Raw genomic sequence first — 115,343 nt, 5'->3', positions numbered from 1 at the left:
CGGCACTTGGCCAATTGGTAAAAATACCTCCGCCGTGAATTTTAATTAAATGATGCATCTGATCGATTATACTTTTATCGCCACAAATTATCGCTCCTCCCGTTGCACCCAAATATTTGTACAAACACATATAAACCGTATCAAAATATGAAGCATACTCCTTTACCGTCGAATTTGTAAAAGAAGTTGCCATGTGTAATCTTGCACCATCCAAATGCATTTTGTAGCCCTGCTCCTTGCACCATGTTGAAATTCTTTTTATTTCGCTCAGTGGAACAGCCTGATTGCTACATCTTCTTACTGGCGTTTCGATAGATACTGCACCAACGCTCCCTACAAATGCCTCTCCTTCCTTATGATATTTAATAGATTCCTGTAATTCTTCTAAAGTAAAATGAGATTTGCCTTCGCCCAGTGGAATTAGCCTTTTGTTAAACAATGTTTGCGCTGCATCACCTTCATCTCGATAAACATGACTGGTTTCCTGCACAAATGCCTTGGTATTACTTCCACATAAAACACTTATAGCCAGTTGATTAGCTAATGTTCCAGTAGGCACGTATACTGCAGATTCCTTGCCCGTTATCTCTATAAACTTTTTTAAGAGCTTTTCTAAAGTTGCTCCTTCACCATAACTGTCTCTTTCAATTGGATTTGCTGTATTGATTTCCTGGAGCTTATCAATAAAATCTGTTGGTCGATAAAATATCCCATCATTTATAAAATACACCGCTTCGCTATCTTTTGATGGCTGTCTTTCTGGCTTCGCTAATGCAGAAAATGGAATACTTGATGCAATTATCGGTAATGCAGAAAGCGTAGAGAGTTTTAAAAAATCGCGACGTTTAAAGTTTGACATAATTTATTGATTGCAGTATTTAATAAAAATGAGGTTTTCCTTCTTCTTTTACAAGTTAGCTATTTTAATTATTAATATATTGATTATCAGATATATAAATTATATACAAAATAAACATATTTAATTTTTGTGCAATAATCTGATATTTTCTATGCGTCCTGCCAAATATTCTACTATCCTGTTCATTTTTTTATTCCCGTTCGTCTAATAGTTATGGGCGTTCGTCGATAAGAACCTCTTGCTGGTATAATACAGCAAAATCGGCTGCAACGTTTTGGCCATAGTGGCGTCTTATATTCAAAACAACAACAAAAAGATTTTAAAAAATAAAAATATACGGTTATGAAAAACTCTATTAAAACATTATTCGCAGCAGCTTTAACAACAATTATTTTAGGTACTGCAAGCGTGGCAGCAAATGCAAACGAAAATAACAACAGCTTTACAAACTTAACTTCGGTTAAAAACATCAACAAAATCAAAATCAGCGGGAACGTAAAATTAATTCTGATTCAAGACGGAACTGAAAGCGTTCAGGTTTATGATAATTATTATGCAAAAAATGCCTTGGTGCAACAACAAAATGGCGAGTTGCGCATTAGCTCGTTTGATAAAGAACCATTAACAGTTATTGCTCACGTTAACAATATTTCATCTATAGAAGCTTCTAATACCTCAAGCATTAAAACCGCTGGAAATTTTAATTTATTAAACTTAAATGTGGTTTTAAATGATGATGCTTCAGCCGATATAAAAGCAAATACTGTAAACTTAAAAACAAACATTAATGGTACTTCAAATTTAACCCTCAGCGGTTCAACCCAAAATTATAGCGCAGTTTTAGGTTCTATTGCAAAGGTTAGCTTGAATGATTTTACAGCAGCAGAAAGCAATGTAAGTAGCGCACCTGTTCTTACTTACCACACAAATAGATACGAAGATTTAAAAGCCGATTTATTAGAATCTATCTTCTAATAATCGAATAAGATAAAGTTTAGTTTTAGTTAATGATTGAAGCAGCGGGGGAGCGAGTCCTACCGCTGTTTTCTTTTATATGCCTAATTTAAAAATCAATATTCTGCCATTTTTAGCAGATACTGAACAGCTCTGATATTTCGATATCATACTCCAAATATTTTATCCGTACTTTTGCACTAATTTTCTTTTATAAATCCGAAATACACAGAAATTGAGCACACTAATTGCGGCAGAAGGCTTAGGTCATGGTTATCATGATGAATGGCTATTTAAAAATTTAACCTTAGGCATTAACTCTGGTCAGCGTGTAGCGTTGGTTGGAATTAATGGTGCTGGAAAGAGTACACTTTTGAAATTATTGGCAGAAAGGTTTCCTCCGCTCGAAGGTAAGATTGTAAAAAATAAGGCTGTTAAAATTGGCTTTTTAGATCAAGAACCTCAATTTGCTGAGGGCTTTTCGATCAGTGATCATATATTTTCTTTAGAGAACAAACAGCAACAGTTAATTAAGGAATATGAGGAACTTATTGAAAACCCTAATCCTGATGAAAAAACACTTAATCGTTTGTACGAAGAATTAAGCGAACATAATGCCTGGGAATATGAGCACGAGATTAAAACCATTTTGAACAGAATGGGCATTACGCACCTGCAACAAAAAATCTCAACGCTTTCTGGCGGACAAAAGAAACGTTTAGCTCTGGCAAAACTTTTAATTGAAGATCCAGAAATTTTAGTTTTAGATGAGCCTACTAACCATTTGGATATTGATACCATTGAATGGTTAGAGAAATTACTTACAACCGGACAAAAAACAATTCTATTGGTTACACACGATAGATACTTTTTAGATAACGTTTGCAATACGATTGTTGAACTAGATAGAGGCAAGATTTTTAACTACAACGGAAATTATGCCTATTATTTAGAGAAAAAATCTGAAAGAGAAGCTTTAGACGCTACTGTTTTACATAAGAACCAACAGCTATTAAAGAAGGAATTAGAGTGGATGAGACGCATGCCACAGGCTCGTGGGACCAAATCTAATGCCCGAATCAATGCTTTTTACGATCTAGAAGAAAAAACAAAGAAAAAGTCTGATAATCAGACCATTAACTTACAAATGAAGATGTCTCGCCAAGGTGGGAAGATTATTGAGCTAGAACATATTGCAAAATCGTTTGATGGTCGTCCGATTATAAATGATTTCAGTTATACCTTTAAAAAAGGAGATCGAATTGGCTTAGCTGGTAAGAATGGTACGGGTAAATCTACCTTGCTCAATATTATTACGAGTCAATTAAATCCAGATAAAGGTAAAGTTGATACGGGCGATACTACGGTTTTTGGTTATTATAAACAAGGTGGTTTAACCTTCGATCCAAAAGAAAGGGTAATTGACATAGTAAAATCTGATGCGGAATACATCAAAATGGCTGATGGGTCTGTAATTACGGCTTCTGCCCTATTAACCCTTTTCCTCTTCCCGCCAAAGAAACAACATGGCATGGTAGAGAAGCTAAGTGGGGGCGAAAAGAAACGTCTAAACTTGATGAAGGTTTTAATGCAGAATCCAAATTTTTTGATTTTGGATGAGCCGACCAACGATTTGGATATTGATACTTTAAATGTATTAGAAGAGTTTTTAGAAAATTTCCCTGGTATATTAATGCTGGTTTCTCACGATAGATATTTACTTGACAAAATGAGCGATCAATTGTTTATCATGGAGGGTGAAGGCGTAGTTAAAATTTATAATGGTAATTATTCTGAATATCGTTTAAGCTTGGATCAACCAAAAGTTAAAACTGAAACCAAGAAAGCTCCTACACCTGTTGTAGAACAAGCCCCGATTAAAGCTGTAAAAAAATTGAGTTTTAAAGAACAAAAAGAACTTGATGAAAGCGAAAAAGGAATGGCTGATACGGAAAATAAAATAGCGGAGTTAACAGGAAGCTTATTAAATATTAACGCATCCGACTATGTTAAGATTCAAGAGATTTCTAGCGAGATTGATATTCTCAAAGCAAAACTTGATGAGTATACTATGCGTTGGTTAGAATTATCCGAATAATTGATTGACAATTTCAGTGGCTTTACTACGTTATGTTTCACGTGAAACGTTGGAAAATTTTCAATTGAAATTGTCAAATAAAATATAATGTTTGATAAGCTTAACATAAAATATATAATAAAAAACAAATTGTTCCACGTGGAACAATTAAGAAATAAAAAATAAAATGTTTTCAAAATACGATTTGATTGTTGTTGGTGCAGGACATGCAGGCTGTGAGGCCGCTGCCGCTGCTGCCAATCTTGGATCATCTGTTTTATTAATAACCATGAACATGGGCACAATAGCCCAAATGAGTTGCAATCCTGCAATGGGTGGCGTAGCTAAAGGCCAAATCGTTCGTGAGGTTGATGCAATGGGTGGTTATTCTGGAATTATTTCTGATAAATCGACCATTCAGTTCAGAATGCTAAACCTTTCAAAAGGCCCCGCGATGTGGAGTCCTCGTGCTCAAATAGACAGAATGCGTTTTGCTGAAGAATGGAGGTTGGCTTTAGAAAGAACACCCAATCTAGATATGTGGCAAGATAGTGTTGTTGGTTTACTGGTTAAAGACAATACTGTTTATGGCGTAAAAACATCGTTAGGAGTTGAAATAGAAAGTACTGCCGTAGTGCTAACTAATGGAACCTTTCTTAATGGCATAATGCATATTGGAGAGAAGAAATTTGGTGGAGGTAGAACTGCAGAAAGAGCATCAACCGGTATTACCGAGCAATTGGTAGAATTAGGTATGGAAGCGGGTAGAATGAAAACGGGTACTCCCCCACGCGTAGATGGAAGAAGTTTGGATTACACCAAAATGGAAGAACAATGGGGAGATGAAAATCCGGGTAAATTCTCTTATACCGATACTGAAGTTTCGGCCGATCAACGCTGCTGTTGGATAACCTATACCAACAGTGAAGTACATGAAACATTGAAAGAGGGTTTCGAAAAATCGCCAATGTTCACTGGTCGAATTAAAGGTTTGGGTCCAAGGTATTGTCCATCTATTGAAGATAAAATTAACCGTTTTGCTGAACGAGATAGACATCAGATTTTTGTGGAGCCCGAGGGATGGAACACTTGCGAAATTTATGTAAACGGTTTTTCAACCTCGCTTCCAGAAGATGTACAATTTAAAGCATTACGTTTAATTCCAGGTTTTGAAAATGCAAAAATGTTCAGACCAGGTTATGCAATTGAATACGATTTCTTCCCACCTACCCAATTATCATTAACCTTAGAAACTAAATTAATCAACAATTTATTTTTGGCTGGTCAGATCAATGGAACTACAGGATATGAGGAAGCGGCTTGCCAAGGATTTATGGCCGGTATAAATGCACATCAAAAAATAAACGATAAACATGAGCTGATCATGAAAAGATCAGAAAGTTATATTGGCGTATTAATTGATGATTTAGTTACCAAAGGAACTGAGGAACCTTATCGTATGTTTACTTCTCGTGCAGAACATCGTTTATTGTTGAGACAGGATAATGCAGATATTCGCCTCTCACCTCTTGGTCATGAACTGGGCTTGATTAGTGATGAGCGTTTAGAAAAAGTAAATCAGAAAATTGCCAAAGCAGATGAGCTTGTTAAGTTTACCAAGGCTCAGGGTATTGATATGACTGATGCAAATCCAATGCTCGAAAGTTTAGGTTCAAGTGCTTTAAACCAGAATGTAAAAATTCATAGCTTGGTTGGTAGACCACACGTTGGTTTGAAAGACATCATAAAAGTAAGCGAACCCTTGGCAAAAGCAACTGAATATTTGGATAAGGAAACAATTGAGCAGGCGGAAATAAAAATTAAGTACCAGAGCTATTTTGAAAAAGAAAATGAGATTGTAGCCAAAATGCTAAAAATGGAAGACAAGGAAATTAATCCAGAATTTGACTACAATAAAATCATTTCGATTTCAAAAGAGGCCCGTGAAAAATTATTTAAGATCAAACCACGAACTTTAGGTCAAGCTTCAAGAATTTCTGGTGTTTCTCCATCAGATATCTCCGTTTTGATGGTTCACATAACTAAATAACTGATAATCAATTAATTAAATACAAAAAATAGTAACTTTAAATAAAGCCGTATAATTGAAAAAAAACATTTTTTGATATTACGTCTTCAAAAACATTAAAAATTCGTTAGAACGCTTAAAATATGCCAAATTTAAAAGCTCAGTATTTTAACCTTAAAAATTTAACAGTTGTATTTGCCCTGCTCCTATTTTTTGGTTGTGCGAGTATCCAAACCCCGCAGGGTGGACCAAAAGATACCAAACCTCCAAAGGTTTTGAGCATGCTTCCTAAAAACCTAACCAAAAATTTTAATGCTAAAAAAGTTGTAATTGAGTTTGATGAATATTTTAACATTAACGATGAGTTTAAGGAATTTTCGATTTCTCCTGATCAGGAAAAACTTCCCATTTTAAAAAAGCGTCAAAAAAGATTGGAAATTACACTTCAAGATTCTTTGGAAAAAAATACAACTTATACGCTGAATTTTGGAAAGTCTATTGCAGATGTAAATGAAAATAATGTTGTTAAAAATCTATCGTACGTTTTTTCTACCGGGCCAGAAATTGATTCATTATCGTTAAGTGGCCGAGTTTCCAGTGCACTGACCGGTGAGACAGAAAAAGATGTAGTGGTATTTATCTTGCCATTGGAAAGAGATACGCTATTCGGAAAAAAGAGACCATCAATATATACGCTAACCGATAGTTCTGGAAATTATAAATTGAACAATCTTCGAAAAGGTTCTTATAAAATTTATGCTTTGAAAGAAACCGGAAGCGATAAAATTTATCAGCAGAGTTCTGATGAAATTGGATTTATTAAAGATCCAATCGTAATAGACAAAAATATTGATAATATAAACCTTCAGGTATTTAAGGAACTTGCTCCAGAATTTAGAGTTGTAGATCGTAAACTAAATAACGACGGAAGCATATTGCTTACCTTTAATCAACAACTTAAAAATCCAAAATTAACTGTTATGGATCCTCCAGCAGTAGACGTTGGAAAAAGGGTTTATTTTAATAAAACTAACGATACAGCAAAGGTTTGGGTAAATGATTTAAGTTTCGATTCTTTAAAATTGGCCATTCAAGATCAGGGAAAGGTTTTGCAAACCGTTGGTTTTACAAGAGGCAAGAAAGATACTTATACTAGAGATTTAACCATAACAGATAATTTATCTGCCAACAAGCTTAATCCATATCAAACTATAACCTTAAATTTTCCTTTTCCCATTACTGCTGCCGATGCATCAAAAGTAACCTTACTTGAGGATTCTGTTAAAAGAACAAATTTTGAATTGGTAAAAGACAGCGTAGATTTTCTTAAATATTATGTTAAATTCCCATGGAGGCAGAAAAGAACATACGATTTAAAATTGGGCGCCGGAACGTTTACGGCCATTTTTAATGCAAAAAACAAGGAAGTAAATAAGACTTTCAAAATGGAAACAACTGATAGTTATGGAACCTTGACTTTGAATGTAGAAGTTCCCGATACTTCGAAAAGTTATATTGTACAGTTTATCAACGAAAAGAAAACGCCAATAAAATCATCGGTAATCACCAAGAATTCACCTATTATTTTTGCTAATTATCCGGCAGGAAAATATTTTATTAGGGTAATTTACGATGAAAATAAAAACGGAATTTGGGATACCGGAAATGTAAAATTAGGACTTCAACCAGAAAAGATTTGGTATACCACCAAAGAAATGTCGTTAAGAGCAAACTGGGAAAGAGAAGAACAGTTAGCCATACCATTAACCCCACCATTGGTGCAAGAAAATCCGAATTTTAATAAGAAAGAACCAACTCCAAGTGATAATACCACTCCAGGACTACGGGAGGCTCCAAAATCACTTAGGAAAAATTAATGCCCAACTTAGTGGATTGGCGCTTTAAACCACTCGCTATACATAATATAATTATCTGGCAACTTATTTAATAGAGCTCTTTGCTCATCAGTAATGGGCTTTATTTTTTTTGCAGGTGTGCCAGCGTACAGGTAACCTGTTTCACAAATGGTATTTTCCAAAACAACTGAACCAGCTGCAATAATGCAGTATTGTTCTATAACGGCATGATCCATTACTATTGCACCCATACCAATTAAAACGTTATCTTCTACGGTACAACCATGTACAATAGCGTTGTGCCCTACTGATACTCTGTTACCAATATGAGTTGAGGCTTTTAAGTAGGTAGCATGAATTACTGCCCCATCTTGAATGTTTGATTCATTTCCAATGCTAATGGAGTTTACATCACCTCTAATCACGGCATTAAACCAAACGGAACAATTATCACCAATAATTACATCGCCTACTATGGTAGCATTTTCTGCAATGAAATTTTCTTTTCCAATTTGAGGATATTTATCTTTTACGGGAAGAATTAAAGGCATATTTTGTTTTTTTGGGTGTTTAGTTTTTTTGTTAGTTGGAAATATTTTGTTTATTTATAATGGAGTGATTAATCATTTGATATCTTAACAACTAAAACACAGTATCAACTAATTTTTCTGCATGATTTGGATAATCAGTAGTAAAATGCAATCCCCTACTTTCTTTCCGCTGCATGGCAGATTTAATAACTAAATAAGCCGTTTGAATTACATTTCTCAATTCGCAGAGCTTAACTGAAACCTTATTTTTTTTGTAAAATTCTTCCGTTTCCTGATGGATCAAAAATAATCGTCTATGCGCTCTTTCCAACCTGAAATCAGAGCGAACAATGCCAACATAATCGCCCATTACTTTTTGTAATTCTCTTAAATTATGGGTTACTAAAATATCTTCGTTACTCTGTGTAACACCATGAGAATTCCATTCTGGTATATTTTCTGGAATGATATTATTTTTAAAGTTTTCAATAGCATCCTGATAAATGCGATGAGCAAAAACGGTTGCCTCTAATAACGAATTGGAAGCCAATCGGTTAGCACCATGTAAACCGGTTGATGAGCATTCTCCGCAAGCATAAAGATTTTTTATCGATGATCGTCCATATTCATCAACCATAATTCCACCGCACATATAATGTGATGCAGGTGTAACCGGAATGTAATCCTTTGTCATATCAATACCGATCGATAAACATTTGGCATATATATTAGGAAAGTGTTTCAAAATATCAGCTTTCTTGCGCATGGTGATATCGAGATAAACAAAATCATCACCAGATTTTTTCATTTCATTATCAACAGCTCTGGCTACAATGTCACGTGGCGCTAAAGATTTACGCTCATCGTATTCTTGCATAAATTCTTCGCCATTTTTACGACGAAGTACACCGCCAAAACCACGAACCGCTTCTGAAATTAAAAAAGACGGATACTCTCCAGGATGGTACAAAGCCGTTGGATGGAACTGAATAAACTCCATATTCCGAACTTTTCCTTTAGCACGATAAACCATCGCCATACCATCTCCAGTAGCAATTACAGGATTAGTTGTTGCAGAATACACATGTCCAGCACCACCAGAAGCCATTACAGTAACATTTGCCACAATCTTTTCAACATCGTTAAGCTCTGTGTTAAAGGCATATATACCATAACAGTTAATATCTTCGGTACGTTTATCCACAAACTCACCAAGGTGGTGCTGAGTAATTAACTCGAGTGCAAAGTAATGTGTTAATATCTCTATGTTCGGATTCGAATGAATTTCCTTTAAAAGTACACGTTCAATCTCATAGCCAGTGATGTCTTTATAGTGCAAAACACGATGCTCTGAGTGGCCTCCTTCCTTAGCCAAATCATAGAAACCAGAGTTGTCTTTATCGAAATTTATACCATAGTCAATAATCTCCTGAATACGCTGAGGACCTTCTTTTACAACTATTTCTACAATTTTCTCGTCGCATAATCCATCGCCTGCAATGAGTGTATCTTCAATATGTTTTTCAAAAGAATCGTCTTTATCCACAACAACTGCAACACCGCCCTGAGCGTATTTTGTATTGGATTCATCTTCGTTAGATTTAGTAACAATTAAAACCTTACCAAACTTGGCCGCCTTAAGTGCAAAACTCAAACCCGCTATACCTGAACCTATTACCAGAAAATCTACTTTTCTCATCAATTAAAACCTTTAATTATCAACGATGTTAACAAGTGTTTGATAAGTGTTAACTCTATGTCTAAATTATACTAACAAATAAATTTGAATGTTTAAAGCTACTCTAAAAAGACAATTTGCCACAATCTTTTACCCAATTTTTAAGCACCTTTGTACAAGTAATTAACTTTTTACCCACTTACAAACAATTAACATTCCAATATTGATAAAATTTAAGTCGATTTTCGATAGTGCTGAATATCAATCTTATCATATTATAAAAATGTAATCTAAATGTTAGTAAACGATTAACAACTTACATAAAAGAACTTTTTTTCGAAACTTGCCAACATTACCAACACACTAATAAACAAACAAGATTTATTTAAATTAAAATACTTATTAATTATTGAGACGTGGAAAGCTTTATCTTTGGCCAACGTCAAAATTCAAAAAAGGAAAATAGTAATGAACATCGATGTCTTAGAAGAAATTAATAAAAAGGGATTTGTTGAGGAGGAAATAGATCCTACCCTCGACCTTTTTGTTGAGATTGAAAAATTGAAGAAAGAAAAGAATGCGATAATTCTTGCTCACTATTATCAAGAACCTGATATACAAGATATTGCTGATTATATTGGCGATAGTTTGGGACTTTCTCAGGAAGCTGCGAAAACAGATGCTGATGTAATTGTTTTTGCTGGTGTACACTTTATGGCCGAAACAGCCAAGATTTTATCGCCATCGAAAAAGGTTTTATTGCCAGATGTTAAAGCAGGTTGTTCCCTTGCCGATAGTTGTCCACCACATTTGTTTAAAAAATTTAAGGAGAAATATCCCGATCATTTAGTGATTACTTACGTAAACTGCACAGCGGAGCTAAAAGCTTTAAGTGATATTGTTTGTACTTCAACCAATGCAGTTCAGATTGTAGAAAGTTTACCTAAAGATCAGAAAATTATTTTTGGACCAGATCGTAATCTGGGTGCTTATGTAGCCAAAAAAACGGGCAGAGATTTAGTGCTTTGGAATGGTGCGTGTATGGTTCATGAAATTTTTTCTCAGGAAAAAATTACGAAATTGAAAGAGCGCCATCCAAATGCAAAATTTATTGCGCATCCGGAATGTGAAGAAGTAGTTTTAAAAATGGCCGATTACATTGGATCAACCACTGGACTTTTAAAGTATACGATTACTAATCCCGCAACAGAATTTATTGTAGCCACCGAAAGTGGAATTATCCACCAAATGGAGAAAGCAAATCCTACAAAAACTTTTATTCCCGCACCGCCAAACAACAGCTGTGCTTGTAACGATTGCCCTTACATGAAAAGAAATACTTTAGAAAAACTATATTTATGTATTAAAAATGGTTTGCCAGAAGTAACTGTGCCCGAACATATTATAGAGCAAGCCCGTAAACCGATTCAAAGAATGTTAGACATTTCTGCAGAATTGGGGTTATAAAAAGATCGTCATTGCTCCATGCCTCGCAATGATGGAAAAAACAATTAGATGAAAACAAACAACATCCTTAAAAATTACGCTGGCCTATTGTGGCTTCTGGCAGGAATTACTGTTGGAAGTATTGTAGGTTTAATTTTTGGGAAAAGTGTAGAAAGTATAAAACCACTGGGTGATATATTTTTAAATCTGTTGTTTACAGCGGTGATTCCCCTTGTTTTTTTTGCTGTTTCATCTGCGATTGCCAATATTGATAGAACTAAAAAATTAGGAAAACTGCTTACTGTAATGGTATTGGTTTTTCTATCAACCGTTGTAATTTCGGCAGTTTTAACTTTGGTGGCAACCTGGTTATTTCCAATTCACCAGGCGCTTGGTAATAATCCAATACCAACAGAAACGACTAAGATGCAGTCTTTTGGAGAACAAATGACTCAACTCTTAACCGTTGGAGAATTCTTTGAAATTGGAAGTAGAAAAAATATGCTTGCGCTGATTATTTTTTCAGTTTTGGTTGGCTTTTCAACTTTATATTCTGGAAAAGAAGGTGATGGTTTTAAAAATTTCCTAGTATCTGGTAATGAGGTGATGAAAAAACTCATCATTTTAATTATGAAGTTAGGACCAATTGGTTTGGGTGCTTATTTTGCTTATCAGGTTGGTGTTTTCGGACCACAATTATTTGGCACTTATGCAAAAGCTTTAGGTTTATATTACGGCGTTGGCGCATTTTATTTCATTGTATTTTTTACGCTGTATGCCTTTATTGCAGGCGGTTTTAAAGCCATAAAAGTATTCTGGAAAAACAATATTATTCCATCCTTAACGTCAATTGGAACGTGTAGCAGCATTGCCACCATTCCGGCGAATTTAGATGGTGCAACAAGAATGGGTGTTCCGGCCTATATCACAAATGTAACGGTTCCCTTAGGTGCTACGTTACATAAAGATGGATCGAGCATTAGTTCTATTGTTAAAATTGCCGTAGTTTTTGCCATTTTTGGAAAAGATCTGGTACATGTAGATACCATAATTTTGGCTTTAGGAATTACAGTTCTGGTAAGTATTGTAGAGGGTGGAATTCCAAATGGAGGATATATTGGAGAACTGTTAATGATTTCAGCTTATCAGTTGCCACCAGAAGCTTTACCACCGGCAATGATTATTGGAACTTTGGTTGATCCGATGGCAACTTTGTTAAACGCAACGGGCGATAATGTTGCAGCGATGTTGATCGCAAGATTTACGGAAGGTAAGAACTGGATGGAGAGTAAGGATTTGTCATCCTAATCATTTTTCATTTAGACTGAAGCGTAGCGAAATGGAGAAATCCTTGGACGAAGCTTAAAGATTTTTCCACTTCTGTTAAAATGATAATATAAAGAATTTAAATAGAATAATAATTAATTTAAAAGCCCCTTTAGGGGTTTGAGGTATATGTTTGAAAATAAAGAACGCACAGATATTAATGAGTTAGGTGAATTTGGTTTAATCAAACACTTAACTGCAAATTTTAAAATCAAAAATGATTACTCGGTAAAAGGAGTTGGCGATGATGCTGCCGTTTTGGACAGCAAGGGAAAACAAACTTTGATCTCGACTGATTTACTTTTAGAAGGCATCCATTTCGATTTGGCTTATGTGCCTTTGATGCACTTAGGATACAAAGCTGTTCAAGTTAATTTAAGTGATATTTATGCCATGAATGGCAAAGCAAGCCAGATAACGGTTTCGTTGGGTTTGTCCAGTAAATTTCCTTTAGAAGCTGTTGAAGAACTTTATAAAGGCATCGAATTAGCCTGCAATAAATATAATATCGATTTAATTGGTGGTGATACTTCATCAAGTAAACAGGGCCTTGTCATCAGTATTACCAGTATTGGTTATGCCGATGCAGACAAGGTAACATACAGAAATGGAGCACAGGAAAATGATTTGCTTTGCGTTTCTGGCGATTTAGGCGGCGCATATTTGGGTTTACAAATTTTAGAAAGAGAAAAATTAATCTATCTTGAAAACCCACAAATCCAACCCGATTTAGAAGGTAAGGATTACATTATCGAGCGACAGTTAAAACCAGAAGCCCGAATGGATATTGTTGCACTTTTAGAAGATATGAACATCAAACCAACATCAATGATTGATGTTTCTGATGGTTTAGCATCTGAAATTTTGCATTTGGCAGAGCAATCTGATAAAGGAATTACCATTTACGAAGAGAAAATTCCTTTAGATCCAATGACTTATGAAACTGCCAGAGAGCTTGGATTAGACCCTACGGTATGCGCTTTAAGCGGTGGCGAGGATTACGAATTATTGTTTACCATTTCTCAGGAAGATTATAAAAAACTGAAACATGATGTAGATATTACGGTTATTGGCCATGTTACGGATAAAAATTCAGGATGTAAAATGGTTTCTAAATCAGAGAAAGTCCATGAATTGAAAGCCCAAGGCTGGAATGCTTTTAATAAGTAAATAATGAGTAAAGAGTTAATCCATCAAGATTTTATTGAACGTATTTCGGTATTACTGAATAACGCTAAAGATAAAATTATAAATACAGTGAACCACACTATGGTGTTCACTTATTTTGAAATTGGTAGGATGATTGTTGAAGAAGAACAAAAAGGTAAAGAAAGAGCTGGTTATGGTAAGCAACTACTAGCGTCACTTTCAATTAAGCTCACTCATGATTTTGGAAAAGGCTTTTCTGAGACAAACATAAAGCAAATGAGAGGCTTTTATACCACTTATTCAAAACGTCAGACACTGTCTGACGAATTCAAATTAAGCTGGTCTCACTATCTAAAACTCATGAGAATTGACGATGAACAGGAAAGAAATTTTTACGAGATAGAATCATCTAAAAATAATTGGAGCTTAAGAGAACTGCAAAGACAGTATGATACAGCTTTATATACCAGATTATCACTGAGTAGAAATCAAGAGCAAATTTTACAACTTTCTATAAAAGGGCAATATTAGAAAAACCAAAAGATGCCATTAAGGATCCTTATATCTTAGAATTTTTAGGCTTACCAGACGAAAAAAGCTATTCTGAAAATGAACTTGAACAAAAGTTAATTGATAAATTGGAGCATTTCCTTTTAGAGTTAGGTACTGGATTTACCTTTGTTGCCAGGCAGAATAGAATATCATTTGATGAAAAGCACTTTAAAATAGATTTGGTTTTTTACAATAGAATTTTAAAATGTTTTGTGCTAATAGACTTAAAAATTGGTGAATTAAAACATCAAGATATTGGCCAAATGCAGATGTATGTAAATTATTATGATAGAGAAGTTAAGCTATCTGATGAAAATAGAACAATAGGAATAATACTTTGTCAGGATAAAAGTGAAGCTGTAGTTCAATTCACATTGCCAGAAAATAATGAACAAATTTTCGCAAGTAAATATTCTACTGTTTTGGCAAGCAAAGAAAAATTGAAACAGCTTATTGAGGAGTAAATAAGAAAGAATATCTGTTAAGAGATTGCTTCGTGCCTCGCAATGACGGTTTTTCAATAAAGATGATTATAGGTTATCAGTTTGTGAGAACACCAACTGAAATTTGCCTATTCCTCATCCAAATATTTCAAATCAATCTGCTTAGTTGCTTTTGCACCCAGTTTTTTAATCTTTTCTGAAGTATTGGTTAAATTTCCAGAACCAACAGACAATTTATTAATTGCTTTGTCGTAAGCATCCTGCCCATTTTTAATGTGTTTACCTATATTTTCCATATCGGCCACAAAACCAACAAATTTATCGTACATGGCACCGCTTAACCGGGCAATTTCCATTACATTTCGGTTTTGTCTTTCCTGTTTCCACATGCTGGCAATGGTACGTAAAGTAGCCAACAATGTTGATGGGCTTACAATAACCACCCGCCTATCCCAGGCAAAATTGAACAATTCTGCATCTTTTTGAACGGCAATACTAAAAGAAGATTCAATAGGAACAAATAACAAAACAAAATCAGGTGAATTGATTTTATATAAATCCTGATAGTTTTTTGATGATAGCTCTTGGATGTGATTCTTAATGGAGGCGAGATGCGCTTTAACATAGCCCTCACGCTCTTCTTCTGTCTCGGCAGATACAGACCGCTCATAAGCAACCAAGCTTACCTTAGCGTCAACCACAAGGTGTTTGTCATCCGGTAAATCAATAACCACATCTGGTTGGTAGCGAGCGCCTTCGGCGGAGATGTGCGAGGCTTGAATGCGATATTCCTGATCTCGAACCAAGCCCGAACGCTCTAAAACCTTTTCCAAAATAACCTCACCCCAATTTCCTTGCTTTTTACTGTCGCCCTTTAATGCTTTGGTTAAATTATTTGCATCTTCCTGAATCAGTTTACTTTGAATCTGCAGTTCAGAAATTACACCTTTTAAAATATTTCGCTCATCAGATTCGGCCTTGTAAACCTTCTCTACTTTTTCTTCAAAAGCTTTAATATTTTCTTTTAACGGATTTAAAATCAAATCTAAATTTGTTTTATTCTGCTCTACAAATCTGCTCGATTTTTCTTCTAAAATTTTGTTTGCAATCAACTCAAAATCTTTATTCAGTTTTTCTTGAGATTGCTCGTAACTTATCTTCTGCTCGGCTAATTTTTCTTTTTCAGCGATGTAAAATGAGCGTGTACTTTCCAATTCTCGATTTGCATCAGCGAGTCGGTCGCGTTCGGCCTGTAACTCGTCAATTAACCTTTGTTGTTCCTGCTTTAACAAAACCGTAATGTGTTCTTTTTCTATAGATAATCCATTTGCCCGCTCTTCAGCCTTAGCTAAATTAATTTTTAGAGTTTCATTTTCGGCCCTTGCTTTATCAAAATCTTCAATGGATAATAAGTTTACGGAAGTTTGCGGTTTTTTAATAAATAAGAGTATTAAAACAATTAAAACGACTACAAGAAGTATAATAGAAGCGATTTCCATAATGATAAAAATTTTAGTAAAAATCGAAATTAAAAATAGATTTGGCAAACTTTTTTGGCAAGAAAACGAATTGAAAAAAGATAAAATATATAGGTAAACCTGTTGCTGATTACTATTTAATGTTTATAATTGACTTTTAAATAATACAAATGAACGAATTAACAATTCTCATATCCTGCCCCGATCAAGTTGGTTTGGTTACCAATATCACCTGTGTTTTGGCGTCCCATCAATTAAATATTATCGCCATGCGAGAGTTTGTAGATGAAGCGAACAAAGCATTTTTTACAAGAATTGCCTGTACGGGAGAATTTGAGGAAACAGATAAACTAAAACAAAAACTGTTAGAAAATCTACCTAACGCCGCTGTTGTGAATCTAATTACACAAAAAGAAAAACAAGTTGCTGTTTTGGTTACTAAGGAATATCATTGCCTTGCCGAAATTTTGATCAAGAATCAGTTTAAAACCCTGGGTGCAAACGTTCAATGTGTAATTGGAAATTATGAAGAGCTTAGAAATTTCACAGAGAAGATGGGAATTCCTTACTTTCATGTTTCGCATTTAGAAAAAGATAAACCACAATTTGAAGCAGAGATCAAAGAAATTTTAAATCAGTTTGAATTGGATTATCTTGTTTTGGCGAAGTTTATGAGAATTCTATCTGCCGATTTTGTAGAAAGCTATTCAGGAAAAATCATAAATATTCACCATTCATTTTTACCCGCATTTATTGGCGCAAATCCGTATAAACAGGCTTTTGAAAGGGGTGTAAAAATTATCGGCGCAACCGCACATTTTGTAACCGATAATTTGGATGAAGGACCAATTATTACACAACACACGGCACACGTAGACCATAATTTTGGTGTAAAGGAAATGGTAAGAGCGGGTAAAGAAGTTGAAAAAGCTGTTTTGTTGGAAGCCTTGGAATTACTTTTTGAAGATAGAATTTTTGTGAGCGGAAATAAAACCATTATCTTTAAGTAACACACAATCTTCATCCCTATGAAATGGCTTTTTATATTGCTGTTCTTTTGCTTCATAGAAGCAAAAGCCCAAACTGATCTAAAATTCGATAAAAGATTATTGGATTGCGAGGATAAGTGGGTGGTCATTCCTACAAATCAAGACAGTAGCTATGTTTACGGCTTCGTTTATCTGGATAATTTTGCGGGATTAACATTCAAATCTGAAGCGATTTTTGCCATAAAAAATGGAATTTATCATCCCCGAAAGGCTAAGGAATTTAAATTCAGAATCTCGCCTACCAAAGATTTGGTGGCTCTTGTTCCCGAAGGAAAACTTGGAATTTTAAACCTATCAGGAAATCCGCCGTGGTTACCTTTCTTTAAAAACAAAAGTCAGTCTACAGATCGCCTTTTTAGATTGGCCTATACTTATAACCTGTGGGGAGAATATGAAAAAGCTTTAGAGTATTTACGTAGAGTTGATTCTAGGGATATGTATTATTTTGGACTTTCTAATCAAAGAAGCTATGCCGAAAATCATTTAATCATGAGAAAACTCAATAAGGAAGGTTACCAATTTCCTTTTACTTCCGAGAGATATTGTGATTATTATAAGCAGACTGTATTTGACAAAACAAATGCGGGCCGATTAAAAGAAGCCGAAGAAATCTATAATGAAGCGCTTTCCCAGTGTCCAAACGAAGCCTACAAAGCTGAGATGGCTTACTATATCCTTTTTCAATATTATAAAATTAAAAATAACGAAAAGTTTAAAAATTGGGCGATGGAAATTGACAGGTGGATTTTACCGAGTAACGATTTGCCCATTAAGGTTGATAAAATGAAAAGCGAAATGGCAAAATTACAAACTCCTTAAAGCCAATTCAGCTACATCTTCTCCAGTTTGAGAACCGATGGCTATCCCCATTCCATTACAACGGGTGGCACAGAAAACATTTGGTTTAACTTCCTTAATTAAAGGTTCCAGTACATTTCCAAAAGCCATAATTCCGCTCCAACGATGCTCTATTTTAAAATGAATATCGGGTAAAATAACATGTTTTAAGAGATGCTCCAGCGCTTGCTGAATAACTTCAGTTTGGCCAAAAGCAGTTGTGGTTTCAGCATCAAAATCAATGTTTCTACCACCTCCAAGTAAAATGCGATTATTAATATTTCTGAAATAATAATAACCTTTATCATAATGAAAAGTACCTTTTACCTTTAAGTTTTTAATTGGAGACGTAATTAAAACCTGACCTCGGCCAGGACTAATTTCCAAATCTGGCAAAAGCGAATTTACAAATGCATTTGTGGCTATAATTATTTTTTTACAACTGAAATTACCTTGATCTGTATTCACTTCAACAACATTATCTACTTCTACAATATGTTTTACAGGGCAATTGTTAAATACAACCACACCTAATTTTTGGGCATATTGTAATAATGCAAACATCATTTTTCCGGTGTCAATTTGGGCTTCATACTGGTTTGCAATCAGTGATTCAATTTCTTTAAAACCGAAAGATTCTATTTGCGAATTTTTTAAACTGAAAGCATCTGCACCAACAATATTCCGAATTAGGTTATTAAAATGTTCAATTTTAGATACACATTGTTCAGAAAGCAAGGCTTCATCTTTTTTAAATAATTCGAAACCACCTTGGCACTGATAATCAATAGAATTATCTCCCAACAGATTGCGCAGTTTTAGTAATCCTTTCCAACGTCTTTCTATGAGTTTGCCAAGGTGATCTGTACCTGCAGTTTTTTCCTGTTCAATTAGCTCAGAAACACTTCCAAAGCATGCAAAACCAGCGTTTTTTGTACTGGCTCCTGTAGGTAAAAATCCTCGTTCTAAAATTGAAATTCTTAATTTGGGAGCAGTTTCTTTTAAATGAATGGCTGCATTTAAACCCACAATACCACTGCCAACAACAATAATATCATAGTTAAAAAAAGATGTTTTCTCCCAATAGGAAAGTTCATTTGCCATACCATAAAAGTAGTATATTTTTTAATCCAAATAATATGGGAACGCTTTTTGATATATCGGTAAACGAAAAACATACACAAGAAAATGGGAGTTTATTTAATTATAATCGTCCCGGTATTAGTGCTGAGCATGTTTGTACAGTGGCGTTTCAGAAACAAATTTTCTAAATACGCAGAAATGCAACTTAGCTCTGGACTATCGGGCAAGGAGGTGGCTGAAAGAATGCTACATGATAACGGAATATACGACGTGAAAGTGATGAGTACCGAAGGACAACTTACAGATCATTACAATCCATCAGATAGAACCGTAAATTTAAGTACAGATGTTTATTATAGCCGAAGCGTTGCCGCTGCCGCTGTAGCTGCCCACGAATGTGGCCATGCGGTACAACATGCTAAATCTTATACTTGGCTAAATTTAAGGAGCACAATGGTTCCCGTAGTGAGCATCTCATCTAATTTATTGCAATGGGTTTTACTCCTTGGGGTAATGCTGCTGGTTTTCTCCGTTACCCCAATTGTTTTAGCAATCGGCGTAGTCGGCCTAGCGTTGGTAACCGTATTTAGCATAATCACACTTCCTGTTGAATTTGATGCAAGCAATAGAGCGCTGGCATGGTTAAAAAACAACAGCGGTGTAATGCAAACGCAAGAAGAAAATGCACAGGCAAAAGATGCACTTTGGTGGGCTGCCATGACTTATGTTGTCGCTGCGGTTGGTGCCCTTGCAAACTTACTTTACTATGCATCAATGCTGTTTGGAAGAAGCAGAGATTAAAAATATATTTATCTATAAAAAACAGAGCGGTTCAGGAATATTCCTGGCCGCTTTTGTGTTTTAGGTTTTTCGGGGCCTAATCAGAATAAATTTTAAAATTTATCTTTCAAATTATTACCAACGAACTATCTTAGTCAAACAAAGTTAATGCAACTCAAAAAGCTTACATGAAAGATATTATTACCCAGATTTTCGAGATAGAAAATAAAATAAAACCTGAAGATTTTGCTCCGTTTAAAAGGAATTTTCAAAGAATTTACCATGAGTTGGAGGAAGAAGGCTATATCATTGTTAATCCGAAAGATCAGCCTTATGATGAACGAGATGCTTCTATTGAGGCGAATATTTTAAATGAAAACGGAAGTAATTTAAGAATATCTAAAGTATTAAAGCCAACCATATATAAAAATGAAGGCGGTAATAGAGTATTGATTCAGAAAGCAGTTGTAATAGTAGAGTAAACGGGCATGGAAAACATAAATTTTGGGATCGATTTAGGCACAACCAACTCTGGTATTGGAAAGTTTCAGGCAGGAAAAGTTAACATTTACAAAAACCCTGTCGGTTTTAGAGATACCTTGCCATCTGTTATTGCCTATAGAAATGCACGCATTTTAGTTGGAGATAAAGCCCGCGAATTAACATCGGTTCAACCAGAAAATGTTTTTTCGAGCTTTAAACGGAAAATGGGTAGTGAGCATACCTTTCATGTACCGGCTACACAGGAAAATAAAACAGCAATAGATTTTTCGGCACTGGTTCTAAAAGAGCTGATCAACTTCGTTGGAGATGAAAAGCCAAGCGCCGCGGTAATTACCATTCCGGCCTCTTTTGATACCGTTCAATCTAACGCAACAAAAAGTGCTGGCTACAGTGCTGGTTTACAGGAAGTTTTATTGTTGCAAGAACCTATAGCCGCATGTTTGGCCTATGCCAATACGCAGAATATTTCTATTGATGAATCTAAGAACTGGTTGGTTTACGATTTTGGTGGCGGAACTTTTGATGTGGCTTTGGTAAGTATAAACAACCGTGAGCTGAAAGTAATTGATCATGAAGGAAATAACTTTCTCGGAGGCCTGGATATTGATAATCTAATCTTAGAGCATCTTTTTTGTCCGGTTTTAGAAAAAGAACTTGGCACAGAAAATTTGTGGAAACAGATGGTAAGTGCCGAAAAAGGAATCTACAGCAAGCTGTTTTTTGAATTACTTTACCGAGCCGAAGAGGCTAAGAAAGAATTATCGATAAAAGAAAGCGTATTTGTTGAGCTCGAGTTAGATCTTGCCTCTAAGTTTATCGAATTCGAAATTACCAGACAGCAGTTTAACGAACTTATTCATCCAAAGGTTGATGAGACGGTAAAGCTTACTAAGCGATTGTTGGAGAAAAACAACATCTCCAACCAACAGGTTGAGCGCATAATTTTGGTTGGCGGCACTACTTATATTCCATACGTAAAAGAATATCTGCATCAGGAATTTGAATCTACTGTAGATTCAAGCATCGATCCAACAACGGCAATTATTGTTGGCGCAAGTTATTATGCCGGCACCAAAAACAAGCAAAATTTGAGTACGCAAGTCGCTGAAATTAAGGAAGATTTACCGGCTAAACTGCAAGATGTTAAATTGGTTTACGAAGTAAATTCTCAAGACAATGAAGAGCTTTTAACCGGATTTGTTCCGAATGAATTTTCAGGTTACTACCGGGTAACAAGAACAGATGGCGGTTTTGATACGGGCTTGATTTCTTTCCACTCCAAGTTTAACGAGTTCTTAAAATTAGTACCTAAAACCAGTAATTTTTTCAACGTTAAAATATTCGATAAACATCAGATATTGGTGTTTGAGAAGGAAAACCTAAGCATCAATCATGGCATTTACAACATATCCGGCCAGCCTTTGCCTAATGATATTTGCTTAGAAGTTGATGACACTCTAGGCACAACCTATCTGGAACGGGTATTTAGAAAAAATGATATTTTGCCCTTATCGAAAAAGCTTTATAAAACGATTTCTAAAACCATTTTAAAAAATTCTGGCGAGAAATTGATCATCAACATTGTTGAAGGTAAAGCCGAGACCTCTCCTGCCAGTAATTTATGCATTGGCTATCTGGAAATCAATTCAGAAGATTTATCTGCCAATTTGTTAAAAGGAACAGATATCGAAATCGATTTCGACATTAGCGAATCAAGAGATTTAACGGTTAATATTTACATCGGGGCTATTAATTTAGAAATTAGTCAGGTATTTAATGCTTCGGCAAAACAGGTTTCCATCGCTAAATTAAGGCTAGAGCTAGAAAAATCTTTAACTAATATCGATTATGAAATTGAAGAATTTAGCAATAACCATCAGGAAGACATAGCCGATCGCTTAAATGATGTTCGGATTGAAATTATCGAGCTTTTAAAGGCACTTATCGATATTGAGGATGATTTGGTAACCGATAAGATTTATAACATTGATGAGCGCAAGCGCAAGGCGTTTCAGGTTTATGATGATTTAGTGAGAAGGAAAAACGTTATTGCCGAAATTGAAGAATATCAGGCTTATAAAATGGAGATTAAGGAAGATCTTCTTCTAAAACCAAACCCTAAAATTGAGCATGTTTTTAACAATATTATCAAGAATGAAGCACAGTTTTTAAACTCAAATCAAACATCGTTAATAAAATCAAAAACCAAAGAACTGCAGAAAATTTCTCAGGAGATTTATTATCAGCATGACGAGGCTTATGTAAATTTATTTTATCAATATGCTTATAAGGATATCAGTGAATATTCAAATGAATCTATCGCTAAAAAGCATATTTTAAATGGTGAAAGAGCTGTTAAAGAGGTTAAGTATGCAGAATTAAAAGCCATAATTTCTGCACTTTATCATTTGTTAAAAGTTAAGCCAAGAGATTACTTTGAGGATAAAAATGGAACGCTTGGATTGAAATAAATTCTATTTTTTCCTGCCCAGCGCATTAATTAATCTGGCGATTAAACCAACAACCAGAATGAAAGGCGTGATAGATCCAGAATAACCACTTGTAATCGCAATAATGATAATTACAACAACTACGGCTATGATTATAACCGTCATGGTGGTAGAACTTGTAGAACTGCCACTTGAAATTGGTTCGTTTGGATAAACCCATTGAAGCGCAATTTGCTGATTGTTTTCTAAGGTTTCTTTTAAGCTATCGGTATAGGCATTAAAGTAGCTTGCCGCATATAGAATTTTGCCCAGGAAGATTTTATTGTTTACGGTGTTTTTCTGCTTTTCGCAGATGATGTTGTTAATGGTTAAAATATCATCATCAAAAAAGTGTTGATCTACCGTACTCAGCATAGTGTAATACTGAATATCGGATGAGTACGGATTTGACTGAACGTATCCAACAAATTGGTTATTATAAATTGCCGAGATTAAGGATTGATTTTTAAGTTTTAACGTTTGATAAACTTCTTCCTTAGTTCCATCGCCAACAAGAAAGGCATAATTTATAAAAACACTTCTTAAGCTGTTCCACTTATTGTTTCTGATGCACTGTTTCAAATACTCAGAAATATTTTCTGAAAAGGCATGTTCAAATTCTTGAAGGGTTTCTGGTGAGATATTTTCGTGATCGAAGCGGGCAAAGTTTACATTTGTTTGTTTTCCCGTTACAATAATATTGATGTTTTTATGCTTTAGAATGGGAATAAATTTGCCCCGGTATGTTCGTAAAAATGAAATCAGATTTTCAATATCGTTAACCTTCACTTCAGGATTTAGCTTTGCTTCGGCTTTTAAAATCTTTTCTACTTTAATGATGTCGTCATCAAGATCAAAATTTAAGTCTGGAAATTGTTTTTGGGCTAAGTCTAAAAGATTGAGCTGAATCATTTTAAAGAATAAGAGGCGTAATGTTTGCTTTACAAAGGTATAATAAAACAAGAAAATTTGAACGCAAAAATCCTAAGCGTTAAATATTTAGTGATAATAATAAGAAAGGATTGTTAGTTTAATTTGTAAGGTGCTATCAACAGAAACTGCGGAATATCAACATCAAATTCAGAGTCATCGGTAAGGCGTTTCATCAAATATTTACCTTCCATGCTGCCAATATCGGTTTTAAGATTACAACCCGAAACATAAACATGCGTTTCGCCTGGATTAATAACGGGCTGAATGCCAACAACACCTTCTCCCTCTACCTCTCTACGGCTACTGTTAGAATCAAATATAAACCACTGTCTACGCATTAATTGAACAGCATAATCAGAAAGATTGGAAATTTCTACACGATAAGCGAACATAAAATGCTCATTGGCCGGATTAGAATATTCCGGCTGGTAAATGGTTTCTACTGAAACTTTAACTCCATCTGTAATTGCTGTAACCATGATGATTTATACGAATGTACAAAAATGCTTTCAAAAATCAAGCCAGTACATTTGTTGGATCGTAGTTGGCAAACTTCACTGCCACTTCGTCTAAAATGCTGTAAATGTTACTGATCTCGCCCTCAGAAACCAAACGCATCCGGTAAGGTTTAAAATCTGGCAAGCCCTTAAAATAATTTGCATAATGCCTGCGCATTTCAAAAACGCCCGTTTTTGGCCCTTTCCATTCGATAGATTTTTCCAGGTGCGTTCTACAAACAGAAATGCGTTCTTCAATTGTTGGTCCGGCTAAATGTTCTCCGGTTTTAAAAAAGTGTTTTATTTCTCTAAAAATCCACGGATAACCAATCGCCGCCCTGCCAATCATAATTCCATCAACCTCATATTCCATGCGCCAGTTGGCTGCCTTTTCCGGACTATCAACATCGCCATTACCAAAAATTGGAATTTTAATTCGCGGATTACGTTTAATCTCTCTAATCAAACTCCAATCTGCAGATCCTTTATATAGTTGTGCTCGGGTACGCCCGTGAATCGTTAATGCCTGGATGCCCACATCCTGAAGTCTTTCTGCAACCTCACAGACGTTTTTGGTATTGTCATCCCAGCCTAAACGTGTTTTTACGGTAACCGGTAAATGAGAAGCCTTTACAACAGCATCAGTCATTTTTACCATTTTATCAATGTCCTGCAACAAGCTAGAACCGGCACCTTTACAAACTACATTTTTAACTGGGCAGCCATAATTGATATCTACTAAATCTGGCCCAGCTTGCGAAGCAATTTCTGAAGCCTCACGCATATGTTCGATATCGCCTCCGAAAATCTGAATGCCGATAGGCCTTTCGTATTCGAAAATATCAAGTTTTTGAATGCTTTTTGCCGCATCGCGAATTAAACCTTCAGATGAAATAAATTCGGTATACATCATATCAGCGCCATTTTGCTTACATACAAAACGGAACGGCGGATCGCTAACATCCTCCATCGGAGCCAACAATAACGGGAACTCTCCTAAATCTATATTTCCTATCTTTACAGACATTTTCTATCTTCAACGATTAATAAAACATACAAAGGTACAAATAATGAATTTTGTAAAACCCATTCGCGAAGAAAGCCACCCTCTTTTACAGATATTTTTACTTTGTGTTTACTGGGGGGTAGGCGCAATATTATTCAGTGCATTGGGTGTACTCGTTGTTCTTATGGTTTATGGAACATCGATATTCAGCAATTTTGATCAGATTATGAGCGGTGCGCCACAGTTTATAACCGCCTTAAAGATCATTCAGATTTTTAGTTCGATTGGGATGTTTATTTTGCCTCCAATAGCCCTAGCTCTAACAGAAAGAAAAACACCAAGTACATTTTATGGATTTAAAAAGCCGCATGTGCTGTTACTGGTACTTGTTTTAGTTATCATGATTGTGAGCATGCCATTTATGGAATGGACAGCAATTTGGAATCAAAAAATGGTTTTGCCCGATTTTTTAAAGGGAATAGAGCATTGGATGAAGGAAAAGGAAGATGAGGCCATGAAATTAACCATTCAACTGATAATGGTTAGGAGCAATATCGATTTTATTGTTAACCTGCTTATGATTGCCGTTTTGCCCGCCATCGGAGAAGAATTATTTTTTAGGGCAGGCCTTCAAGGCTCACTGCAAAAAATGCTGGGTAATCACCATGTGGCAATTTGGAGTGCTGCAATAATTTTTAGCGCCATCCACGTGCAGTTTTATGGCTTTATTCCACGCATGCTCTTGGGCGCAGGCTTTGGTTATTTATATTATTTTAGCGGTAGCATTTGGTATGCAATGCTGGCGCACTTTTTAAATAATGCTTATGCCGTTTGTGCGGCGTTTTATATGCAAAAACACAATTTGCCCTTAGATAAGGCAGACGAACCGATCGGTTTTCCTTGGTATGGCTATGTAATTAGTGTAATAATAACCATAGCTTTGTTTAAATTTTTTAAAGATACCGCACAACGTGAACGAAAACTGGGTTAAAGTATATACAACTGGCGATGCATTTGCCGCCGAAGTTTTGAAACAGGGCTTAACTGAAGCCGGAATTCCGGCCGTAACCATTAACAAGCAACTTGCTGCTTATAATTTTGGCGAAGTAAACGTTTTGGTAAATCAGGCCGATTTTGATAAAGCAATTGAGTACATGGTTCAAAATGAAATTGAATAAAAATTCTAACCTTACACCCTTTTACCTACCTTAAATGAAAACCCGGGCAATAACCGCATTCTTTTTTACCATAGTTATGCTTGGCTCCATATTTTTGGGCAGCTATACTTTTACCGCTTTTTATCTAATTCTTAGTATTTTATCTCTTTTTGAGTTTTATAAACTGATTAAAAATTCTGGCATTAGGCCACACCGAAATATTGGCTTAGTTGCCGGAGGTTTAATTTTTCTTATGGCTGCAGGCTTACATTATTTAAAATACGATGTAAAATACCTTTTGCTCTGCATTCCCTTAATCTTTTCTGTTTTTATCAGCGAACTTTACAAGAAGAACAAAATTCCTTTTGCCAACATTTCGTACACCTTTGTGGGCTTTGTTTACGTAACCATTCCTTTTTGCTTTTTTCATGCCTTAGGCTTTTTAAAAGACTGGAATAATTACAACTTTCATTTTCCATTGGCCTTTTTGTTAATGCTTTGGGCGAACGATACTGGCGCATACCTTTTCGGGGTAAAGTATGGGAAACGAAAATTATTCGAACGTCATTCGCCTAAAAAAAGCTGGGAAGGTTTCTTTGGAGGAATGTTTACAAGCGTTTTAGTAGCGATTGGTTTATCTTATCTGTTTATCGAAAATCAGGTTATGGTTTGGGCCGGAATGGCTGTTTTAATTGCATCGTTTGGCACGCTTGGAGATTTGGTAGAATCGATGCTTAAGCGCAGTTTGGATACCAAAGACAGTGGCGGTTTGTTGCCAGGCCATGGTGGATTGCTTGATCGCTTCGATGGTTTATTGCTGGCCGCCCCCGTTGTTTATGCTTATCTGTATTTGATATTGTATTAGGATCGATATTTTTATGGGCAGACAAATCTACCATATAAGACATTTAAGAGCAACCGACTTAGTTTAGTTTTTCTTCAAAGTCCTTTTATTTCTTATATGGCGAGAATTTTTCATAAAAATTTGGATGATGAAGATGCAAAATTCTGTCGTATTATACTTTTAATGCTATTTAATCACTTGAACGGGCTTTTTATTTTCATCAATAGCAACAAAAGTGAAATCTCCGTGAACGGCTAGTTCTCTACCTTCAGCATACATTTGCTCAATGTAAATCTCTACATTTACCTTTAAACTGGTATTGCCTACATGGCTAACCTTTCCAATTAGCTCTACAATAGTTCCTGCTGGGATGGGTTTCTTAAAATCGATTCTATCACTGCTTACGGTAACCATAATCTGCCTGCTAAAACGCGTTGCCGTAATAAAGGCAACTTCGTCCATCATGTGCATGGCCGTTCCACCAAAAAGTGTATCGTAATGATTTGTCGTATTTGGAAAAACAGCTTTAAAAATGCTTGTTTTTGAATTGGATATTCTTTCTTCTAGGGTCATAATGATTTTTAAAAACATAGCCACGGAAACGCAGATTTTCACGGAATTAATCTTTTTTAGCTTAGTGCTCCTTTCCATTTCTTCCGTTATTTCGTGCCTCCGTGGCAAAAGTATTAATTTATTTCTTGCTCAGCAGTTAAAACAGCTTCAGACTTGCGCATTTCTTTTGCGGCCTCGACCATTTCAATTAACGCTTTTTTGGTTTCGTCCCATCCACGGGTTTTTAGGCCACAATCAGGATTTACCCAAAGTTGCTCGCTTGGAATAACCGCTTTGGCTTTCTTTAGCAAATGAACCATTTCTTCTCTTTTTGGAACTCTTGGCGAATGGATATCGTAAACGCCGGGGCCAATCTCATTTGGATATTTAAAATCAGCAAAAGCATCCAATAACTCCATTTGCGAACGCGAAGTTTCTATTGTAATTACATCAGCATCCATATCTGCAATGTTCTGGATAATATCGTTAAACTCCGAATAACACATGTGCGTGTGAATCTGCGTTTCATCTTGAATGCCACTTGCAGAAATTTTAAAGGCTTTAACGGCCCAATTCAAATAATTTTGCCAATCTGCTTTTCGTAATGGCAGGCCCTCTCTAATTGCAGGTTCATCGATCTGAATAATCTTTATCCCAGCATTTTCTAAATCGCAAACTTCATCACGAATGGCCAAGGCAATTTGGGTGCAGGTTACTGATCGGGGCTGATCATTTCGAACAAAAGACCACTGCAAAATCGTAACGGGCCCTGTTAACATGCCTTTTATGTATTTTGAAGTTAAGGATTGCGCATAGGCTGTCCATTTAACGGTCATGGCTTCTGGCCTTGAAACATCACCAAAAGTTATAGGTGGTTTAACGCAGCGGGAACCATAACTCTGCACCCATCCATTTTTCGAAAAGGCGAAACCGTTTAACAGTTCACCGAAATATTCTACCATGTCGTTTCGTTCAAATTCGCCATGAACCAAAACATCCAAATCGATTTCCTCTTGCCATTTCACCGCTTTAGCTGTTTCTTCGGCAATTAAGGTATTGTATTCATCTAATGTGTACGTTCCATTTTTAAACTTTGCCCTCCAGCTTCTTACTTCTGCTGTTTGTGGGAAAGAGCCAATAGTTGTTGTAGCATAGGCTGGAAGATTTAACGATTGCTGTTTAATTTTTCTTGATGCAAAAGAACTTAAACGCTCGGCATCTTCGTCTTTTAAAGCCAAAACTCTTTGCTTAACTTGTTGATTGTGAATTAAATCAGAACTTTTGCGGTTGCCTATTGCGATTTTGTTTTCTTCGAGCTTTTGCAGGGTAGATGCAGGGCTTTCTTTTGTGGCGAGTTTTTTAAGAATTACAGTTTCGGCAACTTTTTGTTTGGCAAATGCCAACCACTGCTTTATTTCTGATGATAAATCTTGCTCATTGGTTTCGTTGGTTAAATCTACAGGAGAATGGATTAAAGAACAAGAAGGCGCAATCCACACCCGATCTGAACCGAGTTTTTCAACGGCTTGATCAATGATGGATAAAGATTTTTCGAAATCGTTTTTCCAGATGTTTCTTCCATCTACCAAACCCAAAGAAAGAGTGGTTTTTTCATTAAGAGCCGATAGAACATCATTCAATTGTGTTTCTGATCTTACCAAATCTATATGCAAAACATTTATCGGAAGCGAAGTTGCTAAAGCTAAATTATTGCCCAATCCTTCAAAATAGGTGGCCAAAACAATTTTTAATCTCGGGAAAGCTTTTCTAATTTCCTTGTAAACAAATTCGTATGCTTTCTTTGCTTTTTCGTCTAAATCAAGTGTTAGAAAAGGCTCATCAAACTGAACATATTCAACATCAAGCGCATCCAAACGAGAAAGAATATCCAAATAAACCGGAAGCAGATTTTTAATTAAATCAATCTTATCGAAACCTGTCTCCTTTTCCTTTCCCAATAAAAGATAAGAAACAGGGCCGATTAAAACAGGTTTGGTTATAATGCCAAGCTGTTTTGCCTCATAAAATTCGTCCACAATTTTGGTTGAAAAAAGTTTGAATGGCTGATCTTTATAAAACTCTGGTACAATGTAATGGTAATTGGTATCAAACCATTTTGTCATTTCCATGGCAACAACATCCAGGCCTTCTTTTTGGTAACCTCTGGCCATTGCGAAGTATAAATCCAGCTCTGAATTTCCTTTCTTCAGGATAACTTCATTGTACCTTTTCGGAATTGCGCCAAAAGTTAAGGAATGATCCAGTACATGATCATAAAAGGAAAAATCGTTTGATGGAATAACATCAATTCCAGCTTCCTTTTGCATCAGCCAGTTTTCGTGACGGATGTTTTTGCCCACTTGGAGTACGTTTTTGTACCCGGTTTTATCTGCCCAATAATTTTCGCAGATTTTCTTTAATTCTCGGTGGCTACCAATTCGCGGATAGCCAAGATTTTGCGTTAGCATTTCTTTTAAAGATTAAGTAAATAAATCGTTTAAAAGCCCTCTGTGCAATATTTTACAATGTTTCTGTTAAAAAATAAGTGGAAAGGAATGGGCACGATAAATCGGCGCATCAGCATAAAAGCTTATCGCAATTTTAATAAAACGGTTAATTTTATTGTTGAACCTATCAGACCTGACCAATTGCCTTAGAACGCGAAAGCACCGTCAATTCAATAATGGCAGGTCTCCTGACTTATCCCCAGTTTTATCGCCTTCCCATTCCGAAATTCGGAACAGTGGCCTAATTGATAAAACTGTTGTCTTTTTTGTTGAAGACAAGATTTACAGTTGCGCGACAGCTCGTGATTTGCACACGATTCCCTTTTAATCCAGATTTTACACCCGGAACCTATATTGGTTGATGAAAAAATAAAGTTAAGAACTTACATCAATGGCAAATGTATGGATTAGGATTTAGAATTTTTTCGATTTATACTCATTTGCCTTAAAACGGCACCCAAAACATATCAAACTACTTGTAACAAATTTAATTCAGGGCATTTTTGGATGTGATTCTATATTATATTTGATTTATCCAACAAACAAATCCCCCGTTATGATAAAAAACTACTTTAAAAAGCTGTGTCTTGCCTTTTTAATTGTAAGCAGTAGTGCTGCGGTTGCACAGGAAATCCCTACACCAAAATCGCACTTTGGCTTTAACATTGGCGATGACTATCAACTGGCAACCTATACGCAAACCGAAGCTTATTTTAAGAAACTTGCAGAGGCATCCAATCGTGTTAAGCTGGTTGATATTGGTAAAACCGAAGAAGGCAGAAGTCAATATATGCTAATTGTTTCTTCGCCAGAAAACTTAAAAAAACTAGATCGTTACAAAGAGATTTCGCAACAGCTTGCTCATGCAGAAATATCGCCAGAAAAAGCAAAAGCTTTGGCGCAAGAAGGTAAAGCTGTGGTTTGGATTGATGGAGGTTTACATGCTACTGAAACCGTTGGCGCCCATCAGCTCATTCAAACCATTTATGAATTTGTTTCGAGAAAAGATCCAGAAACGATGCGTATTCTGGATAATGTAATCATTCTGTTTACCCATGCTAATCCTGATGGGCAGGAGTTGGTAAGCAATTGGTACATGAGGGATAAAGACCCTAAAAAAAGAACTTTAAGCGGTTTACCGAGACTTTATGAAAAATACGCCGGCCATGATAATAACAGAGATTTCTTTATGCTTAATCTTAAAGAAACACAAAACATTGGGCGCCAGCTATTTGTAGAGTGGATTCCGCAGATTATGTATAATCATCATCAAGCTGGTCCTGCAGGAACTGTTGTTGCAGGCCCACCCTATCGCGATCCGTTTAATTATGTTTTCGACCCTACAATTTTAACCAGCTTGGATGCTGTAGGCGCCGCAATGCACAACAGAATGAATGTGGAAAATAAACCGGGATATACTCAAAGGGGCGGATCTGTATATTCTACATGGTACAACGGAGGGCTTCGTACTACAACATATTTTCATAATATGGTTGGTCTATTAACGGAGATTATTGGGAGCCCCACACCTTCCGATATCCCATTAGTGCCTTCTAGATTGTTGCCAAGTGGCGATTCTCCAAACCCAATTACACCAAGAAAATGGTATTTTAAAAATTCGATTGACTATTCAGTATCCTTAAATTATGCTGTTTTGGGTTATGCACAACGCTATCACGATGAATTGTTGTATAACATTTATCAAATGGGCAAAAACTCAATAGATAGAGGAAATAAGGATAATTGGTCATTCTCGCCTAAAAAAATAGAAGCAATTAACGAAGCGGCCAAGAATGAAAAAGGTGCAACGGTTGCTGGCGGAGAATCTGATTTTGGAGCCCGCAGACAGATTAGTATGAAAGCTTATGATACTGTAATGAAAGCGCCAATTAATCGCGATGCCAGAGGTTATATTCTTTCTGTAGATCAGCCCGACTTTAATACAGCGGTTAAATTTTTAAATGCGTTAATCAGAACAGGAATTGTTGTAGAAAAAGCTTCTGCCGATTTTACGGTTGAAGGAAAGAAATATCCTGCCGGAAGTTATGTTGTAAAAACCGATCAGGCTTTTAGACCGCACGTGTTGGATATGTTTGAGCCACAAGATCATCCAAACGATTTTAAATATCCTGGTGGCCCGCCAGTTGCGCCATACGATGCTGCAGGTTGGACGTTAGCTTATTTAATGAATGTTAAATTTGATCGCATTTTAAATGATTTTTCTGGGCCGTTTAAAAAACTGCCTATCGGAGAACTTCTGGCACCTTCAAATAAAGTCCCATTGGGCAAAGGATTTGTTTTAAGCTCTAAGCAAAATGATTCTTATAAAGCCGTTAACGATTTACTGAAGGCAAATCTTGCTGTGGTTCGCGATGAGAAATCAGGAGATTTTTATGTAAAATCTTCAGCTAAAGCGGTAGAGGTTTTGCAGAAAGCAAATGTAAATGCCCAAATCGGGGCCGAACCCAAACGTAAAGTTGCGGTAAATAATGCTCGCATTGCGTTATGGGATACTTATGGTGGTTCGATGCCTTCTGGCTGGGTTCGTTTTATAATGGAACAATACCATTATGCAATTGATGTTGTTTATCCTCAGGATATTGATGCAGGAAATCTGAAATCTAAATACGATGTAATTGTATTTGTTGGCGGGGCAATTCCGGCTCTTCAGGCGCAAGGTGCAGGCGGTAGAAATTTTGGTCCAAAAGCAGAGGAAATTCCCGAAGAATACAGAAAACAATTGGGAAGAATCACATCAGATAAATCAATTCCAGAATTGAAGAAATTTTTAGAAGACGGCGGAAAGATTGTAACGATGGGAACAAGCACCAATTTAGCATATCAGCTTGGCCTACCTGTAAAAAATGCCATTGTTGAGCTTGTTGATGGTAAAGACAAAAAACTTCCTGATGAAAAATATTATATTCCTGGAAGTGTTTTACAAACAGAAATTGATGAAAGCAAATCTGCAAACTGGGGCTTAGATAAACTTACCGATGTTTACTTTGATGAAAGCCCGGTTTTTAAATTGGATAAAGACTCAAAATCTACTTATAAAATTGAACCATTAATGTGGTTTAATTCTGCTTCTCCGTTAAGAAGCGGATGGGCTTGGGGGCAGGCTTATTTAAAAGATGGAATTACAAGTTTTCAAAGCCAAATTGGAAAAGGAACACTTTACGCCTTCGGACCAGAAATTACATTCCGAGCGCAAACTCATGGAACATTTAAACTGCTGTTTAATCAGCTGTATAGATAGAAGGATATTGGTGTCAAAATAATAAAAAGGGCAGTTTTCAATAGAAAATTGCCCTTTTTATTAGGTTTTTAAATCAGTTATCTATTATTAAAAATCTGTAGTTCATTTCCATGCAGATAAAAAACCTTATTTGTAATATAATCTATTTGATAAACAGGCTTGTTGTTTAAGAAAATTAATTTATCGGTTTCATCACCGTTATCTTTAAGAACCCTTATTAATAATTTGTCATTATTTTCACCTTTAGTAAAATAATATGCATTAGAAGGTGTTGAAGCAAATGCATTGTATCTTGGTCCGCCGAAAGCTTGAAGAAGTGCGGCGCCTGATGCAAGGGCATTTGTAGAGTTATATTGATTTACGCCCTTTTTAAATGTTTGTTTACCAGATTCGCCCAAACCTGTTAAAGATTGAGCAATGCCTTTATCCATATTCATTAAACCGGCAGTTGCTTGATAAGCTGCGGCCGCTGCCAAAACTCCTGATCCCACGTTTGCAAGCTGTCTCATAAACCCTCCAGGTTCTTTAAAATACTTTTGTTTAATAATGTTGCCAGAAATATCAGTGATGAAATATTCAAATGGCCCACTAAAAAAGTAAGAATTAGGTTTAATATCTACTACGTTAAAGCTATCGCCATCGTCTTTAAGTTTAACTTTTAAAGGCTTTGGTTTCTCAGCTGATTTTTCAGGATTGATGATATAATATTTTTCTCCGTCAAGAATTAGGATGTTTTGATGCAATGCATCATAAGCAAGTTTTGCTTTTTCGTCTAGACTAAGTTTCCAAACAGGTTTCTTCTGATCTTTAACGTAATAACCTAAATAACTTTTATACGCAATAACATAACCTGTTTTATAATCATAGCGATCATAATCAACATCATCACTAACATCTTCTATTACAACAGGTTTTTTCCAAAGCTTTTTACCGGTCTGGTCTACAAGCATTTGCTCGTTTTTATAAGAAATTAAATAACCTTCATTTGTTTTTTGAATATCCTGAATTCTTTTTTCATCAAAATCTTTTTTGAATTTTTTCTGCCCATTTGCATAGCTGTATAAATTTCCACCTGCTGTACTGGCCACAAAAAATTCATCCCCAAAATCAGCAGTCCATTTATATCTGTCTTCTAACTTCAATTCATATTTGGTTTTGCCTGTCTGTGGGTCAATCGCTGTCATTTCCTTTCCCAAAGCCTCAAGTTTATTTAAGTTTAAGGTCATCGAATTAGTAACCATAGACATCATGCTTCCACCTTTATCAACTACCATTAAACAACTCTCATCATTATTGAAAAAAGCCTGTCCAGGATTAATATTAAGATCCCACATAACGGTGCCATCTGCCCCATTAATTGAAATAAGGTGTTTATCGGCCTTATAAATGAAATTACCATTTTTGCTTACAATAGTTTTGAAACTGCCTGTGGTAAATGGGTTTTCTGGAATAGCACCTTTAACGGCATCTTTCAGCATACTTGTTGTGCCAATTTTTGCTTTCCATTTTAATTCTGTTTTGTTTAAATCTACACAGAAAAGATATTGAACACCATCTGATGCGCCTTCGAGTAATACTACACCAATCGGCAACATTGTGTCGTACTTCTTTAGCCTTTTAATATTGTCTTTGGTTTTATCTATGATTAGTTTACCGGATCTTACATCAACTAAATTATCGTTTATTATAGCGTAAGGTGTTAGTGCAACTTCGAAAAAATCTTCTGGAGTATCATCGGTTAAGTTAGAAAGTTTTTGGTACAGCGCTCTATCAACTTTCCATATTGTCCTATTTGTATTAGGATCAATACCGTAATAGGATTCGTTGGTTACAGCGATTGGAATACCCGTAATTTGATGAATATTGATCTCCTGAATATGATTTTTTAAATCAATAATATGATCTGGCTGGCGCTGAGCGAAAGCACCAAAATACATCCCTGACAGCGTCAAGAATGTGAAAAGCGTTTTTTTCATAATTGAATTGAATGGTTTGCAATTGCATTTGCAAAATGATGCCGAAAATTTAAAATTCAACAACCATCTAAAAATCAGTTATTTAAAAATGCATTGGGTTTTGTGCATGTAGAGCTATTTTCCCTATTTGAGAAAATGCTTGCTCGGTTTGGGGTGTTGGACGCTGGCAAATGTGTTTTTACTTTGAGTTTACTCAGCATTATAAATATCCACGTAATTTTACTTTATGAAAGTAGAAATCTGGTCGGACGTAATGTGTCCGTTTTGCTATATTGGGAAAAGACATTTTGAACAGGCAATTGAAAAACTTCCGTTCAAAAACGAAATTGAAGTCGATTGGAAAAGCTATCAGCTGAATCCAGAATATCACAATACAAATAACGAAACTGTTTACGAATATCTATCAAGAAGTAAGGGAATGCCTATTGAACAGGCAAAACAAATGACCAAGCAGGTTGTAGATATGGCAGAAAATGCAGGTTTAACAATCGATTTTGACAAAAACATTCCAGCGAATACCTTTAATGCCCACCGTCTGATTCATTTGGCTTCAAAACACAATCTGCAGGATCTGGCCGAAGAAAAATTATTCGAAGCTCATTTTGTAAAGAGCAGAAATATAGGCGAGACTTCGGTTTTGGTTGATGTAGCCGTAGAAATTGGTCTTGACAAAGCAGAGGCTGAGGAAGTATTAAATAGTGATCAATTTGCTGAAGCTGTAAGATATGATGTTTACGAAAGCCAAAACTTGGGCATTCGTGGTGTGCCTTATTTTGTTATGGATCGTAAATATGGTGTTTCTGGAGCACAGCCCGTTCAGGCTTTTACAGATGCCTTAACACAAAGTTTTACGGAGTGGAAAGAGGCTCAACCGAAAACCACCATAACATCTTTAAATAAAAATGATGATGCAATTTGTGACGAAAATGGTTGTGAGATATAGTGTTGATTAAACACCATATTCGTCATTGCGAGGTACGAAGCAATCTATTTAGTAGGGGATTGCTTCGTGCCTCGCAATGACGACGACTTAGTATTTTAGCTTAGTTCCAGCCACCACCTAAAGCATGGTAAACATTTACCACTGCATTTAACTGTTGTTTCTTAGTTTCAATAAGCTCTAATTTTGACTGTAAGGCATCGCGTTGTGTCATTAACACTTCAAAATAATCGGCTCTGGTTGATTTGAACAAATCATTAGCGATATCTATAGATTGCGTTAATGCTTGAACTTGTTTGTATTTTAAATCGTAGCTTTTTTGCAGGTTGCTAATGTTTGATAACTGATTTGCTACTTCCATATATCCATTTAAAATGCTTTTCTCATAGTTAAATACGGCTTGCAATTGTTTTGCATTAGCCGTAAGATATTCAGCTTTAATTGCATTTTTATTGATCAGTGGTCCGGCCAAATCTCCAGCTAAAGAGTAAGCTAAGGATTCTGGAGTTCTTAACAGATAAGACGGATTAAACGCCTGATAACCCAATGTAGCCGAAATACCCAAAGATGGATAAAATTGAGCTTTTGCTACTTTAACATCCAATTTTGAGGCCGCAAGATCATATTCGGCCTGTTTAATATCTGGGCGATTGGCCAACAGCTGTGCTGGAATACCAGCCTGAATGGTTGGTGGAACCAAATCGGTAAAACTCGTTTTATCTCTAACAATAGGCTGTGGATAGCGGCCAAGCAAGAAATTGATTTTGTTTTCAGATTCTGTAATCTGTTGCTGAATATCGAACTCTAAACTTTTAGAACTCAAAACCTCTGCCTCAAATTTACGTACCGCAAGCTCGGTAACTCTGGTTGCCTGCTTTTGAATCTTCATTAATTCTAGTGCATTACTTTGCAGGGCAATATTCTTTTTAACAATTTCCAGTTGATTATCCTGAGCCAATAGTTCGTAATAAGTATTTGCAATTTCGGCTACCAGATTGGTAACGACGAAATTTTTACCTTCTACGGTAGATAAATAACGTGTTAACGCCGCTTTTTTTGCATTCCGTAATTTATGCCAAATGTCTGCCTCCCAGTTTGCCTGAAGTCCAAATCCGTAATCAGGCAAAACATCGGGCACTTCTTTTCCTGGCGTTATATCGGTTGATGCATCACCCGCACCACTGCTGGTGTAACGGCCTACCTTTTCAAATCCTGCCCCAACTCTATAACCTACACTTGGTAAAAGCTCTCCCTTTCTTGCTCTAATCTCGTTTTTCGCAATTTCAATTTCCTGTAGGGTAATGTTTAACTCTTGATTGTTTTTTAATGCAGTATCGATTAAGCTAACCAAATTTGGATCAGTAAAAAACTGACGCCATTGTACTTTCCCGCTACTTAAAGTATCTACTGAAGTGTTATAACTTCCGGGTACATTTTTGTTTTCGATTCTTTGTGCCACCTGTGGTACTTTACAAGCGGTATAGGCTAAGCAGATTAAAACGAATCCAAGGCCTTTATATATATTTTTCTTAAACATTGTCTTCAATTTCTTCGGTTAATGGATGTTCTTCTTCAATTTTGATCAGTTTATGTCTGGCCGCTATGGTTCCGAAAACATAATACAATCCTGGAATAACAAGTACTCCGAAAATGGTTCCGAAAAGCATACCGCCTGCAGCTGCAGAACCAATAGTTCTATTTCCAATTTTACCTGGGCCAGTAGCAATCATCAAGGGAATTAAACCTGCAATAAAAGCAAAGGATGTCATTAAAATTGGGCGGAAACGTACACTTGCGCCTTCCATTGCCGCTTTTAAAACCGTTGCTCCCTGCGCATGCCGTTGTGTAGCAAATTCTACAATTAAAACTGCATTTTTACCAAGCAACCCGATGAGCATGACCATTGCAACTTGTGCATAAATGTTGTTTTCCAAACCTAAAAGTTTTAAAAATAGGAATGCTCCAAAAATACCCACGGGTAAAGAAAGGATTACGGATAAGGGTAAAATAAAGCTTTCGTATTGAGCCGCAAGTACTAAATAAACGAAGCCTAAACAGATTAGAAAGATATAAATTGCTTCATTACCTCTTGATACCTCATCTTTTGAAATACCCGCCCAATCTATACCGAAACCTCTTGGCAAGGTTTTCTTTGCCACTTCTGTAATTGCAGCAATGGCTTCACCAGAACTGTAGCCTGGTGCAGATTGCCCACTAATTTCGGAAGCATTATACATGTTGTGTCTTGTAATTTCCGAAAGGCCGTAAACTTTTTCCATTTTCATAAAGGCAGAAAAAGGAACCATTTCGTCTTTATCGTTTTTAACTGATAATTTCAGAATATCTTCTGGCAGAGCACGATACTGTGGCAACGCCTGAACCATCACTTTGTACTGACGATCGTATTTTATAAAACTCGTTTCGTAATTACTCCCAACAAAAGTAGAAAGCGTATTCATTGCATTATCAATCGTTATGCCTTTTTGTTGCGCAATGTCATTGTCAATCTTCAGCATATATTGTGGGAAACTAGCACTGTAGAAGGTAAATACTGATGATAGTTCTTTGCGTTTGTTAAGCTCCCTAACAAAATCATTGGCAACAGTTTCCATTTTTTTATAATCGCCACTACCGGCTTTGTCCAATAAGCGAAGCTCGAAACCGCCCGCTGCTCCATAACCTGGAACTGCCGGTGGCTGGAAAAATTCTATAGTTGCACCTGGAATAGATTTCGATTTCTCTTCAAGTTCTTCAATGATATCAAGTGCAGAGCTTTTACGTTCGCTCCAGTCTTTAAGATTAATTAAGCATGTTCCGGAGTTTGAACCTGTACCTTCTGTTAAAATTTCGTAACCCGCCAATGATGATACTGATTTTACACCATCAATATCTTCGCATATTTTCTGAAGTTTTTCTGCAACTTGGTCAGTACGTTCTAAGGTAGAACCTGGAGGCGTTTGAATAATGGCATAAACCATACCTTGATCTTCGTTTGGAATAAAGCCCGACGGTACACTGCCGCTTAATCCCCAAATACCTAAACAGAATACAATTAGCACCCCAAACGTTAATAACCTGCGACTAACAACTTTGGTTAAAACGACTTCGTACTTACCCGAAAGCTTTGCAAAACCATTGTTAAATCGATCTAAGAACAAATCGACAAATGATTTTTTCTTAGCATGCCCATGGTTGTTTTTTAGCATAATTGCGCATAGAGCAGGCGTAAGTGTTAATGCTACAATACCGGAAAGGATAATTGCAGTAGCCATTGTGATGGAAAACTGACGGTAGAAAATCCCTACAGGACCGGACATAAAGGCTACTGGAATAAATACCGAAGCCATTAAAAAGGTAATGGCTATAATAGCACCGCTAATTTCCTTCATTGCCTCCTGTGTGGCTCTTAAAACCGACATTTTTCTATTGTGCTCCATTTTTGCGTGGACGGCCTCGATAACTACAATCGCATCATCTACCACAACCCCTATGGCGAGTACCAAAGCAAACAATGTGATTAAGTTAAGCGTAATCCCAAAAAACGACATGAATACAAAGGTTCCGATAAGCGAAACAGGTACTGCAATTGCCGGGATTACCGTAGAACGCCAATCGCCAAGGAATAGAAATACAACCAGGCCTACTAGAATAAATGCTTCAACAAGGGTGTGAATAACCTTTTCGATTGAAGCATCAAGGAACTTGGAAACATCGTAACTCACTTCGTAATCTAGGCCTTTGGGGAAAGAGCTGGTTTTAATTTCGGCCATTTTAGCCTTAACATCTTTAATTACCTGGCTAGCATTACTTCCATAAGATTGTTTTAACACAATTGCTGCAGATGCTTTTCCGTTCAAGGTAGAGTACAGGTTATAAGCGGCGGCACTAAAATCAACATCGGCCACATCCTTCAAGCGTAACATCTCGCCGTTGGCATTTGCCCTTAGCACAATGTTGCCATACTCTTCTTTGGTATTGTAGCGACCAGAATATTTTAAAACGTACTCAAAAGCCTGAGATCTTTGTCCCGAACTCTCACCTGTTTTGCCTGGCGAGGCTTCCAGACTTTGCTCATCCAGCGCTTTCATCACTTCATCAACAGAAATTTTATAAGCCTGCATCCGATCGGGTTTTAGCCAGATACGCATTGCATAATCCCTATCGCCCAAAATATCGGCGAAACCTACCCCATCTACCCTTTTCAATTCGGAAAGCAAATTGATATCGGCAAAATTATACAGGAAGTTCTGGTTCATTTTGGGGTCCTTGCTATACAAGTTAATGTACATCAACATGTTGGATTCCTCCCGGGTGATTTTTACTCCCTCGCGAACAACTAAAGGCGGAAGTTTATTTGTTACTGCGGCTACGCGGTTTTGAACATTTAACGAGGCCTGATTTGGATCGGTACCTAAGTTAAATACAACCTGAATGCTTGCTTCACCATCATTACCTGCATCAGAGGCGATATATTTCATTCCCGGAACGCCGTTTAAGGCACGCTCCAGAGGAATTACAACAGATTTAATTAAGAGCTCGTTATTTGCCCCTGGGTATTCTGCCGTAATATTTACTTTAGGTGGCGAAATAGATGGGAATTGTGTTACGGGCAGGTAGTTTATTGCCAGCACGCCTAAAAACACAATTACTAAAGATATAACGATAGAAAGGACGGGCCTTTGTATGAATTTACTAAACATAAAATAAGTATTGGCGGGATTTAGATTATTCGGTTTTCAATCTCAACTGTTTGATAACTTCTTTTGGGTTTTGGAATTTGAAGGTAATTTTATCATCATCCTTCACCTTCTGAACACCTTCGAGCAGAATTTTATCATCCAGAGTTAAACCATCACTAATCACATATAAATCAGGAAGCTCACTTGCAATTGTAATGGCTCTAGAGTGTACCTTATTATTTTTATCAATTACAAAAACGTAGGTTTTATCCTGAATATCATAAGTAGCTTTCTGCGGAATAACAATTGCATTTTTTAATGGAACTACCATTTCAATTTTACCTGTTTCACCGTTTCTCAGTAAATTATCAGAATTAGTAAATCTTGCTCTGAAGGCAATATTACCGGTTTCATTGTTGAATTCACTTTCAATAACTTCTACCTTACCTTTCGATTTTAGCATCTCATTATTTGCAAGCAATAAACCGACTTCTTGTTGGCCTTTAGCTTTTGCGGCCGATTGGTAACTTAGATATTCGGGTTCTGAAACATTGAAGTAAGCAAAAACCTGGCTATTATCCGATAAGCTGGTTAGCAAAGCGCCTTCATCAATTAAACTGCCTAGTTTTAAAGGAATCCGATCGATTGTTCCGTCAAATGGCGCTCTTATTTCTGTAAAGCCTAAATGTAGTTTTGCTAAAGAGGTTTCGGCATTTGCAGCCTGAAGTTTAGCTTTTGCCATTGCAAGCTCGTTTTTAGAAACTACATTTTTATCGGTTAGTAATTTTGTGTTTTCTAATTCAATTTCTGCAGATTTTGTTTCTGCCTGTGCTTTTAACAATTCTGCTTGAAGCATTTTTGGCATTATCCTAAATAATACCTGACCTGCGTGAACATGTTGGCCTTCATCTACATAAATATTTTGCAAAAAGCCTTTTTCTTGAGCTCTGATTTCAATATTTCTTACAGATTTTATCTGTGAAACATATTCTTTGGTGAAAGATGTATCAATTTTTAGTGGGGATGTAACTGCATAGGTAACAACTTCTTCCTTTTCTTCTTTTTTTGAGGTGCATCCTGTTTGATAGAGTAACGCACTCGCAAGTGTGAGCATTATAATTTTCTTCATTATCTGATTTTTTAAGCGGTTTGATTTAGGGTCTTGAAAAAACCTTTATTAAATGCCAAAATAACCACACGATTATGAAGTTTTTATGAATTAGCTTCAGAATTGGGCACGAAAATTATATTTTTATCTAGATATTTCTGCCAAGCTCAGCCACAGTTTGTAGGGATACAAACCGGAATAGCCGATTAGAATTATATTATTTATGCTGATTTTTCAAAGGTGTTAACAAATATTCTAATCCATTAACTCTAATTTCGAACATTGTAGCCATTAAATCGCCCAATTTTCCTTTGGGGAAGCCTTTGTCCTTATACCACAGCAGGTAACTTTCAGGAATATTGCAGATAATGTAGCCTTTATACTTTCCGTAAGGCATTTGCATTTTCACTAAATCGAGCAATAAGGTTGGATCCATTCTAGGTAATTTAATCGATAAGCTCTAAAGTTTCGATGGCTTCTTCAACGGTACTTACATTATCAAAAGCGATTCGGAGTGTATTTTTAACTTCTTTCAAATTACACATTCGTGGATGATTTTGAGCAAATGTTAAAATCTTTGTGAAGGTGTTAGAATCGAAATAAGCAGATTGTTTATCGCTTAAAAAATATCCTCGTAAACTATTTTTCTTGAAACTAATTTTCTCGAACCCCAGTTTTTTACCCAGCCATTGTAATCTCACTACACTTAACATGGTTTTCACCTGTGGTGGTACGGGTCCGAAACGATCTGCCAAATGTTTCTCAAAAACAGCCAGTTCGGTTTCATTATTCAGCTTAGAAAGCTCGGTATATAAATTATAACGCTCGGTAATGTTGGTGATGTAAGCATCTGGAATGTACAATTCCAGATCGGTATCAACCTGTGTAAAGCCTACAAACGGACGAGCAGGTTCGTTTTCAAATAAGCCTTTAAATTCTGCTTCTTTAAGTTCCTGAATGGCCTCGTCTAAAATTTTGTGATACATTTCAAAGCCAATTTCGGCAATGAAACCACTTTGCTCGGCACCCAGTAAATTTCCACTTCCTCGAATATCTAAATCTCTCATGGCCACATTAAAGCCACTGCCCAAATCAGAAAATTCTTCGATAGCACTTAAACGTTTTCTGGCTTCTGATGTTAGGGTAGATAAAGGTGGCGAAAGCAAATAACAAAAAGCCTTTTTATTGCTTCGGCCTACCCTGCCACGCATTTGGTGCAAATCGCTCAGTCCAAACATGTGTGCATGATTGATGATAATTGTGTTGGCATTTGGAATATCCAAACCCGCCTCAATAATGGTTGTGGCGACCAAGACATCTTTTTCGCCGTTGATAAAATCGAGCATTACGTCTTCAAGCGCATCGCCATCTAACTGACCATGAGCAATCCCGATTCTGGCTTTTGGAACCAATTTTTGAATCAATCCGCCCAACTGCATCAAATCATTTACACGATTATGAATAAAGAAAACCTGTCCGCCTCTGTCCAATTCAAACTGAACCGCTTCCTGAATTAATTTATCATTAAAAACATGAAGCTCTGTGCTAACCGGTTGTCGATTTGGCGGTGGGGTACTGATAATCGATAAATCTCTAGCACCCATTAAAGAAAAATGTAGCGTTCTTGGAATTGGTGTTGCTGTTAAGGTTAAGGTATCTACGTTTACCCGAACAGCCTTTAAGCGTTCTTTCGCAGTAACGCCAAACTTCTGCTCTTCATCAATAATCATAATGCCAAGATCTTTAAACTTAACATCTTTACTTAACAAACGATGTGTGCCAATTAAAATATCAACTTTCCCGGCTGCGGCTTCGGCCAAAGTATCTTTAATCTGTTTGCTTGTTTTAAATCTATTAATATAATCAACCGTTACCGGGAAATCTTTTAATCTAGAAGAAAAGGTTTTAAAATGCTGTAGGGCCAAAATGGTGGTTGGAACTAAAATCGCGGCCTGCTTGCCCTCTGCTACAGCCTTAAAAGCAGCACGAACGGCAATTTCTGTTTTACCAAAACCCACATCGCCACACACTAGGCGATCCATTGGATGTGGAGATTCCATATCCCTTTTTACATCCTGAGTGGCTTTTAACTGATCGGGGGTATCCTCGTAAATAAAAGATGCTTCCAGTTCCGTCTGAAGATAACCATCTGGAGAAAATGCGGTTCCAGCCTGAGTTTTGCGTAAAGCATAAAGCTTAATCAAATCTCGGGCAATGTCTTTAACTTTTTTTTTTGTGGTTTTTTTTAGTTTGTCCCAGGCATCTGTTCCAAGTTTATTCATTTTTGGAACACCACTTTCTTTTCCACTATACTTCGCAATGCGATTTAGCGAATTGATGTTTACGTAAAGCAAATCGTTATCGGCATAAACCAAACGGATCATTTCCTGAGTTTTGCCGTTTACCTCTACTTTTTCAAGTCCGGCGTATTTTCCGATTCCATGATCGATATGGGTAACATAATCGCCAGATTTTAATTCGCGAAGATCTTTTAGTGTAATGGCCTGACTTTTCTGATAGCCTTTTTTAAGCTTGTATTTATAGTATCGATCGAAAATTTGATGATCGGTGTAAAATGCGGTTTGAATCTTTGGATCGACGAAACCCTCGCGAAGCATGCTGTTTATAGGCGTAAACTTGGCAGTTTTGTCGATATCCTCTAAAATGGCATATAAACGCTCAATTTGTTTTGGCGAATCGGTAAAGATAAAATTAACAATCCCCGCCTTTTCATTCTCCTTTAAATTGTGAATTAAAAGGTTAAAATCTTTGTTAAAAGAAGGCTGTGGCTTGGTTTCAAACTCGAAACGGTTTTCTGTCTGATAAAAAAACTGCTTTCCAAATTCTACAATCGGGAAATCCTGAAGATGATCGCCAAGCAATTTTTCATCTGTAAAAGCAAACTTCGGATCAATCCAATCCGGATTTTGATTTTTATCGGCAAGCGATAAAGCCTTCCAAAGTTCTACAGCTTTCTTGTAACCCGCCTTAATAATGTCTAATGTAAATTCAACATCCTTAAACCAAAGCTGCGTATCCTGATCAATGTAATCTAAAATACTGATGTTGCTCTCCGTTAAAAACTTGGCCTGTACATTGGGTACAATGGTTAACGATTTTACATCGGCAACCGAAAGCTGGCTTTCAATTTCAAAACTTCGGATACTTTCTACCTCATCGCCAAAAAATTCGATGCGATAAGGCAAATCAGAAGAGAAGGAGAAAATATCTACAATTCCGCCACGGATGGAAAACTGGCCAGGTTCGTAAACAAAATCCCGCCTGTCGAAATCGTAATCAATTAAAAATTCATTAATAAAATCGATACCAAGCTTAGCACCAAGGCTGATCTCTAAAGTGTTTTTTTCTAACGCAGATCGATCTATTACTTTTTCTGCAATGGCTTCGGGATAAGAAACCACAATTTTACCATATTCAGAATCGTGGTTAAGCTCATTTAAAACCTCGGCACGAGCCAAAACATTTGCCGTATCAACCTGTGTAAAATCGAAAGATTTTCGATATGAAGATGGAAAAAGTAAAACCTGTTTATCGAGCACGCTTTCTAAATCAGATTGAAAATAAGCAGCCTCTTCCCGATCAGGGAAAACAAAAAACAAAGGTTTATGGAGCAAAAAGTACGAAGAAAGTGCCACAATAGCATCGGCAGAACCAACCAATCCCTTTAACTGGATCTTTGGATTTTTAGAGCTATTTAACGCTTTGGTAAATTCGGTTACCCTTTCGTCGGTTTTATATCTATTTATTAAATCGCGGATATTCAAGACACAAAAATAAGTTATCTTTTTAATAATAACCCGCAATTTCTGTAAAGGTTTTTTAAGTTTGTTCTAAGCAAGATACATTTCCAAATAACGTTTCTCGGTGTAATACGTTTATTCGTCGAATTTTTTATACTTTTCGTCGAAATAACCCATAATCCTGTAACAAAGGCTATCTGTTAACCTCTAAAATATATAAAAAGCAAAACATGAAATACATTAAAAGCTTTCCGCTAGAACTTTTTTTCTGGATTACGGCTTTGGTGTTGTTGGCAACAGCTAATGCTCATGAACATCATTTTACATTTTGTCCTCTGGCAAATTTAGGCTTCGAGAACTGGTGTCCGGGATGTGGATTGGGTAGGTCAATCAGCCTTATTTTACATGGCGAATTTACCGAAAGTTTTAGCCAGCACTGGTTTGGGCTACCGGCACTATTAATTATACTGTACCGAATTTATACGTTAACAAAGAAAAAAGATTATAAGATTTTAACCACAAACAGATAAAAACCATGGATATATTTCAATCACCTCTAATGTCGTTACCAGGTATAACACCAGAGGAATTTTCATACTTGCAACAAGCAACAACCGGATTAACCGAGCAACAATTGCGTAATTTCTTGATGATTTACGGAAGCAGAAGAAAACAGCCTTCGGAAATTCTATTATTATCTCTAATAGGATTTTTAGGATTTGCAGGAATACATAGATTTGTTATCGGGCAAATCGGAATGGGTATTTTATACTTCTTTACTGGCGGATTGTGTATGATTGGTACAATAGTAGATATTATAAACCACAAGAGTTTGACCTTTGAATACAACCAAAAAGCCGTTTTCGAAAGCTTACAGATGGTGAGAATGGGCGGTTTTCAGTAAGTAAAATCATTTCCATTAAAATTTAGAAAAGCAAAGACAGAAGCATTTTTTAATGTTCGTTCCGCTATACATTGCAAGTCCGCACCCGATGAAGAATCGGGTTTGCGGGCTTTTCATTTCTATCGGGTTTAGATTGCAAAGATTGTGGCGCATGGTTAGTTTAGCGTTTTATGTTGGTCGTCATATCGATTGAAGCGTAGCGAAACAGAGAGATCTTTGAACCTCGCAATTCAACTTGAAAAGATTTCTCGGCTTCGCTCGAAATGACGGCTATCTAAGCTCCGCCTAAAGTTATTCTCAAAAAATCTAAACCCATGTTGGTAGCTCGTTGATCAATTCAATGTATTCTTCCTGCTTTAACTCCCCTCCTTTTTTCAAGGAGGGGTTGGGGCTGGTTTTTAAAAAGGGGTGGACTTTCAATATTTGTTTTCATACCAAAACATCAAATTATATATCTTTATAAAATGAAACTAGCTGAAATAACCAATTATTTAGAAAGCATCGCACCGCTTAATTATCAGGAAGATTATGATAATTCTGGATTAATTGTCGGTGATCCAAATATGGAAATTCGTGGCGCTCTGGTTGCTTTAGATTGTGTTGAAAAAATAGTTGATGAGGCCATTACGACCGGATGTAATTTAATTATAACGCATCATCCTATTGTTTTTAAAGGATTAAAAAAGTTAAACGGAAAAAATTACGTTGAGCGTGTGGTGCTTAAGGCAATTAAAAATAACATTGCCTTGTACGCCATCCACACCAATTTAGACAGCATTCATACTGGTGTAAATGCTAGAATTTGCGAACGCCTAGGTTTAACCGGAACAAAAGTACTTTCACCAAAAGCTGGGTTATTAAAGAAACTGGTAACTTATTGTCCGCAGGCACAGGCAGAACAATTGCGTTCGGCACTTTTTTATGCGGGTGCAGGCAACATCGGCAATTACAGCGAATGCAGTTTTAATGCAGATGGATTCGGCACTTTTAAGGGAAACGAAAATTCTGACCCATTTGTGGGCGAAAATGGCGTTAGACACAGAGAATCGGAAGTTCGAATCGAAATGGTTTACCCAACTCAGGCAGAACGCAAAATTTTGGTAGCACTATTCGAAAACCATCCCTATGAAGAAATTGCTTACGATATTTACAAACTGGAAAATAAGCATCAATTGGTTGGTTCGGGCATGGTGGGCTGGTTGGAGTATGATATGGATGGTTACGATTTCTTACATCTGGTTAAAGATAGAATGCAGGCCAAAGTGGTAAGGCACACCGATATAATCAATAAAAGAATAAAAAAAGTTGCTGTTTGCGGCGGTTCTGGAAGTTTTCTATTAAAGGAAGCCATAGCTGCGGGAGCAGATGCTTTTATTACAGCAGATTTTAAATACCACGAGTTTTTTGATGCAGAAGAAAAATTGATCATCGCCGACATCGGACACTTTGAAACTGAACAATTTACCTCAAATTTATTGGTTGAAATTATTCAGAAAAAATTTACTAACTTTGCAATCCGTTTAACGGAGCAAAATACAAACCCCATAAATTACTTGTTTTAATGGACGGCTCACACAGCGCTTTAAACGCATTTAAATCAACATAAATCTTCCGATTTTTAGCTAAAAAGTCCCAAATTTAGTCCCAAATTATTATCTTTGTTTATAGCAATTATGGAACAAAGAAGCATAATAAATCCACATTGTAGTGAACCAAAATTATTAAAGGACAAACTCCGATGGAGTATTCGTTTTTACTACAAATTAGAGGGCGAAACCAAGACAAGAAAAAAAGACTACGGTCTAAATGGGCCTGATTTTTTAAAAAAAGATAAGGGAATAATTAAAGCGATCAACAAGTCAGATCGACTTTTGTATGCAGCTGAACTTCTCAAAAACGAAATTAGTCGTTTGAATTCAATGTACTTTAATCCATTTACCAAAGAATTTGAATCACTTGATAAATCTGATCAGTCCTTTGCATCTTTACTCGGTGATTATTTAGATTATTCTCCTAACAAGGTGAGAAGAGAAAGTACAAAATCTATATACAAATCATATAACAATCGTATTAAAGGTGTTCTTGATGGTCTCGGGTTGCAAGATTCGACTTTGAAGGAAATTGATCGCTCGGTTGTTGAGAGGCTATTAGCGGAAATCCAAAGCAAATCTTCTAAAGCACAGCGTGATCATTATTTAAGATATCTTAAAGGGTTCTTTGCTTACTGCGTAGATCATTTAGAGATACTGTCCAAAAGCCCTATTAAAACACTAAAAAGTATAAATAATGACGAGACAACTACCAATAAAGCCTATCCACCTGAAATTCTTCAGAAGGTTTTAAATGAAGCAAAACGTCTAGATATCCATTTTCACTTATTGTTGCGATTGCTTATAATTACTTTGAGACGGCCAGATGAATTACTTCGTTTGCAACTAAAGAATTTCGATTTTAAGGCGGGAAGTGTCACCTTTAGCAAGGATATGATTAAGACTAATCGAGCTCAGATCACATATCTTTCTGGAGATCTTGTCGCTGAATTACAAAGCATGATGGATGGGAAATATAACCAAACAGATTATTTCTTAGGACACGCTGTAAGAGAAGTTGGAGGTAGAACCAACAAATCAATTTTTGCTCCAATGAAAACTTCGTTCGTTCACTTCCAAGATAAGTTTAAAACTATTCAAAAGCGCTTGAAACTGGAGAAAGGGTACACTATATATTCGTTTAAACATACTAGTATCAATAACCTTATTGATAACCATAAATGGTCCAAGGAGAAAGTAATTAAACTGACAGGCCATACCAATATCAGTATTCTAGATACCTACACTAAAGATGGTAAAAGAGAAAGAATTGAGTATCCGGAAAATATATAAATATTGATGCATTTGTACGCGTAGGTAATTCTAGATCTTCACCTTCTTTGCCCAAATATTTGCACTATGAAATAGCTGGCAATGTTTAGAAAAATCTGCATTATCAAATAAAACACCTCCAGTACGGTGGGATGACCATGTTGGTGTTTTTCATAAAGTCCGTACTATGCCGTTTGACTGCCTATTTTTTCTTGGGCACCTTGGCTCCTTCTTTCTTGGCCTCCGATAGGCCAATCGCAATCGCCTGCTTCTTGGAGGTAACCTTTTTTCCTGTTCCTGTTTTCAATGTGCCTTCTTTTTTTTCATGCATGGCTTTTTCAACTTTTTCGCCAGCTTTTTTAGAATACTTTGCCATAATTATATGCATTATTGTTTAACAACTAAATGGTTATCCTGCCTCCGGTAACCGCAATGGTCGCGCCAGCTATATAGCTAGCTTCATCTGAGGCGAGGAAGACATAAGCGGGCGATACCTCTACCGGCTGACCAGCTCTCCCCATTGGAGTGTCCTTCCCGAACTCCTCATGATTTGGAATGGTCGATGGAATCAGCGGAGTCCAGATAGGTCCTGGCGCAACAGCATTTACCCGGATCCCTTTTCCCTCCATGAGAAGTATCTGGCTAAGGTTCGCGGTGAAATTCTGTATCGCACCCTTGGTAGCGGCATAAGGCAATAACTGTTCGCTTGGCGAATAGGCATTTACTGAGGTCGTATTGATGATACTGCTACCCGGCTTTAAATGCGGTTCCGCTGCCTTACATAAATAGAACATGGCGGTGATATTGGTCTGGAAAGTACGTTCCCATTCCCCTGCGCTTATCTCCTGAATGCTTTTTCTAGCCATTTGGAAAGCGGCATTGTTGACCAGTATGTCAATGCCACCGAATTCGTCCAGGGCAGTTTGAATGATTTTCTGACAATGTGGTTCCTCTTTGATATCCCCTTTTACCAAAACAGCACGTTGCCCCGCATCCTTTACGAAAGAGGCCGTTAGCTTTGCGTCCTCATCCTCTGCATCATCTAAATAGCTGATCAGTATATCGGCTCCCTCTCTGGCAAAGGCTATGGCTACCGCCCGCCCGATACCTGAATCGCCTCCGGTGATAATCGCTTTCTTACCTTTTAACTTACCACTCCCTTTGTAGGATTCTTCACCATGATCAGCTTTTGGTGAGAGTGCCTCCTCAGTGCCGGGAGGCTGTTGATCCTGTTTTGGAAAAGGTGGCTGAGGATATTTCTCAGAAGGGTCTCCGGTAATATTCTTTTGTTGTTCCATAAAATAAAAGTTTAAAACATCGGTATCTTAAAAACCTTTGAAAAAACAAAAATGTTTTATCCAATATGCCTTACGGTATCAAAATGGATGGCATTTGTATCAAATAACCATATAATCTCATTCAGATAATACATACATCACATGAAGAATATAGTCGAATTGTTTGGAAAAGGCAGCGATCTTTCAGTTCTACAGATGTCAATTCGCGCTGTGGTCGTATTTTTGGCAGCCTATATTTTTATACGCCTTTCGGGCCGCCGTTCATTTGCGTTGAGGAGTCCACTTGATAACATTATCGTTATCCTGCTGGGAGCAATCTTAAGTAGAGCGGTAGTTGGTGCATCGCCCTTTCTGCCAGTTATGGCAGCCAGTTTGGCGATTGTAATACTGCATAGACTGCTGGCTTGGATTACCAGCACAAAATCACAGCTCGCTAGGATCATAACCGCCCGGCGGATACTCCTCTATGACCACGGCCGGTTTATAGACACTGCGCTAAAAAAAGCGCTGATTTCACAGGAAGACATCCGGGAAAAAATTCGTCAGAGCCTTCATAGTGATAGCTTGGAACAGGTTGATCAGGTTTATATGGAACGTGACGGCCAGATCAGCATTATAACAAACGCTAACGGACATTTTATTCAGGACTGAAATATGAATTGGCGCCATTTTTATGAATTTTTAAAAATGGCGCAAACATTTTTCCTAGGTCGATTGTAAAATAATCAGGGACGTCCGAGGGCTATCCTCATAGACGTAAAAAATCCCTATATCTAACCATGAACAACAGTCAGTTTAACCAGATGATCGAGCAGCACCGGAGCATGCTTAATGCATTCGCACTTAAGTTTACAGGAGATATAGAAGACGCCAATGACCTGATACAGGATACGATGGTCAAGGCACTTAGATTCTCTGAAAGTTTTGAATCCGGCACCAATATCAAAGGATGGTTATATACCATCTTGAGAAACACCTTCATTAACGAGTTCCGCAGGAATGCCAAAAGACAATCCGTGGTCACACAACAGGAAGAGATTTCCTCTGCACACCTGCTCCAGACCGCTACGCGAAATGGCGCCGAAGGAAGCTTTGCGATGCGCGACATCAATCTGGCACTTAAAAACCTGCCGGACGCCTATTCGGTTCCCTTCATCCGTTATTTCGAGGGCTACAGGTACCATGAAATTGCGGAGGAGCTGGATATTCCGCTGGGCACGGTGAAAACCCGCATCCATGAGGCGCGAAAACTGCTTCAAAAACAGCTACAGATGTATAAAGCAAAAAAGTTCAATTAATAGGCTTTTAAAAAAGTTTAAAAAATCTGGGTCGTAGAAGCAGTTTATGTTGCCCGACTTTTTTGCTATTTACATTATCATGTAGAATGATGGGGTATTTTAAATGTAAACCTGATTTTTGAATCCGAAGACCTGACCTCGATGGCACCATGATGGGCCTTGGCAATTTCACTTGCAATAAAAAGACCCAGGCCTAATCCTTCCTGTCCCGGTCTAATTTTCCCCCTTGAAAAAGGCTTGAACAAATGTTTCAAGGTCAGCTCATCTATCGGTTCGCCCACATTGGTTACAGATATCTCAAGTCCGGTATGTTTGGAGCTTTTGGCCTCTACTTCAACCGGCTTGCCCTTGGTGCCGTGCGAGATGGCGTTGCCCAGTAAATTTGAGAACAATTGCGCAATACGTTTATGGTCGGCCTTTACAGCATCATCAATAGCGATTTTCAGTGCAATAGGCACTTCGGGACTGGCCAGCCTGAATTCGGTAATGACCTGTTTTAGCGTTGTTTCCAGATCAGCGGGATTATTGAAATCAAGCTTGATCCCACTGCCCAGTTTTCCACTTGCAAAATCGAGTATATTATCGATAAGCCCTCTGGTGCGCAGGGTCGCGTCCTGGATAATCTTGGCGAGGCGAAGGTTGCGCTCATCCATTTTTCCCCGGAGCTGCAGCTCTACGGCATTGGAGATGGCAGTCACAGGATTGCGCAGATCATGACCCAGCATAGCGATGAACTGTTCGCGCAGTTCCGCTTCCTTAGCCTGTTCCTGCATTTTGGCTTCGGCAACAGAAAGATCGTCTACCACGTTCAAATGTGTGGCAATAAGTTCCGCAAAAAGGTGGAAAGTGTCCAAAATGTGCTTCTGCTTAATATTTGCAGGATTCGGATCGATTGCGCAAAGCGTTCCAAAAAAATCTCCATTGGAGAGTATGATCGGTACAGATATGTAGCTTTCAAGCCCATATATTTTTGGTGTATGATGATTTTTCCAGTCAGAATCTTCGCTGACATGATCAATGACAACAGCATTCCTGTGCTGACGGATCTCATGGCAGATGGTGGTTTCCAGCTTTAGTTCATCCCCTGGGCCAAGACCAAAACCGATTTCGTCATTGGTGGCGCAGGCTATCCAGTGAAGGTCGGTCACCCTGGCAACTGCAGAAAAACCCATCCCGGTAATCCGGCACACGGCATTAAGGATATTAGAAATAATGGGGATCTTCGCAATTGACTCAATATCATGCTGAAGATCGGCCTTACTAATGCTTTTCATACACTGAATTTATGCTGAGTATTTCGAGGCACTAATTTAAAAAATTAACAACTAAATTTAAAACTCGACATGTAACGGGATTAAGACCATTCAATTTTAATTATGATTCCCTAGGTCAGATATAAATTATTTACAGCAAACGCAATAACTTTTGGATTTGGTCGTCTTTAATATTGAGAGCGTTAATTTAGATAAACGGGAACAGTCGACATGATTGTTCCCGTTTTCATTTTAAGCCTATGTTTGGAAATTATTTGCAGTGAAACGCTTACTTCATGAAGGTTTTTTTAATGATACCCTCAATTATCGAGCGCTTTAATCTTGCTTGTTCTTCTGACGTTTGAATGTAGATGACGTTTACTTTGTAGACTTTGCCCGGTAATTTTGAATTGGGCTTTTTCCCAAGCGTAACGATATAGGAATTCTGATGAGTTGCTTTGTCATTCGAAAGCTCATCAGCGGTTACTTTTTCCATATGCGGATAGACATGTTGATGGTTGAAATTGACGCAGTCTGCGTGATGAAGAATTAGGCCTTTGAAACCTTTTCAGATGGGAGAATAGCATGTGAGCTATGGGGTGTAAAATAGAACAGACAGACCGGACGAAACCAAATCTGCCTGTATCTAAATTAACGCTCTCAAGGTCAAATGTAGACCTTTAAGTCATATATCAAAATGATTTAGCAAAAAAATCAAATTTTATTTTTTGGAAGTGATAAATGGAACAGAATTGGATGTCAATATGCTGTAAATCAGTGTTATGAAAAACTTTATCTTTTTGCTTGTCTTTACCATGCTGGCAGCCGGAGTCATGCTTTCAGGCATCGCCATGAAAAACTCCAGCCAAAACGGTATCATTATGTTACTACTTTATGGTATCGCTATGCTGTACTTGAGGCGAAAGGCCAATGCTAGAAGGCGCAATCGTTATCCATTCCCATAAAATAAACATTTTATCTCCCAATCTTTCTAGCAGCCGAAGGAATGTTTTGGTCTTGATCCTGGGTATTGGAGTTGATTTCATTGAATTTTCTTTCAGCCAGATGGGCAAGAATGAGCCGCTCATGGCTATTTACTCGGGATCTGTCAGCCTGTTCGTGAATCACTTCGGCAATGCCTTCGAGTTCGTCGACCGATGTTGCGTCAGAGATCATGGTTTTAAGAACCTCTGCGGCAAGGTCAAGTTTTTGATTTTTCATGCAGACATAATCGTACTTTTCTTTTGTCCTTTCATTGGGCAATTGACAAATTAGCTTGAAATCAACATCAAATGATTCTGCAATTTCCTGCAAATCCCGCAGTGGCGGTATCCGCTTCGACTCAAAATAAACCGCATCGTTGTCGAGCAATATATTTAGGAAGGGCGGACAATCATAGCCCATTTCGGAAAAATGTTCGATTGCCAAAGCGCTGTTCTCACCCAGAAAATCTACTTTATTGTAACAGTAATCAGCCATATGTGCCTCCTTTACAATTGTTTTGAAGCCTAGTTTTCAAGTTCGAACGTATAGTTGGCAGTCAGCATTTCGGTCTTGTTCTTCAGTTTGCCGGATTTGGCATTAACCGAAACCTGCTGTTCAATGGACCAGTTTACCCATCCATTTTCCTTGGTGTATTTCTCAAGCAATGGTGATGGATAGGAAGAGAGCAGAAACTTGCCCTTAATTTTAGAAAGCAGAAACAACAGCGCCTCAAAATCCTGTTCAGAATAACCGTCATAGTGCCCACAATTTGAATTATAGTAAGGTGGGTCACAATAGAAGAAACTATTTTCGGTATCACGGCTGGCAATGATATATAGCGCATCGGCACATTCGATCTGACAGTTCTGGAGCCTGATGGCCATTTCTTCAACAAAGTTTTCTTTTTTGTTCTGTATTCTCTTGCTGGTGGTATTGCTCTGCTTGTCATAGCCCCAATTGCTATCCAGTTGCGAGCTGAAGCTCTGTGAGGCACTGAGCCAAACCGCCCATGCACGCTTGATCTCCCCGAACATATCGGGGTTATTGTAGATCACCGACGCCTTGCGGTGGAGGTCCCGGCTGTGCAGGCTGATGCGAATCTCTTTTTCCAGAGAAACGAAATCTTCCTTGGCAACGCGGTAAAAATTCATCAGCTCGCGATTGGTATCATTGATCACCTCAACAGCGGAAGGTTCCTTGGCAAAGAAAACTGCAGCGCCCCCAATAAAGGGTTCGCAGTAGAGCGTATGTGCCGGAATAATGGAAACAATCCTGGAGGCCAGTTTCTGTTTGCCCCCGTAGTAGCTGATCGGGGTCTTAAGTTTATTTTTGCTCATCGAATTGAAAATTGTATTAATGGACGTCGTCAATAGTGAACGTTACCTGCTGGCCTTCTATAGTAAGTACAAGAGGGCATTTGAGCTCTGGTATCCCAATTTTAACGACCGGAAAAATTTGGCCGTCGAGGTGAAAATAGGGATGACCCGGCCTTAGGTTCAGCATGGCGGTCCCGCTTCCCCTGATCCGGTCTATTTTTTTGAATAGTTTGTTCATGTTTATGGATTCAGAAAATTAACGGCCACGGCTCCTTGTCTGCTGGTTGGATACTTCCTGATCCTGCGTCTGGGAACCTCCATTAGATGGTTCAAAACCTGAGGCCTGCTGATTTTCATGCCCCATAAGTTCTACACGCTGCGGAGTTGCCTGGTCTGGAAAGATGCGGTCATTCCTGATCACGTTCATTCTGGTATCGTAAACGTCGAGATTTCTCATTCTCGGATTTGCGGAGATTACAACCGGAGATATCCTGTCGCCAAAATCCATGGCCACTTCCGGAAAAGCACCCCTTTTAAGATCCGCTATCACCGCATCCTTTTCCTTGTCATGTTTCCAGAGGATGGGATATTTGTCGAGTGTTTCCGAGATATCGAAACCATAGTTTGGGTAGACTTTAGCGACAGGGTGCTTTCCATAGCTATCTAGGATATCGAGGTCAACCTTCATCCAGATCTGCTGTTTTTCAGCTGGCGAGTTTTCAGCCTCCGCACGCTTTACGATGTCTTTTTGAATCGCAGCGCCCAGTAAAAGCCGATAAGCCTGTACTGCGGTAACGCGATGATCTCTTTCCAGATTGAAACTATGTGCTCGCTGGATCCCGTTGTGGGATTTAAGTTCAGCCGAGTAGTCGTTGAGAAAATAGGTGTCGTTTTCTTTTGCCTTATTGAAATCAAGCGTAAAATGTACAGTATCCTTTTGCGCCAGGTCCTGACCAAGTTTTAATGGCGGTTCAAAGTAGCTGGAGATACCTACACTGAATTTTGGGATCTCCCTTCTGATCGCTGTTTCCATCACATCATTAAGCTTAGTTCCAAAACCTAGATAGTCTAGGGTCTTTTTCAGGTATTCTAAATTTGGTTCGTTCATAGTAGAATTAAAAAAGTGATAATTGATTGCCCCGCTCTGGTGCTTCATAGCCGTTCTGCCTGGCGAGATGTTCACCGATTGCTACAAGCATTTCCTCAAGGGATCCGTGCTCGCTGTGCTTTAGCAGTTCGGCATAGAAAAAGTGGGAATGGTAACCAGTTGGCGAGATTATTGGCACATCCGACCGGAATTCCGCATGGCAGACCAGTGGGAATTTCACCTCGTCCGATCTTTTCTCGGGCCACCAGTACCGGTAGTCGACCTGTACCTCAAATCCAAAAACCTGGATGTCCATCTGGATATTCTGCTTGAAATGTTCGGGGATCATCGTTTAGGTTTCATCCAAGTCTCCCGGTATTCATCAACATGGTTAGCATCAGCAATGGCGGCATAATTGGCTGGATTATATTCCTTCAGCGCATCTTGAAAGGCAGGGGAAGAATAATGCAATTGCCTGTCTTTGCTGGATGGAAAGCCCGATATATCCCTGATCAGGGTGTGCTGAAAAGGTCCGGTGTTTCCGTGAGAAAAGATCAGCGCAGAACGGTTGGAAAGTAGTCCTAATGCTTCGGAAGCCCTATGCTGAAACTTGGTGCCGTCGCCCAGGTCGACAATGGCGCCCAGCCTGAAGTCTTTTGCCTGATGTTCATCCAAGGTGATGCCGTTGATGGCAAATGGTGCCTCTATCTGTCTGGGGTCGTATGCAATAAAGCTTCGCGTCTGGGCATCGTATTCGATGACGGCTTCAACCCCCTTTTTCTCCCCGCCCTGGTAAACCTTTACAATATTGCTGATGGAGGCATCCAACAGCGAATCGGCCTCGTAGTCTTCTAATAACTTATGGTATTGTGGACGTTTGTATATCGGGTGGAGAGCTAGCGATAAGGCTCCATCGGGAGTTCGGTCGAGAGACAATTTCAGGTCTATCTTTTCAATTTTAAAACCGTTCGCCTCTAAGTTGTTTAACGTGATGGGGCTTGTTCTTCTTCCGAAAAGCAACGCATTCAGGTCGTAAGGATCCAAAGCGATACGGTCCCCGGAAAGCAGTCCCACCTTTCGAAAATCTTCAAGGGGGAGTTCACGATGTTCAAATAATGTTTTCATGAAAATAACTATTAAAAATTAAGGAAGTGAAGTCTGGCAATCACGCAGGCGCTGTTCGCCCAACCCCATTAGAAACTGCAATGGATCCAGGTAGACCCCTGAAATGCTGACCGCAAAATGCAGATGCTCACCAGTCGAACGGCCGGTGCTCCCGGTTATGCCGATCGGCGTTCCAGCTTCCACTACCTTTCCTCTGGATACCCAAGCCATGCGCAAATGGGCGTAGAGAACCTGAATGCCCTGGTGATCTATTTTTACGAAGTTTCCCAGAATTGGATCAAACCCGGTAGCAGAAACACGGCCATTCAGAACAGAAAGGACGGGTTCACATCTGGCTGATAGGTCTATGCCCCTGTGGAAATCGGGTTTTCGGGTAATGGGATGAATGCGTCCTCCAAACGTGCTGGTGAGATGGAGTGAGTTTAGGGGAAGTGAAAAATCTTGTTGCGCCTGGCATCCAAGACTAAGCACGCAAAAAACCAGCAGCTGCAAGGCCCATGTTTTATCTGCCAATCCTGGCATGCTGGCCTAGTTCATTTGCATTTGAAATATCCAGGGCCAGCATCGATTCCAGCGATACGGTACTGGCCTTCATCATCGTTTCACTGCTGATGGCCATTTCCATCGCCTGTACCATATTTTTATGGTCTGGCCTGTTGTCCTGGATCATGTTTACAAACAACATCTGCTTGAAAACTTCGGGGCCTAATTCCTTATGGCCAAGTAGCGCATCCTGATACAGCTGGTTTTTTTCTTTCAGCACCAGTAGCGCATCAGAGGAATAATGCCCAAGTTCAGGGCTTCCGAAACCTACACTGATGGTGTCATTTTTTAGATCGGCGGCTACCACCATACCGATCTGCCCCTGTCTGGAAACCGGGTCGGTGGTGAGCTCGGGATGTACCGCTACAATGGTACCTGTTAATTGCTCCATAGTATTGAATTGAGATTAAAAAATTGGTTATTGTTTTGCCTTCAATGAGGCCTTAATAGGCAGCTGCGGATTTTTTGCCGGAGCGAAAGAAGCCACAAGGGCTGCAACCTCCGAGGTGATCCTGAAATAGTTCTCGCGCAGTATTTCCTCTTTCTTCCCGCCAAAGTCATAGTAAATGGGCAGCGGCGGATAGTTGTTTTTTTCCTCGTTAATCGCCTCCATATCCAAATTGACCCTGCAGTTGATCGCCGAGGTTTCATATTCACCGTTAAAGTCCGAAACCGCATCACAGGCCAGTACCCCAACAAGTTCACCGGTACGGAGAGAGGCAATCTTTCCTGCAGGAATCAGCGGTTCGAGCCTTTCGCTCAAAGAGAGCGAAGTTTTGGTGCGGTCTATCGACAGACTTTCGCTCTGCTGTTTGACCTTCCCGAACAGCCGTTCCAGCCACTCCAAGGTTTCCTTGTTCCTTACCGCCCCCGAGAGCACATTGCCCACAACAGACGTGATGGTATTGGCCGTATCCTTACCGTACTGCTGCTGGAACTGTGGTATTTCCTGAAGCCCCATCAGAACGGCAACCTTATTGCTCCTGGCGGTAGCGATCAGGTTTTCGATGCGGTGTACGAAAAGTGTAGGCAGCTCGTCAATGATCAGCGCAGATGGTAAATTCCCTTTCGAGTTGATCAGCCTGGTCAGCCTGTTTAAGACCACCGAATAGCAGGCAGAGTTGATGTTCTGGGTGTTGGGATCATTGGCCAGGACAAGCGTCGAGGGTTTTGTGGGATCGCTGATCTTCAGGTCAAAATCATCGCCGGAGAACACCCAAAAGGTTTCCTTGGTGGCAAGGCGCGAGATAAAAATCTTCAACGTCCCGACCTGGCCTTCGAGCTGGTCAAAAGCCTTAGCCTTATAAGCGCTGTAAAACGGAGAAAGCAGGGAAGTGAGTTCCCTATTGGTAAACAGCACCCCGAAAATCTCGTCATAACTACAGTTCAAAAAGGAGAGCACATGCGCAAAGGTCGAGTACCTGCCACCCTCGTGCTGGGCAAAAAAGTAGATACAGGAAGCCAAAAAATTTACCGCACTCTGGGTAAAGAACTGGTCACTGCCACCTGATTTGTCGCCCTTTTTGAGCGCTTCAACCAGTGACTCGGCGGTTTCCGAAGCATCCGCAAGCGTCCGGATATAATCCGGCCGGAGCACGTTCACCCGCCTCGAGCGTTCCATCTGCGTCAGATTGATCACATGGAAATGGTGGTTTTTGCATCTTCCTTTCTTTTTAGCCAGTAAATAGTGGAAATAGGCCACTTCGGCGAGGTCGAAAAATTTAAAATCGTACAGGCAGATGCAAAACTCCTTGGCGGTCAGCTGCCTTATGAACGGCATGACCACGCCAAAAGATTTGCCCGAACCGGGATTGCCGATCAGCAGCGTGCCCCTAAAAACATTTTCTACGTTAATGAACCCCCTGTGAACTTTTCCCCTGAAATAAAAAAGCGAAGGTATGCTCACGCTGCCCTCGCCATCTTTAGCCTTGGTTGCCTGCAAGAAGGATTCCCCTTCCACGTTCCATTTATCCTTGCCAAGCTTACTTTTGATGACCTTGGAAATATTGTCCAGTGAAACATGCACGAGTAAGGTTCCCAGAAAAGCGGTGAAAACATAGCCGATATTGTTCCAGGTTGTCAGTGGCAAAATCTCCTTTCCCTTCGGAGAAAGAAAATAGATACTGCCAAAAAGAGACACAAGCCCCAGTAGCAATGGAAAGATCACAGCTTTTCTGATGTCGATGTCCTTCTTTTTACGGCTGAGGGTACCGATGGAGGTCAGGCACAACAATACCAGCAGAAAACACCTGCTAAAAAAGGGATCTGCGTACATCGGAAGCCTGGTGAGCTTGGAGAAAAACCGCACAAACCCAATCCGCTCTGCGCGAGGAAAACCGGTCAGCTTTTCGCCATAGGCAAAGACCAGGATATCAAGAAATAAGGAGAAGTAGACAAAAAACTGGAGAAAGCGGTGAAAGCGCTGCTGTTCCCTTGTTTCCTCCATCGCTAAAAAGTATCGGCCCTGAGCACATCCTTGTAGGGGATCTGAAGAACTAGGTTACGCCCGGAGATCTGTTTTTCCTTTAGGGAAATATTGAGCAGCTTGTTCTCCGGATAGGTCATTTTTTTCAGTACGTAGATATTGCGATAGCTCTTTTTAAAACTATCCTTAGCATACAGCTGCCAAACCGGATTGAGTGATACCGATTGCACATTGGTAGCCTTGGTAATTTTTCTGTCATCGATAGAGAAAGAAAGCGCATCAATATCAAAGGGCAAATTGGTATTGTTCTGGAGTTTAAGGTCGAAAAAGATATAATCCCCTAGGGTATAGATCTGCTTTAGGGACATCGACACCCCATATTTTTCTTCCTCCCTTAAAAAATTGCTGCTATGTTCGCGCAGTAGTGAGAACGCATGCTTTTTGAGATCGGCAATTGGGATATCCACTCCCGCGGATATTGGCCTACAATCTGTTGGACTTATGTCCACTAGCACAGGGTGTACAGCGCTCTCCCAAGGCGGCAGAAAATAGATCCTGTACTGGGCGATAAATGTCTCGCCTACAACGGTCACAATGCCTACATCAGCATTGTTCACCAACTTTGAAGATGAATCAGAAGAAATCTTTAATCGTAAAATATTAGAAAGTGGCAGGTCCCCTTTGAGTGCCGGTGTTGAGATATCCACATAGGAAATATTTTCTGGAGATATAAAGTGGAGGGTTGCATTTCTTGAAATACCGACCAATGGCAGCCTGTCATCAAAATTTTTTTTAAGTTCTTGCGCTGTTGCAATGCGGCATAACAGAAAGTTTAGAACAATCAGCAGAAAGTTTTTCATCATTATTGATATTGGTTTTGTTTATTTTTGAGTTCATTGGGGTCTATCAGATAGACCAGGGTATTGTATTTGAGCTTTGACTTGTTCGAGCGGATCAGTTTGTTTACCGCAGTAGTTGTCGATTGGAACATCTTGCCCAATATGCCCATCACCAGTTGGTTATTGTTTTCCGACTGTTCAAGGCTGAACCCCGAAATAGAAGAGCCGCCAAGGTCACGCGTAAACTCCCTGAAGGCAGATGAGGGTACATAAATGCCCGGCATCGCATCGTTATCGTAGATGTCCAGTTTTACCGGAAGGATTTCACCGTCAGAAAACACGCTACTGATACTAAGCAGTACGCGCTGGCCCGAAAATCCCGAAATCACCGCATAGAGAAACGTACCCTTTTTTACCATATGGCTTCCGATGAGCATATCATCCAGCAGCCTGATGCGGAGCCTTGAGCTCGCATAGCCCGTAATATCCTGGTCAATGACCGCAGATAAGGGACTGCCCTGTTTTTCCGGCATCACCGTATTGAAGCTCCCGTCGAATCCCTCAGCTTTTCTCACGGGCAGAACCTTTTCTTGAGGACCAGATGCTTTGAGCGATGCAAGACGCTGCCTTTCCCTGGATGCCTTTAGCTCGGGATTATTGGCCTTGCCCATGCTGTCGACCAGGGCCATCTGCTGTCGAAATAGCTGCATCGGATCTGTTTGTACAGGCTGGCTCTGGCGTTCAGACTTAATTGAAGATTGCGGTGTTTTGAGCTTGGAAAGCGCAAGCGCCAATGCCTTGTCCTGTTCCAGTTTTGAGTAGCCTGGCCTCGCTTCAAGGCCAGATGTTACTGAGCGTCCCTTCACGGAAGAGAACCTATGCTTCATGGCCTCATCGATGGAGTCCAGCATACGTTTTTCCCGTTCGTTGTACAGGCTGCCGGGCGTAGTCACCGTGAGATTTTCTTCCTCGATCCCCCGCGCAGCGGTATAGCCATCACCTTTTTTGAACTTATCCCGGAAAGCATCGAGCTTATCGCTAAGCCCTGACTGCTCCACCTTATCGGAAACCCTGGAAATCTGCGTCTGAAGCGAATCCCCGCCCGGAGCCTTCGCCGTTTCCTTGCCCGGACCGGATTTATAGGCATAAAAAAGTAAACATATAAAAGGCATCAGCACTAGCGGCAATACATACCTTGGTTTTTTAAAATCAATCTGCATATCATTTTTTGCTAGAAGTTAATTGCCTGATCTCGCTCAGCATCTGAGCAAAGCGGAGACTGTCCTGTGGCGTGAGATTTTCTTTTTTAGAAAGTGACTGTAATTCTGCCTGCAGGGCCATAACCCTTTGCAGCTTATCAATGGTCAGACCGATGCCGGCCGTAGGATCGCCGGTAGCTTTCATTGGTGAGGTTACACTTTTGGTATAGACCGGATCTTCCAGTCGCATGATACTGAAGCATAGGATTAGAGAACTTGCCATCAGAAACACCATCAGCGTATATATCTTTTTTGGGTGCCGCTGGCAAAATCCTCTGAAACGAAATCCAGCGGTCTGAATTTTTGAGCCAAAAAGCTCCATGACCGCCACGCCCAAACCGGGCTGGTCTTTAGAACGAATTTTTCTGAACATTTTCTTTGTCTTTATTTTCAAGTGTTTTCCATCTGGTGATCAGTACCGCGTGCGGATTGTTTTCTGAGCGCTGTTCCAAATCCTGCAGGTAGCCTTCGGTCACCAGCGAGCGGGTGACAACAGAGCTTCTCCGGTCTATCTTTTGTGTACCGTAATAGCGGAAATATTTTTTGTGCTCATCTAAGAAAATGGAATCGGTGCGGATGGTCAGCACGGCAGAAGAGGATAGAATGGAGCTGAAAAAATTGCGTTCTTTCAAATTCGCATACTGCATCGCACCACTCTCATCAACCAGGTACATGGCCTGCTTCATCTGGTACTCGATGAACTTCTCATCGGGCGTCAGTGAAAAGAAGAGCGAATGGAACCTTGCGATATCTGCCCTGTATTCCGCGGCACGGTTCACAAGGATATCAGTCTGTTTGGCCATAATCGGCACCTGTCCATCGGAGAGGATATAAATGCTTTTTCTGGCCTGGGAAAACTGCTCGGATGCAAAAAACAATGCAGTGGCGCTGATCGTAAACGACAACAGAAAGCTGGCAAAGCAGAGAAAGCTCGCCAGGCGGATCTTGGATTCAATGTTTTTTATGATCATCGACTATCCTCCCCCCATTGCACCAGCGGCCATTCTTCCCATTGTCGATGCGCCTCGGCCCATTGAGCTTGCGGCAGAGCTGATTCCAGAAGTCGAAACGATCCACGTTGAAATGCTCGGCACGGTCAGCATGGTGAGCGCGCCTATCACAAAAGTGCCTACCACAATACCGAAGGACAATAAACCATTGCCTGCAAATACACTGAGTTTTTCCATGTCAGCACCCGCGGTGCCCACAAGTTCCTGATAGCGGGTAATCTCAGCTTCCATGGCATAATGCTGAAACAGTGAGGCCACGTACATCACCAGATAGGCTATGCCCGAATAAAGGTTTACCGAGATAAATCGCGCTATCCAAGTGGTAAACGAATCCCTAAAGGCAGGCAAAATACTAACCGCAACAGAAAAAGGGCCCAGTATGATCAGTATCGTAGAGAAGATAATCTGGATGATAAATATTACATAAACCGCAATCCTCAATATCCATATCGCGAGTGTTTCCACAAGGGAAGTAGCCAGTAATTGCAGGCCGACCTGAAGCCGGTTGCGCATTTCTACAATCGGGTTCCAGACCTCGCTAAAGCTTTCCTTGACCGATGATTTTACAGACTCCCACGCATTTTCATACCAGGTGTCGGCTTCCTGCTTGGCCGTTTCGGTCTGCGCCTGAACGGTCAACAACTGGTCTGCGAGTTCCACCATCAGTTTTGCCCTTTGGATGCGAAGGTCATTGACCACCGTCTGGCTGCCATCGAACATCGCCTCGGTTTTCGCAGCAACCAGATCGGTCGGATAGGCAACCACCCGGGTAAACGTCGGCCACCATAGGATGACCATCACAAGCGCAAAAGGGCGGAGCAACGGCATCACCTCCAGTCGCTTATCGCCAGAGATCATCTCATAGCTTTTGATGGCAAAAAAAATGAGCATAAAAATGGCACATAAAGCCTGGGCATCGGCGATGAACGCATCGTAATGCGTCCATATCGTGTTTTTCATTTCCTTTAAAAAGTGCATCGTTCCTTCCTCGTAGACCCCGTTACCCTGCAGAAAATTAAAGGTATCCCGAAACGAATCGGGAACGGATACGGGAGCAGACTGCACAAAAAAGCCGGCGGTGCCGGCAAATAATCTATTGAACATAACAGCTTAAAATTTATAGTTTGGAAGCGCGAAGAATTTCATCGGCAATCTGCTTATCGGTCTTTTTACCGGATCCTTTGCTTATCGGGATATCCTTCTTCTTGACCGCATCGTTTTTATCGCGGAGCGAAAGGTATAGTTTGGCCTTTTGTTTTTTGTCCTCCCAGGTGGCCCTTAGTTTTCGGTATTCATCCAGCATCCGGTGGTAGGCCAAAATCCTGGAACCCCGGTCCATATCGGTATTTCTTGCGGCTTGGAGCCTTTCGAGCAGCGCATGCGATTCCTCTACGAACCAGCCATAAGCGCCCGAAGAGACCAGATAATCCCTTTCCTTTGCGCTCAGCCCAGCCAAAATATTAGAATCATCCCCTGAAATCAGTTCTTCAAATTCCCTGCTGTAAAATAGCATCCAAAGCGGATCAACAGCGGAAACCGCACCGGAATAATTCAGCATCTCGGTCGTTGCCAGTCCGCGGATGGTATCGGCATGAAGTTTATAGGCATTATCGGTGGATTGCATAGCAGCAGCCAAAGCCAGCCGCTGGGTTTGAGGGCCAATCGGGCCTAGTGGGCGCAGATCGGTCTTGGGATAGTTGGGATGCAGTGCCCAGGTGATCCAGTATTCGGGATTGAGGTATAAAAACCCCGGAGTTGGCGTAAACAGATCAGCATCCCACTGCTTGAAGACCATGCGTTCCTGCTGGTGGGTAATATGCTTGTCCCGGATTTTCTTTTGGGAAAATACCGGAACGGCTAAAGGCAGGACTGCCAGTAGCATCAATAATTTTTTCATAAAATCTAAGGTTTTAAAAGATTGTACTTTCTGATGATCTCATCCACCAGCCACTTATCCTGGTTCATGTAAGAGCGAAAAGGATTTGCTGTCTTTAGCAGTCCGTTTACCCTTGCCCAGTACATCGATTTTTTCATGCTGAATACCAGTGCCCGCATCACGCGGAGTTCAAGGGCAATTTTCTTGAGCAATCCGTCCCGCTTTTCAAAATCCATCAATACGTTTTCACCCTCTTTGAGCACGAAGGAAGAAACCTCCATGGCAAGCCTAACGCCCCTACTTTTAAGTTGCCTGGATACATCTTCCGCAAACAGCAACAGTGCCGGGTCATCCTTCGCCATTTCTACCAGTTCGGTGCTTTCGCTGTAAATATCCGTACAGATTTCCCCAATCTGCCTTACCGCAATGGCATGGCGGAGTGCGCCGTCCACCTGCGAGAGCGAATTTAAAATCATATGCTGCACAAGCACCACCGAAGACAGGTTGACATTAATATCGTTCAGCCTGTTGTTGATCGTGTTCAGATAAGAATTGTGGGTGTTTTCCGCGGCCAGTCTTACCGCACCGTTCTCGTTTACGATATCAAAATGGTTTCGGTCAAAGACTACGCGCTGGGCATAAACGGAAGAACCAATTAAAATCAGAAAGAATAAAAATAAATGTTTCATTGGCCAAGCTGTTTTGTACGTTCAATGATCCTGTCTATAATCGCCCTGTCCTGATTGATGAAGCCCGAAAAGGGATTGAGTGCATCTGCAGCCTTTTTTCGGCTCGCATAACCCAAAGTGGCGGCAAGCCCTTTGGACGCACCTGCGATAGCACGAAGTTCAGTAACAACGAAAAAGAACAGCATTTTCCTGTCGGCAGGCTTCATCTGGTTCAGGTCGCCCGCCACCAAAGCCAAACCGTAGAGATAGTTCAGCAGCCTATAGGCTCGGTCCCCGATGTCCGCTTCTGTCTCAATCGCCAAAGGCAGGAACAAAGGCTCCGAGCTGCAAATATTAAAAATGATGGCCTGTTGAGCTATAATATCAGAAACAATCGGATAGGCCTCAATGCCAATCTGCGCGGCGGAAATCGCCAGGCCCAAAGTCTTGAACCTACTTTGGATGTCCCTGTATTTTTCCTTTAGCCTGGTGAGCGAAGTCTTGTTTACCGATTCGTTGGTGCTAGCTAGTCCCTGATTGTTCCTGGCATCGGATTGCTTTTCATGCTCGGATTTGCTTTCGGCCACCAGCTGGTGGAGCAGCTCGACATTCAGCTGGGCAGATGCATAAGAATAACACCACAAAAACCCAAAAATCAACAAAACCCGCTTCATGGCTTCAACATTTTCATGTTCCTGATGATATCGTCCGCAATGCGCTTATCGATATTGATGAAGCCTGAGTAGGGATTGAGCGAATTCCAGAAGCCACGCTGCTGCGCCCAGTACATGCAGCGGTACATCCCGTAAGCCACCCCTCGCAAAATCGTCAGCTCGTTTACGATGCGGTTCAGCAGTTTTGCCCGCTCACCGGAGTCCATCAGCGCATCCTTGCCCTCCTTTAGTACAAACGAGCTGACCTCGACGGCAAGGTTTGTCGCCCTGGATTTGAACTCCCTCGCGCCACCTTCGGCAAACAGCAATAGCGCCGGATTTTGCTGGGCAATGACAATGGCCTTGTTGACATCAACCACAATGTCCTCGGAAATTTCATAGATATCATGAACGGCAAGCAAAGAGCGCATGATACCCGAAACCTCCGAGAGCCCTCGGTAAATAGTTGCCTGAAGGTCGTTTACAATTACAAGCTGTCCGGTTACGGCCAGTTGCCCGCGCTGGATGAGCGTTAGGTTATCGTTGGTCTTATTCAACTGGCCATTGATCACCGAAGAGTGGACAGCCATGGCGCCAGCAGTGGTGGGATCCACATAAATCTGCGCACGGCAAAGCCCCTGCGCCAAAAATAGCGCTAAAAAAATAATCAGTCTGTACATATTTTTAGTTGTTAATTTGCTGTGAATTGACCTGCGAGACAAAGGCCGAAAGGCTTAAACCTGAAGACTTAAGGTCATCTACCATGGCCGATATACCGTCAAAGTAATTGCCGAATTTGGCCACATAAGTTTCAAGTGCATTTTTTTCGGGCTTCTCAGTGGTAAATGCCAAATGATGGTGCATGCTCACTTCTACGCCATAAACTTCGCCCACAGTGCCCCTTCTGATATAGAATTCATTGAACCTGGATCGGCCCTCCCGGTTGTCAAGTCTGTTAATGGTCAGTATCTTTTTTAGTTCGATATCATTTATCGATAACAACTCAGCTACCTTTTTTAAATCGGCTTCTTTTTGCTGGAGCAGGATAACCGTATCGGAGTTGTTGATAATACTGTCCTTAATGATCGGGTTTCCCATGATGTCGCCCACTTCCTGGGTAACCTCGATGATCTCTCCCCAGAATTTCCTGACCGTTTTGTTCAGGTACAATAAAAAGTGGCTCATTAGCGGAGAAGAAATCGCACGCCAGGCTTCTTCCAGAATCAGAGCCTTGCGGCGTGAGGTCCGGTGCCGCATCTTCTGGATGAATAGATCCATGATGATCAGCGTAACTATCGGAAAGAGCACCTTGTTTTCCTGCACGGCATCAATTTCATAAACAATAAAGGGTTCGCTGAACAGGGATTGGTCGGCGGCTTCATTCAGGATGGTATCAAATTCTCCGCCCAGATAGAATTTTTTAAGCACAAAACGGAACTCCTCCAAATCAAATGGAATCTGTTCCTGCTCCTTGATTGCCGGAATCTTCCGCAGTGCAAATTCATAAAAGGAATTGAAATCCAGTTTTTCGATGCTCGGGAGGGAAAGCCCAAAGTAATCGCCATAATAGGCAGAAACAACCTGGGCAATCACGTCACGCTCAATAGAGCTCACGCTACCATCAGCCCCTTTCCAGAGCAGAGAAATCAGCGTAATCAAAAAATCCTTTTTTTCGATATTGTATTCCGATTCATCAATCGCAAAGGGATTCATGGTAATCGGCTTTTCCTCAGAATAGGTGATGTACTTTCCGCCATAGGTACCACATAGGCCAGAATAGGAATGACCAACATCCACGATCACCACATCCATATTATAGCCCAGATACTGTTGCACGATATTGTTCACACAATAACTTTTGCCCGTGCCAGAGCCCCCTAGGATAAAACGGTTCCTGTTTTTTAGCCGGCCCGTCTGCATGGGAAGATCAGATATATCAATGGCAACGGGCGTACCCTGCCTATCGGTGAAATACAGCAGGAAATCCGAGGGGTCATCTACAATAAGGGATTCCTTAAAGAAAAAACACAGCGCGGCATCGGCGGTGGTCAAAAACCAATCATATTTTTTTAGTTCGATACCATTGCCCGGCAGTGCGCAGCGGAAAAGTTCAAGCTGGTTGTAGGCATTCCGCGAAGGGATAATGCCCTGCTGAAAAAGCGAAGCTTCAATAAAATTGACCGCCTTGCCGATCTTATCCCTTTCGGCACAGACCATAATCGAATAATGCGCATTGACCAGCAATTGGTTTTCCCTTGCCACGTCCGACAGCAAACGGTCTATATCCTCCACGCACAACAGATTGGCGGGATCTGGAATACCGGAATGCCTTTTGCGCTTCAGGGTGAGTTTCTGTAGGGTTACACTTTGTGCAGGTATCTCGATCAGCTGGTTATAGACCATGCAGCTGTAACCCGGCACGCCAAATAGGAAAGACAGGTTATCTGCCGGGAAATCTTTCAGCCCCTTGATGTCCTGCCTAAAAGTATATGGGCTAACTTTCTCCGGCAGGTCAATGGTGTCGGTATTGATCAGGCTAATACACCGCACAGCCTTTGGGCCGATAAAGATTTCCTCCTCGGTACAGCGTAGGTTATCCAGCGCCAAGCCTGAACCTGAAAAATCCATCCCCAAAATCCTGGTCACATAATGGTTGATCTCCGTCTCAGAGAGATGAGATGGACCTAGTCCCGCGCCGGAAAAGAGGTCAAAAAGCTTTTCGATGCCTTGAGCAAAATCCACCAGCACCTTTCTGTCATAGGTATAGAACGCTTTTCGTTTGACCTGCCGGGTGATGGTGATATACGTGAGCAGCTTGGTGTATGCCCGCCCTGAAAAATGTTCATGGTATTTCTGTTGCAGAAAACCTTTTTCAGCCCTGCCTTGGTATGCCTTTCGCACAAAAACATCCTGCTTTTGGATGAGGTAGCCCTCGCCCAGAATCTTAATGGCATTGAGCAGGATGTTCTGAAATCCCAAATAACTTTCCTCATCGGCGCAGTACTGAAGAACCGGATTTTTTACCTGCATCACAACAGAGAAATCACCGCCCGTCCCATACAGTAGCACAAGCTGGCCAAAATGGTCGATACCTGCAAATGGCAGTTCAAATGCTGTTTTCTTTTGTTTTTGCATGGAAAATAGAAATTTTGAGTCTTACTGGATGAATATAAATGCCCTGGTTGCGCGTCTTGTTATGCAGACCGTTCTTCTGTTTTTGGAAGGTATAAAAGAGCCCGCCCACAACCCCCAAAACGCTAACAAAGCCACCTGCATACATGCCAAAAATAGCGCCCGATAGGCCGCCAAAAACCAGGGATGCCCCCAAAGAGCCAATGCCGTAATAAATGAATTTGCCTTTGAACCCCCTGTAAACAAGGGGCATGTCAAGCCCCTTGTAAATGGAAAACGATAGCATCAGACCCCAAAGAAAGCTTTGATGAATACCGAAACCAGCACCAGGAAAAGACAGGAACCACCCCATCCCATGATATCCTTATTGATATCCTGGTCTCCGGAGTTCCACTTGATGTAAACGCGCACGCCACCAATAATGCCGACCACGGCACCAATGGCAAGCGTGAGGGTCGCAATCGGATCCACGTAGCTGGTAAGCGAAGAGGTTGCGGCATTGATACCGGTCGTACCGCCGGCCACTTGTGCAAAAGAATGCCCCGCTAAGATCATAGCGAGGCCAATAGAAAACAGTTTTTTCTGTTTTGCTGTCATAAAAAATAAGGATTATAAAGAATAAAAAATAAGGATCAAAGGCCGAAAAGCCCTCTCAAGAATGTGCCGACCAGCGCGAGAAAAAGGCACGAAAAAAACCAGGCCATTACCTGTGCATCAATATGATGCTTTCCGGACTGCCAGTTGGTATATACCCGCAGGCCACCCAACAGACCTGCAATAGCGCCAAGCACAAGTACCAGGTCAGAAAGCGAAAAGTACCAGCGGCGGACCTCTGAGGAAGCCTGATAAAAATCCGAGATGCCCGGTTGGCCATAGCCGAAAAACGGAAGCAATAGGCTCAAGCATAGAAAAACAAATCGTTTGAAACTTCGCATAACATGATACTAATAGGAAATGGCCTTGGTGTATTCGATGAGGTCATTCTTGGCAAGCTCAAAAAGCTGTTTCAAGCTAGCCGCTCCGCTGGAAATTATCCCAGCAGAAGCAAAAGGGTTACCGTTCAGATTCGAGCTTGTTACCTCTGCAGAAGCGCTCGCACTAGGCCCAGCCTCTTTTGCCGGGATGATCAGCTCGGGCTCATCTTCGGTAAAATGCAATACCCCATCATCCAAAGCAGCGTTTTCCGGTCGCTCCTTGGCATTCAAAAGGTCAAAAACAAGGTTCAGCCCATAATAGGCAAAATAGATCCCCATGAGGATCATCAAAAATTCAGTCCAGTTCATTGTCGTTCTTTTTTAATAGTTCTTTTACATGGGCCTTGAGCCAGTGGTTCTCGTTCAGGAATTTGGAGAAGGCAAATACAATTACCTTGGTCATATCGATATCCCTGGTAAACTTTAGCTGCTTTAAGAGTTTCATGCTCGCGGGATCCAGCCTGATCACAATTTTCTGTGTACCTTCCATCCTGAAGGCAGATAGTTCCTCAAAAAACTCATAGATTTTTAGCTGTGAAACATCCGCTGAAACCACTTTGCCTTTAGCAGCAGATTTGGCAACAACAGGTACAGCGGGCTTCTCCAAAACAGGAACGGCTTCGCTTTCTGCCTTTATCCGTTCCCTGATCTCATCGGCAATGGATCTAATTTTGCTCACCCTGATTTCCCTTTCATGATGTAGGATTCAAAAACCAGATCCAGAATGGGAATGACCACAGGCAATACGGCAAGTGGAATATGAGAGGTGGTCAACCGCTGAAAATCTATCCGGTCAGGAATGGCTGGCGAAACGCTCCCAAATTTTCTCAGCGCATTGTCGACTTCCAGTTTTGTCTCGTACTTCACCGTGGTTTTGATGCGGTTGGGAATAAACAGTCGGCTCGCCACCATATTCAGTTTCGAGCAAACCATCGCAAATAGCAGCGTAGAATCCACCGAAAATTCATCATAGTTGAACGGGCATAAAATCAGGTCGGCAGAGAGGATTGCAGGGATCAGCCCATCGTCATCCATCTTTCCCGGCATGTCAATAATAACCAGCTCCTCTGTATTGGATTTCAGTGTGCTGAACACGGCGGGATAGATTTTCAGGTCACATGGGATGACCTCGTATAAGCCTTCATTTTCAGGCACCTTTGATTTTTCCGCCTTTGCAGAAATCGAGGCCTGATAATCCATATCCAGGACCGTTACTTTTTTCTTCCGGACCAGAGAGAGATAATTGGCCAGTAGTAGCGTCAGGGTACTTTTTCCCGCACCGCCCTTTTGGTTTCCAAGTAAAATGACCATAATAATATCGGTTAATAAATAAAGCAGGCCAGCGGGAAATAGAGAGAAATCATCAGAACCGAACTCAATAGCCCCTTTCCAAAAAATCAATGGTCCTAAAAATATCCAAGGCTACCTGCGGAACGATTGCATTGCCGAAAGCCCTTACGCTTTCTTCCCGCCACTTCGAAAAGGTAATTCCGTCCAGTCCACCGGAAATCCCATCATCTCCGCCACAAAACGCGGATTGAGTTGGCCAGTTTTCCCAGCTAGGAATGCTGAATCCCCCTGTTTGGGAAGCGCCTGGTGCAGTCTGCCCAGGAAAGAAGCTGGCGACCCTCCCGATTTCTTCCGACCATGTTTCGATGATCCCATTATCGTAAGGTAGACCAGAAAATCCGTCAGCGAAATCTGCCCGCCATTTCCGTTTTCGTTCCTGCGCGACTTCAGCGGCATCCCCGCCCTGGCAGTTTTGATGGTCGCCTTGATGGAGGTTATCTCCGAAGCCGTCGGCGTGGGCAATAAACCAGACCCGGTTTCTTGCGTGCGGGGCACCAATACCAGCAGCCGGAATACACAGAATGACTGGTGTGCCGTCTTTAAGTTCTGGTAATAGGTATCCTGCTGCACGGATTTCTGAGATGATACTGGCGATGACCCTCCGCTGGAGTCGGATGATCGTGCGGCTTGGAACCTGGTCGTAATCTTCACAAAAAAGCTCGATCTCTTGGATTTCCATCTTAGATAGACTACCGGGCTCGAGAATGCTGAACAGTCCAGATACGTTTTCAAGAACAATCCACTTGGGCCTTGCCTCCTTAATAATTCTGATAGTCTGCGGGAAGAGATAGCGGTCATCCTGCGTGCCCTTTCTCCGCCCGGACTGGCTAAAGGGCTGGCATGGGAATCCTCCGGAGATGATGTCGATAGCCCCGAGATACTCAGTTGCACTGAATTGAAAGATGTCGTCATAGTGGACAGTGTTTGGCCAGTAATATTGAAGTAATTGTCTGCAGAAGGGATGTTTCTCGCAGGAGAAAACATTCTGCCAGCCCACCCAGCTGGCGGCAATGTCAAAGCCGCCGATACCGCTGAACAGGCTACCGTGTTTTAGCATAGGCAATCGGTTTAAAGGTGAATGGAAATTGATTTAAAAATTAGAAAGGCAAACAAGAACTTAGGGTAAACATACGTCCAGAAGGACATCAATGAAATGCGCCATCAAGAACACCAAAGCCCAAAAACACTCCAAACAAAGGAATGCTACCTGGTATTCGTGCGCGCTTTTCTTTTGCGCTGCCGGTTCCTGCCTAGAATAGCCTCATCGTCAATATCGTCACTGATATCAATCGAAAAGGCATCGAGCAATGGCAAAAAGGAAATCTCCAGATCCGTGTCCTCCGCAAGAGAAGCTTGCTGTTCAGGTTCGATATGAATACTCGAAAACGCAACGGAAATATCTTCCTCCAAACTTCGGGCTGCCATTTCACTGCGCTCGGTAAGTGAGCCGTTTTTCTGAACGTTGGCAAACTGGAGCGAATCCTTAAGCTTTCGGTCAAAACCAAAAAGCTCATCGAAAACCGTTTCACCGCTCTGCTTAAAGGCAAGTCTGTCAAACTGGCCCATCTTCTTGGAATGCTCAATGTTTTTTCCCCTGGAGGTATTTTGCGGAGAAAGCTTGATCCTATTGGTCGCGTCCTTTCGGCTGACGATAACCTGGATATGCATCTGCTCCCCATCTTTTCGCTCACCACGTTTGCGCTCCCCTTGTTTAACCTCCCGGTCGGTAAAAGTATAATACCTGAAATCTTCAAGTTTTCCGAACCAAAGCAAATCCTGCTGAGACGAAATTCCTGCCCGTTTAAAGTTTTTGGCATATTCATCCATTACCCTTGCGGTAAATTCCTTTAGCTTCTCTCGTGCACCATCACGTCCAAATTTTTCCATCAAAAAGGCAATCTCCTTTTGGCTCGGACTGATGTTGATCAAAAAAAACTTGGGATCGTTTCGCCCGAGCTTCGCCACATTGCCATCTATCCGGCTCATCACCTCGAAAGGTGAGATATCAGAGCGCAGGGCATTGAACCAAAATTCCTGTTGCTGTTTCTTTGGAATCCGGTTTTCTTTTTCGAGATAATGCACAAGCATCGCACTGCTGCCTTTGTTCTCAGCTTCTTTTTTATCGGTAATGTTAATGAACATAATCTTCTATTAAAGCAATCTGACCTGATCTTTGAATTTATTGCCGAGTTCCTGTCTGTCTTTTGCTGAAGCCCTCATCCCCAATGATTCCCTTGCTGAAATATATTCCTCCAGCAGAAACAAAAACTGGGCTTTAAGCACATCGGCATCCTTTGTCTTTTTGACAAGAAGTGCAACACTTTTTTCCATTTCCGCCATGGCCAAAACATGCGACTTTTGACCGCTGAGAACCAATGCATTATGCTTTAGGATTTCAGAATTAAAACGTTCAATGATGTCCCGCTGTGACCTGGAAACCTTATCGACCTCCACTTTTATCGGAACTAGAAGCATATTTTCCTGCGCACGGATAAAGCCGATATACTGCTGATGGTTTTTGACCAGCGTATTTTTCAGCAGATCATCGTTTAGATCGGTCGGATCTTTTTTGGTCTTATAAAAATAGTCCACCATCTGCGCGAACAGCAACCGTTTTGTTCGGCCAAGCTTCCTGGCAATCTTCTCGAACTTCTCGTCCAGGGCCACCGAAAATCTTACCGACCTGATATTGACATCTTTCATCCAAATTCCAAAAAAACTAGCTCAAATAAATCAAGGGAACGCCAAAGGTTCCCCTTTTCTCCCCGCATGGGCGCAATAGCGCGGACAAGTATCCCCGGAGGATACTTGGAACCCCCACGGCAGCGCCGTGGGCAAGCAAAGTAGGGCTCTGCCCAACTTCGGCTTGCTCCATTTAGAAAAAAATGGACATTCCTGCATAGTCCGAGTTCCCCTCACAGCGAATAGAAAATTAAAACGGCAAATGAAGAATATAGTAATTGTGTAAAGCCAGATGTGGTGTAAATCAAGACGGAGGAACCAAAACAATTAGCCAAAGCCCCCTGCATAAAAATCTAGATATCTTGGCATGTCGGAATATCTGCCAATAACAGGGTATTCAGATATCAGCGGTAATCTAGTCATCCGCAAATGGCTAAATATCTCAAGATGTCGCAATAGACGAATATACCCAGACATACCCCAATATCCAGAGCTATAGACCTATGCGCATATCTGGATATACCACTAACGAGAACCCCCAACTTTATTGCCCCCTAAACAAAGACCTGCAAAATCTTTTTCACCAAGTCGCAGATGCTGGAGGTCGGCCATCAGCTTTTCATTGTAATCCTTAAACCCTGAGTAAATACCGGAACAATCTTTTGCCATGGGCAATGCTTCTTTAAAATCCAGGGTAGCTTTTAATCCAGCCTTATCTCTGTCGAAATAGGCTTCAATGTATTCAAATTTTCTGGCCCTGTTGATCCCGGCTGGCAAAAGAGAAAGGGAATTTAAAACCACTACGCTTGGCGAGCAGTCTTCGTTTTCATATTTCCAGCTGAGGTAATCCATATAGCCCTCAAAAATAACCAGCTCATCTTCATTGCCCTCAATAAAAGATAACCCCTTGTGACCAAGACACCCTTGAAAATATTTGTTGCGGACTTCCCAGCCGCCGTTTTCATTCTGCCAGCCGGCGGCAAAGAAGTTTTTCTGCACGCCCTTATCGTCACGCACAAAATAATAAAGTTCATGAATATGCCCATCGGCCATGCCCCAAATTCCCCTGTTCTGCAGATAACTGGTAATGGCAGTATTTGTCCCCAATGGTTTTATCGCTTCGATCTTATAATTGGGGAGCTTTATAAAAAGCCGTTTTCGCTCCTGGTTTTTCATAGAAATTTCATCGCTTAATTGAACGTTGTTTCCCATCACCTTTTTTATCTTGTAGAGCGCATCAACATAAGAAATAGGGTGCCAGTAGGAAATGGCCAGATCGATCAGATTACCGCCCCGGATACCGGATGCATTTGGACCGCCGTGGTCGAACCAGACCGAAAGCCCCTCATTTACGCAGAGCGAAGCAGTACGTTCTTCGCGCAGCATACTTAGGTAAAAATGTTCATTGCCGGATCGCTTAACCGGCCGGTAGCCTAGCCGTTCAAGGAAGTCCGTGATAGAGGTTTCCGATAGCAGTTTACTGGCGTCTATATATGTTGCCATAGATAATAGATTACGTCTATACAAATGCAAAAGGGGGCAAATGCCCCCTTCAAGCTGACCCTAAAAAGCGTGGTATCAATCCGCTAAAGATGGCCTCTATGTTAATCGGAACTACCCACGTCGGATTCTACAATCCGGAACCTCGTCTGCCAATGCGCTTTCGGCTCGGGGCTTCCACCTCCGCCTTCGCAAAATTTCCGCCCAAAAAGCGGATAATGTTTCGTTCCCAGATGTCAAAGACCTAACAGATACTGGGAGCAAAATTCTCAAACGCGGAGAGCTGGGATTGACAACATTTTTATAGTGTCAACGATTTTTATCCGGATCGCCATCCGTTTTTTTCTTGGGGCCAAAGGGTTTGTACCTGTCCTTTTCGGTAATGCGCCGAACGATCTCAGCCCTCATGGCATCGAGATAGGAAGTGTGGCTGGTCGATTTCCGCCTTGAAATCTCGACAAACCGGCGATAGACAACCCCCAAATGAACATTAAAGGCATCCTCCAATGCAGAAATTATATCCGTGATATCCGCTTTTCCAAAATCTACCGAGTTCATAAAATAGATACCATAGGCCAGTTCCACGAGCTTGATCTTCTCGTCCGTCCAAGTCCGTTTCCTGCCCGATCGGAGCTCACCTAAAATCGTGCTCACGTCGGTTGCATAGGTAGCACGCAGGCGGATCACAAGAAATTCCTGAAGTTTTTCATAAGCTAGAATCTTGGAAAAAGTATAATCGTGATTGGTCGAGAAATTGGGAAACACAGCCCCCGGCGAATCCAGCGCCGGCTGAAAGAATGATCGTAGAAAGAAGTCCGCATCCCTTGAAGTCTCCCCTTCCAGAAAATAGTGGTAAATAAACCCGTTCTGATCGAAATAGCGCTTGATAAAAGAGAGTTCTTGAAGATAATAGTCCCTTGCCATATGCTCGGTACCGATGGCAAGACCTTTCGAGATCGTATGGCGTTCCACCAGAAAAATATACCAGTGGTAAAACCTGGGCTTTACATGCTTAAAAAAATAGATCTCCTCTCCCTCATCGGCAAAACCGCTTTCCAAAATATGCCCATGAAGGAGATGCATATAGGAAGAGACAATCCCCAGAGCATTTGAAAATAAATCCGGAAAGGGATCTACCTCAGAGAGTTCAGATTCCAGCCTTGAGTATATTTCATCTATATAGATCTTGTCCATTACTTGATAGATTAGGGTTAAACTTGAATGGCAGCAAGTTTAAAACATCAAGTAACAGACAGTCTTGAATTAGCAAAAAAAATAAAAAGCAGTAAAAATGGAGATGCTTTAGGCTAAAAACCCTCGCTGAAAAATTCTTCCAAAGTCATATCGAAAACAGAGACAATTTGCAGTAGACTGGTATAGCGGAGATCTTTGCCGGTTTCGAATCTACCCCATTGAGATCTGTCGATATCATGCTCGTAAGCAAACTTGTCATAGTTCGTATAGCCTTTTGAAACGCGAAGTGAGCGAACCCTTTCGCCAAGTTTCTTGAGGTATTCTTCTGGCGGAAGAGCATGTTTTTTGTTAGACAAATCGATTCCTCTGGGCATGGTTCAAAGTAAATCAACAGCCCGTATATAAACCACTGTATTAATACCACTTGTATATATACGATTTTATTCCAATGTTTTTATCTTTGGGTTAAAATATTTATATCCGAATTGAAAGAATTAATCGATAAACAGATCCTGCAACTGGATCTAAGCGAATCACTGAAAACAATCTTTAGAGAAAACGGCTTTATTTTTCTAAGGGAATTATTGGACCGGGAGCCAGAAGAGCTTATGGATATCTCGGGGCTGACCATAAAGGACATTTTTGAGTATAAGAAATTCCTGATCGAGAATAGCCTGCAGGGACAGCAGAAAGGTTTTTGAAATCAGCTAACCGATATTCCCTGAAGCTTTGCCAGGTAATCAAGAAAGAACAGTATAACTTGTTCCACATGGATCATAGAATTTAGAAAAATGCCAGAATATTTTGCGAAAAAATAAATAGTTGTTGACAAGCATCAAATTATTTGAAATCATCGAAAAAAAATCACGTTAGTTTATAGCCTGAAACCCGCTTTTGGACTGTCATATAAATTAGACGCTGAGCAAAAAGATAATCGTTAGTATAACACGTATAAATACGCTTTCTCGGGTAGTTTTCCAAGATTTTAAGGCTACAATACTGTCATTAAAACTGATACAAAAAACGTGGCCTATTCAGATATAGACTTTTCGTAATTAGGCTTTAAGAGCTTTAGGGGGTTTATTTTAAGCTTTCTTTCTAAGAAATTTATTTTATTATTGCTGAACAAATTTTCTAAATTAGATAAGTTTGGTTTCGATGGCAGACCGAACGGTTTTTTTTGCATGGTCATTTATAGTACACATAAAGATGAAGAGTTATACGCCCTGTTGAAGCAGGGTGATAAGAACGCCTTTATGGAAATCTTTGAACGCTACTACAACCTTTTGATCATCTATGCCGACAAACGCCTGAAGAACCGTCCGGAGGCAGAAGACGTTGTCCATGAGGTCTACACGAGCCTTTGGACCAGAAGATCCGAAGTCAATATCCAGACTTCACTGGCCAGCTATTTATACCAATCGGTAAGATATCAGTTGCTGAATATATTCGCCCATCAAAAGATTGAAGGCAAATACCTTAAGTCCTTACAAGATCATGTCGCTAATTTCAGCGACCAGGCCGATTACCGCGTCCGCGAAAAAGATATCATGGAGCTTATCAATCGCCAGGTCGATCTTTTGCCAACAAAAATGAGAGATGTTTTTCTACTGTCTCGAAGAGAAAACCTCACCCACCGCGAAATAGCGGAAGTGCTCGGTACAACGGAAGAAAACGTGGCCCGCCACATCACCCGCGCCTTAAAAATCCTGCGCACAAAGCTTGGATTGTTCCTTTACTATTACATGCTTTTCAGGTTTAGATAGACCGGCTTTCAGAAGCCATTCAAATGCCATATTCAGCTAAAACAGCCAGAAAGATTTGGACATTTGAAATTTTGATGCTATTTTAAACTACTGATTGACAGTGTGTTGAAAAATAATTGATTTTTTTTGTACAGTAACGGCCTCGAAGTTTTACACGGTTATAATTACAATAGAAAATTAAGTTCATATTCTATTTATAGCTTATGAAAGACTCGTTAAAAATAATAAAGGATTATAGGCAGGGAAAAGCATCCCAAAAAGAAGAAGAGTTACTTGATCTATGGATTCATGACATGGAGGACAATTCCCCCGTGGCTTTGACCGAGGCCGAACATGAAGAGATGAAGCGCAAAGGCCGGGCACAGATCAGGTCTTTTTTGGAAGAAAAGAATGGCGTCAAATACTGGGTTAGATTCGCGGTAGCGGCCACAATCGCCCTGGCCATTATGATCGGCAAATATTTTTACCATCCGGTAGAAAAACAGTCAGACCAGGCTTTCATAGCAAGCGATGTGGAACCCGGCAGAACGGCGGCTACCCTGACACTTTCAGATGGCAAAAAACTCTATCTGGCAGACTTGGCTAGTGGAAAAATTGCCGAGGAATCAGGCGTAAAGATTGTAAAAAACGAGAAAGGCGAGCTGATCTATTCTATAATCGACACCAAGGATCAAACGGTTAGAATGCAGACCTTAACAACATACACAGGGGAAACCCAGATAGTGGCACTGCCAGATGGCAGCAAGGTATGGCTCAACGCCGCTTCTTCGATAAAATATCCTTCCTCGTTCGCGGCCGCCCCGAGACGCAGGGTAGAATTAGCCGGCGAGGCCTACTTTGAAATTGCCAAAGACCGCGACCATCCCTTCGTCGTGGAAACAGGCAATCAGGAAGTCGAGGTATTGGGTACGCATTTCAACATCAACGCCTATACAGATGAACCCGGCATAGCCACCACCCTGCTCGAAGGATCTGTCAGGGTTTCAAAGGCAGGCAGTTCACAGACCATCGTCCCTGGACAGCAGGCATTGAATACGCAAACCGATTTCAAAGTCTCTAAAGTCAATACAGAAAACATTGTAGACTGGAAAGATGGTGAATTCAATCTGGACGAAGTGGACTTTAGGGTTGCTATGCGCAAGATCGCAAGATGGTACGGCGTCGAGCTCGTTTATGATAAATCCGTCCCGGAGCATATTGAGGCATACGGCTGGATCTCGAGATCAAGCAAGCTGTCGGCAGTGCTGAAACTGATCGAAAACTCAGGTCTGGTCAAGTTCAGGATCGAAGGAAAGAAACTCTACATATCCAATTAAAATATTCATCCACCTACACAAAAACAAACTAACAGAACATTAACCAAAGAACCAAAAGGATGAAAAAAGTTTTACGACCCTAGGGCAAGGCCTTAAAAAAACAACCAGCTCTGGTGAGAGAACTGGTTGAGGTTTGGCATCAGCCAACATTAAAAATATTAAACTGTTAAATCGCAGTATCCTGTTCCGTGGAAAGAGTGAGGATCCTGCCAAAAACCAAACGCTAAACAAATGTATCAATTTATTGAAGGAATTGGTATACCTAAAAAGGTATTCCACAAAATCTGGCTTATCATGCGTCTAACCACCGTACTGTTGATAGCCTGCCTGATGCAGGTCAGTGCTGCAGGGCTCGCACAAAGGATCACGCTAAACCAGCGAAACGTCCCGTTAAATAATGTTCTAAAAGAAATCAGAAAACAGAGCGGTTTCGACCTGTTTTCCGATGGAAAGGATTTTCCGAAAAACCATAAAGTAACTGTTGCTCTAAACAACGCCACAGTTGAAGAGGCTTTACAACAAGCCTTGAATGGATTAGATTATACCTACAAGATTGAGGGTAATAGTATTGCCATAAAACCTAAAGAAGATATAAACTTTCTAGGTCGCCTCATCGATAAACTTCAGGAGATTACCGTGACAGGGAAAGTAACAGATGAAAATGGGCAGGCTTTGGGTGGGGCGTCGATCACTTTGAAATCCTCTGGCAAAGGTGTAAATGCCAAAGCTGACGGAACTTTCGAAATAGGTGGTATTGAAGAGGGAGCTATATTGTTAGTTAAGTTTTTGGGCTATGAAACGCAGGAAATTACTGCCGCAAAATTCATTGGAGTAGTCAAGTTAAAGGTTTCCGAAAATTCCTTGGATCAGGTGGTTGTAAGAGCATACGATCAAACAAGCCAAAGATTGTCGACTGGAAATATTACAACTATTACTTCAAAAGAGATTGAAAACAAGCCTGTGACAAATCCATTATTAGCTCTTCAAGGGGAGGTTCCTGGAATTACTGTTAGCCAGGCCACAGGATTTTCTAAGAGTGGAATAACTGTTCAGATTCAAGGTCCTAACAGCATGAGGAATGCAAATACTCCTTTTTTTGTGGTTGATGGTGTGCCTTTTCTGAGCCAAGATATAATATCATCTCAGAATACTTCTATTCTGGGTTTATCTGGTAATAATGGTGAGCCCCGTGTTGGAGCTGGAAATCCTCTTAATTATTTAAACCCGCAAGATATTGAGAGTATAAGTGTTCTCAAAGACGCAGAAGCAACTGCGATTTATGGATCTCAAGCTGCAAATGGAGCCATTATTATTACAACAAAAAAAGGAAAACCTGGAATCAGTAAGGTTTCGATAAATCTGCAACAAGGTATATCCCAAAATACAAGGTATCTAGATCTTATGGGACGTGATGAGTATCTGAAAATGCGGAGATGGGCTTATTTTAATACAGATGGTCTTACGGAAAATTCTCCAGAATTTGCAAACCAATACGATCTAAATGGTGCATGGGATAATAATAGAGAAACTGATTGGCAGAAAGTATTATTGGGGGGAACGGCGAAATATTCAAATTTTCAAGGTTCAGTCTCTGGTGGAACAAACTTAAGCCAATATTTAATAAGCGCGAACTACAACAGACAGACAACAGTCTTCCCAACAAATTTAGCTGATCAAAATGGCTCACTCTTAATGAATTTAAACCATTCTAGCCCAAATGAGCGTTTCAAGGCTCAATTTTCTTTATCTTACACTCTTAATTTCAATGAGTTACCGGGTACTGATTTAACTTACTTTGCTATGAAATTAGCACCAGTGGCTCCAAATCTCTATAATGCCGATGGTACCTTGAATTGGCAATTCGATTCAAATAACAAGACAACTTGGGCTAACCCTTTGGGCGGCGCTTTCAGCACAATAAGGCAAAACAGGGTCACCAATTTAATTGCATCTATGAACTTAGGATATCAGTTTTCTAAGCAATTAAATCTTAGTTCAAGGTTTGGATATACTAATCAGCAAAGCAATGAGGTTTTCTCATTACCCACTAGTGCGTATTCTCCTACTGATGTCTTAAATGGTGTCCAGCCGCTTTCAATATTTTCGGATGGCAACCAAAGACTATGGATTGTAGAACCTCAATTAAGTTATGCAAATGCTATCGGTCGTGGAAAAATCAATGCCTTTATCGCAGGAACTGTGAGAAGAAACTATTTGAATACCAAAAGTTTATATGGACTTGGTTATAGTAGCGACCAACTTCTTTCCTCCATTTCATCTGCATCGACAATTTTTTCATTACCCACCCAAATTACTCAATATCGATATGCTGCCTTGTTTGGGCAACTGGGGTACAATCTTGATGACAAATATCTATTTCAAGCAAACTTCAGAAGAGATGGAACTTCCCGTTTTGGTAGTAATAATAAATACCATAATTTTTGGAGTATTTCAGGAGGTTGGATTTTTTCAGAAGAAAAACTGATTAAGAATAATATTAAATTTTTAAGCTTTGGTAAAATCAATCTTAGCTATGGAGCAACAGGATCTGATGGAATACCAGATTATGCTTATTTGAATTTGTATAGACCACAAAATTCGAGTGCATCCTACCAACAAGTAACTACATATGCCCCTAGTGGTTTACCGAACCCCAATTTACAGTGGGAGGAGACTAAAAAATTAAATTTGGGATTAAGTTTAGGCTTTATAAACGACCGAATTCTACTAACTTCAAATCTTTACCGAAGTCGTTCATCAAATCAGCTGCTAGCTTATAGTCTACCAAGTTCAACTGGTTTTACGAGTTATTTAGCAAACTTTCCAGCAACCGTACAAAATAGTGGAGCTGAATTTACTTTAAATACTAAGCCGGTCACAACAACAGATTTTGAATGGTCTAGTAATTTCAACATCACTTTCGTCAAAAACAAGTTAGTTAGTTTTCCTGATATCACATCATCTCCATATCAATATAGTTATGTGATTGGCAAGTCAATAAATGCACTTCCCGTTTATAGAAATGCAGGAGTAAATCCACAGACCGGCCTATACCAATTCTATAAGGCAGATGGAACGATAACAAGTAATCCTGATTATACTACAGATAGAATTTTTATTGATCGGTTACCTAAATTTAATGGTGGTTGGAGTAATTCTGTTCGATATAAGAATTTGACCCTCGATTTTCTTTTTCAATTTATCAAACAGGTTAAAGAAAATACCTTATTAACAGGTACAGGCGTTTTTGCAGGAGGCATAAATAATCAGCCATCTGGTTTTGACTATTGGAAACAACAAGGTGACGTAAAAAGCGTACAGAAATTAAATGCCGTTCCTAATTTTGATTATTTTGATCCATGGTCGAATGCAATTTCTAGTGATTTGGTAATTCAGGATGCCTCTTTCATCCGCCTTAAAAATGTAGCAATATCTTATAAAATTCCAAAATTATTGGTTAGTAAAGTTGGTGTTCAAAATGCAACTATAATCTATAGTGTACAAAACGTTTTGACATTTACTAAATACACAGGTTTGGATCCTGAAAGTGGTAATGGCGTTCTTCCGCCTTTACGGACAATGATTTTAGGTCTTCGCATTGATTTATAATTATAACTATAGAGTATTATGTTCAACAATATATTAACCAAAAAGCAAGCTCTTCAGGAATTGAATAGGCTAAGCATCAAATACCTATTACTGGTAATTTTAATAATAATGAGTGGCTGCCGGAAATTAGTTGAAGTTCCGCCTTCTCAGAACAATATAAATTCAGAAAATATCTTCAATGTGGACGGCACGGCAATCGGAATGGTAAATAATATTATTCGGGGTGCTAATGAATTTAACAATGGTGCTTCTTTTCTCTACTTAGGTCTTCTTTCGGATGAAGTAAATATATATAATCAATCACTTAATGTCTCAATGTTAGCATATTATCAAAACGCGCTGAGGGAAACTAGTTCGGAACTACCGTGGTCTGATTTTTATTTAGCTATTTATAAAACGAACTCAGCAGTAGAGGGCTTAAACAAAACCTCTTCTCTAACTCCAGCAGTTAAAAAACAATTATTGGGGGAGGCAAAATTTTTAAGAGCATACTTTTATTATTATGCCGTTAACTTATTTGGAGATGTTCCTTTAGCGCTTACAACAGATCCTGAAGTAAACAGACAACTTCCCCGAGCTCCAATTCAGGATGTTTACAATCAGATTGTTGCAGACTTAATCGATGCTCAAACCCTATTGAGTAAAAATTTTTTAGGTAAAAACCTAATGATAACGACTTCCGATCGTGTAAGACCAACATATTGGGCTGCAACTGCTTTACTTTCTCGAGTTTATTTGCAAAAAGGAGATTTTTCCGGTGCTGTGCAACAAAGTACGCAAATTATTGAAAACACAAATTTATTTTCTTTGATTAATCTGAATGACGTATTTCTAAAAAACAGTTCAGAAACTATTTGGTCAATTGAACCGCGCCAGGGCCCACCATTCAATGTTAATCAGAGCTTGTATTTTGTTTTAAATGCTGGGGGACCTGACAATTCTAAGAACTATTATTTAAACAATGACTTATACAATGCATTTGAAGCTGGCGATGGGAGAAAAGTGAATTGGACAGGTAGTGTTAGTGTGGGGACAAAATTTTATCCCTATGCTTATAAATATAAAAGTACTCCAAGCCAGACTACATTTACAGAGTACGACGTACTTTTTAGATTAGGGGAACAATACTTGATCAGAGCAGAGGCTAAAGCACGATTACTAGATGTCGAAGGAGCGATTCTTGATCTAAACAAGATCCGCACGAGAGCAAGGTTAGCCGCTACTCCAGCAGTCCCAAATCCATTACCAAATCTACAGTTACCCTTATCGAGAACTCAATTAAATGCGGCAATTGAGCAAGAAAGAAAGGTGGAGCTTTTTACTGAAGGTTTTCGTTGGTTTGATCTTAAGCGCATGCCGGGTTTAATTGACGCATCAAAAGTAAGAGCAGATGAGGTGATGCCAGATGTTACTACAGCAAAGGGAGGTACTTGGAATCCAAATTGGAAGCTTCTTCCAATTCCGAGAGAACAGCGATTTGGCGATCCTAACATGACTAATGCACAAAACCCAGGGTATTAAAGCTATCTAAAGGTTGTGGGCATATGTGATTAGTTACTGAAAAGTTAAACTGTTTAGTAACTAATCACATTGTGCAATTAACTAAACATTTCATAAACAATACACAAACAAAGTTTAGATTTAATGAAAAATAATTTTTATACTTTTCTGTGTCATAGCAGAAAATGTATGCTTTTGATAATGATACATTTTTGTTTTTTTTTTTCAGTTTTTGGACAAAAAAAAATACTCGACATATCTGCCATCGAAAGTTGGCAAATTGTAGATGAGGGACAGTTGTCTCCTAATGGTAAGTGGGCCAGTTATCGAATCCTTAATACAGGGAAGATTGGTAAGATGTGCCAGATTATTAAAGAAATAAATACAGATAAACAATATTGTTTGGAAGATGCACATACCATTAATTTTTCGGATGATAACCGGTATGTGGCCTTTGTACAAAATCATATTTTATGTAATCTGAATTTAACAACTGGCTACATCGAAAAAATTGAAGGTGTAAATAATTACTTAAAATTTGGCGGAGTGAGATTCAATGGTCTGTTGTTTTCGCTTATAAATCAGCCCAATATACTAAAGTTCAAAACTTTTTCAACTAACAAATTTATAGTATATCCTGATGTGCTTAAAAATTTTCCTATCGAGAATGGTTTACTTTTATTGCAGAAAAGGGGAACAGTTTATCAACTTAATCTAGTTGATCCAGCTAAAGATAGTCAGCGAATCGTGTGGTCTGGTCAAGGGGAACCAAAAGGTCTTATTCTATCAGATAATAAGAAAAATTTTGCTTTCCTTAATCAAGGTAACCTTTTCATATTTGAACCAGAAAGGTCGGTTCAAATAAAAAATATTTCTTCTAGTGATTACGAACTGATTAGTATAAAGAAATTTGAAAAAGATGGTAATTGGTTAATGCTGGAAGGAAAGAAAAAAGCAGATACTGTTACAACAACTAACGAATCCGTAAATATTTTCAGTTATCAGGATGCCACCTTTAATAACGAGATAGAGAGAGAAACTCAAATTTATGATATTCTTTATAGCCTAAAGTCGGGTAAAAGTACGTTGTTAAATAAGGAGCGTACGCGCTGCACGGGAATATCTAAAGATGGAAAATACTATCTTATTAGCAACGAAAAGGCTTATTCAGAATATTACTGGAATAAGAAACAGATGGGGCTGAGTTCGTTAGTCCGCTGTTCAGATTCTACAGTAATAAGAAAAGGGATTTCTTTTGGCAATACTGGCTTTTTTTTAAAAGGTAAAAAAAAATTTATCTATGCTAAAAAAATAGGAGGCGATGTCTTGTCGATTGATCTTCAAACCGGAATTGAAACTAATCTTACAGAAAAACTTCCAATACCAATAATCGAAAATGAAGAAGAAGATTTGAAAGGTTCAGCTTCAAGGGGTTTATTTATTATTGATGAAGTACAAACAGGATTAGAATGGAATAAGGCTTATGATTTGTTGGTCGCAGACAACTATGATCTGTGGCTATTAGATAGTTCGGGAGAAAAAAAACCACTTTCCATAACCGCTCAATACGGAAGAAAAAATAAAATAAGCCTACGATTACTCGATAATAAGGCCCTTAGTTTTGAAAAAGGGAAATTAGTTTATCTTGCTGCGTTCAATAACGAAACTAAAGAGTCGGGTTTTTACAAGCTTTCCCGTTTAGTGGGTGGAAACCCTATAAAATTAACTATGGATAGCCATCTTTATGCCGAGCCAAGTGGTCACAAATGGAATGGTATAAAAGCTAAAAATGCCAATTGCTGGTTGGTTCAGCGCCAATCGAGTAAACAATCAGCTAATTATTATTGGACATCAGACTTCAAAGCATTTAATCCAATCAGTAATATATATCCTGAGAAAAATTATGAATGGTTTACTTCAGAGCTCATTAACTATAAGACCAAAGAGGGAATTGAATCTCAAGCAATTTTTTATAAACCTAATGATTTAGATCCGAACAAGAAATATCCAATTCTCTTTACCTTCTACGAACATGAATCATGGAAGTTTAATAGGTTTTATTATCCATCATACTCAGATCACTATAGTTTTAATATTCCGATGATGCTGGCACAAGGCTACTTGGTCTGTGTGCCTGATATTCACTTTAAACTTGGCGAAACGGCACAAAGCATTGTCAAATTTGTTGAAGGAGCAGCGGACGCGATTGGGGCAAGAAGTTATGCTGATACCACCAAGATGGGTGCTTGTGGGGGAAGTTTTGGAGGTTACGGAATGAATTGCCTTGCAGCTTTTAGCAGGCGGTTTAAAGCTATTATTCCAATCTCTGGGCTTTCTAATCTCTTCTCTGCTTATGGCAATGTTCCGGGTCTCAAAGATGAAGAGATAGAGAATCGGCAATTGCGTACTGGAATTAGCCTTTCAACAGACCCTTATAATTATTTAAAAAATTCTCCTATTGCTTTTTCAAGCAAAGTAGTGACACCAGTTTTGATCATCAATACCACTATTGATTATAATGTGAATGTTCAGCAAGGTATTGAATGGTTGAACTCACTTCGAAGGGAAGGGAAACGTTCATGGATGGTTACCTACAAAGGACAAAATCATGGTGTGTGGGAACTAGATTATGAAAAAGATTTATATCATAGAATGAGTCAATTTTTTGGACATTATCTAAAAGATGAGCCTGCGCCGAAATGGATGATGGAAGAATTGCCGCCCTGGCAACGAAGCGGTAGATTAGGTTTTGAACTGATGCCAGTTGGTGTTACTCCTGGACTGGGTTTAAACTCACCTGAAGATATTGAGCGCAAGAAATCCTACCTGAAAAAATAATTCACAATACGTTTCTAAAATTAAAAAGGATAAAATATGAAAAAAATAATTCTGGCTGTTGCAATGATTGCCATGACTCAAACACTGCTTGCTCAAGGTGTGAATTTTAGCAAATCCAAAACCTGGGAGGCTGTTCTGAATCAAGCCAAAGCGGAAAACAAATTTATATTTATAGATGGTTATGCAACATGGTGTGTTCCATGTAAAATGATGGATAGGGACACCTATGGAGATGCTAATATTGGTAGGCTTATGAACGAAAAATTTATCTCAGTGAAGATTCAAACGGATAAAGTCGATCATGATGATGATTTTGTGAAAAATTGGTATGATGAGGCCCAGATGTTGAAGATTAAATATCAAATGCTTTCCCTTCCCGCCTTAATTTTTATCTCCCCTGATGGTGAATTGGTTTATAGGAGTTTTGGGTATCAAAATAAAAGCCAATTTGAGAATACTGTGAAATTTGCAACCAGTACCGATGCATCAGTTTTTAGGACTCAAATAAATGATTTTAGAAATGCAAAACTTAGCTATAAGGAATTACCAAGGCTAGTCGGAAAAATGAGGGAACTTTTGATTGAAGACAGTTTAGCCAACGTTATGGTGAGAGACTACTTTGATAACTATGTTGGTAAACTTACATCTGTAAAAGAAATCCTGACGAAAGAAAACGCAAAGTTCGCCTCAGCCAATCCTGGACTTGTGAAATCGAAAGACAAATTCTTTGTAGAACTTAAAAAACTACCTTTTTCGAAAGGTGATGAAGTAATCAACTGGCCAGGGGGTAGTCAATCTCTACTAGAAAATATGGTGAAGAAAGAAGAATTATATCTAAAGCTTTACAAAAACCGCCAGATTGTAAATTCTAAACCGGATTGGAAAAAGATTGAGGAAACTATTCGCGAAAAATACCCTCAAATTGATGCAAAAAAAGTAATCGAGCAATTCGGTGTATACGGGTCTGTATTTGATCGGGAGGGTTTTTTTTATACAACTAAGGATTGGAAAAGTCTGAACCACTATTTTAAAAATGATGTAGAAAGTGCCTTAAATAGAGAAGATTGGCTTGGTGTTAACAATGTATGCTGGTTTTACTATTTCTGCCCAGTAGATGACAGATATTCTTCGCAAATTGCTTTAAAATGGATGAATTTAATGCTGGAAAAAGCAAAGAATGATACTAAAGTTTCAGCTGATCAATTATCGGGTTGGATGGATACAAAAGCTTCTTTATTATACAAATTGGGCAATAGAAAAAAAGCGATAGAGATTGAACAATCAGCTATAGCAATTCTTAGAAAAGATAATTTAAAGAATGGGCGTAAAAATGATGCTGGATGTGAGAACTTTTTTAAAATTATCGAGCAAATGAAAAAGGGTGAAAAATTGGGTAGCGGATATAGTCATATACCAGTTAGATATCCCGCAGACTGGAAGCTGTTAAACTAAGGATACCTTCTCGAACTTAATCCTAAGCCTATAAAAATTTTTATGAAAGTTAAAGATTGGAAAGTCCGCACGATAACCAGAACATTAGCACTAGTCCTAATATCACAATTAACCTATGCCCAGCAATGGAGCGAACAAAAAGCTAATAATTGGTATGCGAAACTCCCATGGCTGGCAGGCTGTAATTATACGCCTGCATATGCCATAAACCAATTGGAATTCTGGCAACAGGATACCTTTAACCCTGACGCAATAGAAAGGGAAATGACCTTTGCAGAAAATACTGGTTTCAACACCATGCGCGTTTTTCTGCACGATCTTGCCTGGAAGCAGGATCCCGAAGAATTTAAAGGAAGAATCAACCAATTTTTAAACATATGTGCTAAACATAAAATCAAACCAAGCCTGGTCTTTTTCGATGATTGCTGGAACGAAAACGCAGCGATTGGCAAACAGCCAGAACCAAAGCCCGGAACGCATAATTCAGGCTGGCTAAGGAGCCCGTCCAAACAAATTCATGATGATCCCTCTGAATGGGGTTACCTCAAAGAATATGTTCAGGATATCCTGCGGACTTTTAAAAATGATGAACGGATTCTTTTGTGGGATTTATATAACGAACCTGGCAACTCCGGATATGAAAATTCAAGCCTGCCATTAGTGAAGGCTGTATTTTCCTGGGCCAGGGAAATCAATCCAAGCCAGCCACTGACCGTAGTGATGTTTGAAATTGTACCTACCGTTGCAAAATACAGCCTTGAGCATTCCGATGTAATTTCCTACCACAATTATGGCAATGCCAAGAACCATCAGGGTATGATTGATTCCTTAAAGAATTATAACAGACCACTTTTTTGTACCGAATATATGGCGCGTCCGCTTGGCTCAACATTTATGAGCATTTTGCCAATGCTGAAAGCCCAAAAGATAGCCGCTATCAACTGGGGATTTGTTGACGGTAAAACGCAGACCAAATACCAATGGGGAGAGGTCATAGCAGATGGATCAGATCCGGATCTTTGGTTTCACGATGTACTGCGCAAAGATGGAACTCCTTATTTAAAACAGGAGGTAGAGCTAATCAAACAATTGACTGGAAAGAAAGGAAAACCAGCATCACCCCGATATTTTAATTATCAGGTCTCCAAAGCCGGAAGCCTTAAAACGATAAAAGCTGCTGCAACCCTTGCTTCACCCGGAGATACCATCACAGTTCATGGAGGCGTTTACCGTGAGTACGTCGACCCAAAGACTGGCGGAACAGCTGAAAACAGGCGTATCGTATACAGAGTAGCCAAAAATGAAAAGGTAATAATAAAAGGATCCGAAATCATAAAAGACTGGAAAAAAAGTGGCCCCTTTTGGCAGGCTACTCTTCCAGATTCCTTTTTTGGCAAATACAATCCTTACCGTGAAGAAATCAAAGGCGACTGGTTTGATGATAAAGGCTGGAAACAACATACCGGTGCTGTTTACCTCAACGGGAAATGGCTAATGGAATGCAGAAACAAAATAGAATTATCTGCTATGCCAAATCATTGGTACGCCGAAGCTGATAAAGACAGTACGCGGATCTGGGCCAACTTCGGCGGTGCCGATCCCCGAAAGGAGCTAACCGAAATTAACGTGCGCAAAAGCTGTTTTTATCCTGCCAAAACAGCAATAAATTACATCACCGTTTCTGGATTTACAATTTCACAGGCAGCGACAAACTGGTCTCCGCCGACCGCTGAGCAGATCGGAGCGATAGGAACCAACTGGAGCAAAGGCTGGATTATCGAAAACTGCGATATCGGCTATTCCAAATGCGCTGGCATCACACTAGGAAAATACAGTGATCAGTATGATAATACATCTGCCAATTCCGCTGCGGGTTATATCGAAACAGTCAAACGCGCCATTGACCATGGCTGGAACAAATCAGCTGTAGGCGGCCATATTGTTCGAAACAATACCATCAGCTTTTGCGAGCAAGCAGGAATAGTAGGAAGTCTTGGCTGTGCCTATTCGCTTATTGAAAACAATACCATCCATGATATCCATATGCAAAGGCTTTTCAGCGGAGCAGAACAGGCTGCAATCAAGTTCCATGGAGCAGTGGACGTCATCATAAAAAACAATAAAATATTCCACAACAACCGTGGTATCTGGCTGGACTGGATGGCTCAGGGCGCACGGATCAGTGCAAATTTGCTCTATGATCATGATGACTGGGATACCTATTTCGAGGTAGATCACGGGCCAATATTACTGGATAACAACATCATGCTTTCTGCCAATTCCCAGCGGATCTGGTCGCAAGGAGTGGCCTACGTACATAACCTGATCGCCGGGAAATTCGAAGTCTGGCCATACGACAACCGCGAAACCCCGCTCTTGGCTCCGCATGGCACCGAAATCACTGGATTCAAAGATAATCCCTCCGGCGATGTACAGCTCTACCATAATATTTTTTCCGGAGAAAACTGCATTACTGAAAGCTTCGGTGCTACCAAATTGCGTTCAAAAATGAATGGTAATCTATACCTGAATGGCGCAAAAAAAGCATCCATTGACAAAAATGGCCTAAGTCTGCACGACCCGGTAGATATTCGGTTAAATAGAGATAGTAGCCTGGTTGATATCAGCTTCCCATCTCTCGCCATCACCTTAAAATTACAATTGCTCAATTCCGATTTTCTTGGCAAAACCGCAATAACAAACCAAAGCTTTTCTTCACCAGACGGAAAACCCATCCCATTCGATGTGGACTTCTTCGGCAAAAAAAGAACCGGGCAGATTCTGCCTGGACCCTATACCAAATATAAACACACAAAATGAAAATGAAACCAATCAGGCTAATAGCGATTTTGGCATTGCTCAGCTGTTATCAAATCTGTTTTTCACAAGAGCCAGTATCCAGCTGGAAAGCGAAATGGATCAAAATCGGCTATACTGAAGATACCATTTCCCGTCCGTCACAATACTTCGGCAAAGATTTTAACAGCGGTAAAAAAATTAAATCCGCAAAGCTTTACATTACATCCCATGGATTTTATGAGGCCAGTATCAATGGCCAGAAAGTAGGCGATGCCTTTTTTACCCCGGGCTGGACTCAGTACACCAAACGGTTGCAGTACCAGTCATACGATGTAGCTCCATTGCTAAAAAAGGGAGATAACCGCTTAACGGTAGTACTTGGAGATGGCTGGTACAGAGGGTATGTTGGTTATGAAGGAATGAAAAATATATATGGCACAGATCTGGCATTATTAGCCCAGCTGGACATCACCTATGCCGACGGAAAGACATCTCTTATTACCAGTGATGAAAGTTGGAAATGTGGTGAGGGGTCAATCCGAAGTAATTCCATCAATCATGGGGAGACAATTGATGCAAATAAAGACATCAATCTCTCGCAGCAGGTAGCAGTTGTGGATTATGGTTTCAAAAACCTTGAACCATCAACCGCGGTTCCCGTGAGGCGCCATGAAAGTTTTAAACCGTTAAAAGTCATAACTACGCCTAAAGGAGAAAAGGTAATCGATTTTGGTCAGAATCTGGTCGGATGGGTAAAGGTCAATCTGCATGGAAATAAAGGCGATACCGTACGCATCCAGCATGCAGAGGTATTGGATAAAGCAGGGAATTTTTATACCGAAAACCTGCGGAATGCAAAGACCACCGCTACATACATTCTGTCTGGTAAACCCTCGGAATCTTTTGAACCGCATTTCACCTACTTCGGTTTCCGCTATGTCAAAATATCGGGTCTAAAAGGCGAAATCAATCCCGCTGATTTTTCAGCAGAAGCGCTCTATGCTGATATGAGGCCGACAGGCAGTTTTGAATGTTCCAATCTCTTACTCAACCAGCTCCAAAAAAACATCATCTGGGGGCAGAAGGGAAATTTTCTGGTTATCCCTACCGATTGTCCCCAAAGGGATGAGCGCTTGGGCTGGGTCGGAGACGCCCAGGTCTTCGCCCGTACCTCTGCTTTTAACTTTGATGTCAACCCATTCTTTTCCCATTGGATGAAAGATGTTGCGATTGATCAGCGTAAAGATGGTGCAGTAGCCTTCGTATCACCAAATGTTCTTGATGATACAGCAGTAGGCTCTTCGGGCTGGAGCGATGTAGCTACCATCATTCCCTGGACAATGTACGAGGTATATGGAAATCGTACAATCCTGAGCGATCAATATGCCAGCATGAAAGGCTGGGTAGATTACATGGCTAGCCACATGGATAAAAAGGATTTATTTCACTACGGATTTCATTTCGGGGACTGGCTAAGCTACCGCTCTCCGGACGATGATGGAAGTGACGCGATCACGGACAAATACGAAATTGCCCAGTGTTTTTTTGCATACAGCACGCAGCTGCTCATCAATGCGGCCAAGGTGCTCGGCAAGAGTGAAGATGCAGAAAACTACAACAAACTTTTAAGCAGGATCAAAGCAGCCTATGTGAAAGAATATATGACTTCCAGCGGCAGGCTGATGAGCAATACACAGACCGCTTACGTGCTTGCGCTACAGTTTGATATGCTGCCTGAACAGAACAGGGCGGATGCTGCAAAGTATCTGGTTGAGGATATCCGCAGATATAAAGACCATCTAACCACAGGCTTTCTCGGCACGCCTTACCTCTGCCATGTGCTGAGCAGATTTGGTTATTCAGATGTTGCCTATACGTTGCTTACACAGGATACTTATCCAAGCTGGCTGTATCCGGTAAAAATGGGCGCCACCACAATCTGGGAGCGATGGGATGGCATCAAGACCGATGGCACTTTCCAGACCACCCGCATGAACAGTTTTAACCATTATGCCTACGGCGCAATTGGCGACTGGATGTACCAGAATGTTTTGGGCATCCAGATCGGCGAAGCGGGATATAAAAAAATTATCATCAAACCAATAATCGGTCGTGGGCTTAGCTGGGCAAAGGGAAGTTACCTTTCCGCCAATGGCAAAATCAGCTCGTCATGGAAGCTCACAGGAAACATTGTCGATCTTGAAGTAGAGATTCCAAGCGGTACCTCGGCAGAAGTCTGGGTTCCTGGCGCTTCAAAACCGGTGAAGGTTGGTCCCGGAAGACATCAGTTCAAGGGAAGCTACAATAACCCTGAACATCAAAAGGTTTCGCTTTATGAGAACAATAAAATTCCTTTTGCGAAGGAAATTTCGGAATTGCCTACGCTTACCGTATTTCCATCGACAAAGCCATCTAAAAAGAACGTAGCGGTAATCGTCTGTTCTGGCGGATCTTATTTTGGACGGGCCAACTCTGTAGAAGGTACTCCTGCATGCCAGAAATTAGCAGCTGAAGGTATAACTGCTTTTTTGTTGGATTACCGGGTGCCTAATTCGGAACGGATGAACCGTAAAGAGATAGTTCCGTTAACAGATGCACAGCGTGCCATCCAGTATATAAGAGAACATGCGGGTGAGTATGATATCGATCCCAATAAGATAGGTATAATGGGATTTTCCGCTGGAGGGCATTTGGTCTCAACTGTTGGCACCCATTTCAAAAATACGGAACTCGCCAATCCGCTGAACACCTCCTTAAGACCCGATTTTATGGTTTTGGTCTATCCGGTTATAAGTTTTTCAAATGCGCTGACGCATATTGATTCCAGAAACAATTTGATAGGCCCCGATTTGAGTGCCGAAAAAATAAGAGAGTTTTCAAATGAGCTGCATGTCGATAAGCAAACTGTTCCGGCATATATCGTCCATGGGAAAAATGACAGCGCAGTTAAGTTCGCCAATAGCGAAGTGTTTTACGACGCACTTAAAAAAGGCGGGGTAAAAACAGAATTCTTAAAATATGAAAAGGGAGAGCATGGTTTTGGTGCATTCAATAAGGATTCCAATATCCGATGGATGGATGAATGCATAAAATGGATCAAAGCAAATAAATGGAAATAAGGTTCCCAACAAATGTCAAGAGGTAATCTGGTCTTTACTTACTGCCTGCCTCAGGGCGAAAGTTAGAATTCCAATTTTAAGAAAAAAACAAAAAAAGAAATTGAAAAGAAAACTATTTATAGCATTGTTCATCTTTGCATGCGTCGGTGATTCATCGGCACAGCTCAATTCTAAATATCAGATGCAGCATGTAACGATACAGACGCGATGGGCAAAAGAAGTCTCCCCAGATAATGCGCTCAGGGAATATCCCCGCCCCCAGATGGAGAGAAATACCTGGACCAACCTCAATGGACTTTGGTCCTATGCCATCACCAAAAAAGACGCGCCAAAGCCGGCAAGTTTTTCTGGGGAAATATTGGTGCCCTACCCTATCGAATCTGCCTTGAGTGGTGTAAAAAAAGCACTAATGCCCGATGAAAATCTGTGGTATAAAAGGAGTCTGAATTATGTTCCAAAAGCTGGGACGCACACGGTTTTAAATTTTGGTGCAGTGGATTACCAGTGCTGGATCTACGTAAATGGAACAGAAGTCGGCAACCATGAGGGAGGTTACACCGCTTTTAGCCTAGATATCACGCACGCACTGAAATCCGGAAAAAACGAGCTAGTGGTTAAAGTCTATGATCCTTCGGATGCTGGAATTGGTCCAAGAGGAAAACAGGTATTGAACCCCAAGGACATTTATTATACGCCAAGTTCGGGCATCTGGCAGACGGTTTGGCTGGAAGAAGTACCGGAAAAATATATTACCGGTTTGGAAATCACCCCAGATGTGGATGCTTCGAGTGTACTGATAAAGGTCAACTCAAAAAGCGATGAAACGGTTTCATTGATTTTCGATGGCAAAAGCATACCTGGCAGATCAAATCAGTTGATCAGAATACCGGTTAAAAATGCAAAACTGTGGTCTCCCGCTTCGCCATATCTCTACGATCTGGAGGTGAAATTGGGAGCGGACGTAGTTAAAAGTTATTTTGGGATGCGCAAAATCTCGGTAGCCAAAGATGATAAAGGTATCGATAGGATCATGCTTAACGATAAACCCTATTATAACCTGGGAACCTTGGATCAGGGATTTTGGCCTGATGGGTTATATACTGCCCCTACGGATGAAGCGCTAGCTTTTGACATCAAGGCAATCAAAGCTATGGGTTTTAATACCATCCGTAAGCACATCAAAATTGAGCCTGCAAGATGGTATTACCATGCGGATAAAATCGGCATGCTGGTCTGGCAGGACTTTGTCCAGCCGAACCCTGGATTGCCGGCAGGAGCCAAAGAGATTTTTGAAAAACAGGGAGCTGAAATGCTTTCACAGCTTCATAATTCGCCCTCGATCGTTACCTGGGTTTTGTTCAATGAAAAATGGGGTCAGTATGATCAGGCCCGTTTGAGCAAATGGGTCAAAGAGAAAGATCCTTCCCGGATACTGGACGGCCATACTGGCGAATACCTTTATGTTAACGGAAAGTTGCGTTCCCCTTCGCCGGATGCATATGTGAATGCAGATATTACTGATGTACATGCCTATCCCGATCCGATGAATAGTATAAAAATGGATGGAAAGGCTCAGGTATGCGGCGAATTCGGAGGGATCGGTGTTTTTATACCCGAACATCAATGGCTCACGGGAAGTGCCTGGGGCTATATCCAGGAAAAGCCTGCCGCCTTGAAGGCCAAATATGAAGTGATGAATAGCCATCTTCAGATTTTCTATAGAGAAGGATTGTCGGGTTCCATCTATACCCAGCCCTTTGATGTCGAAGGAGAACAGAATGGCCTTATGACCTATGATAGGGAGGTAATCAAAATACCCTTTGCGGAACTGCGCAGAATCCATTCGGCATTGAACCCGGATGTACAGGTCAACGCATCACATGATCCTATCGCAAAGGATGCAGATCTTACAGAACCGGCACAGCTTTACGCTGATGCCATAACGCTCTATATAAAAGGAAACAGGGATGAAAGGTTTTTGAAAAAGCTGGTTATGATGGCAGGGCAGAATAATGATCTGGCGGGAAAGGAAAGATTCGGAAATTCTTATCTCGATATCCTTGGAAAACCCTATAGCTCAGAGGAGCTCGCTGCCATTAGCGAGATGACTACGAAGACCACAGATAGAGGTTTTGCGATATTACTTGAGCAGGCAAAAAACAATCGCAAAGCCAACGTTAAGGCAATGAGTACCATATATGCAGATGTTATTTTTCCCTTTATTTCAAAATCTGGAGGCGATCCTGACTGGGAAGGCCTCGAATCACTCCTTAAGCCTTACGGTGATACAGGTGTAGAAATTTACCTGCGCGCAAAAACAATAAGTGCTCTTGAGGCAAAAAACTGGGAAATATATAAGGTCGCTAGCAAAGCCTACCTGGATAAGTTCGGGGATTACATCAGTCCCGATGAAAAGGAACGGTTCCTTAAAGCAACGAAGGAAAACTAAACGATAGATGTTTCACAATAAATCATCAAGCCCTGCATGGGTTCAAGTTTTAGAGAAAGTTCAGATATTCCAATGAAAAACTATAGAGACATATCATCAAACAATAACAACATTGCAATGGGAAATAGCAGACAAATTTTTTCTTTTGCAATAAAGAGAAACTGGATACTGATATTTCTGTTAGCCAGCCACCAGATGGCCTTTGGACAGGTAAATAGGCTCATACAACAGTTGCATAAGCCCAGCGATCAAAAAGTTATGGTCGCTGCACACAGGGGCGATTGGCGAAATGCACCCGAAAATTCCCTTGCAGCTTATAAGCTTGCAATGCAGAAGGGCGTTGATATTATCGAAGTCGATCTCAAGATGTCAAGCGATAGCGTTCTGGTGATTTTGCATGATAAGACTCTGGACCGCTCGACCACTGGAAAGGGAAAAGTTTCAGCACTTACCTTCGAAGAGATTAAAAAGCTTAAGCTAAAGGACGGCCTGGGTGTTCCGACAGAAGAAACCATTCCTAGTTTAGAGGAGGTGATGCTATTGGCCAAGGGCAAAGTCCTGGTCAATCTTGATCACAGTACCCCATTTTTTGTAGAAGCAATCAATATCTTAAATAAAACAGGGACATTAAAGCAGGCAATCTTTAAGAGCGATGAGCCTTATGAAAAACTTTTCAATCGATATGGTCCACTGCTTAGCTGTATAACCTTCATGCCGGTGATAGAAACAGATTACGGGGGAAACCAAAAAACAATAGACGAGTATCAGAAAAAGCTTGGGGCAGTGGCAGTTGAACTGGTGTTTTCCAAAGATACCACTATGGTCTTCCGAAACCACGTATTGATCAAGACCAAAGGTTCAAAAGTTTGGGTCAATTCCCTCTGGCCTGATCTCTGTGGAGGGCACAATGATGATCTGGCAGTATTGCATGGCAATTTAGAGCAAAGCTGGGGCTGGCTAATATCCCATGGAGCTAACATCATCCAGACGGATAGGCCTGCGGAGCTTCTCGCCTATCTGCGGAAAAGGAAATTACATGATTAAGCAGTTTCCTTCATGAATCTTAGCTCTTCTTTCGGGCATTGATCCAAAATAAAAACTTGGAAAACATGGCCATAAAACCTAAACGACATTTCCGCGGAATGCGAAAGTTATAATTTGAAATAACCAATAATTTGAAAACACGCATCAATATTCTGAGCTGTTATAGTGACGAGGCATCAGTTCCCGGATGGGAACAATGCCTTTTTTTGTTGAACCATTTTAAATGAAAATTAAACAAGCGATAAATGATGAGCAAAAAAACAATAGAGAATCTCCCAGGTCTTTCTGCCGTTGATCAGGTCAGGATATTTGTTGGCGAGCGTAGCGTAAGGAAATTCCTGATGCCGGTGAGCAGCCGCCTGGGAGTGCCGGGCCTTGCAAAGATCGTGGAGGCCATATTAAAAGAACGTCCGCAACAGGACATGGTCTATATGTTCAAGATAACAAACAAGCCCATCCTCAGATTGCTCAAAAGCAAATCAGGAACATTCTACCTGCATGAGCTACGAGCCTTAGATGAGCTGGAGATCGACAGGCTTTACTACGAGCTTGGCATCTAATCCAAATGTATACTGATACCTTAAATTAATAGCATTTGAAAAAGGACATAGAGCCAATAGAATGCTAAAAATAATAATCACCCTAAATTAACCCAAGGTCTTCACAAGGCCATAAATATTATGAACACAAACAAGCTAAGATTACCCAGAGTTGCCTTCAATAACCTCATCGCATTCCTGAACAGTTTCAAGAGAATCGATGATGAGACCTTTAAAAATGAGCTGGATTCGGAGATGGAATACGTTTCCTATTCAAAGCCAACGGTAATTCAAAAGGAAAATAAGGTTGCCAATAAAGCTTTCTTCTGTATTCAAGGCATGGTCTATGCATATTATAAAAAAGAGACCGGAGATATCGTTCCGTTTCGAATTTTCCAAAAAGGCGAGATTGCAGTCCTGGCAGATAGTTTCTTTAATAAAAGGAGAGCCAGCGCAGGACTTATGGCATGCGCCGATACAAATCTGCTTTCCATTGACAGCATTGCGCTAAAACAGATATTCAATAATCATCCCGGTGCTGTATTGCTTGCAGCCAACATTCTCTCGTGCATATTGGATAAGGATCGGCTTCGCAATATACTGCTGAATCTCAAAGGCGTTGATCGGATAAGAGAGTTTTACCAGCAGTTTCCGGTGCTTGCCTTGGAAAATAACCTTCAGTTTATGGATAAGCAGATCGCGGCATATCTGCATATGACCTCGGTTAATTTCTGCAAACTCAAATCCGAGGTCCTTCCCGGTATCATTTAGCCTGGAAAACCGCTTAATAATTTTTAACCGCCCAAAGGTTCTTGTGGCTGTCCTGCATTTTCGTCGGGATTGAATCATGCAGTGAAAGCCTTTAAACAGCGCTTTTTAGGGTTTAGAATCTTTTTTTCAAATAGTAGCCTAATTCCAAATGGCCTGTAGGTTAGGATCATAGTTTTACTCGAAATAAGAATAACTCTATTATGAATTTAAACTTTGACAAAGCCAGTTTTAAGGATTTTGAAAACATTGAAGGAATGGGCGTCTATGAGCGCTCCGCGTTTTTCGCAGAATATCTGGATTACCTGCGAAAGCGGGGTCACCTGAATTACCGGATGGAGAGCATGAGCGGCTGCGGACCGGAGGTTGAGATGAATATTGCAGGTCTTGGCGGGAAGAAAAAATATGTCAGCCTGGTATCCAACGATTACTTGGGATTTACTCAGCATGAGCTGGTCAAGAAAGCGGCCATCGAGGGGATAATGAGATTTGGAACAGGCGCCGGCGCCTCCCCTGCCATTGGCGGACACTTCTCTTTTCATGAAATGCTTGAAAAAAAGATTGCAGGTTTTTTCGGGAGGGATGCAGCGATTACTTACACTACCGGATACACCGCAAATAGCGCCAGCCTGCTCTGCCTTTTAAAGAAAGAAGATATGGCGATCCTGGATATGTCGGTGCATGCCAGTGTTTTTGAGGGATGCATGAATACCAACATCAAGCTGTTCCTGCATAACAATATGGATGCATTGGAGCGGGCGCTCAAAGAGAGCAAGGCTACCCATCGCACCAGAATCGTAGTGGTCGATGGCGTATATTCCCAGGACGGAGACCTTGCCCCTTTGGATATGATCATTGAGCTTACCAGGCACTATGGCGCATACCTGATGGTAGATGATGCCCATGGCATAGGAGTGCTGGGAAGAACGGGCAGGGGATTGATCGAAGAGCATAACCTGCTCGATAAGGTAGACATCATCAGCGGAACGTTTAGCAAAACATTTGGCCATGTTGGCGGCTATGTAGTGGCAAGCGCCGAGCTCATCCAGTTTTTGAAGTACCAGTCGCGCCAGCACCTGTTTTCCGTGACGGCTTCGCCTGCTTCCATGTCCATATTGAAGGCCATAGACCTTATAGACGAAGAGCCCGAATGGCAGGATCTGCTCTGGGAGAACATTATTTATTTCCAGAAGGGATTAAAGGATCTGGGCCTTGATATCGGCACTACCGCCTCGGGCATTGTACCGGTTAAGATCAGGGATATTCCGATGACCCTGGAAGTTGGAAGATTGCTCCTTAAGGCAGGCGTATATGCAAATCCCATCATGTATCCGGCTGTTTCAAAGAAGGATTCCAGAATACGGATGAGCCTTATGGCTACCCATACCAGGCCGCATCTGGATAAAGTGCTTAATGCCTTTTCGGATATTTCAGCAAAGCTCCGGCTCGGCAGCAGGTACCAGTAAAATTTATGATCTAAAATGCCGATGAAGAACAGAAAGAATAAGTTTAGAAGAAGAAACTCGGGAGAGACACGTGCCGCAATCCTTGATGCGGTCGGGGAAATATTGAGAACGGAAGGCTATACCGGACTGTCGGTTACAAAAGTTGCCACGGTTGCCGATGTAGATCCCAAAAATATATACGTCTATTTTGGGGATTTTGACAATCTGCTCAAAGAGTATATCCATTCCACCGATTTTTGGGTGCCGGTATTCGATAAGCTTGAGCGGGGAGAAATACCGGGCGTCGAAGAGCTCGGTGAATATATAATGGATATCTATCAGAGCCAGTTCGATTATTTTTCGAGCAACATTGAAATGCAGAACTTTATCCTCTGGCAGATCTCGAAACCAAATCAGACCCTGAGAGATATATCCGAGCAAAGGGAGAGAAAAGCATCCCTGCTTCTGGAGCTCGCGGACAAACATGGCAAAAATAAAGATATATCCCTTCGGGCATGTTTTGCAATCGTTCTTGGAGGGATATACTATACGGTCTGCCATGCCGAGAATAACAAAAGCAGTGTCTCGGGCATTGATATCAATATTCCCGAAGAACGCGAGATCTTTCGCGACACTATAAAGAAACTCCTGCGTTTGATCTGGGACGCAGCAGGTTAGCCAATTTTTTTTAAGTATATTCCAGGTTCTTGTTTTTTTGCAGACCGGCCTAAATCCATAGGCCGGTCTTTTTATGTTCATATCAGCTCAAAAGGATTAGTGACTTAGTTGCCAGCATTTTCCCTCAGAATCTAATATACCAGACCAGCAACTGCCTGGACTTCGTCCCTTAACCTTTAGGCTTAATTTTTAAGCAGCTTGCTCAGTACCTCTGCGCCGTGCTTGTTTTCGGGATTGAGTTCAAGAGACCGCTTGTACATCTTAATGGCATTGTTTTTATCCCCTATTTTCAAAAGCGCCTCACCATAGCTGTCAAATGCATTGCTGCTGGAAGGAAATAAATGGGTGATCAGTTCAAATATATTGGCGGCTTCCCTGTTCTGCTCTTTTGCCAAAAGCCTGTAAGCCCATTCGTTGAGCTCAAATTCTTTGGGCGTAAACAAAGGATTGGTTTTCCTTTCCTTTTCAGCAAACGCAATCGCTTTATCATAACCGATTTCCTTGAGCGTCGTCTTCAAAAGCGTGACCGGATCAGCTTTAAGGATCTCCTTATTGTAGACCCCAGCAATTTCTTCCAGAAAATCTTCCGGGTAGCTTCCGCCAAGGTTGGTCAATACGATCACAGCGAGGCGGTCTTCAGGGTAGACCAAAAAAGCTGCACGGCCACCGCCCGACATGCCTACTGCCCTGTGCTTTTTCCTGAATTTGTTCATCCCCCATCCTAAGGCCCATGGCGTGGGATCACCGTTATTAAAAGCTGCCGGGGACCACATGGTGTCCAGTGTCGATTTCTTTTTTAAAAGCTTTCCTTTTTCCAGCGCAATGATCCAGCTGGCCATATCTTCCGCGCTACTGTTCAGCCCCGAAGCGGTCCTTCGGAAGTAAGGGAATTCGTAATAGTTATTGACAAGGGTTGGAGCAGCCAACTGCTTTCCGTCGAGCGCTTTCCTGTAAAAATAGGTTGGCGCGAAATGCGGGATCAAATCCCTTGAATCGCCGAAAATGGTACTGTTCATAGAAAGCGGCTGAAACTGCTCTTTTTTGAAATTCTCAGCAAAGGGCATCCCGGAATATTTATCGATCAGCTTTCCAAGCAGGTAACCATTGGTCTGGTTATAACTGAATTTCTCCCCTGGTTTAAATTCCATCGGAAGCGTTTTAAGTTTTTTCCATACACCTTCCTCGTTCTTTAGCGAACCAACGCCTCCGGTAATGGGATCAAGGAGTTTGAGCAGGTCGGGAAATCCTGAAGTATGGGTCAGCATTTGCCTTATCGTCACTTCGGGCCACTGAGCGGGCAGGCTATCCAGGTGCTTACTGACCGGATCGGACAGTTTAAGTTTTCCGGCTTCAACGAGCTGCATGATGGCCACCCCGGTAAAAACCTTTGTGCAGGAATTGATGGCAAAGACCGAACGGTTATCTACCGGAATACTGTCCTGAACATTGGCCAGGCCAAGGCTTTTGTTTAGTACAATTGTTCCGTTCTGTACAACGGCAACCTGTAGGCCGGGAATATGTTTGTCAGCCATCTCGCGGCGAATGATGGCTTCAACATCCGCTGCCTGTTTCTGACCATATATCATCAGGGTCAACAGGGCGAAAATAGAGGTGAGGGTAAGCTTTTTCATTTGTGTTTTGATTTATGAATATAGGATAATTATTTTTTTTATTGCCGAATGGCAAATCTGCTGCCATGCGTTTTAGTCCGCAAAATCGGCCTGTAGAACAGCAGTTTGCGATTTATCCTGTTCATTTATGAACAATACTGTCCGTATATGAACGGCTACTTGTGGTCTTTATCTTTCCTGCTGGCTTTTAGTGTTTGTGATGCAATAGAGAAAAAATTGAGACTCTGCAACGATTGCGAAACGTGATTATGTGAAGCATAAAAAGGAAGGCATGCACCATCGCGGTGCATGCGCCCAATCATTAACTATTAAACTAACATATTATGAGAAAACAAAGATAATCTGCAACTGATGTGGGATCGTGTGCCCGAAGTGGTAAATCCCTACGGGCTCAACAATTGTTTAGCTTTGGCATCGCTTGCGCTTATATTTTTTCGAGCCTTTGGCCGGTAATCTCAGAATGCTGAAAAATCTGGCTTAGGAAAAGGGTGTCCAGGATGGAGTCCCCATTGGTCCTGGATACCACAGTGGAGAGCATCAGCCTGTCATGTCCCAGATCGAAAGCCTCGTTCAGCGCTAAGGCTGTTCCTGCTTTTACCAATAGTTCATAAGTTTTCCCTTTGTTCTTTTTGGGCATGCCCATGAGGTAAAAGTCAAATCCCCTGATGGGAAGAGCTTCCTTGATCATCTGTTTCGCCACGGATTCCATGGGCGCTGACCATCCGTTATTGCCCTCTATCTCTCGGACCATGCCGCTGATATGGCTTTGAAGGGAATCGTTGTAAAAATGGAACTGGGAGTCGGTCCTGGGCGACAGAGCAATGTGCATGTATTCAATAGGCGCTATCCCGTTGGCCAAGATAAATTCCTTAGGACTGTAATGGCTCCAGGATGGTATCTTTACGATAGTCGGCTCCTTACGGAATAGCTCATGGAAAATTCTTTTCAGTTCGTTCATTTGGTCATTCGATGTATATCAAGTTTAAAGAGACCGGAGCTGCTGTCCGGCCTCTTTAGACTTAATTCTATTCCCTTAGTGTGCGAGAATGCGACAAAGATGGAGAAGCCGAACCCGGTTTGCTAATGGTGAATGCATTTTGGGAAAAGTGTTTAAATTCCTGTTCTTTAGCCAAAGAAAATTTTGCCTAAATTTTATAATGCTTAGAATGGGATGACCGGACTGCTTTTGGACTGGCCCATAACCATGGAGCTGTTAAAGCTGGCGATGTTGTCAAGCTCGCCGAGTTTGTGAAAAAGAAACTCATTATAGTGCTCCATGTTCCGCGTGACCACCTTTAGCAAAAAATCGGATCCCCCGGTCAGGTGGCTGCATTCCATTACCTCCTCGAGCGCGGCGGCCGCTTCCGAAAATCGTCTAAGGGCAGAGATCGAATGGTCGGTTAGCCGTATATTGATAAAGCTCATCAGGCAGTCCCTGAGCTTTGAATAATCGATCAGGGTTACGTATGACTGGATATAGCCCATCTGCTCCAGGCGCTTCACCCTTTCGAATAGCGGAGACTTGCTGCGGTGAAGCCTTCGGGCCATCTGGTCATAGGTGATCCTGGCGTCGGTCTGTAAAAGTTTTAAAATGGAATAGTCCACTTGGTCTAGGCAATAGTTTTCCATAACAGCTCATTGGCGTTTTAAAGCAATATCCTGAAATGGTATAGTGAACGTTCAAATATAAAAAAAGGGCTTGTATTTTCATAAATTTTGGGTGCTGGAATGGGGTATCCGAAATTAAATTTGGTAATAATGCCCGATATTATCCGAAATTCCTGAACTGACGGGCTTGTTTTATTTTGGCGGTACAGAAATCCATTTTTGCCTCGCGATTGGGAGATGGCAAAGCCTTAGATCTCTGCAACTGACAGGTTTTGCCAATCCCCTGATCAGTTACCAGTCTGCATGAGGCGATCTCATGCCCCCTTAATTTTTAATCCGGCAGTAGAAGGCCGTTTCAAAGTTAATTTTAGTTTGTGGTTCAGGACCGGCGGAAGCCGGTCCTACTTTTAGATCCCGCAACCATTTCCCCGTTCCAAAATATCAGTTGCCGCAATAAAGCTGGAGCTCTTTGAACCGTTGATAAAAGATACAACGATTACATTTCTGAATGCAAATGGTTCATTGGATACTTCCTTGTAACAGATATAGGTCAATTCCGCGCTTTCCACATTTATGTGCTCGCTCCCATCAAGCCTTAACACAAGACCGACTTCGGGCTGGCTGGCAGATGCCATTTTCCTTAAAAAACAATTTGCTCCGGGATTTTGTGTCGGCAATAGGGCTTTAACGCGAAGAATGAACTGGTCATCCTGTTTAAAGCTTACAGCCTGCCATTGGCCAATATTTGAATACTTTTTTCGCATGAGATAGTTGTCGATTTAGATTGTTAGGTCTCAGGCCTGCATCAGAAGACCTGAGATTCCTTACCCATAAAATAGAAATAGAGCCATAATGATATGTCCCGGTATCAATTTCGGCAACCGACCTTTAAAAACGAAGCTGTCAAAGGTTTTTGAAAAACTTTTCTGTAAACTGTGCAGTTGACCAAATTAAATTTTATCCTAGATAAAACTTTGGGTTTCTGCATTCAATGATAGGTTTTCATCCTTATTATGATAAGCTGAATTCTTAACATACTTATTGGCAGCCACAGTTTCCTAAAGGCAATAAAAGAGGTTTTGATTACAATGCGAACATTTATCTTTTTCTTTAGTCATACTTTCGAGAATTTTCTTTTTAGCTTATAGCACTGGCCATAAGCAATTCATTTCTTTGATTAGCTTTAAATATGAGGTTAGATAGACATCTGCCCTTTTTTTATGCGCTTATTTCTTCAATGTAATTGTTGGGGATACCACTACTTTCTATAATAGAAATCATTTTTTTTATCTATATGTTAAACCGGGGATACCACCATTTCTAAAGGTATGATCCAACTCTTTTTTCTGGGGGTCTAGAACTGCGCTGCGCTTGATTGCGTCGGCGGATTTACCTGTCCTTTCTGTATCGTATACTGGATGTTAAGTTTACCCCGCGATATGATGAAATCTGAAAATTTTATCCTAGTAAAGAGCGGGACTTTAAGCCTGTCCTTTTGTGGGCGGTGGCTACTGGCTATACTGGACGATGTTTTTTACGATAATCGAAAATAAAAATCAAAGATTTTATCTATTGATATATAGGCGTAAATGAACGATTGTGTCCGTAAATGACCTGTCGTTTACCGTTTGAAAGTGTGTTCGCACCTTAGTGAAACTTTTGTATAAAGTTGGGTATAACATAATATAAATAACAGAGGGTGCAGGGAAAAAATAATTGAGGAATAAAAGGTAAAAAAAGTTTCTACATAATATTTATAGTACAGGAGAATACAAATAACGATGTCTAAGTTTTCAACCATAAGGATAAAAGAGCTGCTGGAGAAATCCGATGCAGCTAAGCTTCCAGATCTGAAGGGCGCAGCCCTTGAGAAGCTGGGGTGCTATCTTTTTGGCAAAATGAAAGGCTTGAATCTCTATGGTAAAAATAAATTTAACGCAAGTGGCTCTAGGGAACTTGATATTATCTACAAAAATGACAGGCGCACTTCTGAACTACATTTTCTAGATGGCTTTATTCCAATCGAATGTAAAAACACGGCTAAAAAGACCACCAGCGAACAGGTTAACTGGTTTGCCAATAAGGTTAGCGACACAACCTGTAGGTATGGCTTACTTTTGACGCTTTCGGGCCTAACAGGCAAAGATGAGACAGAGGCCGCTAAATCTGAAATCATGCGGGCAGTCAGTAAATTTGGAATAGGGATCTTGGTAATCACCAGAATTGAAATTTTGCAGCTGAGTTCGACCCGCGATCTGGCAAATCTGTTGGAGCAAAAATATCTCGCACTTTGTCTTGAAGAAAAGGTGGAGCTCGAATTTTACTGATTGCTTTCCTCTTTACAATTTAGCGTTAAGAAGAAATTAACACTTGACGCGTAAAATCTAGTAGCAAAGGATTATCGCAATAATACGGGCTAGTGACGTTACTGGTTGAGGAAAAAGTTATAGTCCCAATCGTCTAAAATATCTATACTTGTCGGACTAACGGCATCACTTAATTGTGCCCTGGCTTTACCGGTTTGGAGGTAAAGGTCAATTGTCACGTAAAAATCTATCGCTTTTTCAGCCTGGATAACATAGGGTGAATATTCGATCCCCATATATCCAAAATCGCTTTTATTAAGGTGGGGCGTGTGATTTTCATCCTTTAATATTAATTTAATCATGTAGGGGACCATAGCTCCACATTGTAACTGTGCTCCAAATTCATCGGTCTGAACAATATTATAGCGATCAAACTTAAAATCGCTTACCTCAAAAGAATCAATATGATCAATCGCCATTCCCCTGATTTCAGTCTTTGAATTTGCTTCCTCCTCTAAGTACATGGAAAAATAAGTTTTAGCGTCCTGCTCCAATCGGGATTTTGATGAGAGATAAGTATCCTCGATCAGCTTCAGAATCCCGAATCTCAATTCACTAGCTCTGTTGATGCTGTCGAGTTTTCCGCCGATATCTTTTATAGGTATGACATATTTAGAAAGCACATCGTCAAAGTCAGTATCGAACGTTACAAAATAGCAATTCTTCTTTCCCATTTTAAAATATTGGTCGAGCGCATAAAAACTGAAAGCGTCCGGGAATTCGGATTTCTTTTTTGCAGAGCCAAAGGGCGGATTGCCTTCGAAATAATCGTTCATCACTTTTTCGATCGTATGCCCTTTTGTAGGCAATATTTTTACGTCTGCATAGCTGATCCACTCGTCAAAATCTTTTTTGAACTGCTCGATGAGTTTAGCTCTATCCAGTTCGGGCAGGGTAAAATAAGCTGCATAATCCTCAAAATTCTTCAGTACCCGAATATGGGATTCAATTGTTTTTTTGACCGAGAGAATTTTGCTTTCTTCCTCTAAAAGACGTTTTGTGAACCTTGATAAAACTTCCCGATAAACTATATCAGTGATGTAAATCTTTATGTAGTTCTTTCTGCCCATGTCCCCCAGATTTCTCAGTAGCGTTCCCGCCAGAAAATTCTGTGATTCAATAAACGAAGTATCCAAGGCAAACAGCCTAATCAGTTCCGTAGATTTCATATTAACGATGATTTCATGTCCAAATCTAGCTTAAATACTCACAATATTCAATTTACAGACAGCTATTGCGTTGAGCAGGCTTTAGGATATAGAGCAGGTAGGCAAAGGCCTGACTTATCCACTAAAAGTACAATCTTTTCAACATTTTATTATTTACTAACAATTTTAGCTTTATGTTTGTTGTTGAATTTTAATATACTAAAAATAATAGTATAGAATTTATTACGTCATGGATGCTAAAAGGGAGTTGTTTCAAAAATTGCAGCAGGATATACTGTTGTGGCAGGGCTTTAAGCCTGTGTCCGCTGGCAAGGCTGAACGTATCGGCCTTGGGGAAATAGAAAATTCTTTTCCGGGCAGCGTATTTCCCAAAAAGGCAATCCATGAATTCATTACTGTACTTCCCGAACATTCGGCGGCAAGCGATGGCTTTATCGCTGGGCTTCTTGCCGTGCTTATGGAAAATGGTGCCGCATGCGTTTGGGCCAGTACCTCGCGCCGGTTGTTTCCCGCCTCCCTTAGCCTTTTCAACGTAGAGCCCGAGCGCATCATTTTTATGGATGTACAAACCGAAAAGGATGTGCTATGGATCACGGAAGAAGCGCTAAAATGCGAAGGGCTTGCTGCTGTTGTAGCAGAGGTTAATAATCTTAGCCTTATCGAATCTCGCAGGCTGCAGCTAGCGGTAGAATCCAGTGGGGTTACAGGCTTTATCCTGCGAAAAGATGAAAATAAAATAGCGAGCACAGTGGCCACGGCAAGATGGAGGATCAGTCCCCTGCCTTCACATACCGAAGATGGAATGCCCGGCCTTGGCTTTCCGCGCTGGCAGGTAGAGCTGCTAAAGGTCCGTAATGGCAACCCCGGAAATTTTGTACTGGAGTGGGCGGGAGAAAAATTCGAAGAGGTCAAAAAAGTTAAAAAACAAATCGTTTGGTCTGAACTGGAGGGCAGGCAGATTGGATAGATATCATGCAAAGGCGTTTTGTTTCCATATGGTTCCGACAGCTACTGGCTGACTGGCAGCTTATCCGCAGACCAGAACTTTCGGGCGTGCCCTTTGTTTTCGCTGCACCCGACCATGGACGTATGATAATCACCGCGGTTAGTTCCTTAGCGGCGGAATCCGGTGTCGAAGTGGGAATGCGTGCAGCCGATGCCAAGGCCATTTGCCCTGACCTTGAAGTGCTGGATGATAAACCGGAGCGGCCTAAGAAGCTGCTCAAAGGTCTTGGCGAATGGTGCGTGCGCTATTCCCCAATAATTGCGATAGATGAGTTTGGGATGGATGGGCTTTTGCTCGATGTTTCCGGATGCACACATCTGTGGGGCGGGGAACGGGGCTATCTAAAAGAAATCGTTTCAAGGCTAAAAAGTAAAGGCTATACCGTGCGCCTGTCCATTGCCGATACGCCGGGTGCAGCATGGGCAGTTTCACATTATGGAAAGATCACCCCGCTCATCCCAACCGGAGGGCAGGTCGATGCATTGCTTGATCTGGTGCCGGATGCGCTAAGATTAGAGGAACCGGTGCTGGCAAAATTGCGCAAATTGGGATTTTACCAGATCAAAAGTTTCATTGGAATGCCAAGATCGGTGTTACGCAGAAGGTTCGGCGAGGATTTTCTGCTCCGCTTGGGGCAGGCCATCGGGACAGAAAACGAGGTGCTTGTTCCCCTTCGGGTGCCAGTGCTGTTTAGCGAAAGGCTGGCGTGCCTTGAGCCTATAAAGACCCGAAATGGCATAGAGATCGCAATCAATAAACTGCTGGAAAATTTGTGTGCCCGGATGCAGGCTGAAGGAAAAGGGCTGCGAACAGGGATACTTACCTGTTACCGGATCGATGGAAAAGTGGTCTGGGTGGATATCGGTACAAGTGGGGCTACTCATAGCATCAGCCATTTGTTCAAGCTTTTTCAACTCAAGATCGATCAGATCAGGCCTGCGCTTGGTATAGAGCTTTTTGTTCTCGATGCGCCAAAGGTGGACGATGTGGAAGTTCCGCAGGAAGAAATGTGGACATCTACACCCGGGCTTGATGATAAAAGCGTAATCCGTCTGCTTGACCGGGTGGCTGGGAAAGTAGGTTTGCAGGTTATCCATCGCTACCTGCCAGCAACCAAATACTGGCCGGAGAGATCGGTTCAAAAGGCCATTTCTGTGACCGAAAAATCAGATACCCGTTGGCGCGTGAATAACCCAAGGCCTACGGAGCTGCTCAAAACGCCGGTGCCAATAGAGGTAATGGCCATCATCCCAGATCACCCGCCAAAGTTCTTTATCTATAAAGGCGTGCGACATACGGTGGCAAAGGCCGATGGACCTGAGCGCATTGAGCGCGAATGGTGGCTGGATCAGGGCGAGCATAGGGATTATTATCAGGTGGAGGACGAGCAGGGCGGCAGATATTGGCTGTTCCGTTCGGGGCACTATGGCAGCGACAATAAATACAAATGGTTTATACATGGATTTTTTGCATAGAGGAGATGGATTATGGGATACAGCGAATTACAGGTTACTTCAAATTTCAGTTTTTTGCGGGGAGCCTCACACGCCTATGAGCTGGTGGAACAGGCCGAGATCTTCTGTTATCAAAAAATCGCGGTTACGGATAGAAACACGCTTGCGGGAATCGTGCGGGCGCATGCAGCCTGCAGGGAAAAAAACATAAAGCTTATTCCGGCATGCAGGCTCGATTTGTTAGATGGGCCAAGTCTGTTGGCCTACCCTACGGATAAAGAAGCATACGGCAGATTGTCCGCGCTGCTTACACTTGGAAATATGAGAGCCGAGAAAGGTTCGTGCCATATCTCCAGAGCGGATGTTTACGAGCATAGCAAGGGGATGGTTTTTAATGTGGTGATGCCCGGCGAGCTTAACCGCAGGTTTGAGTACGAGCCTGGTTTTGTTGCTGCGCTAGCGGAATACCGCGAAGCCTTGGGCGGTCAATTGTACCTTGCAGCCACGCGATCGTATATGGGAAATGATGATAAGCTGATTTTCCGTACTTCGCAGCTTTCTAAAAGTTATGGGATCCCGGTAGTGGCAACGGGTGATATCCATTACCATTCGCCTTCGCGCAGGGAATTACAGGATGTACTCACCTGCGTGCGCGAAAAATGCACCATCCAGGAAGCTGGGTTTCGCCTGCACCAGAATGCCGAGCGCTATATGAAAGAGGTGGCGGAGATGGAAAGGCTGTTTAGAAAATACCCAAGTGCCATCGAAAATACGATGGTAATAGCCGAGGCCTGCGATTTTTCACTCGATGAGCTCAAATACGTTTACCCGGAGGAAATCAATAAAAGCGGACGCTCACCATTGGAAGAATTGGAATACCTTACCTGGACAGGGGCGCATGAGTTTTACGGTGCAACCATCCCGGATAAGGTGGTCAAGATGATTGGTCATGAAATGGAATTCGTAAAGCAGATGGATTATGCCAACTATTTTCTTTTTGTAGAGGATATTGTGCGCGAGGCGAGGTCACGTGGGATCCTCTGTCAGGGACGGGGTTCGGCTGCTAATTCTGCTATATGTTTTGTTTTGGGAATCACATCGGTAAATCCGATGAAATTTGACCTGCTTTTTGAGCGCTTTATTTCGCCGGCCAGAAACGAACCGCCTGATATCGATGTGGATTTTGAGCATGAGCGAAGGGAAGAAATCATTCAGTATATCTATAATAAATACGGCCGTGATAGGGCGGCAATTGTAGCTACGGTTACCCAGCAGCACCAAAAAGGTGCAATCCGTGATGTTGGCAAGGCAATGGGCCTTTCGGTAGATACCATTAACCGATTGTCAAGTTCAATATGGGAGTTTACAGATGAATGGTTCGAGGGCAAAAGGGTTACAGAACAGGGCTTAAATCCAAATGATCCGCACCTTAAAAAAACACTTGAGCTTACTTCCCAAATGATGGGCTTCCCGCGCCAGTTGGGCCAGCATACCGGGGGATTTGTAGTAACACAGGGGAAGCTTACAGACCTGTGCCCTATCTTGAATGCCCGGATGGAGGATCGAACCAATATCGAATGGAATAAAGATGATATTGATGAATTGGGTTTTTTAAAGGTAGATGTGCTGGCGCTTGGGATGCTTACCTGCATCAGAAAGGCATTTGATCTCTGTCGTGATCATTACGGCGTGCAGTATACGCTGGCCAATATTCCCCAGGATGACCCGGAGGTTTATGATATGATCTGCCTGGCTGATACCTTGGGCGTATTCCAGATCGAGAGCCGGGCGCAGATGTCGATGCTGCCAAGGCTAAAGCCCAGGGAATTTTATGACCTGGTGATCGAGGTGGCAATAGTGAGGCCTGGCCCGATACAGGGCGATATGGTGCATCCTTATTTGCGCCGGAGAAATGGTGAAGAACCTGTGGTCTACCCTTCTCCGGAACTTAAAGAAATTTTGGGACGCACGCTCGGGGTACCATTATTTCAGGAACAGGCGATGAAAATTGCAATCGTCGCAGCAGGCTTTACCCCTGCCGAAGCCGACGGCTTGCGCAGGAGTATGGCCACATTTAAGTTCAAGGGACTGGTAAACCAGTACGAGCAGAAACTCATCGACGGGATGCTGGCCAAGGGTTATACTTTGGAGTTTGCCAAGCGGATATTTAAGCAGCTGGAGGGATTTGGAAGCTATGGTTTTCCAGAATCCCATGCGG

Annotated in this window: 100 protein-coding genes and 1 riboswitch (2 of these 101 cut by a window edge); of the genes, 45 read left to right on the top strand and 55 right to left on the bottom strand. The window is 40.6% G+C overall.

Going from position 1 to position 115,343, the window contains the following annotated elements:
- Window positions 1–859, bottom strand: the 5' portion of a protein-coding gene (locus tag DF947_RS06520) for a threonine aldolase family protein (RefSeq protein WP_109928894.1). Its footprint begins 329 nt before the window's first position; 859 of the gene's 1,188 nt are visible here — the first part of the coding sequence; it begins with the start codon at window positions 857–859; the stop codon falls past the left edge of the window.
- Between the two features lie 342 nt (window positions 860–1,201).
- On the opposite strand from DF947_RS06520, the gene DF947_RS06515 reads away from it, so the two are divergent.
- The 4 genes from DF947_RS06515 (at window position 1,202) to DF947_RS06500 (ending at window position 7,796) form a co-directional block, all read left to right on the top strand.
- The gene (locus tag DF947_RS06515; protein WP_109928893.1) at window positions 1,202–1,834 is read left to right on the top strand and encodes a GIN domain-containing protein; all 633 of its coding nucleotides are present in this window, start codon (window positions 1,202–1,204) and stop codon (window positions 1,832–1,834) included.
- Window positions 1,835–2,048: 214 nt separating this feature from the next.
- Window positions 2,049–3,911 (top strand): ABC-F family ATP-binding cassette domain-containing protein, encoded by a 1,863-nt coding sequence (locus tag DF947_RS06510; RefSeq protein WP_109928892.1) that lies wholly within the window; start codon window positions 2,049–2,051, stop codon window positions 3,909–3,911.
- A 166-nt stretch (window positions 3,912–4,077) separates the two neighbouring features.
- Window positions 4,078–5,940, top strand: coding sequence for a tRNA uridine-5-carboxymethylaminomethyl(34) synthesis enzyme MnmG (mnmG, locus tag DF947_RS06505; protein ID WP_109928891.1), 1,863 nt, complete (start codon window positions 4,078–4,080; stop codon window positions 5,938–5,940).
- A 122-nt stretch (window positions 5,941–6,062) separates the two neighbouring features.
- The gene (locus DF947_RS06500) at window positions 6,063–7,796 is read left to right on the top strand and encodes an Ig-like domain-containing protein (RefSeq protein ID WP_109928890.1); all 1,734 of its coding nucleotides are present in this window, start codon (window positions 6,063–6,065) and stop codon (window positions 7,794–7,796) included.
- 8 nt (window positions 7,797–7,804) lie between these two features.
- Here DF947_RS06500 and DF947_RS06495 read toward each other — a convergent pair whose 3' ends face one another.
- The gene (locus tag DF947_RS06495) at window positions 7,805–8,326 is read right to left on the bottom strand and encodes a gamma carbonic anhydrase family protein (protein ID WP_109928889.1); all 522 of its coding nucleotides are present in this window, start codon (window positions 8,324–8,326) and stop codon (window positions 7,805–7,807) included.
- A gap of 91 nt (window positions 8,327–8,417) precedes the next feature.
- Window positions 8,418–10,004, bottom strand: a complete 1,587-nt coding sequence (nadB, locus tag DF947_RS06490; RefSeq protein WP_109928888.1) for an L-aspartate oxidase — start codon at window positions 10,002–10,004, stop codon at window positions 8,418–8,420.
- Window positions 10,005–10,451: 447 nt separating this feature from the next.
- On the opposite strand from nadB, the gene nadA reads away from it, so the two are divergent.
- The 5 genes from nadA (at window position 10,452) to DF947_RS22465 (ending at window position 14,920) form a co-directional block, all read left to right on the top strand.
- Window positions 10,452–11,450, top strand: a complete 999-nt coding sequence (nadA, locus tag DF947_RS06485) for a quinolinate synthase NadA (protein ID WP_109928887.1) — start codon at window positions 10,452–10,454, stop codon at window positions 11,448–11,450.
- 48 nt (window positions 11,451–11,498) lie between these two features.
- Complete coding sequence (locus DF947_RS06480; RefSeq protein WP_109928886.1) at window positions 11,499–12,737, top strand: dicarboxylate/amino acid:cation symporter; 1,239 nt, start codon at window positions 11,499–11,501, stop codon at window positions 12,735–12,737.
- 147 nt (window positions 12,738–12,884) lie between these two features.
- The gene (gene thiL, locus DF947_RS06475) at window positions 12,885–13,925 is read left to right on the top strand and encodes a thiamine-phosphate kinase (protein WP_109928885.1); all 1,041 of its coding nucleotides are present in this window, start codon (window positions 12,885–12,887) and stop codon (window positions 13,923–13,925) included.
- A 3-nt stretch (window positions 13,926–13,928) separates the two neighbouring features.
- Window positions 13,929–14,435 (top strand): DUF1016 N-terminal domain-containing protein, encoded by a 507-nt coding sequence (locus DF947_RS22470; protein ID WP_240615326.1) that lies wholly within the window; start codon window positions 13,929–13,931, stop codon window positions 14,433–14,435.
- Window positions 14,429–14,920, top strand: a complete 492-nt coding sequence (locus tag DF947_RS22465; RefSeq protein WP_317046756.1) for a PDDEXK nuclease domain-containing protein — start codon at window positions 14,429–14,431, stop codon at window positions 14,918–14,920. Before DF947_RS22470 ends, DF947_RS22465 begins: the two co-directional genes overlap by 7 nt.
- A 107-nt stretch (window positions 14,921–15,027) precedes the next feature.
- Here the strand turns inward: DF947_RS22465 and DF947_RS06465 are convergent, their stop codons facing one another.
- Entirely contained in the window at window positions 15,028–16,398 is a 1,371-nt protein-coding gene (locus DF947_RS06465) for a DNA recombination protein RmuC (RefSeq protein WP_109928884.1), read from the bottom strand.
- A gap of 149 nt (window positions 16,399–16,547) precedes the next feature.
- Between DF947_RS06465 and purU the strand changes: the two genes are divergently transcribed.
- Both purU and DF947_RS06455 read left to right on the top strand, forming a co-directional pair.
- Entirely contained in the window at window positions 16,548–17,387 is an 840-nt protein-coding gene (purU, locus tag DF947_RS06460) for a formyltetrahydrofolate deformylase (RefSeq protein WP_109928883.1), read from the top strand.
- Between the two features lie 18 nt (window positions 17,388–17,405).
- Entirely contained in the window at window positions 17,406–18,245 is an 840-nt protein-coding gene (locus DF947_RS06455) for a hypothetical protein (RefSeq protein WP_109928882.1), read from the top strand.
- On the opposite strand, the gene DF947_RS06450 is transcribed toward DF947_RS06455, so the two are convergent.
- Entirely contained in the window at window positions 18,231–19,367 is a 1,137-nt protein-coding gene (locus DF947_RS06450) for an NAD(P)/FAD-dependent oxidoreductase (protein ID WP_109928881.1), read from the bottom strand. The two genes, DF947_RS06455 and DF947_RS06450, sit on opposite strands and share 15 nt — an antisense overlap.
- Window positions 19,368–19,451: 84 nt before the next feature.
- Between DF947_RS06450 and DF947_RS06445 the strand changes: the two genes are divergently transcribed.
- From DF947_RS06445 to DF947_RS06435, 3 genes are all read left to right on the top strand, one after another.
- Window positions 19,452–20,147, top strand: coding sequence for a zinc metallopeptidase (locus DF947_RS06445; RefSeq protein ID WP_109928880.1), 696 nt, complete (start codon window positions 19,452–19,454; stop codon window positions 20,145–20,147).
- 167 nt (window positions 20,148–20,314) lie between these two features.
- Window positions 20,315–20,608 (top strand): hypothetical protein, encoded by a 294-nt coding sequence (locus DF947_RS06440; protein WP_109928879.1) that lies wholly within the window; start codon window positions 20,315–20,317, stop codon window positions 20,606–20,608.
- Between the two features lie 6 nt (window positions 20,609–20,614).
- Window positions 20,615–23,101 (top strand): Hsp70 family protein, encoded by a 2,487-nt coding sequence (locus DF947_RS06435; protein WP_109928878.1) that lies wholly within the window; start codon window positions 20,615–20,617, stop codon window positions 23,099–23,101.
- 3 nt (window positions 23,102–23,104) lie between these two features.
- Here the strand turns inward: DF947_RS06435 and DF947_RS06430 are convergent, their stop codons facing one another.
- The 3 genes from DF947_RS06430 to dusB form a co-directional block, all read right to left on the bottom strand.
- Window positions 23,105–24,031 (bottom strand): hypothetical protein, encoded by a 927-nt coding sequence (locus DF947_RS06430; RefSeq protein ID WP_109928877.1) that lies wholly within the window; start codon window positions 24,029–24,031, stop codon window positions 23,105–23,107.
- A 113-nt stretch (window positions 24,032–24,144) separates the two neighbouring features.
- On the bottom strand, window positions 24,145–24,531 hold the full coding sequence (apaG, locus tag DF947_RS06425; RefSeq protein ID WP_109928876.1) for a Co2+/Mg2+ efflux protein ApaG: 387 nt from the start codon (window positions 24,529–24,531) through the stop codon (window positions 24,145–24,147).
- Between the two features lie 37 nt (window positions 24,532–24,568).
- Window positions 24,569–25,576: a tRNA dihydrouridine synthase DusB gene (dusB, locus tag DF947_RS06420; RefSeq protein ID WP_109928875.1), complete on the bottom strand. Its 1,008-nt coding sequence runs from the start codon at window positions 25,574–25,576 to the stop codon at window positions 24,569–24,571.
- A 43-nt stretch (window positions 25,577–25,619) separates the two neighbouring features.
- On the opposite strand from dusB, the gene DF947_RS06415 reads away from it, so the two are divergent.
- The 3 genes from DF947_RS06415 to DF947_RS06405 are packed head-to-tail and all read left to right on the top strand — an operon-like array spanning window position 25,620 to window position 27,577.
- Window positions 25,620–26,546 carry a CPBP family intramembrane glutamic endopeptidase gene (locus DF947_RS06415; protein ID WP_109928874.1) on the top strand — a complete coding sequence of 309 codons (927 nt, stop codon included), beginning with the start codon at window positions 25,620–25,622 and terminating at the stop codon, window positions 26,544–26,546.
- Window positions 26,527–26,733 (top strand): putative signal transducing protein, encoded by a 207-nt coding sequence (locus tag DF947_RS06410; RefSeq protein ID WP_158526236.1) that lies wholly within the window; start codon window positions 26,527–26,529, stop codon window positions 26,731–26,733. The genes DF947_RS06415 and DF947_RS06410 overlap by 20 nt, the downstream gene beginning before the upstream one ends.
- A 34-nt stretch (window positions 26,734–26,767) precedes the next feature.
- Window positions 26,768–27,577: a phosphatidate cytidylyltransferase gene (locus DF947_RS06405; protein WP_109928872.1), complete on the top strand. Its 810-nt coding sequence runs from the start codon at window positions 26,768–26,770 to the stop codon at window positions 27,575–27,577.
- Window positions 27,578–27,742: 165 nt separating this feature from the next.
- Here DF947_RS06405 and DF947_RS06400 read toward each other — a convergent pair whose 3' ends face one another.
- Window positions 27,743–28,129 carry an acyl-CoA thioesterase gene (locus DF947_RS06400; protein WP_109929206.1) on the bottom strand — a complete coding sequence of 129 codons (387 nt, stop codon included), beginning with the start codon at window positions 28,127–28,129 and terminating at the stop codon, window positions 27,743–27,745.
- A gap of 113 nt (window positions 28,130–28,242) precedes the next feature.
- Window positions 28,243–30,576 (bottom strand): 5-methyltetrahydropteroyltriglutamate--homocysteine S-methyltransferase, encoded by a 2,334-nt coding sequence (metE, locus tag DF947_RS06395; protein ID WP_109928871.1) that lies wholly within the window; start codon window positions 30,574–30,576, stop codon window positions 28,243–28,245.
- A 200-nt stretch (window positions 30,577–30,776) separates the two neighbouring features.
- Window positions 30,777–30,983, bottom strand: a riboswitch (cobalamin riboswitch).
- Window positions 30,984–31,171: 188 nt separating this feature from the next.
- Here metE and DF947_RS06390 point away from each other — a divergent pair.
- A complete protein-coding gene (locus DF947_RS06390) occupies window positions 31,172–33,874 on the top strand; it encodes a M14 family metallopeptidase (protein WP_109928870.1) in 2,703 nt (900 codons plus the stop codon).
- A gap of 77 nt (window positions 33,875–33,951) precedes the next feature.
- Here DF947_RS06390 and DF947_RS06385 read toward each other — a convergent pair whose 3' ends face one another.
- On the bottom strand, window positions 33,952–35,850 hold the full coding sequence (locus DF947_RS06385; protein WP_109928869.1) for a hypothetical protein: 1,899 nt from the start codon (window positions 35,848–35,850) through the stop codon (window positions 33,952–33,954).
- Window positions 35,851–36,076: 226 nt separating this feature from the next.
- Between DF947_RS06385 and DF947_RS06380 the strand changes: the two genes are divergently transcribed.
- Entirely contained in the window at window positions 36,077–36,793 is a 717-nt protein-coding gene (locus DF947_RS06380; RefSeq protein WP_109928868.1) for a DsbA family oxidoreductase, read from the top strand.
- A 100-nt stretch (window positions 36,794–36,893) separates the two neighbouring features.
- On the opposite strand, the gene DF947_RS06375 is transcribed toward DF947_RS06380, so the two are convergent.
- The 5 genes from DF947_RS06375 to mfd form a co-directional block, all read right to left on the bottom strand.
- Window positions 36,894–38,327 (bottom strand): TolC family protein, encoded by a 1,434-nt coding sequence (locus DF947_RS06375; protein WP_109928867.1) that lies wholly within the window; start codon window positions 38,325–38,327, stop codon window positions 36,894–36,896.
- Entirely contained in the window at window positions 38,320–41,490 is a 3,171-nt protein-coding gene (locus DF947_RS06370; protein ID WP_109928866.1) for an efflux RND transporter permease subunit, read from the bottom strand. Before DF947_RS06370 ends, DF947_RS06375 begins: the two co-directional genes overlap by 8 nt.
- A 25-nt stretch (window positions 41,491–41,515) precedes the next feature.
- Window positions 41,516–42,598: an efflux RND transporter periplasmic adaptor subunit gene (locus DF947_RS06365; protein WP_109928865.1), complete on the bottom strand. Its 1,083-nt coding sequence runs from the start codon at window positions 42,596–42,598 to the stop codon at window positions 41,516–41,518.
- Between the two features lie 196 nt (window positions 42,599–42,794).
- Entirely contained in the window at window positions 42,795–43,013 is a 219-nt protein-coding gene (locus DF947_RS06360) for a DUF3820 family protein (protein ID WP_109928864.1), read from the bottom strand.
- 10 nt (window positions 43,014–43,023) lie between these two features.
- The gene (gene mfd / locus DF947_RS06355; protein WP_109928863.1) at window positions 43,024–46,362 is read right to left on the bottom strand and encodes a transcription-repair coupling factor; all 3,339 of its coding nucleotides are present in this window, start codon (window positions 46,360–46,362) and stop codon (window positions 43,024–43,026) included.
- A 206-nt stretch (window positions 46,363–46,568) separates the two neighbouring features.
- On the opposite strand from mfd, the gene DF947_RS06350 reads away from it, so the two are divergent.
- The 4 genes from DF947_RS06350 to DF947_RS06335 all read left to right on the top strand — a co-directional run bounded on the left by DF947_RS06350 (window position 46,569) and on the right by DF947_RS06335 (window position 50,124).
- Complete coding sequence (locus DF947_RS06350; protein ID WP_109928862.1) at window positions 46,569–46,868, top strand: DUF2752 domain-containing protein; 300 nt, start codon at window positions 46,569–46,571, stop codon at window positions 46,866–46,868.
- A 5-nt stretch (window positions 46,869–46,873) separates the two neighbouring features.
- Complete coding sequence (locus tag DF947_RS06345) at window positions 46,874–47,242, top strand: TM2 domain-containing protein (RefSeq protein ID WP_109928861.1); 369 nt, start codon at window positions 46,874–46,876, stop codon at window positions 47,240–47,242.
- A 464-nt stretch (window positions 47,243–47,706) separates the two neighbouring features.
- Window positions 47,707–48,804 (top strand): Nif3-like dinuclear metal center hexameric protein, encoded by a 1,098-nt coding sequence (locus DF947_RS06340; RefSeq protein WP_109928860.1) that lies wholly within the window; start codon window positions 47,707–47,709, stop codon window positions 48,802–48,804.
- 111 nt (window positions 48,805–48,915) lie between these two features.
- Window positions 48,916–50,124, top strand: a complete 1,209-nt coding sequence (locus DF947_RS06335) for a tyrosine-type recombinase/integrase (RefSeq protein WP_109928859.1) — start codon at window positions 48,916–48,918, stop codon at window positions 50,122–50,124.
- A 181-nt stretch (window positions 50,125–50,305) separates the two neighbouring features.
- Here the strand turns inward: DF947_RS06335 and DF947_RS22360 are convergent, their stop codons facing one another.
- A complete protein-coding gene (locus DF947_RS22360) occupies window positions 50,306–50,479 on the bottom strand; it encodes a DUF6496 domain-containing protein (protein WP_167398001.1) in 174 nt (57 codons plus the stop codon).
- Between the two features lie 25 nt (window positions 50,480–50,504).
- Window positions 50,505–51,401, bottom strand: a complete 897-nt coding sequence (locus DF947_RS06330; protein ID WP_109928858.1) for an SDR family oxidoreductase — start codon at window positions 51,399–51,401, stop codon at window positions 50,505–50,507.
- 141 nt (window positions 51,402–51,542) lie between these two features.
- On the opposite strand from DF947_RS06330, the gene DF947_RS06325 reads away from it, so the two are divergent.
- Together DF947_RS06325 and DF947_RS06320 are read left to right on the top strand one after the other, a co-directional pair.
- Window positions 51,543–52,052 carry a DUF421 domain-containing protein gene (locus tag DF947_RS06325; RefSeq protein WP_109928857.1) on the top strand — a complete coding sequence of 170 codons (510 nt, stop codon included), beginning with the start codon at window positions 51,543–51,545 and terminating at the stop codon, window positions 52,050–52,052.
- A 128-nt stretch (window positions 52,053–52,180) separates the two neighbouring features.
- The gene (locus tag DF947_RS06320; RefSeq protein WP_109928856.1) at window positions 52,181–52,699 is read left to right on the top strand and encodes an RNA polymerase sigma factor; all 519 of its coding nucleotides are present in this window, start codon (window positions 52,181–52,183) and stop codon (window positions 52,697–52,699) included.
- Between the two features lie 77 nt (window positions 52,700–52,776).
- Here the strand turns inward: DF947_RS06320 and DF947_RS06315 are convergent, their stop codons facing one another.
- The gene (locus DF947_RS06315; protein ID WP_109928855.1) at window positions 52,777–53,973 is read right to left on the bottom strand and encodes a GAF domain-containing sensor histidine kinase; all 1,197 of its coding nucleotides are present in this window, start codon (window positions 53,971–53,973) and stop codon (window positions 52,777–52,779) included.
- Window positions 53,974–54,241: 268 nt separating this feature from the next.
- Window positions 54,242–54,448 carry a hypothetical protein gene (locus tag DF947_RS06310; RefSeq protein WP_109928854.1) on the bottom strand — a complete coding sequence of 69 codons (207 nt, stop codon included), beginning with the start codon at window positions 54,446–54,448 and terminating at the stop codon, window positions 54,242–54,244.
- Between the two features lie 286 nt (window positions 54,449–54,734).
- On the opposite strand from DF947_RS06310, the gene DF947_RS22110 reads away from it, so the two are divergent.
- Window positions 54,735–54,917: a hypothetical protein gene (locus DF947_RS22110; RefSeq protein WP_146202880.1), complete on the top strand. Its 183-nt coding sequence runs from the start codon at window positions 54,735–54,737 to the stop codon at window positions 54,915–54,917.
- A 10-nt stretch (window positions 54,918–54,927) separates the two neighbouring features.
- On the opposite strand, the gene DF947_RS06305 is transcribed toward DF947_RS22110, so the two are convergent.
- The 30 genes from DF947_RS06305 to DF947_RS06155 all read right to left on the bottom strand — a co-directional run bounded on the left by DF947_RS06305 (window position 54,928) and on the right by DF947_RS06155 (window position 78,943).
- Window positions 54,928–55,431, bottom strand: a complete 504-nt coding sequence (locus DF947_RS06305; RefSeq protein ID WP_109928853.1) for a hypothetical protein — start codon at window positions 55,429–55,431, stop codon at window positions 54,928–54,930.
- 29 nt (window positions 55,432–55,460) lie between these two features.
- Window positions 55,461–56,273, bottom strand: coding sequence for a DNA adenine methylase (locus tag DF947_RS06300; protein ID WP_109928852.1), 813 nt, complete (start codon window positions 56,271–56,273; stop codon window positions 55,461–55,463).
- 235 nt (window positions 56,274–56,508) lie between these two features.
- On the bottom strand, window positions 56,509–57,360 hold the full coding sequence (locus tag DF947_RS06290) for a hypothetical protein (RefSeq protein WP_109928850.1): 852 nt from the start codon (window positions 57,358–57,360) through the stop codon (window positions 56,509–56,511).
- Between the two features lie 7 nt (window positions 57,361–57,367).
- Window positions 57,368–57,688: a hypothetical protein gene (locus DF947_RS06285; RefSeq protein WP_109928849.1), complete on the bottom strand. Its 321-nt coding sequence runs from the start codon at window positions 57,686–57,688 to the stop codon at window positions 57,368–57,370.
- The gene (locus DF947_RS06280) at window positions 57,685–58,464 is read right to left on the bottom strand and encodes a DUF4099 domain-containing protein (protein ID WP_109928848.1); all 780 of its coding nucleotides are present in this window, start codon (window positions 58,462–58,464) and stop codon (window positions 57,685–57,687) included. Before DF947_RS06280 ends, DF947_RS06285 begins: the two co-directional genes overlap by 4 nt.
- 18 nt (window positions 58,465–58,482) lie before the next feature.
- Window positions 58,483–58,977 (bottom strand): M23 family metallopeptidase, encoded by a 495-nt coding sequence (locus DF947_RS06275; protein WP_158526235.1) that lies wholly within the window; start codon window positions 58,975–58,977, stop codon window positions 58,483–58,485.
- Window positions 58,967–59,398 (bottom strand): hypothetical protein, encoded by a 432-nt coding sequence (locus DF947_RS06270; protein WP_109928846.1) that lies wholly within the window; start codon window positions 59,396–59,398, stop codon window positions 58,967–58,969. The genes DF947_RS06275 and DF947_RS06270 overlap by 11 nt, the downstream gene beginning before the upstream one ends.
- 27 nt (window positions 59,399–59,425) lie before the next feature.
- A complete protein-coding gene (locus tag DF947_RS06265; RefSeq protein ID WP_109928845.1) occupies window positions 59,426–61,453 on the bottom strand; it encodes a type IV secretory system conjugative DNA transfer family protein in 2,028 nt (675 codons plus the stop codon).
- A gap of 2 nt (window positions 61,454–61,455) precedes the next feature.
- The gene (locus tag DF947_RS06260) at window positions 61,456–62,295 is read right to left on the bottom strand and encodes a DUF4138 domain-containing protein (RefSeq protein ID WP_109928844.1); all 840 of its coding nucleotides are present in this window, start codon (window positions 62,293–62,295) and stop codon (window positions 61,456–61,458) included.
- A complete protein-coding gene (locus tag DF947_RS06255; RefSeq protein WP_109928843.1) occupies window positions 62,295–63,491 on the bottom strand; it encodes a conjugative transposon protein TraM in 1,197 nt (398 codons plus the stop codon). Before DF947_RS06255 ends, DF947_RS06260 begins: the two co-directional genes overlap by 1 nt.
- Before the next feature lies 1 nt (window position 63,492).
- Complete coding sequence (locus DF947_RS06250) at window positions 63,493–63,903, bottom strand: hypothetical protein (protein WP_109928842.1); 411 nt, start codon at window positions 63,901–63,903, stop codon at window positions 63,493–63,495.
- Window positions 63,881–64,501 (bottom strand): conjugative transposon protein TraK, encoded by a 621-nt coding sequence (gene traK, locus DF947_RS06245; protein WP_109928841.1) that lies wholly within the window; start codon window positions 64,499–64,501, stop codon window positions 63,881–63,883. The genes DF947_RS06250 and traK overlap by 23 nt, the downstream gene beginning before the upstream one ends.
- 3 nt (window positions 64,502–64,504) lie before the next feature.
- Complete coding sequence (locus DF947_RS06240) at window positions 64,505–65,644, bottom strand: plasmid transfer protein (RefSeq protein ID WP_109928840.1); 1,140 nt, start codon at window positions 65,642–65,644, stop codon at window positions 64,505–64,507.
- A gap of 13 nt (window positions 65,645–65,657) precedes the next feature.
- The gene (locus tag DF947_RS06235) at window positions 65,658–66,437 is read right to left on the bottom strand and encodes a hypothetical protein (protein ID WP_109928839.1); all 780 of its coding nucleotides are present in this window, start codon (window positions 66,435–66,437) and stop codon (window positions 65,658–65,660) included.
- A 5-nt stretch (window positions 66,438–66,442) separates the two neighbouring features.
- The gene (locus DF947_RS06230; RefSeq protein WP_109928838.1) at window positions 66,443–67,105 is read right to left on the bottom strand and encodes a hypothetical protein; all 663 of its coding nucleotides are present in this window, start codon (window positions 67,103–67,105) and stop codon (window positions 66,443–66,445) included.
- Entirely contained in the window at window positions 67,102–67,758 is a 657-nt protein-coding gene (locus DF947_RS06225; protein ID WP_109928837.1) for a hypothetical protein, read from the bottom strand. The genes DF947_RS06230 and DF947_RS06225 overlap by 4 nt, the downstream gene beginning before the upstream one ends.
- On the bottom strand, window positions 67,755–68,417 hold the full coding sequence (locus DF947_RS06220) for a hypothetical protein (protein ID WP_109928836.1): 663 nt from the start codon (window positions 68,415–68,417) through the stop codon (window positions 67,755–67,757). Before DF947_RS06220 ends, DF947_RS06225 begins: the two co-directional genes overlap by 4 nt.
- 4 nt (window positions 68,418–68,421) lie before the next feature.
- On the bottom strand, window positions 68,422–70,872 hold the full coding sequence (locus tag DF947_RS06215) for a TraG family conjugative transposon ATPase (RefSeq protein ID WP_109928835.1): 2,451 nt from the start codon (window positions 70,870–70,872) through the stop codon (window positions 68,422–68,424).
- A complete protein-coding gene (locus tag DF947_RS06210) occupies window positions 70,844–71,221 on the bottom strand; it encodes a DUF4133 domain-containing protein (RefSeq protein WP_240615325.1) in 378 nt (125 codons plus the stop codon). Before DF947_RS06210 ends, DF947_RS06215 begins: the two co-directional genes overlap by 29 nt.
- The gene (locus DF947_RS06205; RefSeq protein WP_109928833.1) at window positions 71,155–71,466 is read right to left on the bottom strand and encodes a DUF4134 domain-containing protein; all 312 of its coding nucleotides are present in this window, start codon (window positions 71,464–71,466) and stop codon (window positions 71,155–71,157) included. Before DF947_RS06205 ends, DF947_RS06210 begins: the two co-directional genes overlap by 67 nt.
- Before the next feature lie 35 nt (window positions 71,467–71,501).
- Entirely contained in the window at window positions 71,502–71,804 is a 303-nt protein-coding gene (locus DF947_RS06200; RefSeq protein ID WP_109928832.1) for a DUF4134 domain-containing protein, read from the bottom strand.
- A gap of 9 nt (window positions 71,805–71,813) precedes the next feature.
- A complete protein-coding gene (locus DF947_RS06195; protein ID WP_146202879.1) occupies window positions 71,814–72,152 on the bottom strand; it encodes a hypothetical protein in 339 nt (112 codons plus the stop codon).
- A complete protein-coding gene (locus tag DF947_RS06190; protein WP_109928830.1) occupies window positions 72,139–72,522 on the bottom strand; it encodes a hypothetical protein in 384 nt (127 codons plus the stop codon). Before DF947_RS06190 ends, DF947_RS06195 begins: the two co-directional genes overlap by 14 nt.
- On the bottom strand, window positions 72,519–73,244 hold the full coding sequence (locus DF947_RS06185) for a ParA family protein (RefSeq protein WP_240615324.1): 726 nt from the start codon (window positions 73,242–73,244) through the stop codon (window positions 72,519–72,521). Before DF947_RS06185 ends, DF947_RS06190 begins: the two co-directional genes overlap by 4 nt.
- Complete coding sequence (locus DF947_RS06180; protein ID WP_109928829.1) at window positions 73,219–74,250, bottom strand: DNA cytosine methyltransferase; 1,032 nt, start codon at window positions 74,248–74,250, stop codon at window positions 73,219–73,221. The genes DF947_RS06185 and DF947_RS06180 overlap by 26 nt, the downstream gene beginning before the upstream one ends.
- Before the next feature lie 146 nt (window positions 74,251–74,396).
- Entirely contained in the window at window positions 74,397–75,335 is a 939-nt protein-coding gene (locus tag DF947_RS06175) for a DUF5712 family protein (RefSeq protein ID WP_109928828.1), read from the bottom strand.
- A 9-nt stretch (window positions 75,336–75,344) separates the two neighbouring features.
- The gene (locus tag DF947_RS06170) at window positions 75,345–75,896 is read right to left on the bottom strand and encodes a BfmA/BtgA family mobilization protein (protein WP_109928827.1); all 552 of its coding nucleotides are present in this window, start codon (window positions 75,894–75,896) and stop codon (window positions 75,345–75,347) included.
- A gap of 504 nt (window positions 75,897–76,400) precedes the next feature.
- The gene (locus tag DF947_RS06165; protein WP_109928826.1) at window positions 76,401–77,378 is read right to left on the bottom strand and encodes a toprim domain-containing protein; all 978 of its coding nucleotides are present in this window, start codon (window positions 77,376–77,378) and stop codon (window positions 76,401–76,403) included.
- Window positions 77,379–77,684: 306 nt separating this feature from the next.
- A complete protein-coding gene (locus tag DF947_RS06160) occupies window positions 77,685–78,569 on the bottom strand; it encodes an RteC domain-containing protein (RefSeq protein WP_109928825.1) in 885 nt (294 codons plus the stop codon).
- A gap of 113 nt (window positions 78,570–78,682) precedes the next feature.
- Window positions 78,683–78,943, bottom strand: coding sequence for a helix-turn-helix domain-containing protein (locus DF947_RS06155; RefSeq protein ID WP_205940748.1), 261 nt, complete (start codon window positions 78,941–78,943; stop codon window positions 78,683–78,685).
- 111 nt (window positions 78,944–79,054) lie between these two features.
- Here DF947_RS06155 and DF947_RS06150 point away from each other — a divergent pair, with 111 nt between their 5' ends.
- The 15 genes from DF947_RS06150 (at window position 79,055) to DF947_RS06080 (ending at window position 103,891) form a co-directional block, all read left to right on the top strand.
- Entirely contained in the window at window positions 79,055–79,270 is a 216-nt protein-coding gene (locus DF947_RS06150) for a hypothetical protein (RefSeq protein WP_109928824.1), read from the top strand.
- Window positions 79,271–79,687: 417 nt separating this feature from the next.
- Window positions 79,688–80,335 carry an RNA polymerase sigma factor gene (locus DF947_RS06145; RefSeq protein WP_146202878.1) on the top strand — a complete coding sequence of 216 codons (648 nt, stop codon included), beginning with the start codon at window positions 79,688–79,690 and terminating at the stop codon, window positions 80,333–80,335.
- Between the two features lie 203 nt (window positions 80,336–80,538).
- Window positions 80,539–81,651, top strand: a complete 1,113-nt coding sequence (locus DF947_RS06140) for a FecR family protein (RefSeq protein ID WP_109928822.1) — start codon at window positions 80,539–80,541, stop codon at window positions 81,649–81,651.
- Between the two features lie 231 nt (window positions 81,652–81,882).
- Window positions 81,883–85,260: a SusC/RagA family TonB-linked outer membrane protein gene (locus DF947_RS06135; RefSeq protein WP_109928821.1), complete on the top strand. Its 3,378-nt coding sequence runs from the start codon at window positions 81,883–81,885 to the stop codon at window positions 85,258–85,260.
- 18 nt (window positions 85,261–85,278) lie between these two features.
- Window positions 85,279–86,781, top strand: coding sequence for a RagB/SusD family nutrient uptake outer membrane protein (locus DF947_RS06130; RefSeq protein ID WP_109928820.1), 1,503 nt, complete (start codon window positions 85,279–85,281; stop codon window positions 86,779–86,781).
- A 123-nt stretch (window positions 86,782–86,904) separates the two neighbouring features.
- Complete coding sequence (locus DF947_RS06125; protein ID WP_109928819.1) at window positions 86,905–89,598, top strand: alpha/beta hydrolase family protein; 2,694 nt, start codon at window positions 86,905–86,907, stop codon at window positions 89,596–89,598.
- Between the two features lie 36 nt (window positions 89,599–89,634).
- Window positions 89,635–91,050, top strand: coding sequence for a thioredoxin family protein (locus DF947_RS06120; RefSeq protein ID WP_109928818.1), 1,416 nt, complete (start codon window positions 89,635–89,637; stop codon window positions 91,048–91,050).
- Between the two features lie 42 nt (window positions 91,051–91,092).
- The gene (locus tag DF947_RS06115) at window positions 91,093–93,870 is read left to right on the top strand and encodes a right-handed parallel beta-helix repeat-containing protein (protein WP_109928817.1); all 2,778 of its coding nucleotides are present in this window, start codon (window positions 91,093–91,095) and stop codon (window positions 93,868–93,870) included.
- Window positions 93,867–96,968 (top strand): family 78 glycoside hydrolase catalytic domain, encoded by a 3,102-nt coding sequence (locus DF947_RS06110; RefSeq protein WP_109928816.1) that lies wholly within the window; start codon window positions 93,867–93,869, stop codon window positions 96,966–96,968. Before DF947_RS06115 ends, DF947_RS06110 begins: the two co-directional genes overlap by 4 nt.
- Before the next feature lie 100 nt (window positions 96,969–97,068).
- The gene (locus DF947_RS06105) at window positions 97,069–99,417 is read left to right on the top strand and encodes a glycoside hydrolase family 2 protein (RefSeq protein WP_240615323.1); all 2,349 of its coding nucleotides are present in this window, start codon (window positions 97,069–97,071) and stop codon (window positions 99,415–99,417) included.
- 72 nt (window positions 99,418–99,489) lie between these two features.
- A complete protein-coding gene (locus DF947_RS06100) occupies window positions 99,490–100,461 on the top strand; it encodes a glycerophosphodiester phosphodiesterase family protein (RefSeq protein ID WP_205940747.1) in 972 nt (323 codons plus the stop codon).
- Between the two features lie 245 nt (window positions 100,462–100,706).
- Window positions 100,707–101,021: a hypothetical protein gene (locus DF947_RS06095; protein WP_109928815.1), complete on the top strand. Its 315-nt coding sequence runs from the start codon at window positions 100,707–100,709 to the stop codon at window positions 101,019–101,021.
- 120 nt (window positions 101,022–101,141) lie between these two features.
- A complete protein-coding gene (locus tag DF947_RS06090) occupies window positions 101,142–101,771 on the top strand; it encodes a Crp/Fnr family transcriptional regulator (protein ID WP_109928814.1) in 630 nt (209 codons plus the stop codon).
- A 200-nt stretch (window positions 101,772–101,971) separates the two neighbouring features.
- Complete coding sequence (locus tag DF947_RS06085; RefSeq protein WP_109928813.1) at window positions 101,972–103,234, top strand: aminotransferase class I/II-fold pyridoxal phosphate-dependent enzyme; 1,263 nt, start codon at window positions 101,972–101,974, stop codon at window positions 103,232–103,234.
- 21 nt (window positions 103,235–103,255) lie between these two features.
- Complete coding sequence (locus DF947_RS06080; protein WP_109928812.1) at window positions 103,256–103,891, top strand: TetR/AcrR family transcriptional regulator; 636 nt, start codon at window positions 103,256–103,258, stop codon at window positions 103,889–103,891.
- Between the two features lie 182 nt (window positions 103,892–104,073).
- Here DF947_RS06080 and DF947_RS06075 read toward each other — a convergent pair whose 3' ends face one another.
- From DF947_RS06075 to DF947_RS06060, 4 genes are all read right to left on the bottom strand, one after another.
- The gene (locus DF947_RS06075; protein ID WP_109928811.1) at window positions 104,074–105,522 is read right to left on the bottom strand and encodes a serine hydrolase; all 1,449 of its coding nucleotides are present in this window, start codon (window positions 105,520–105,522) and stop codon (window positions 104,074–104,076) included.
- 424 nt (window positions 105,523–105,946) lie between these two features.
- Window positions 105,947–106,480 carry a hypothetical protein gene (locus tag DF947_RS06070; RefSeq protein ID WP_109928810.1) on the bottom strand — a complete coding sequence of 178 codons (534 nt, stop codon included), beginning with the start codon at window positions 106,478–106,480 and terminating at the stop codon, window positions 105,947–105,949.
- Window positions 106,481–106,683: 203 nt separating this feature from the next.
- Entirely contained in the window at window positions 106,684–107,151 is a 468-nt protein-coding gene (locus tag DF947_RS06065) for an Lrp/AsnC family transcriptional regulator (RefSeq protein ID WP_109928809.1), read from the bottom strand.
- 386 nt (window positions 107,152–107,537) lie between these two features.
- Window positions 107,538–107,894 carry a hypothetical protein gene (locus DF947_RS06060; RefSeq protein WP_109928808.1) on the bottom strand — a complete coding sequence of 119 codons (357 nt, stop codon included), beginning with the start codon at window positions 107,892–107,894 and terminating at the stop codon, window positions 107,538–107,540.
- Window positions 107,895–108,911: 1,017 nt separating this feature from the next.
- Here DF947_RS06060 and DF947_RS06055 point away from each other — a divergent pair.
- Window positions 108,912–109,457: a restriction endonuclease gene (locus DF947_RS06055; protein WP_109928807.1), complete on the top strand. Its 546-nt coding sequence runs from the start codon at window positions 108,912–108,914 to the stop codon at window positions 109,455–109,457.
- 98 nt (window positions 109,458–109,555) lie between these two features.
- Here DF947_RS06055 and DF947_RS06050 read toward each other — a convergent pair whose 3' ends face one another.
- Window positions 109,556–110,665, bottom strand: a complete 1,110-nt coding sequence (locus DF947_RS06050) for a PIN domain-containing protein (protein ID WP_109928806.1) — start codon at window positions 110,663–110,665, stop codon at window positions 109,556–109,558.
- A gap of 229 nt (window positions 110,666–110,894) precedes the next feature.
- On the opposite strand from DF947_RS06050, the gene DF947_RS06045 reads away from it, so the two are divergent.
- The 3 genes in view from DF947_RS06045 to DF947_RS06035 are tightly spaced (at most 12 nt apart) and all read left to right on the top strand, a layout consistent with a single transcriptional unit that may run on beyond the window.
- Window positions 110,895–111,632, top strand: coding sequence for an ImuA family protein (locus DF947_RS06045; RefSeq protein WP_109928805.1), 738 nt, complete (start codon window positions 110,895–110,897; stop codon window positions 111,630–111,632).
- A 5-nt stretch (window positions 111,633–111,637) separates the two neighbouring features.
- Window positions 111,638–113,146 carry a Y-family DNA polymerase gene (locus tag DF947_RS06040; RefSeq protein WP_109928804.1) on the top strand — a complete coding sequence of 503 codons (1,509 nt, stop codon included), beginning with the start codon at window positions 111,638–111,640 and terminating at the stop codon, window positions 113,144–113,146.
- A gap of 12 nt (window positions 113,147–113,158) precedes the next feature.
- On the top strand, window positions 113,159–115,343 hold the 5' portion of the coding sequence (locus tag DF947_RS06035; RefSeq protein ID WP_109928803.1) for an error-prone DNA polymerase. The gene runs 1,046 nt beyond the window's last position; only the first 2,185 of its 3,231 coding nucleotides appear in the window; its start codon is at window positions 113,159–113,161; its stop codon lies beyond the right edge, outside the window.

The organism is Pedobacter paludis, assembly GCF_003173575.1.
Lineage (GTDB): Bacteria > Bacteroidota > Bacteroidia > Sphingobacteriales > Sphingobacteriaceae > Pedobacter > Pedobacter paludis.
This window is presented reverse-complemented; position numbering and strand designations above follow the sequence as displayed.

Coding starts and splice junctions, on each gene's coding strand:
- DF947_RS06085 (WP_109928813.1), top strand. CDS start 101,972: ATGAATTTAAACTTTGACAAAGCCAGTTTTAAGGATTTTGAAAACATT.
- DF947_RS06315 (WP_109928855.1), bottom strand. CDS start 53,973: ATGAAAAGCATTAGTAAGGCCGATCTTCAGCATGATATTGAGTCAATT.
- DF947_RS06290 (WP_109928850.1), bottom strand. CDS start 57,360: ATGAACGAACCAAATTTAGAATACCTGAAAAAGACCCTAGACTATCTA.
- DF947_RS06070 (WP_109928810.1), bottom strand. CDS start 106,480: ATGAACGAACTGAAAAGAATTTTCCATGAGCTATTCCGTAAGGAGCCG.
- DF947_RS06370 (WP_109928866.1), bottom strand. CDS start 41,490: ATGTTTAGTAAATTCATACAAAGGCCCGTCCTTTCTATCGTTATATCT.
- DF947_RS06220 (WP_109928836.1), bottom strand. CDS start 68,417: ATGTACAGACTGATTATTTTTTTAGCGCTATTTTTGGCGCAGGGGCTT.
- DF947_RS06200 (WP_109928832.1), bottom strand. CDS start 71,804: ATGCGAAGTTTCAAACGATTTGTTTTTCTATGCTTGAGCCTATTGCTT.
- DF947_RS06160 (WP_109928825.1), bottom strand. CDS start 78,569: ATGGACAAGATCTATATAGATGAAATATACTCAAGGCTGGAATCTGAA.
- DF947_RS06170 (WP_109928827.1), bottom strand. CDS start 75,896: ATGAAAGATGTCAATATCAGGTCGGTAAGATTTTCGGTGGCCCTGGAC.
- purU (WP_109928883.1), top strand. CDS start 16,548: ATGAACGAATTAACAATTCTCATATCCTGCCCCGATCAAGTTGGTTTG.
- DF947_RS06345 (WP_109928861.1), top strand. CDS start 46,874: ATGGATATATTTCAATCACCTCTAATGTCGTTACCAGGTATAACACCA.
- DF947_RS06055 (WP_109928807.1), top strand. CDS start 108,912: ATGTCTAAGTTTTCAACCATAAGGATAAAAGAGCTGCTGGAGAAATCC.
- DF947_RS06450 (WP_109928881.1), bottom strand. CDS start 19,367: ATGGCAAATGAACTTTCCTATTGGGAGAAAACATCTTTTTTTAACTAT.
- DF947_RS06095 (WP_109928815.1), top strand. CDS start 100,707: ATGATGAGCAAAAAAACAATAGAGAATCTCCCAGGTCTTTCTGCCGTT.
- DF947_RS06165 (WP_109928826.1), bottom strand. CDS start 77,378: ATGGCAACATATATAGACGCCAGTAAACTGCTATCGGAAACCTCTATC.
- DF947_RS06515 (WP_109928893.1), top strand. CDS start 1,202: ATGAAAAACTCTATTAAAACATTATTCGCAGCAGCTTTAACAACAATT.
- DF947_RS06205 (WP_109928833.1), bottom strand. CDS start 71,466: ATGACAGCAAAACAGAAAAAACTGTTTTCTATTGGCCTCGCTATGATC.
- DF947_RS06480 (WP_109928886.1), top strand. CDS start 11,499: ATGAAAACAAACAACATCCTTAAAAATTACGCTGGCCTATTGTGGCTT.
- DF947_RS06400 (WP_109929206.1), bottom strand. CDS start 28,129: ATGACCCTAGAAGAAAGAATATCCAATTCAAAAACAAGCATTTTTAAA.
- DF947_RS06090 (WP_109928814.1), top strand. CDS start 101,142: ATGAACACAAACAAGCTAAGATTACCCAGAGTTGCCTTCAATAACCTC.
- DF947_RS06050 (WP_109928806.1), bottom strand. CDS start 110,665: ATGAAATCTACGGAACTGATTAGGCTGTTTGCCTTGGATACTTCGTTT.
- DF947_RS06250 (WP_109928842.1), bottom strand. CDS start 63,903: ATGTTCAGAAAAATTCGTTCTAAAGACCAGCCCGGTTTGGGCGTGGCG.
- DF947_RS06075 (WP_109928811.1), bottom strand. CDS start 105,522: ATGAAAAAGCTTACCCTCACCTCTATTTTCGCCCTGTTGACCCTGATG.
- nadB (WP_109928888.1), bottom strand. CDS start 10,004: ATGAGAAAAGTAGATTTTCTGGTAATAGGTTCAGGTATAGCGGGTTTG.
- traK (WP_109928841.1), bottom strand. CDS start 64,501: ATGATCATAAAAAACATTGAATCCAAGATCCGCCTGGCGAGCTTTCTC.
- DF947_RS06210 (WP_240615325.1), bottom strand. CDS start 71,221: ATGGGGTGGTTCCTGTCTTTTCCTGGTGCTGGTTTCGGTATTCATCAA.
- DF947_RS06240 (WP_109928840.1), bottom strand. CDS start 65,644: ATGTTCAATAGATTATTTGCCGGCACCGCCGGCTTTTTTGTGCAGTCT.
- DF947_RS06380 (WP_109928868.1), top strand. CDS start 36,077: ATGAAAGTAGAAATCTGGTCGGACGTAATGTGTCCGTTTTGCTATATT.
- DF947_RS06130 (WP_109928820.1), top strand. CDS start 85,279: ATGTTCAACAATATATTAACCAAAAAGCAAGCTCTTCAGGAATTGAAT.
- DF947_RS06350 (WP_109928862.1), top strand. CDS start 46,569: ATGAAATACATTAAAAGCTTTCCGCTAGAACTTTTTTTCTGGATTACG.
- DF947_RS06230 (WP_109928838.1), bottom strand. CDS start 67,105: ATGAAACATTTATTTTTATTCTTTCTGATTTTAATTGGTTCTTCCGTT.
- DF947_RS06430 (WP_109928877.1), bottom strand. CDS start 24,031: ATGATTCAGCTCAATCTTTTAGACTTAGCCCAAAAACAATTTCCAGAC.
- DF947_RS06500 (WP_109928890.1), top strand. CDS start 6,063: ATGCCAAATTTAAAAGCTCAGTATTTTAACCTTAAAAATTTAACAGTT.
- DF947_RS06365 (WP_109928865.1), bottom strand. CDS start 42,598: ATGAAGAAAATTATAATGCTCACACTTGCGAGTGCGTTACTCTATCAA.
- DF947_RS06360 (WP_109928864.1), bottom strand. CDS start 43,013: ATGGATCCAACCTTATTGCTCGATTTAGTGAAAATGCAAATGCCTTAC.
- DF947_RS22110 (WP_146202880.1), top strand. CDS start 54,735: ATGAAAAACTTTATCTTTTTGCTTGTCTTTACCATGCTGGCAGCCGGA.
- DF947_RS06445 (WP_109928880.1), top strand. CDS start 19,452: ATGGGAGTTTATTTAATTATAATCGTCCCGGTATTAGTGCTGAGCATG.
- DF947_RS06040 (WP_109928804.1), top strand. CDS start 111,638: ATGCAAAGGCGTTTTGTTTCCATATGGTTCCGACAGCTACTGGCTGAC.
- DF947_RS06340 (WP_109928860.1), top strand. CDS start 47,707: ATGAAACTAGCTGAAATAACCAATTATTTAGAAAGCATCGCACCGCTT.
- DF947_RS06455 (WP_109928882.1), top strand. CDS start 17,406: ATGAAATGGCTTTTTATATTGCTGTTCTTTTGCTTCATAGAAGCAAAA.
- DF947_RS06330 (WP_109928858.1), bottom strand. CDS start 51,401: ATGGAACAACAAAAGAATATTACCGGAGACCCTTCTGAGAAATATCCT.
- DF947_RS06140 (WP_109928822.1), top strand. CDS start 80,539: ATGAAAGACTCGTTAAAAATAATAAAGGATTATAGGCAGGGAAAAGCA.
- DF947_RS06195 (WP_146202879.1), bottom strand. CDS start 72,152: ATGAACTGGACTGAATTTTTGATGATCCTCATGGGGATCTATTTTGCC.
- DF947_RS06175 (WP_109928828.1), bottom strand. CDS start 75,335: ATGTTCATTAACATTACCGATAAAAAAGAAGCTGAGAACAAAGGCAGC.
- DF947_RS06180 (WP_109928829.1), bottom strand. CDS start 74,250: ATGCTAAAACACGGTAGCCTGTTCAGCGGTATCGGCGGCTTTGACATT.
- dusB (WP_109928875.1), bottom strand. CDS start 25,576: ATGTCTGTAAAGATAGGAAATATAGATTTAGGAGAGTTCCCGTTATTG.
- DF947_RS06045 (WP_109928805.1), top strand. CDS start 110,895: ATGGATGCTAAAAGGGAGTTGTTTCAAAAATTGCAGCAGGATATACTG.
- DF947_RS06100 (WP_205940747.1), top strand. CDS start 99,490: ATGAAAAACTATAGAGACATATCATCAAACAATAACAACATTGCAATG.
- DF947_RS06280 (WP_109928848.1), bottom strand. CDS start 58,464: ATGAAAACATTATTTGAACATCGTGAACTCCCCCTTGAAGATTTTCGA.
- DF947_RS06310 (WP_109928854.1), bottom strand. CDS start 54,448: ATGGAAAAAGTAACCGCTGATGAGCTTTCGAATGACAAAGCAACTCAT.
- metE (WP_109928871.1), bottom strand. CDS start 30,576: ATGCTAACGCAAAATCTTGGCTATCCGCGAATTGGTAGCCACCGAGAA.
- DF947_RS06305 (WP_109928853.1), bottom strand. CDS start 55,431: ATGGCTGATTACTGTTACAATAAAGTAGATTTTCTGGGTGAGAACAGC.
- DF947_RS06300 (WP_109928852.1), bottom strand. CDS start 56,273: ATGAGCAAAAATAAACTTAAGACCCCGATCAGCTACTACGGGGGCAAA.
- DF947_RS06375 (WP_109928867.1), bottom strand. CDS start 38,327: ATGTTTAAGAAAAATATATATAAAGGCCTTGGATTCGTTTTAATCTGC.
- DF947_RS06080 (WP_109928812.1), top strand. CDS start 103,256: ATGAAGAACAGAAAGAATAAGTTTAGAAGAAGAAACTCGGGAGAGACA.
- DF947_RS06325 (WP_109928857.1), top strand. CDS start 51,543: ATGAAGAATATAGTCGAATTGTTTGGAAAAGGCAGCGATCTTTCAGTT.
- DF947_RS06215 (WP_109928835.1), bottom strand. CDS start 70,872: ATGCAAAAACAAAAGAAAACAGCATTTGAACTGCCATTTGCAGGTATC.
- DF947_RS06390 (WP_109928870.1), top strand. CDS start 31,172: ATGATAAAAAACTACTTTAAAAAGCTGTGTCTTGCCTTTTTAATTGTA.
- DF947_RS06335 (WP_109928859.1), top strand. CDS start 48,916: ATGGAACAAAGAAGCATAATAAATCCACATTGTAGTGAACCAAAATTA.
- apaG (WP_109928876.1), bottom strand. CDS start 24,531: ATGGTTACAGCAATTACAGATGGAGTTAAAGTTTCAGTAGAAACCATT.
- DF947_RS06415 (WP_109928874.1), top strand. CDS start 25,620: ATGAATTTTGTAAAACCCATTCGCGAAGAAAGCCACCCTCTTTTACAG.
- nadA (WP_109928887.1), top strand. CDS start 10,452: ATGAACATCGATGTCTTAGAAGAAATTAATAAAAAGGGATTTGTTGAG.
- thiL (WP_109928885.1), top strand. CDS start 12,885: ATGTTTGAAAATAAAGAACGCACAGATATTAATGAGTTAGGTGAATTT.
- DF947_RS06120 (WP_109928818.1), top strand. CDS start 89,635: ATGAAAAAAATAATTCTGGCTGTTGCAATGATTGCCATGACTCAAACA.
- DF947_RS06125 (WP_109928819.1), top strand. CDS start 86,905: ATGAAAAATAATTTTTATACTTTTCTGTGTCATAGCAGAAAATGTATG.
- DF947_RS06065 (WP_109928809.1), bottom strand. CDS start 107,151: ATGGAAAACTATTGCCTAGACCAAGTGGACTATTCCATTTTAAAACTT.
- mnmG (WP_109928891.1), top strand. CDS start 4,078: ATGTTTTCAAAATACGATTTGATTGTTGTTGGTGCAGGACATGCAGGC.
- DF947_RS06135 (WP_109928821.1), top strand. CDS start 81,883: ATGTATCAATTTATTGAAGGAATTGGTATACCTAAAAAGGTATTCCAC.
- DF947_RS06235 (WP_109928839.1), bottom strand. CDS start 66,437: ATGAAAAAATTATTGATGCTACTGGCAGTCCTGCCTTTAGCCGTTCCG.
- DF947_RS22360 (WP_167398001.1), bottom strand. CDS start 50,479: ATGGCAAAGTATTCTAAAAAAGCTGGCGAAAAAGTTGAAAAAGCCATG.
- DF947_RS06265 (WP_109928845.1), bottom strand. CDS start 61,453: ATGGAGGAAACAAGGGAACAGCAGCGCTTTCACCGCTTTCTCCAGTTT.
- DF947_RS06440 (WP_109928879.1), top strand. CDS start 20,315: ATGAAAGATATTATTACCCAGATTTTCGAGATAGAAAATAAAATAAAA.
- DF947_RS06405 (WP_109928872.1), top strand. CDS start 26,768: ATGAAAACCCGGGCAATAACCGCATTCTTTTTTACCATAGTTATGCTT.
- DF947_RS06285 (WP_109928849.1), bottom strand. CDS start 57,688: ATGATCCCCGAACATTTCAAGCAGAATATCCAGATGGACATCCAGGTT.
- DF947_RS06225 (WP_109928837.1), bottom strand. CDS start 67,758: ATGAAGCGGGTTTTGTTGATTTTTGGGTTTTTGTGGTGTTATTCTTAT.
- DF947_RS06270 (WP_109928846.1), bottom strand. CDS start 59,398: ATGGAGCAATTAACAGGTACCATTGTAGCGGTACATCCCGAGCTCACC.
- DF947_RS06260 (WP_109928844.1), bottom strand. CDS start 62,295: ATGATGAAAAACTTTCTGCTGATTGTTCTAAACTTTCTGTTATGCCGC.
- DF947_RS06385 (WP_109928869.1), bottom strand. CDS start 35,850: ATGAAAAAAACGCTTTTCACATTCTTGACGCTGTCAGGGATGTATTTT.
- DF947_RS06495 (WP_109928889.1), bottom strand. CDS start 8,326: ATGCCTTTAATTCTTCCCGTAAAAGATAAATATCCTCAAATTGGAAAA.
- DF947_RS06110 (WP_109928816.1), top strand. CDS start 93,867: ATGAAAATGAAACCAATCAGGCTAATAGCGATTTTGGCATTGCTCAGC.
- DF947_RS06115 (WP_109928817.1), top strand. CDS start 91,093: ATGAAAGTTAAAGATTGGAAAGTCCGCACGATAACCAGAACATTAGCA.
- DF947_RS06465 (WP_109928884.1), bottom strand. CDS start 16,398: ATGGAAATCGCTTCTATTATACTTCTTGTAGTCGTTTTAATTGTTTTA.
- DF947_RS06320 (WP_109928856.1), top strand. CDS start 52,181: ATGAACAACAGTCAGTTTAACCAGATGATCGAGCAGCACCGGAGCATG.
- DF947_RS22470 (WP_240615326.1), top strand. CDS start 13,929: ATGAGTAAAGAGTTAATCCATCAAGATTTTATTGAACGTATTTCGGTA.
- DF947_RS06060 (WP_109928808.1), bottom strand. CDS start 107,894: ATGCGAAAAAAGTATTCAAATATTGGCCAATGGCAGGCTGTAAGCTTT.
- DF947_RS06155 (WP_205940748.1), bottom strand. CDS start 78,943: ATGCCCAGAGGAATCGATTTGTCTAACAAAAAACATGCTCTTCCGCCA.
- DF947_RS06435 (WP_109928878.1), top strand. CDS start 20,615: ATGGAAAACATAAATTTTGGGATCGATTTAGGCACAACCAACTCTGGT.
- DF947_RS06255 (WP_109928843.1), bottom strand. CDS start 63,491: ATGCAGATTGATTTTAAAAAACCAAGGTATGTATTGCCGCTAGTGCTG.